This window comes from Chryseobacterium sp. CS2K3 (assembly GCF_059515185.1).
On the sequence record NZ_JCAKRW010000001.1, the window covers coordinates 286859 to 402201 of the forward strand.

Annotated in this window: 101 protein-coding genes (2 of these 101 running past the window's edge); 63 read left to right on the plus strand and 38 right to left on the minus strand. The window is 36.0% G+C overall.

The annotated features are described in order from the left end of the window. The 6 genes from AC5YGG_RS01325 to AC5YGG_RS01350 form a co-directional block, all read left to right on the plus strand. Window positions 1-268, plus strand: the 3' portion of a protein-coding gene (locus tag AC5YGG_RS01325; RefSeq protein WP_496142617.1) for a T9SS type A sorting domain-containing protein. Its footprint begins 1676 nt before the window's first position; 268 of the gene's 1944 nt are visible here — the last part of the coding sequence; its start codon lies off the left edge, out of view; the stop codon is at window positions 266-268. A 127-nt stretch (window positions 269-395) separates the two neighbouring features. Beyond that, window positions 396-2441 carry a S9 family peptidase gene (locus AC5YGG_RS01330; protein ID WP_496142618.1) on the plus strand — a complete coding sequence of 682 codons (2046 nt, stop codon included), beginning with the start codon at window positions 396-398 and terminating at the stop codon, window positions 2439-2441. 57 nt (window positions 2442-2498) lie between these two features. Then, window positions 2499-2837: a hypothetical protein gene (locus AC5YGG_RS01335; protein WP_065400144.1), complete on the plus strand. Its 339-nt coding sequence runs from the start codon at window positions 2499-2501 to the stop codon at window positions 2835-2837. 550 nt (window positions 2838-3387) lie between these two features. After that, window positions 3388-4275 (plus strand): hypothetical protein, encoded by an 888-nt coding sequence (locus AC5YGG_RS01340; protein WP_496142619.1) that lies wholly within the window; start codon window positions 3388-3390, stop codon window positions 4273-4275. 1 nt (window position 4276) lies between these two features. Further along, on the plus strand, window positions 4277-5116 hold the full coding sequence (locus tag AC5YGG_RS01345; protein ID WP_496142620.1) for a phage tail-like protein: 840 nt from the start codon (window positions 4277-4279) through the stop codon (window positions 5114-5116). Between the two features lies 1 nt (window position 5117). After that, complete coding sequence (locus AC5YGG_RS01350) at window positions 5118-5945, plus strand: hypothetical protein (protein ID WP_496142621.1); 828 nt, start codon at window positions 5118-5120, stop codon at window positions 5943-5945. A 118-nt stretch (window positions 5946-6063) separates the two neighbouring features. Here the strand turns inward: AC5YGG_RS01350 and AC5YGG_RS01355 are convergent, their stop codons facing one another. Beyond that, window positions 6064-6561, minus strand: a complete 498-nt coding sequence (locus AC5YGG_RS01355) for an SRPBCC family protein (protein ID WP_496142622.1) — start codon at window positions 6559-6561, stop codon at window positions 6064-6066. Window positions 6562-6762: 201 nt separating this feature from the next. Here AC5YGG_RS01355 and AC5YGG_RS01360 point away from each other — a divergent pair, with 201 nt between their 5' ends. The 5 genes from AC5YGG_RS01360 (at window position 6763) to AC5YGG_RS01380 (ending at window position 12998) form a co-directional block, all read left to right on the plus strand. Beyond that, complete coding sequence (locus AC5YGG_RS01360; RefSeq protein ID WP_496142623.1) at window positions 6763-8301, plus strand: sensor histidine kinase; 1539 nt, start codon at window positions 6763-6765, stop codon at window positions 8299-8301. A gap of 148 nt (window positions 8302-8449) precedes the next feature. Beyond that, on the plus strand, window positions 8450-9136 hold the full coding sequence (locus tag AC5YGG_RS01365; protein WP_002982671.1) for a response regulator transcription factor: 687 nt from the start codon (window positions 8450-8452) through the stop codon (window positions 9134-9136). A gap of 78 nt (window positions 9137-9214) precedes the next feature. Then, the gene (locus AC5YGG_RS01370; protein ID WP_496142624.1) at window positions 9215-9841 is read left to right on the plus strand and encodes a hypothetical protein; all 627 of its coding nucleotides are present in this window, start codon (window positions 9215-9217) and stop codon (window positions 9839-9841) included. A gap of 19 nt (window positions 9842-9860) precedes the next feature. Further along, entirely contained in the window at window positions 9861-10223 is a 363-nt protein-coding gene (locus tag AC5YGG_RS01375; RefSeq protein ID WP_496142625.1) for a hypothetical protein, read from the plus strand. A 69-nt stretch (window positions 10224-10292) separates the two neighbouring features. Next, window positions 10293-12998 (plus strand): TonB-dependent receptor domain-containing protein, encoded by a 2706-nt coding sequence (locus AC5YGG_RS01380; protein WP_496142626.1) that lies wholly within the window; start codon window positions 10293-10295, stop codon window positions 12996-12998. 257 nt (window positions 12999-13255) lie between these two features. Here the strand turns inward: AC5YGG_RS01380 and AC5YGG_RS01385 are convergent, their stop codons facing one another. From AC5YGG_RS01385 to AC5YGG_RS01435, 11 genes are all read right to left on the minus strand, one after another. Then, window positions 13256-13753, minus strand: a complete 498-nt coding sequence (locus AC5YGG_RS01385) for a cupin domain-containing protein (RefSeq protein WP_496142627.1) — start codon at window positions 13751-13753, stop codon at window positions 13256-13258. A gap of 30 nt (window positions 13754-13783) precedes the next feature. Then, window positions 13784-16066, minus strand: coding sequence for a GH92 family glycosyl hydrolase (locus AC5YGG_RS01390; RefSeq protein WP_496142628.1), 2283 nt, complete (start codon window positions 16064-16066; stop codon window positions 13784-13786). A 16-nt stretch (window positions 16067-16082) separates the two neighbouring features. Beyond that, complete coding sequence (locus AC5YGG_RS01395; protein WP_496142629.1) at window positions 16083-16952, minus strand: ROK family protein; 870 nt, start codon at window positions 16950-16952, stop codon at window positions 16083-16085. A gap of 115 nt (window positions 16953-17067) precedes the next feature. Then, window positions 17068-19470 carry an endo-beta-N-acetylglucosaminidase H gene (locus AC5YGG_RS01400; protein ID WP_496142630.1) on the minus strand — a complete coding sequence of 801 codons (2403 nt, stop codon included), beginning with the start codon at window positions 19468-19470 and terminating at the stop codon, window positions 17068-17070. Between the two features lie 115 nt (window positions 19471-19585). Continuing rightward, entirely contained in the window at window positions 19586-21013 is a 1428-nt protein-coding gene (locus AC5YGG_RS01405) for a glycoside hydrolase family 125 protein (protein ID WP_496142631.1), read from the minus strand. Window positions 21014-21045: 32 nt separating this feature from the next. Next, window positions 21046-23277 carry a GH92 family glycosyl hydrolase gene (locus AC5YGG_RS01410; protein WP_496142632.1) on the minus strand — a complete coding sequence of 744 codons (2232 nt, stop codon included), beginning with the start codon at window positions 23275-23277 and terminating at the stop codon, window positions 21046-21048. Between the two features lie 122 nt (window positions 23278-23399). Then, window positions 23400-24371, minus strand: coding sequence for a glycoside hydrolase family 130 protein (locus AC5YGG_RS01415; RefSeq protein WP_496142633.1), 972 nt, complete (start codon window positions 24369-24371; stop codon window positions 23400-23402). Between the two features lie 42 nt (window positions 24372-24413). Further along, a complete protein-coding gene (locus AC5YGG_RS01420; RefSeq protein WP_496142634.1) occupies window positions 24414-25706 on the minus strand; it encodes an MFS transporter in 1293 nt (430 codons plus the stop codon). A gap of 158 nt (window positions 25707-25864) precedes the next feature. Further along, window positions 25865-27493 carry a SusD/RagB family nutrient-binding outer membrane lipoprotein gene (locus AC5YGG_RS01425; protein WP_496142635.1) on the minus strand — a complete coding sequence of 543 codons (1629 nt, stop codon included), beginning with the start codon at window positions 27491-27493 and terminating at the stop codon, window positions 25865-25867. 16 nt (window positions 27494-27509) lie between these two features. After that, window positions 27510-30470 (minus strand): SusC/RagA family TonB-linked outer membrane protein, encoded by a 2961-nt coding sequence (locus AC5YGG_RS01430; protein WP_496142636.1) that lies wholly within the window; start codon window positions 30468-30470, stop codon window positions 27510-27512. 341 nt (window positions 30471-30811) lie between these two features. Further along, window positions 30812-31690 (minus strand): AraC family transcriptional regulator, encoded by an 879-nt coding sequence (locus tag AC5YGG_RS01435; RefSeq protein WP_496142637.1) that lies wholly within the window; start codon window positions 31688-31690, stop codon window positions 30812-30814. Between the two features lie 219 nt (window positions 31691-31909). Here AC5YGG_RS01435 and AC5YGG_RS01440 point away from each other — a divergent pair, with 219 nt between their 5' ends. The 4 genes from AC5YGG_RS01440 to fabF all read left to right on the plus strand — a co-directional run bounded on the left by AC5YGG_RS01440 (window position 31910) and on the right by fabF (window position 35746). Next, window positions 31910-32326, plus strand: a complete 417-nt coding sequence (locus AC5YGG_RS01440; protein WP_496142638.1) for an OsmC family protein — start codon at window positions 31910-31912, stop codon at window positions 32324-32326. A gap of 114 nt (window positions 32327-32440) precedes the next feature. Beyond that, window positions 32441-33046, plus strand: coding sequence for a TetR/AcrR family transcriptional regulator (locus AC5YGG_RS01445; protein WP_496142639.1), 606 nt, complete (start codon window positions 32441-32443; stop codon window positions 33044-33046). 10 nt (window positions 33047-33056) lie between these two features. Further along, window positions 33057-34325 carry an acetyl-CoA C-acetyltransferase gene (locus AC5YGG_RS01450; RefSeq protein WP_496142640.1) on the plus strand — a complete coding sequence of 423 codons (1269 nt, stop codon included), beginning with the start codon at window positions 33057-33059 and terminating at the stop codon, window positions 34323-34325. A gap of 179 nt (window positions 34326-34504) precedes the next feature. Further along, a complete protein-coding gene (fabF, locus tag AC5YGG_RS01455; RefSeq protein WP_496142641.1) occupies window positions 34505-35746 on the plus strand; it encodes a beta-ketoacyl-ACP synthase II in 1242 nt (413 codons plus the stop codon). A gap of 168 nt (window positions 35747-35914) precedes the next feature. Here the strand turns inward: fabF and AC5YGG_RS01460 are convergent, their stop codons facing one another. Genes AC5YGG_RS01460 through AC5YGG_RS01470 form a run of 3 tightly spaced genes read right to left on the minus strand, consistent with a single transcriptional unit; the run spans window position 35915 to window position 38177 of the window. Beyond that, window positions 35915-36394, minus strand: a complete 480-nt coding sequence (locus AC5YGG_RS01460; RefSeq protein WP_496142642.1) for a cupin domain-containing protein — start codon at window positions 36392-36394, stop codon at window positions 35915-35917. Window positions 36395-36414: 20 nt separating this feature from the next. Beyond that, entirely contained in the window at window positions 36415-36834 is a 420-nt protein-coding gene (locus AC5YGG_RS01465; RefSeq protein ID WP_496142643.1) for a Dabb family protein, read from the minus strand. 14 nt (window positions 36835-36848) lie between these two features. Beyond that, window positions 36849-38177 carry a hypothetical protein gene (locus tag AC5YGG_RS01470; protein ID WP_496142644.1) on the minus strand — a complete coding sequence of 443 codons (1329 nt, stop codon included), beginning with the start codon at window positions 38175-38177 and terminating at the stop codon, window positions 36849-36851. A gap of 239 nt (window positions 38178-38416) precedes the next feature. Here AC5YGG_RS01470 and AC5YGG_RS01475 point away from each other — a divergent pair, with 239 nt between their 5' ends. Both AC5YGG_RS01475 and AC5YGG_RS01480 read left to right on the plus strand, forming a co-directional pair. Then, window positions 38417-39103: a response regulator transcription factor gene (locus AC5YGG_RS01475; protein ID WP_496142645.1), complete on the plus strand. Its 687-nt coding sequence runs from the start codon at window positions 38417-38419 to the stop codon at window positions 39101-39103. After that, window positions 39100-40479, plus strand: a complete 1380-nt coding sequence (locus AC5YGG_RS01480) for a sensor histidine kinase (RefSeq protein ID WP_496142646.1) — start codon at window positions 39100-39102, stop codon at window positions 40477-40479. The genes AC5YGG_RS01475 and AC5YGG_RS01480 overlap by 4 nt, the downstream gene beginning before the upstream one ends. A 15-nt stretch (window positions 40480-40494) precedes the next feature. Here AC5YGG_RS01480 and AC5YGG_RS01485 read toward each other — a convergent pair whose 3' ends face one another. Together AC5YGG_RS01485 and msrB are read right to left on the minus strand one after the other, a co-directional pair. Next, a complete protein-coding gene (locus AC5YGG_RS01485; RefSeq protein WP_496142647.1) occupies window positions 40495-41256 on the minus strand; it encodes a murein L,D-transpeptidase catalytic domain family protein in 762 nt (253 codons plus the stop codon). Between the two features lie 129 nt (window positions 41257-41385). Then, window positions 41386-41913 carry a peptide-methionine (R)-S-oxide reductase MsrB gene (gene msrB / locus AC5YGG_RS01490; RefSeq protein ID WP_496142648.1) on the minus strand — a complete coding sequence of 176 codons (528 nt, stop codon included), beginning with the start codon at window positions 41911-41913 and terminating at the stop codon, window positions 41386-41388. A 148-nt stretch (window positions 41914-42061) separates the two neighbouring features. On the opposite strand from msrB, the gene AC5YGG_RS01495 reads away from it, so the two are divergent. Beyond that, complete coding sequence (locus AC5YGG_RS01495; RefSeq protein WP_496142649.1) at window positions 42062-43306, plus strand: DUF445 domain-containing protein; 1245 nt, start codon at window positions 42062-42064, stop codon at window positions 43304-43306. 25 nt (window positions 43307-43331) lie between these two features. Then, complete coding sequence (locus AC5YGG_RS01500) at window positions 43332-44222, plus strand: hypothetical protein (RefSeq protein ID WP_496142650.1); 891 nt, start codon at window positions 43332-43334, stop codon at window positions 44220-44222. Window positions 44223-44418: 196 nt separating this feature from the next. Here the strand turns inward: AC5YGG_RS01500 and AC5YGG_RS01505 are convergent, their stop codons facing one another. Next, a complete protein-coding gene (locus AC5YGG_RS01505) occupies window positions 44419-45456 on the minus strand; it encodes a quinone-dependent dihydroorotate dehydrogenase (protein WP_496142651.1) in 1038 nt (345 codons plus the stop codon). Window positions 45457-45735: 279 nt separating this feature from the next. Then, a complete protein-coding gene (locus AC5YGG_RS01510; RefSeq protein ID WP_496142652.1) occupies window positions 45736-46431 on the minus strand; it encodes a pseudouridine synthase in 696 nt (231 codons plus the stop codon). Between the two features lie 344 nt (window positions 46432-46775). Here AC5YGG_RS01510 and AC5YGG_RS01515 point away from each other — a divergent pair, with 344 nt between their 5' ends. The 3 genes from AC5YGG_RS01515 to AC5YGG_RS01525 all read left to right on the plus strand — a co-directional run bounded on the left by AC5YGG_RS01515 (window position 46776) and on the right by AC5YGG_RS01525 (window position 50280). Then, window positions 46776-48317 carry a glycine--tRNA ligase gene (locus AC5YGG_RS01515; protein WP_496142653.1) on the plus strand — a complete coding sequence of 514 codons (1542 nt, stop codon included), beginning with the start codon at window positions 46776-46778 and terminating at the stop codon, window positions 48315-48317. A 212-nt stretch (window positions 48318-48529) separates the two neighbouring features. Then, window positions 48530-49663, plus strand: a complete 1134-nt coding sequence (locus AC5YGG_RS01520; RefSeq protein WP_496142654.1) for a serine hydrolase domain-containing protein — start codon at window positions 48530-48532, stop codon at window positions 49661-49663. Window positions 49664-49668: 5 nt separating this feature from the next. Next, on the plus strand, window positions 49669-50280 hold the full coding sequence (locus tag AC5YGG_RS01525; protein ID WP_496142655.1) for a YdeI/OmpD-associated family protein: 612 nt from the start codon (window positions 49669-49671) through the stop codon (window positions 50278-50280). 36 nt (window positions 50281-50316) lie between these two features. Here AC5YGG_RS01525 and AC5YGG_RS01530 read toward each other — a convergent pair whose 3' ends face one another. After that, on the minus strand, window positions 50317-51588 hold the full coding sequence (locus AC5YGG_RS01530) for a Y-family DNA polymerase (protein ID WP_496142656.1): 1272 nt from the start codon (window positions 51586-51588) through the stop codon (window positions 50317-50319). 261 nt (window positions 51589-51849) lie between these two features. On the opposite strand from AC5YGG_RS01530, the gene AC5YGG_RS01535 reads away from it, so the two are divergent. From AC5YGG_RS01535 to AC5YGG_RS01585, 11 genes are all read left to right on the plus strand, one after another. Then, a complete protein-coding gene (locus tag AC5YGG_RS01535; RefSeq protein ID WP_496142657.1) occupies window positions 51850-52350 on the plus strand; it encodes a M15 family metallopeptidase in 501 nt (166 codons plus the stop codon). A 299-nt stretch (window positions 52351-52649) separates the two neighbouring features. Continuing rightward, complete coding sequence (locus tag AC5YGG_RS01540) at window positions 52650-53687, plus strand: patatin-like phospholipase family protein (RefSeq protein ID WP_496142658.1); 1038 nt, start codon at window positions 52650-52652, stop codon at window positions 53685-53687. 155 nt (window positions 53688-53842) lie between these two features. Continuing rightward, complete coding sequence (locus AC5YGG_RS01545) at window positions 53843-54091, plus strand: hypothetical protein (RefSeq protein ID WP_496142659.1); 249 nt, start codon at window positions 53843-53845, stop codon at window positions 54089-54091. 327 nt (window positions 54092-54418) lie between these two features. Next, window positions 54419-54775: a hypothetical protein gene (locus tag AC5YGG_RS01550; protein ID WP_496142660.1), complete on the plus strand. Its 357-nt coding sequence runs from the start codon at window positions 54419-54421 to the stop codon at window positions 54773-54775. 34 nt (window positions 54776-54809) lie between these two features. Further along, window positions 54810-54992, plus strand: coding sequence for a hypothetical protein (locus AC5YGG_RS01555; RefSeq protein WP_496142661.1), 183 nt, complete (start codon window positions 54810-54812; stop codon window positions 54990-54992). A 12-nt stretch (window positions 54993-55004) separates the two neighbouring features. After that, the gene (locus AC5YGG_RS01560; protein ID WP_496142662.1) at window positions 55005-55559 is read left to right on the plus strand and encodes a hypothetical protein; all 555 of its coding nucleotides are present in this window, start codon (window positions 55005-55007) and stop codon (window positions 55557-55559) included. A 49-nt stretch (window positions 55560-55608) separates the two neighbouring features. After that, complete coding sequence (locus AC5YGG_RS01565; protein ID WP_496142663.1) at window positions 55609-55899, plus strand: hypothetical protein; 291 nt, start codon at window positions 55609-55611, stop codon at window positions 55897-55899. A gap of 138 nt (window positions 55900-56037) precedes the next feature. Then, entirely contained in the window at window positions 56038-56958 is a 921-nt protein-coding gene (locus AC5YGG_RS01570) for a helix-turn-helix transcriptional regulator (RefSeq protein WP_496142664.1), read from the plus strand. Between the two features lie 163 nt (window positions 56959-57121). Beyond that, window positions 57122-57637 carry a hypothetical protein gene (locus AC5YGG_RS01575; protein ID WP_496142665.1) on the plus strand — a complete coding sequence of 172 codons (516 nt, stop codon included), beginning with the start codon at window positions 57122-57124 and terminating at the stop codon, window positions 57635-57637. Window positions 57638-57644: 7 nt separating this feature from the next. After that, window positions 57645-58076 carry a nucleoside deaminase gene (locus tag AC5YGG_RS01580; RefSeq protein WP_496142666.1) on the plus strand — a complete coding sequence of 144 codons (432 nt, stop codon included), beginning with the start codon at window positions 57645-57647 and terminating at the stop codon, window positions 58074-58076. An 88-nt stretch (window positions 58077-58164) separates the two neighbouring features. After that, window positions 58165-58356: a hypothetical protein gene (locus AC5YGG_RS01585; protein WP_496142667.1), complete on the plus strand. Its 192-nt coding sequence runs from the start codon at window positions 58165-58167 to the stop codon at window positions 58354-58356. A gap of 119 nt (window positions 58357-58475) precedes the next feature. On the opposite strand, the gene AC5YGG_RS01590 is transcribed toward AC5YGG_RS01585, so the two are convergent. The 5 genes from AC5YGG_RS01590 to AC5YGG_RS01610 form a co-directional block, all read right to left on the minus strand. Next, window positions 58476-59012, minus strand: a complete 537-nt coding sequence (locus tag AC5YGG_RS01590) for a GNAT family N-acetyltransferase (RefSeq protein WP_496142668.1) — start codon at window positions 59010-59012, stop codon at window positions 58476-58478. A 29-nt stretch (window positions 59013-59041) separates the two neighbouring features. Then, on the minus strand, window positions 59042-59800 hold the full coding sequence (locus AC5YGG_RS01595) for a type III pantothenate kinase (protein WP_496142669.1): 759 nt from the start codon (window positions 59798-59800) through the stop codon (window positions 59042-59044). A 103-nt stretch (window positions 59801-59903) separates the two neighbouring features. Next, window positions 59904-61742 carry a M1 family metallopeptidase gene (locus AC5YGG_RS01600; RefSeq protein WP_496142670.1) on the minus strand — a complete coding sequence of 613 codons (1839 nt, stop codon included), beginning with the start codon at window positions 61740-61742 and terminating at the stop codon, window positions 59904-59906. A 313-nt stretch (window positions 61743-62055) separates the two neighbouring features. Next, entirely contained in the window at window positions 62056-63747 is a 1692-nt protein-coding gene (locus AC5YGG_RS01605; RefSeq protein WP_496142671.1) for a DUF6909 family protein, read from the minus strand. 156 nt (window positions 63748-63903) lie between these two features. Then, complete coding sequence (locus AC5YGG_RS01610; protein ID WP_496142672.1) at window positions 63904-64389, minus strand: cupin domain-containing protein; 486 nt, start codon at window positions 64387-64389, stop codon at window positions 63904-63906. Between the two features lie 475 nt (window positions 64390-64864). Here AC5YGG_RS01610 and AC5YGG_RS01615 point away from each other — a divergent pair, with 475 nt between their 5' ends. Further along, window positions 64865-67060 carry a glutamine synthetase III family protein gene (locus AC5YGG_RS01615; RefSeq protein WP_496142673.1) on the plus strand — a complete coding sequence of 732 codons (2196 nt, stop codon included), beginning with the start codon at window positions 64865-64867 and terminating at the stop codon, window positions 67058-67060. A gap of 484 nt (window positions 67061-67544) precedes the next feature. After that, entirely contained in the window at window positions 67545-68255 is a 711-nt protein-coding gene (locus AC5YGG_RS01620; RefSeq protein WP_496142674.1) for a C40 family peptidase, read from the plus strand. 167 nt (window positions 68256-68422) lie between these two features. Here the strand turns inward: AC5YGG_RS01620 and AC5YGG_RS01625 are convergent, their stop codons facing one another. From AC5YGG_RS01625 to AC5YGG_RS01650, 6 genes are all read right to left on the minus strand, one after another. Continuing rightward, window positions 68423-69004, minus strand: coding sequence for a pentapeptide repeat-containing protein (locus AC5YGG_RS01625; RefSeq protein WP_496142675.1), 582 nt, complete (start codon window positions 69002-69004; stop codon window positions 68423-68425). An 80-nt stretch (window positions 69005-69084) separates the two neighbouring features. Beyond that, a complete protein-coding gene (gene rodA, locus AC5YGG_RS01630) occupies window positions 69085-70314 on the minus strand; it encodes a rod shape-determining protein RodA (protein WP_496142676.1) in 1230 nt (409 codons plus the stop codon). Beyond that, on the minus strand, window positions 70311-72356 hold the full coding sequence (locus tag AC5YGG_RS01635) for a peptidoglycan D,D-transpeptidase FtsI family protein (RefSeq protein ID WP_496142677.1): 2046 nt from the start codon (window positions 72354-72356) through the stop codon (window positions 70311-70313). The genes rodA and AC5YGG_RS01635 overlap by 4 nt, the downstream gene beginning before the upstream one ends. Beyond that, on the minus strand, window positions 72353-72859 hold the full coding sequence (locus AC5YGG_RS01640; RefSeq protein WP_496142678.1) for a rod shape-determining protein MreD: 507 nt from the start codon (window positions 72857-72859) through the stop codon (window positions 72353-72355). Before AC5YGG_RS01640 ends, AC5YGG_RS01635 begins: the two co-directional genes overlap by 4 nt. Further along, window positions 72852-73706 carry a rod shape-determining protein MreC gene (mreC, locus tag AC5YGG_RS01645; protein WP_114819765.1) on the minus strand — a complete coding sequence of 285 codons (855 nt, stop codon included), beginning with the start codon at window positions 73704-73706 and terminating at the stop codon, window positions 72852-72854. Before mreC ends, AC5YGG_RS01640 begins: the two co-directional genes overlap by 8 nt. A 28-nt stretch (window positions 73707-73734) precedes the next feature. Continuing rightward, window positions 73735-74760, minus strand: coding sequence for a rod shape-determining protein (locus tag AC5YGG_RS01650; protein ID WP_002982450.1), 1026 nt, complete (start codon window positions 74758-74760; stop codon window positions 73735-73737). Window positions 74761-75199: 439 nt separating this feature from the next. Between AC5YGG_RS01650 and hemA the strand changes: the two genes are divergently transcribed. From hemA to hemE, 4 genes are read left to right on the plus strand one after another with little or no spacing between them, the layout of a single operon-like run. Beyond that, window positions 75200-76474, plus strand: a complete 1275-nt coding sequence (gene hemA, locus AC5YGG_RS01655) for a glutamyl-tRNA reductase (protein ID WP_496142679.1) — start codon at window positions 75200-75202, stop codon at window positions 76472-76474. After that, window positions 76461-77369, plus strand: coding sequence for a hydroxymethylbilane synthase (hemC, locus tag AC5YGG_RS01660; RefSeq protein WP_496142680.1), 909 nt, complete (start codon window positions 76461-76463; stop codon window positions 77367-77369). Before hemA ends, hemC begins: the two co-directional genes overlap by 14 nt. 60 nt (window positions 77370-77429) lie before the next feature. Then, window positions 77430-78113 (plus strand): uroporphyrinogen-III synthase, encoded by a 684-nt coding sequence (locus tag AC5YGG_RS01665; RefSeq protein WP_496142681.1) that lies wholly within the window; start codon window positions 77430-77432, stop codon window positions 78111-78113. 45 nt (window positions 78114-78158) lie between these two features. Next, window positions 78159-79190: a uroporphyrinogen decarboxylase gene (gene hemE / locus AC5YGG_RS01670; protein WP_496142682.1), complete on the plus strand. Its 1032-nt coding sequence runs from the start codon at window positions 78159-78161 to the stop codon at window positions 79188-79190. A gap of 96 nt (window positions 79191-79286) precedes the next feature. Here hemE and AC5YGG_RS01675 read toward each other — a convergent pair whose 3' ends face one another. The 5 genes from AC5YGG_RS01675 to AC5YGG_RS01695 all read right to left on the minus strand — a co-directional run bounded on the left by AC5YGG_RS01675 (window position 79287) and on the right by AC5YGG_RS01695 (window position 85579). Beyond that, window positions 79287-80507, minus strand: coding sequence for an aminotransferase class V-fold PLP-dependent enzyme (locus tag AC5YGG_RS01675; RefSeq protein WP_496142683.1), 1221 nt, complete (start codon window positions 80505-80507; stop codon window positions 79287-79289). Window positions 80508-81141: 634 nt separating this feature from the next. After that, the gene (locus AC5YGG_RS01680) at window positions 81142-81795 is read right to left on the minus strand and encodes a 50S ribosomal protein L25/general stress protein Ctc (protein ID WP_496142684.1); all 654 of its coding nucleotides are present in this window, start codon (window positions 81793-81795) and stop codon (window positions 81142-81144) included. Between the two features lie 56 nt (window positions 81796-81851). Further along, window positions 81852-82790 (minus strand): ribose-phosphate pyrophosphokinase, encoded by a 939-nt coding sequence (locus AC5YGG_RS01685; RefSeq protein WP_076552027.1) that lies wholly within the window; start codon window positions 82788-82790, stop codon window positions 81852-81854. Between the two features lie 86 nt (window positions 82791-82876). Next, window positions 82877-84325 carry a G-D-S-L family lipolytic protein gene (locus AC5YGG_RS01690; protein WP_496142685.1) on the minus strand — a complete coding sequence of 483 codons (1449 nt, stop codon included), beginning with the start codon at window positions 84323-84325 and terminating at the stop codon, window positions 82877-82879. 15 nt (window positions 84326-84340) lie between these two features. Continuing rightward, complete coding sequence (locus AC5YGG_RS01695) at window positions 84341-85579, minus strand: OmpP1/FadL family transporter (RefSeq protein ID WP_496142686.1); 1239 nt, start codon at window positions 85577-85579, stop codon at window positions 84341-84343. A gap of 454 nt (window positions 85580-86033) precedes the next feature. Between AC5YGG_RS01695 and AC5YGG_RS01700 the strand changes: the two genes are divergently transcribed. The 5 genes from AC5YGG_RS01700 to AC5YGG_RS01720 all read left to right on the plus strand — a co-directional run bounded on the left by AC5YGG_RS01700 (window position 86034) and on the right by AC5YGG_RS01720 (window position 93256). Continuing rightward, on the plus strand, window positions 86034-87449 hold the full coding sequence (locus tag AC5YGG_RS01700) for a PSP1 domain-containing protein (RefSeq protein WP_496142687.1): 1416 nt from the start codon (window positions 86034-86036) through the stop codon (window positions 87447-87449). Then, entirely contained in the window at window positions 87442-87906 is a 465-nt protein-coding gene (locus AC5YGG_RS01705) for a gliding motility lipoprotein GldH (protein WP_496142688.1), read from the plus strand. The genes AC5YGG_RS01700 and AC5YGG_RS01705 overlap by 8 nt, the downstream gene beginning before the upstream one ends. A 6-nt stretch (window positions 87907-87912) precedes the next feature. Next, window positions 87913-90291 (plus strand): transglycosylase domain-containing protein, encoded by a 2379-nt coding sequence (locus AC5YGG_RS01710; RefSeq protein WP_496142689.1) that lies wholly within the window; start codon window positions 87913-87915, stop codon window positions 90289-90291. A 75-nt stretch (window positions 90292-90366) separates the two neighbouring features. After that, window positions 90367-91908, plus strand: a complete 1542-nt coding sequence (locus AC5YGG_RS01715; protein WP_496142690.1) for a protein adenylyltransferase SelO — start codon at window positions 90367-90369, stop codon at window positions 91906-91908. A gap of 70 nt (window positions 91909-91978) precedes the next feature. Next, window positions 91979-93256, plus strand: a complete 1278-nt coding sequence (locus AC5YGG_RS01720; RefSeq protein WP_496142691.1) for a DUF6080 domain-containing protein — start codon at window positions 91979-91981, stop codon at window positions 93254-93256. 56 nt (window positions 93257-93312) lie between these two features. On the opposite strand, the gene AC5YGG_RS01725 is transcribed toward AC5YGG_RS01720, so the two are convergent. Next, window positions 93313-93870, minus strand: a complete 558-nt coding sequence (locus AC5YGG_RS01725) for an SPOR domain-containing protein (RefSeq protein ID WP_496142692.1) — start codon at window positions 93868-93870, stop codon at window positions 93313-93315. A gap of 184 nt (window positions 93871-94054) precedes the next feature. On the opposite strand from AC5YGG_RS01725, the gene AC5YGG_RS01730 reads away from it, so the two are divergent. The 14 genes from AC5YGG_RS01730 to ypfJ all read left to right on the plus strand — a co-directional run bounded on the left by AC5YGG_RS01730 (window position 94055) and on the right by ypfJ (window position 110899). Beyond that, window positions 94055-95419, plus strand: coding sequence for a c-type cytochrome (locus AC5YGG_RS01730; RefSeq protein ID WP_065395683.1), 1365 nt, complete (start codon window positions 94055-94057; stop codon window positions 95417-95419). A gap of 23 nt (window positions 95420-95442) precedes the next feature. Continuing rightward, window positions 95443-98502, plus strand: coding sequence for a TAT-variant-translocated molybdopterin oxidoreductase (locus AC5YGG_RS01735; protein ID WP_496142693.1), 3060 nt, complete (start codon window positions 95443-95445; stop codon window positions 98500-98502). Window positions 98503-98527: 25 nt separating this feature from the next. Next, window positions 98528-99925, plus strand: a complete 1398-nt coding sequence (nrfD, locus tag AC5YGG_RS01740; protein WP_065395681.1) for an NrfD/PsrC family molybdoenzyme membrane anchor subunit — start codon at window positions 98528-98530, stop codon at window positions 99923-99925. Then, on the plus strand, window positions 99912-100433 hold the full coding sequence (locus AC5YGG_RS01745; protein WP_047098680.1) for a DUF3341 domain-containing protein: 522 nt from the start codon (window positions 99912-99914) through the stop codon (window positions 100431-100433). The genes nrfD and AC5YGG_RS01745 overlap by 14 nt, the downstream gene beginning before the upstream one ends. A 1-nt stretch (window position 100434) precedes the next feature. Next, window positions 100435-101112: a c-type cytochrome gene (locus AC5YGG_RS01750; protein ID WP_496142694.1), complete on the plus strand. Its 678-nt coding sequence runs from the start codon at window positions 100435-100437 to the stop codon at window positions 101110-101112. An 8-nt stretch (window positions 101113-101120) separates the two neighbouring features. Beyond that, window positions 101121-102452, plus strand: coding sequence for a quinol:cytochrome C oxidoreductase (locus AC5YGG_RS01755; RefSeq protein ID WP_496142695.1), 1332 nt, complete (start codon window positions 101121-101123; stop codon window positions 102450-102452). A 138-nt stretch (window positions 102453-102590) separates the two neighbouring features. Further along, window positions 102591-103607: a hypothetical protein gene (locus tag AC5YGG_RS01760; RefSeq protein ID WP_496142696.1), complete on the plus strand. Its 1017-nt coding sequence runs from the start codon at window positions 102591-102593 to the stop codon at window positions 103605-103607. Between the two features lie 50 nt (window positions 103608-103657). Continuing rightward, window positions 103658-104863: a hypothetical protein gene (locus AC5YGG_RS01765; RefSeq protein WP_496142697.1), complete on the plus strand. Its 1206-nt coding sequence runs from the start codon at window positions 103658-103660 to the stop codon at window positions 104861-104863. Beyond that, complete coding sequence (locus AC5YGG_RS01770) at window positions 104864-105400, plus strand: adenine phosphoribosyltransferase (RefSeq protein WP_496142698.1); 537 nt, start codon at window positions 104864-104866, stop codon at window positions 105398-105400. A gap of 157 nt (window positions 105401-105557) precedes the next feature. Beyond that, window positions 105558-106265, plus strand: a complete 708-nt coding sequence (locus AC5YGG_RS01775; RefSeq protein ID WP_496142699.1) for a YfgM family protein — start codon at window positions 105558-105560, stop codon at window positions 106263-106265. A gap of 3 nt (window positions 106266-106268) precedes the next feature. Next, window positions 106269-106787, plus strand: coding sequence for a 6,7-dimethyl-8-ribityllumazine synthase (gene ribH, locus AC5YGG_RS01780; RefSeq protein WP_065395674.1), 519 nt, complete (start codon window positions 106269-106271; stop codon window positions 106785-106787). A 214-nt stretch (window positions 106788-107001) separates the two neighbouring features. Then, window positions 107002-109080, plus strand: a complete 2079-nt coding sequence (locus AC5YGG_RS01785) for an LTA synthase family protein (protein ID WP_496142700.1) — start codon at window positions 107002-107004, stop codon at window positions 109078-109080. A 16-nt stretch (window positions 109081-109096) separates the two neighbouring features. Next, on the plus strand, window positions 109097-109969 hold the full coding sequence (locus tag AC5YGG_RS01790) for a hypothetical protein (RefSeq protein WP_496142701.1): 873 nt from the start codon (window positions 109097-109099) through the stop codon (window positions 109967-109969). 72 nt (window positions 109970-110041) lie between these two features. Then, window positions 110042-110899 carry a KPN_02809 family neutral zinc metallopeptidase gene (gene ypfJ, locus AC5YGG_RS01795; RefSeq protein ID WP_496142702.1) on the plus strand — a complete coding sequence of 286 codons (858 nt, stop codon included), beginning with the start codon at window positions 110042-110044 and terminating at the stop codon, window positions 110897-110899. 126 nt (window positions 110900-111025) lie between these two features. Here ypfJ and AC5YGG_RS01800 read toward each other — a convergent pair whose 3' ends face one another. Beyond that, window positions 111026-111871 carry a GLPGLI family protein gene (locus AC5YGG_RS01800; RefSeq protein ID WP_496142703.1) on the minus strand — a complete coding sequence of 282 codons (846 nt, stop codon included), beginning with the start codon at window positions 111869-111871 and terminating at the stop codon, window positions 111026-111028. Window positions 111872-112016: 145 nt separating this feature from the next. Between AC5YGG_RS01800 and AC5YGG_RS01805 the strand changes: the two genes are divergently transcribed. From AC5YGG_RS01805 to sufD, 5 genes are all read left to right on the plus strand, one after another. Further along, a complete protein-coding gene (locus AC5YGG_RS01805; RefSeq protein ID WP_047098035.1) occupies window positions 112017-112346 on the plus strand; it encodes a HesB/IscA family protein in 330 nt (109 codons plus the stop codon). Window positions 112347-112415: 69 nt separating this feature from the next. Beyond that, a complete protein-coding gene (sufB, locus tag AC5YGG_RS01810; protein WP_496142704.1) occupies window positions 112416-113864 on the plus strand; it encodes a Fe-S cluster assembly protein SufB in 1449 nt (482 codons plus the stop codon). 22 nt (window positions 113865-113886) lie between these two features. Beyond that, window positions 113887-114297 carry a hydroxyisourate hydrolase gene (gene uraH, locus AC5YGG_RS01815; RefSeq protein ID WP_496142705.1) on the plus strand — a complete coding sequence of 137 codons (411 nt, stop codon included), beginning with the start codon at window positions 113887-113889 and terminating at the stop codon, window positions 114295-114297. A gap of 30 nt (window positions 114298-114327) precedes the next feature. Continuing rightward, on the plus strand, window positions 114328-115071 hold the full coding sequence (sufC, locus tag AC5YGG_RS01820) for a Fe-S cluster assembly ATPase SufC (RefSeq protein WP_496142706.1): 744 nt from the start codon (window positions 114328-114330) through the stop codon (window positions 115069-115071). 103 nt (window positions 115072-115174) lie between these two features. Beyond that, window positions 115175-115343: the start of a Fe-S cluster assembly protein SufD gene (sufD, locus tag AC5YGG_RS01825; protein ID WP_496142707.1), read on the plus strand. 1139 nt of this gene lie beyond the right edge of the window; the window shows 169 of its 1308 coding nt (coding positions 1-169); it begins with the start codon at window positions 115175-115177; its stop codon lies off the right edge, out of view.

A 115343-nucleotide genomic window follows, 5' to 3' on the forward strand; every position in this document is an offset into this window, starting at 1 on the left:
CGATGATTCTATATTATCTACTCACGAGATTTCCAAAAATAAGAAAGAGCTCACAGCATTTCCTAATCCTTTCCATGATATGCTTACTATTTCTAATATTTCTGAGGTAAACTCTATTTTCATTACAGATACTTCGGGAAGAAAAATAAAAACTATAGAAAAACCATCATCTTCTCTTTATCTGGGAGATTTAAAAGGAGGACTTTATTTAGTTACTTTAAAAATGAAAGACGGAAGTATAAAAACAATTAAAACCATCAAAAAATAACACTGTCATTCAATAATAATGAAAAGGCTGTCAAAAATTTGACAGCCTTTCTTATATTTGAACAAGAATTAATATAAAATAAAACGTCTCTGTAAAGTTCAGAAGCGTAAATAACTAAAAATATCGGATGAAAGCTCCACAGGCAAAAAAAATAGAGAAAATATTAGAAACTCACGGGGACAGAAGGATTGATAATTACTTCTGGCTTAATGAAAGGGAAAACCCTGAAGTCATTAAATATCTTGAAGAAGAAAATGCTTATGAAGAATTCATCATGAAAGATACTGAAGAGCTTCAGGAAGAGCTATTCGAAGAAATGAAAGCCCGTTACAAAAAGGATGATGAGTCTTTACCTTATTTTTTTAATGAATACTGGTATATTGTACGCTATGAGGCAGGAAAAGAATATCCTATTTTCTGCAGAAAGCATAAAAGCCTGGATAATCAGGAAGAAATTTTACTTGATGTTAATATTCTAGCAGAAGGGGAAACTTTCTTTGAAGTGGGAAGTGTGGCAGTAAGCCCTAATAATGAGCTAGCCTCTTTTTCATCAGACAATGTAGGAAGACGAATCTATACCTTAAATTTTAAGAATCTAAAGACAGGAGAAATTCTTACCGATAAAATTCTTAATACAACAGGTAAAGTAGTCTGGGCTAATGACAATCAGCATATTTTTTATATCAGAAAAGACAAAAGCCTTCGTGCATTCCAGGTTTACAGACACAAGCTTGGAACCGATTCTTCTGAAGATGTCCTGATTTTCCATGAAGAAGACGAAACATTTGATGTAAATGTTTTTAAAACAAAATCTTTAAAATACATTTTCATTGCAAGCTCAAGTACCATCTCAGACGAGCACCGTTTTATTCCGGCAGATAATGTTTTTGCAGATTGGGTAATCATCCAGCCAAGAATTGATGATCTTGAGTATTCTGTGGAACATTACGAAGATGAATTCTACATTATTACGAATGCTGATGATGCTATCAACTTTAAAATCGTTAAAACGAAGATTGATAACTGCAGCATGGAAAACTGGGTAGATGTAATTCCTCATCGTGCCGAAGTTCTGCTGGAAGGTTTTGAGATATTCAAAGATTATCTTGTTCTTGAGGAAAGAGAAAGAGGTCTTTTACAAATCAAGATCATTGATGAAAAAACAAAAGAATCTTATTATCTTCCTTTCTCAGATCCTACGTATACCGCTTATATAGGAATCAATCTGGAATTCGAAACTGAAGTTTTACGATATGGCTATACTTCTTTGACACAGCCAAGCTCTACTTATGAATATGATATGAAAAATAAAACCACCAAACTTCTGAAGCAACAGGAGGTTCTTGGCGGAAAATTTATTCCTGAAAATTACATTTCAGAAAGAATATGGGCAGATTCCAGAGATGGAGAAACTAAAATTCCTATATCTTTGGTATATCATAAAGACACACAAAAATCAGCTGACACTCCTCTCCTTTTATATGGATATGGAAGTTACGGGCATACTGTAGATGCAAGTTTTTCAAACGTAAGATTATCTATTCTGGATCGAGGATTTATCTATGCTATCGCTCATATCCGAGGCGGGGAATATCTTGGAAGAGAATGGTATGAAGATGGAAAAATGCTATTCAAGAAAAATACGTTCTTCGATTTTATTGATGCCGGAAAATTTTTAGTAAAAGAAAATTATACTTCATCTGAACATATGTACGCTATGGGTGGCAGTGCAGGCGGACTTCTGGTAGGAGCGGTTGTCAACTATGAGCCTCAACTATTCAACGGAATAGTAGCTCAGGTTCCTTTTGTGGATGTGGTTTCTACCATGCTAGACGATACTATTCCTTTAACAACCGGAGAGTATGATGAATGGGGAAATCCAAATGATGAGGAATATTATTACTATATGAAAGAATATTCTCCATACGACAATGTTCAGGCAAAAGACTATCCGCATATGCTGATCACCACAGGATTCCATGATTCTCAGGTACAGTATTGGGAGCCTGCAAAATGGACAGCAAAGCTTAGAGAATTAAAAACGAATGACAATATTCTGGTCTTTAAAACCGATATGAGCTCCGGACACGGGGGTGCAAGCGGAAGATTTGAATCTTTGAAGGAAGATGCACTGGAATACGCATTTCTTTTGAAGATTGATCAGAAGAGCTAAGTAAACAATAATTTTTAAATATATATCGTCATGATAAAAAGTGACAAATATCAAGATATGAATGAATCGGAATACTGGAAAAAAATAGAACAGTTCTTTGAAGATAATTTCCAGACTGAAAAAAATCCTCCCATTGAAACCCTATTGTTTTTAATAGGATTACAGGAATTGGGAAGTGGACAGCAGAAATATACAAAAGATGACAAAGTAAATCTCATCCATATTGCAGTATGCAGATTGCTAGAACCGTTTGGATATTATAAATTCACACACTATGAAGACGGATGGCCTCAGTTCGAAAAACTGGAAGAACTTCCTGAATTAAGACCTAATGAGCAGACTTTGCTTATGAAAAAAGCGATTATTCAGTACTTTCAGGAGGAAGAATTAATCTAAAGTTTAAACTGTTCAAATTTGAAAATTTGATAATGAAAACTTAGCTTAATTATCAAAAAATAAAATAAAAAAAGCATTTTACATATAAAAAAGAGATAGGGGCACACTTATCTCTTTTTTTTAAAAACACAAATAATCAGACATAGAAAAATATATTTTAAAATTAAATAAATAATTAAAATTTTAAACCAATTCAGACCCAGCGCCTTATCATTTTATTTTTCTAACATTCAATTTACCACACAGGATATTTCACAAATTGGTTGGCTGATACCATATTAGATTTGTATTTTTAGCCTTTTCCAGACCACGTTCTTTTGACCAGTTACTTTGGTCGATTTCCCTCAGAATATTATGGTCAATTTCTCCAGGCTTACACCAATGTATAAGCCTGGAAAAAAACGACAAACCAAATGAAATCCCAGTTCATTCTGTGAACTGGCGAAGAAAGATTTGAAAAAACATAAAAAAACTAAAAACTGAAAAAACTATGTATTTCGATAAAAATTCTTCTGCATAAAACAGATTAAAATTTAAATAGAAATCAACCATGAAAAAAATTAACACTTCTTTGATGTTGCTCATTTTTAATTTGGCTTTTTCACAAGTAGGTATTTCAAAAAACCCTACCGTTGAAATTCACAACAAAGCCATTTTACAGATAGACGGTAATTATGAAGGAAAGAATCTCGGCATGATGCTTCCTGAAGTATCCAAACCGGATAATCTTCCTTTATACAACCCATCTGCTGCCGATGGTGAGATGACAGGAATGATGATGTTCGAAAAAACCCATGCTACCTTCTACTCGTATGATGGAGCCAAATGGAACAATGAACCTACCGCCGCTGACTTTAAAATGAAGCAGTCCAGATTTTTGGCAACTGCCAATGAAGAGACCAGTGTAGTTTGTGTGCTACTTGGCTGCGGGCGACATGTAGGGCTTAGTTTCGGTGCTCCGGTAGACGGACAGCAATCTTACAACAATCTAAACATTACAAGAGAAACAGTAGTAGTTCCGGGTGGAGGTGCCTATGTTGACAGAAGCTATGACAATGCTAAATTTGTCATCAATGAACCTGGTGTTTATGACATCTACTTAAATGTACCTTCAAAAACAGGCGGTGCAGTTTCATTAACAAGTGGTCCTCAGTATCAGCTGAGAGCTTATCTTAAACAAAGTAACGGAACTCACAGTGAAATAAAGCTCAGCACATTCTTTCCTGATTATTATGGTATTCTTGGAATTGGAGGGGATACCAATACGGCAGCATTCACAACGACCAGAATTCGTTTAAATGCCGGAGATTATATCGTTTCTAGAATACATTCGCCATTAGCAACAGTTTCGGTAGCAATTACCCTTACTGCAGCTTCCAATACGAATATTGCCCAATACTATCCAAGAGAAATAATGTTTACCAAAGTAAGTGATTAAGATGATAAAGAGAACCATTACACTAAACGCATTTATTGTAACCGCTATAACCCATATGGCTTTTGCTCAGGTGAAGATCGGAAACAGACCTGAAACAGTGCATCCAAGAGCAATATTACAAGTAGAAAATAATACAAAAGGAATCATGCTCCCACGTGTTGAAAATCACACAGAGCTGCCTCATTATAATGCATCCCAGCCAGACTTATACGAAAATAAGCCAGAAGATAACGGGTTGATATTTTACAGTAAAGAAATAAAAGATGTTGTAAAATATGACGGATACAGATGGATTGCAGCTACGGAAAAAAGTATAAAAAATTATAGAAATCTAAGCATCCTTGGATCAGGTTCCGCAGATGTGACCGTTGCCAATGTACTTGGGATAACGGGACGCCCTACCCTACAGTTTCAAATATTAAATAATCCTGACAGAAATAATGTCAACAACTTAGGATTAACAGTCAATACAGATGGAGAGATCACAATCCCTTCAGACGGTTTCTACAGAATCAACCCTTCAGTAAAATCGAGTAACGCAGGAGGTCTTTCAGTAGGAAATGCCGCTACCATTATCTCACTTCAGGCTTTATATGCAAGTGCTCCGGGAGACGGTTGGCAAAAAATTCATGAAAACAGTTTCTTATTATATGGATTATTAGTCACAGCCGGAAGCTCAAACTCCATCAACAGCTTTTCTACCACAAAATTTCTTAAATCAGGCGATAAAATCCGATTGAGAGGAGGAATTCAGGCTGATAGCGGGCTGAATGTAGGCGCTGGAGTTACTTTTAAAATGAGTGATAAAGACACATTTTTATATATAGAAAAATTAAACTAAGATGATCAGAAAAATATACTTAACAACATTTTTGCTTTCAGCCCAGATAGCCTTTGCTCAGGTGATCGTGGGTGACAGCAACAATCCAAGCACAAACTCTATGTTTAGTGTGGTCAATAAAGAAGATAATGATTCCAAGTCCAAAGGAATGATGATTCCCACAGTAAACAACGAAACAGAACTGCCGCTTTATAATGCCAGCCAAGCCGATCATTTCGATGACGATTCTACCATGCAGGGAATGATCTTTTACCAAAAAGACATTAAAAGAGCGGTTGTATATGATGGAGAAAAGTGGAAGCCTACCTTCTATGAAAATGGAGGAAGAACCACAAGAGCCAGCATGAACCCGGCAACAGCAGAAAATGACTTTCCATCGGTAACATGTGTTCTTATCGGTTGTGGTGAAAAGGATGTTCCTTTTGGCTTTTATAATAATACTTTAGATTCGGACAAGCTGGGAATTATTGATCCTCAAGGAACTGTCAATGGAAACTTTAATAATTTCACCTTCAAAGAATCCGGATTTTATAAAGTTCTTATTAGTTTAAAGGTAAAAAGCTCAGGGATACACGTAAGCCCGCCAGTGATTTCTTTCCGAGCATTAAAGAATGGAAATGTACTTGCAAGAAATGATGTTTCTTTGAACGAAGCCATTTTAATTACAGCCGGAGCCAACAGAGTCGGAACCATGGAGTTTCTTGCCATGTTTGACAAAGGTGACCAGCTGAAAGTACAGGTATCGGGAGGGGTTTCTATCCTTACTGTGGCTGATAATTACAAAATTGTTCCCACAGACGGAACTTTTATCAGTATAGAAAAGCTGTAGCTTCAATAATAAAATAAGCAATAAAAAACAGAGTGTTCCATTAGAGCACTCTGTTCTACTATAATACAAAATTAATTTCGTCATTGCTTTCTTCTCTCTTTTCAGCTGTTCAATGACATCATTTATCCAAATTCTCTAGAATTTCTTCCAATTGATTCAGTCCCATTTTGAAACCTTCTTCAAATCCCATATCCAGCATTTTTTTCATAATATCCTGTGATTGGTAATGAATATTCACGGTTACTTTTGTGCCTTCTTCCACTCCTGTAAAACCAAATAACCAGTTGGAACTGGGGAAATCTTTGTTAATATTTCCATTCTCATCACAGAAAGAGCTCATCCAGTCAAAACTTCTGTGTTCCATAATTTCCCCGTACTTAGATTGGGAATAAGATTTTTCGCCATTAGGACCTACCATAGCATAATGCCATATCCCTCCTTCTTTAAAATCCTGTTTTACTGTTTCACATTTCCACGGTCTTGGTCCCCACCATTGATCTAACAATCCGGATTGCGTAAAATAGTTCCATACTGTTGAAACATCAGCTTTGTAAATTTTCATCACATATACACTGTCTGAGTCAAAATCTTTGTTGAAAACGATATTAGATTCCATAAGTAATTATTTTTAATAAAGTTACCGTTTTATTTACTGAAAGGACTTTTCATATGACAAGTAATTATTAATTCATAAATAATTGTTAAAAAAGACTCTTTTAAGAAAAAAAACATAATTTTTTGGCTCGTTTTTTGTTTATGTAATCTTAAAACAATTAATTTTAACATTCATTTTTCCAAAACATATATAATTTAAATAATGAATAATAAATTCATCCCAATAATTTCGGTGTTTATGACGATCTCACTGATTGTCTTCGTTACGCTCCAATTTTATTGGCTGAAAGGGTATTACGGTGTACTGGAACAGGATTTTTCTAATAAAGTTTATTCTGTTTTAGAAAACACATCAAAAACCGTCGAGGAAATTGAAGCTGATAAATACCTTACCAAAGACAACAGAAGTACCATTCTTGCCAACAGCAAAAATCCTTCACTTACAACAATTCAGCAGGTAGAAGATTCCGGTACTCAAAGACAAATCATCTATTCTAAGAATATTATTTCCAATGCGCAGCTTCCCATCTCTAAAAAAGGTGATTCTGTAAAGCTTACAACTTTATACACGGATGAAGCAGCATACAAAATAAAAAGAGACACTACCAGCCGTGAAATTCTTACCTCAGACATCAATCAGGATATTGAAACCGGAGATTATGCGGTGAAAGAATTCGTAAAGGTATATGGCAACAATCTTCCTATCGCTCAAAGAGTAAATCCTGCCACGCTTGATTCAGTTATTACAAAAGAGCTAAAAATCAGAGGAATTACAGCAAAATTCGGGTACGGAATTATTGATAAGAATAATAAACTGACCAGCATTGCTAATAAAGCTTATAAAGAGAAAAAAGACAGCAATACTTACAGCTATCCCCTTTTCACGGATAAAAAGTACAACACTTTATACAATCTTGCTCTGGTTTTCCCTAAAAAAGAATACTCTTTAGCAATGAACAACTGGCCAATGCTTCTGGGAACCTTCCTTTCATTATTAACGATTTTAGGAATCTATATTATTTCTATTAATTATATGATGAGGCAGAAAAAGCTGGCTGAAGTAAAGACAGATTTCATCAACAATATGTCTCATGAATTTAAAACTCCATTGGCAACCATTTCTGTAGCAACGGATTCCCTGGCAAACGACAAGATCGCAACCAATCCTGATAAGGTAAAATATTATTCAGAATTGATCAAACAGGAAAACCTGAGAATGAAAAAGCAGGTGGAAAATGTTCTGAACATGTCTAAGCTTGAAAGAAATGAAGTAGAGCTATTCCTGAAAGAAACCAATGTAAGAGAATTGATCCAAAGAACTACTGAATCTTTCAACCTGATTGTACAGCAGAGAAACGGATCCCTTACCCAGAAATTCAATGCGACTCATTATAATTTTAAAATAGATGAGTTCCACATCTCAAATATGCTGGTTAACCTTTTGGATAATGCAAACAAGTATTCTCCTGAAGCACCGGAAATTCATGTGGAAACAAGAAACGAAGGGCATTGGTATGTAATCGAAATTTCAGATAAAGGAATGGGAATGGAAACCCAGAACAAGACCAAGATCTTTGAAAAGTTCTTTAGGGAAGAAACCGGGAACATTCATAATGTAAAAGGACAGGGATTAGGTCTTTCCTATGTTAAAAAGATTGTAGAATTACATAAAGGACAGATTATTGTAGATTCCCATAAAGGAAACGGAAGTACATTTACAATTAAACTTCCAATGGGCTAAAAGCATAAGTAATGGTGATAAGTATTGAATAAAATGAAAACATTCTTTACCGTCATTAATTATAAATAAGAAACCAAATAACAAAATATAAGAAGAGAGAGAGTGAGTAAGTTCATTCTTAATTGTTAATTTTTAATTAGTAAAAGTTATGAGCAACAGAATATTATTAGTAGAGGACGATCAGAGTTTCGGAGCGGTGCTTAAAGATTATTTAACAATCAATAATTTTGAAGTTACCCTTGCAACAGACGGAGAACAAGGACTTAAAGAATTTACAGAAAATGAGTTCGACATCTGTATATTTGACGTAATGATGCCTAAGAAAGATGGGTTTTCATTAGCTGAAGACGTAAAAAAAATTGATAAAAATACACCTATCATATTCCTTACAGCAAGAAATATGAGAGAAGACATTCTGAAAGGATATCAGTTAGGAGCTGACGATTATATCACCAAACCATTCGATACTGAACTTCTTTTATATAAGATCAAAGCTATTCTTCAAAGAAGCTCTACGCTTGAAAATGAAGAACAGGAGCAGTTCAAAATCAGCAATATTTTCTTTGATTCTATGCTGAGACAGCTGAAAGTAGGTGATAAAGAATATAAGCTTTCCCCAAAAGAAAACGAATTATTAAAGCTTCTTTGTATCCACAGAAACGATTTCATGCCAAGAGATCTTGCCTTAAGAAAGATCTGGAAGAAAGAAAATTACTTCACGGCAAGAAGTATGGACGTTTATATTGCTAAGCTTCGTAAATTATTAAAAGATGACGAAGGATTGGAAATCATCAACGTTCACGGAGAAGGATTTAGACTTCTGGTAAAAAATTAATCTAAAAATCGTATTATAAATATAAAATTAGCAAAACAATTGAAAATGTTTTGCTAATTTTGTTTCATACCAATGGATATGAAGAATACATTTATAGGTTTGATCACTGTATCATTATTAACGGTCTCTTGTAAAAAGGATGAAAGAGCAACTTATATAAAAGAAGAAGCAGGTTCTCAGCAACCCGCAGTAGCTATAAACAATACTCCTAAAACATCATTGATGGATCAGGCAGGAATTAAATCCAGCACCACTCCAGCACCTATGGCAACCGCACCAGGGATGAATCCTCCGCATGGACAGCCAGGGCACCGATGTGATATCCCTGTAGGGCAACCTCTGAACAGTCAGCCTGCTCCTGCACCCCAAAATGTCAGTACAGGTAATAAAAATGTAATTCAGGTAGACCCAAGCACTGTACCCGCAAATCTAGTCGCTGCCAATAATGAAAGACTGGCTAAAACTGCTCCAGGAATGAATCCTCCTCACGGACAGCCAGGACACCGATGTGATATTCCTGTAGGGCAACCTCTAAACAGTAAAGCCGCGCCTACACCTGCTCCGGCTCAGAATATAGTACAGACAACTCCGGCTTCGCAACCGGCAAATCAGAATATTGCAAAGGGTGAAAAACCCAAATTAAACCCTGCTCATGGAGAACCTTGGCACAACTGTGCTATAAAAGTTGGTGATCCATTGCTATAAATTTTGTAATTTTGCAGTTATGAAGCTGTTTCACATACTTGCAATAGTATTTTGTCTGGGAATTTTCTTAGTTCCTAAGGATAGCTTCTACGCTCAATCTATGCAGGAAACATGCTGTAAAGCAGAATCCAAAAAGAGTGACTGCTGTAAAAATCATTCCTCAAAAAAAGAAGGCAAAGATAATTCTAAACAATCATCGTGCAATGATGACTGCTGCTCTTCATGTATCGCCTGCTATACTTTTATTGAGACTCCGTTTTCAAAGAATCTAAGACTGGAACTTTCTTATTACAAAAAGAATAAGAATCCACAGTTTCAATACTCTGCTCCGCATCTTTCGGATCGTTTAAAGGAAATCTGGCAACCGCCTAAGATAGGTTAATTAAGACTTGGTGCGTTCATTATGCTATGTAATGAACCGTTTTTTAATTAATCTAAACTTTTAAACAAAATGAAATTATATATTTCCAGGTTTATACTTGGTGCATTATTCTTATTTACACAATTTATATCGGCTCAGAATATTTCCAAAAACCAATTCAAGGTAAAAGGAAACTGTGAAATGTGCAAAACCCGAATTGAAGGTGCTGCAAAAAAAGCAGGTGCAAAAACAGCCGTTTATTCTATTGATCTTCAAACACTGACTATAGAAACGGATAAGGTTTCTACGGACGATATTCTGAAAAAAGTAGCGGAGGCAGGTCATGACAATGAGAAATTTAAAGCTTCTGATGATGTTTATAAAAGCCTTCCGGGATGTTGTTTATATGACAGAGATCTACAGCCTACATCAATGGAAGCCCATCATGAACATCATGACAATAGCACTATTCCATCCAAAAAGGAAAACGAATTCTATGTAAGAGGAAACTGTGCTTCATGTAAAGCAAGAATTGAAAAAGCTGCTAAAAACGCAGGCGCAGATCTAGCAGAATGGAATGCTGACAAACAAACCGTTGTCTTAAACTTTGATCCGTCAAAAACTTCATCAGATAAGATTTTAAAGTCAATTGCTGATGCAGGACATGATAATGAAAAGTATAAGGCTTCTGATGATGTTTATAATGGTCTGCCGGGATGTTGTCTGTACGACAGAGATTTTGTTTTCGGAGACGCTAATCCAAAGGTTCATTATGAAGAAGGGGCTAAGCATGAGGATCATAAAGATCATCAGGTACTATCTGACAATGAGTCTCACAGCAAACATGAGAAAAACATTGAAGGCGTTGTTGTAACGGGTTCTAAAGCGGCTACTTCTTTAAGTAAAAAGGAAACTGGGCTTGTCTTTAATATTGATAAAAAAGAGCTATTAAAAGCAGCGTGTTGTAATCTATCTGAAAGTTTTGAAACCAACGCAACAGTAGATGTTTCTTTCAGTAATGCGGTAACGGGTACAAAACAGCTAAAAATGCTTGGCTTGGATCAGAAATACACCAGTTTAACGAAAGAGCAACTGCCTGAGGTCAGAGGGCTGGCTTCTGCATATGGTTTAAATTTCATTCCCGGAAGATGGATTGAAAGTATTCAGCTAACAAAAGGCGGAAGTACTGTTACCAACGGTTATGAAAGCATTACAGGACAAATTAACACTGAGCTTCTGAAAAATGCAAAGACTCCGGAAACATCAATGAATCTTTTCTCAGATTTCAACGGAAGAGCAGAAATCAATATTACTAATGTTTCCCCTATTGACGATAAATGGTCACAGACTTTTTTGCTTCACGGTAACGGAACATTCGGGAATACGGATATGAATCACGATGGTTTCCTCGATAGACCCAAAGGAACTCAAATCAATGCAGCTTATTTATTAAACTATAATGATCTTGAAAAGTCCGGATTCGGATCTCATTTTGGAATTAATTTTATCAGGGATGAAAGAACTTCCGGACAGATTGGTTTTGATAAAAAACTGGGTCAGGATAAACAACCTGCTTATGGCGTTGGAATTGACATTTCAAGATTTCAGGTTTGGAATAAAACAGGATATGTTTTTAAGGGTAAACCTTATCAAAGTATCGGCTGGATGAATCAATATGTTTATCATCAGCAGGACAGTTTCTTCGGTTTGAGAAATTATGCGGGAAAGCAACATACCTATTATTCGAATTTAATATTTGAAAGTATTCTTGGAAATACCAATCATAAGTATAAAGCAGGCGCAAGCTTCTTGTATGACGGGTATGAGGAAACTTATTTGACTGATAATCTAAAGAGAAACGAGATTGTTCCGGGAATCTTCGCTGAGTATACTTTAACAGGATTAAAATATACTTTAGTGGCTGGAACCAGAGTTGATTTTCATAATTTGGCAGGTACACAATTTACTCCAAGAGTGAATTTCAAGTATGATTTCACTCCACAGACTATTTTAAGACTTTCTGCGGGCAGAGGATTCAGAACGGCAAATGTATTTGCGGAAAGTCAACAATATTTTGCTTCAAACCGAACGATCAATATTTTGCCTAACGGAGGTAATATTTATGGATTGAAACCTGAGATCGCATGGAACTATGGCGCGAGTTTACAACAGGAGTTTAAGCTTTTCGGAAGAAAGTCCAGCATTATTGCAGATTTCTTCAGAACAGATTTCCAGGATCAGGTATTGGTAGATTTAGACCAATCACCTCAGCAATTGACGTTCTATAATCTTGAGGGTAAATCTTTTGCCAATTCATTCCAGACTCAGTGGGATTTCACACCATTCAAAAACTTTGATGTAAGGCTTGCTTATAAATACTATGATGTACAGGCAGATTATATCGGAGGGAGAAGAGAAGTTCCGTTTATGGCAAAGCACAGAGGGTTTGTAAACCTTGCCTATTCTACCAACAAAAATGATAAAGGTGGATTCTGGAGCTTTGATACTACTCTAAATTGGGTTGGAAAACAAAGACTTCCTGATATGGCTGGTAATCCGGCGGAATTTCAATTACCTGCCTATTCAAACTCTTATGCTGTATTGAATGCACAGGTTTCAAAAAACTTCAATAAGAAGCTGAGAGCTTATGTAGGCGGAGAAAATCTTACTTCTTATTATCAGAAAAATGCAATCATCGATTTTAAAAATCCTTTCGGAAATTATTTTGATGGCGGAATGGTATATGCTCCTATTATGAAAGCAAACTTTTATGTAGGGCTGGATGTAACGTTTTAAAAGCGGGAAGATAGAAGATGGAGGCTGGAAGTACTTTTCGGCGACAGATTTCTTTAACTATGATCAATTAATATAAACAAAACGTTATAGGTTTTTGAAACCTATAATGTTTATTTTTTTCTCTTTATTTTCTTTGAAGCATTAAATCAATAGCTGAAATAACCATTCCGTAAATCTTCAGTAACTTCCCTCTTCCAGCATCCAGTTTCCTTACCACAATAAAAAAGCAGCATCAAATCTGATGCTGCTTTTTTATTTTATCTTCCAAAGTCATCCTGTACTCTTACGATATCATCTTCGTCTGAAGGATTGGAAGCGTCTGTATGCTGCCAAATCTCTGCTACAATTCCCCAGCCTGACAGACCTATCAGCCTGTGTCTCTCTCCCTGTTGTAGCTTAACCTGATCTTTTGGATTGTATTCTGCAAGTTCTCCTTCTTCATCGGTATTGCTTCTTTTGATTCCTACAGTTCCTTCCACAACCTGCCAGATCTCTGCTCTTCTGTGGTGGTATTGCCAGCTTAGTCTTGCTTCCGGAGCTACAATAAGAATTTTTGGGCTTAACTTCCCTCCTATTCTCAGATTTTCTACATCAATTCCATCAAAATACTGATTGGCAAAATCCTGTGCCTGTGTTTCATCAATCACGAAAAAGCCTCCCCATGGTCTTGTATCATCTTTTGCTGCGATAGTAAAACCTTGTGCCTTCAGCTTATTTTCTACTCTTTCGAATATTTCTTTTTTTTCTGTACTCATACAGTTATAATTGTATTTTTAATTTAAAAATTATTTTTTTGATTCTTCTTTAGACATTGAATAAGGAAAGTCTTTTTCCTGTGATCCTCTCTCTTTATTCGGCTTATTATCCATTTTAAAATCCAGAACAGCGCCTTTGATCAGCTCTTGGTGGCTTAGCCAGTTTTTGGAGTAAGGCTGTTTGTTTACATTCAATGATTTTACATATAAATTATCAGCACTGTTTTCCGGTGCTTTCACTTCAATTTTCATTCCGTTTTCTAAATGGATGGTAGCTTCTTTAAACAATGGTGCTCCCAATACATATTGATCTGTTGCTGGTGTTACCGGATAAAAACCTAATGCTGAGAAAATATACCACGCAGAAGTCTGTCCGTTATCTTCATCTCCGCAATATCCGTCTGGTGTTGGCTGATATAATTTGTTCATCACCTGTCTTGCCCAATATTGTGTTTTATAAGGAGCGCCGGCATAGTTATACAAATAAATCATATGCTGAATAGGCTGATTCCCGTGAGCATACTGTCCCATATTCATGATCTGCATTTCTCTGATCTCATGGATTACACCACCATAATAGCTATCATCAAAAACAGGCGGCAAAGAAAACACTTCATCCAGCTTTGCCTCAAATTTCTTTTTACCTCCCATCAGCTCGGCAAGACCATCTACATCCTGGAAAACTGACCATGTGTAATGCCAGCTGTTTCCTTCTGTAAAAGCATCTCCCCATTTAAACGGATTAAAAGGTTTCTGAAAATTCCCATCTTTATTTTTACCGCGCATTAGCCCTGTTTCTTTATCAAACAGATTTTTGTAATTATACGCTCTTTTTTTATAAATATCAATTTCTGAAGCAGGTTTTCCTAATGCTTTTCCTAGCTGATAAATAGAAAAATCATCGTAGGCATATTCTAATGTTCTGGCAGCATTTTCATTAATCTTCACATCGTAAGGAACATATCCAAGCTTATTGTAATATTCTACTCCTGCACGTCCAACGGCTTCTATAGGTCCTTCGTTATCAGCTCCATGCTTTACTGCCTGCCAAAGGGTTTCTACATCGTATCCACGAAGTCCTTTAATGTAAGCATCTGCTACTACAGACGCTGAATTGTTCCCAATCATGATATCTGAATATCCGGGGCTGCTCCATTCCGGTAAAAATCCTCCTTCTTTGTAAGCATTCACTAATCCTTCCTGCATTTCCATATTGATACTTGGGTAAACAAGATTCAGGAAAGGATATAATGCACGGAAAGTATCCCAAAATCCTGTTCCCGCAAACATTTTTCCATCCAGAATTTTACCGTTGTACGGGCTCCAATGTTTTACTTTATTCTGAGCATCAATTTCATATAATTTTTGTGGGAAAAATAGCGTTCTGTACAAAGATGAATAGAAAGTTCTCATCTGCTGGTCTGTACCTCCTTTTACATCTATCTTTCCTAAAGTTTTGTTCCAGATATTTTTAGCATCTGTCTTTACCTGCTCAAAGTTTCTGTTTCCTATTTCTCTTTTGAGATTCAGTTCTGCCTGTTCAAAGCTAATGAACGAAGAAGCTACTTTTGCATAGACCGATTCTTTATTTTTTAGTTTAAAGCCTACTACCGCTCCTGCATGATCGCTTGTAATTTCTAACTGGTCATTGATAAATTTATCATCTTTCCATGCTTTTGTAAGCTCAAAGTCTTTATCAAACTGGATGATAAAATAGTTTTTGAAATTATCGTATTTCCCTGTAGAATATCTGGTGGTGTATCCTAAAATTTTTCTTTCTTTAGGAAGAATCTTAACATATGAACCTTTGTTCAAAGCATCAATTACTACGTAAGCACTGTCTGTTTTCGGGAAATCGAATTTAAAGAAGGAAGCTCTTTCGGTGGGAGCAAATTCTGTTGTCACATTGATATCTGCCAGATACACGCTATAGAAATAAGGCGTTGAAACCTCAGCTTTATGACTGAACCAGCTTGCTCTGTCGTCTTCTTTGAATTTAACTTTACCGACTCCGGGCATGATAGAAAATGCGCCATAATCATTCATCCATGGGGAAGGCTGGTGGGTTTGTTTGAATCCTCTGATCTTGTCTGCATCGTAAGTATATGCCCATCCGTCACCCATTTTTCCGGTTTGCGGAGTCCAGATATTCATTCCCCAAGGCAATCCAACTGCCGGATAGGTATTCCCGGTAGATAAGGAAGGTTTTGACTGGGTTCCCATCAATGGATTTACGTAGTCTACAGGGGATAGATTTTGCCCGAAAGCCAAAGCCTGTATTACGAGAAAAAAAGTAGAAAATATTGACTTCATTATATCGTTTCGTTGATTAATTAATTAGTTGATACTTTTTCAATGCATAGCTTGCAGCCCCTAAAATAGCAGCATCTTCAAAAATAGCAGAAATTTTTACTTCTAAATGAATCGTATTCTTTTTTAAATTCTGAATAAATCTTTCTTCAAAATAGGGATAAGCTTTTGCGATATTTCCTCCTAAAACTAAGACTTCAGGATGGTAATGAGCTACATTTTTTATGATAAACTCAGAAAAGGAATCGGCGTATTCATTAAATATCTGATCCTGAATTTCTTTTGGTTTATCCAATAAATCTTTGGTTCCTGAAATTTTCTCACCGGTGAGTTCTTCATAGCGATTAACAAACCATCTTGTTGCCAGATAATCTTCTGATATTGATTTTTTAAAGGGGGTATCCCATAAATCTTCATCGGTTGCTGTTTCTCCATTGTAAAAAGTAGTTCCCAAGCCTGTTCCAAGTGTTATTCCAAAAACTCTTTTGAAATCCTGAACACATCCGCCGAATACTTCTCCTTCCATAAAAGCAGCCGCATCGTTTACAAAGTGAATCTGGTTTTGATCTACTGATAACCTTTTTGCTAATTCTTCTTTAATATTAACCTGAAAGATATCGATGAATTTTCCTTGCTGCATCAGAGATATTCCGTTTTCATAGTCGAAGGGTCCGGGCATGGCAATTCCGATTATAAGATCATTTCTTACCAGATCATGAGCCGCTTTTTCAATAGCTGAAACCCATGCAGAGAAAATAGTTTCTTTATCATCAAATGAATTGACATGTTCTCTTACATACGTTGAAGTAATAATTTCTCGTTTTTCTGCATTTACCTGTGCCAGCGTAATATGTGACCCACCAATATCAATTCCTAATATATTCTGCATTGCTTTTAATTTTAATCCATTCTTTATGACTGAAAACAGACAAACAAGAATATACAACCTGTCTGCCTGTTTACAATTTAACATTATTTCAGTTAAAATATTCTGTATCTGTATTTTACTTTACAATAATCTTTCCTGATGATAATACTTCATTATTTGAAGATGTAATTTTGTAAATATAAGTACCACTTATTAAATCTTGTGTATTGATTATATTATTATTTTGACTAATATTCTGTTTTTTTGATATTTTTCCGGCGTTATCATATAATGCCACTTCTGCAGCTGAGCTGTCGTTGATTGTAAAATGAATATCATTTCCTTTTCTGACCGGATTTGGATATACGCCACTTTCTTTCAATAGATGGGTTTCTTTTGCGGATAATAAGGTAACACAAGGAACATCTGTTTTCCAGTTAGAAGCTGTCATGTTCACTAATGTTGCAAAATGCGTATTGGGTGTTGAATCCAGTGCAGCTGTTCCGCTTCCTTCGTCCATTTTCCAGTTGGCTTCGAGATTTGTTGAATTGGAAGCAACATTGCATTTATTATCTAGTATTTCCTGAGCAGACAATGCTCTTTTCCACACTCTGAATTCATCCAGAGAACCATTGATGGCGCGGGAATTATCATAATTTCTTCCCAGATAAAGAATTCCGTTTGCCGTAAAGTTACCTGTTACTTGCGAACTTGCATCCAGATTACCGTTCACATAAAGCTTCATGGACGCTCCATCATATGTGGCAGCGATATGATACCATGTGTTTGTATTGAATGAAGCATTACTGTTTAATTTTACCTGCGATGATCCAAAGCTTAATACAAACTGAAGTTTATTATTGGCAAGGTTTCCGTCTCCAAATCTCAACATTGCAGAATTACTGTCTCCTACTTCAATCCCCATTACAGATGAAATATTAGGAAAAGCTGTTTTAAATGCGTTTACTTTTACCCACCCTTCAAATGTCAAAGCATTTCCGCTTAGATTAAACTGACCTGCATTGAGATAATTTGTACTTCCGTTAAAGGAAAGTGATCTTGGACCAGGGCTTGTGATAGGTGCCAAACCACTGTTGAATGTTCCCTCTCCAGAATAAGTACTTGTAACGCCTCCATTACAAACAGCTTGTACTTTCCATACATAGTTTGTATTGGGAGTAAGATTTTGTAAGGAATAATTATTTGTAGTAATATTCTGAACCTCGTTCCATGTAGTTGCTGCCGCTGTTTTATATTGTAATGTGTAAGAAGAAGCTGTTCCTGTCCACGATAGTTGGGTTGTATTTCCAAGATAGCTTCCTGACGTTAATCCTGAAGGTATTGCACATCCGTTTCCTGAATTAAATCTTGGAGCAAAAAGATAAGTACTCGTTAATGTTGGTGAACAATTGGATTGTATTCTCCAGTCGTAATCTGTATTCAGGGTAAGATTATTAATGGTTACATTATTTCCTGAAAAATTAGTGGCAGCATTGGTCCAGACTGTTGAGTTTGCCGGCTTATAATCTATGTTATAGGTTTGAGATCCATTGGAAGTCCAGTTTAATTTGGCAGAAGTTCCTGTAATGTTACTTATATCCAATCCTAACGGCGGATCACAGCTTTGTCCTTGAGACCAAGAGTATAACTGTCCGCTGAGCTGTGTATTTTCATTGTAAAGAATATTAGAACCTGTACTTAGATAGTTGGCAACATTGGTGGAACCCAGATCATACCACATGAAGACTCCATAGCCGTCATTTTTTGTACTGGTTGCTAAGCTTGCCAGTGTAGAGGCGGAAGTAGAGCCAGAATTGGTATTTTGTATCCATACTGCGGCTGGAGAAAGCTTTGTTTTATTAAGAGGAGGCACACTTGGGACACTGTAGGTTCCATACATCGCGTTCCAGCTGTAATTGATATAATTTCCGGCTGCATCCCCGTTATAACTTTGTCTTGATGTTGCAGGTCCGTAATAGTAGAATGTGATCAGTTTATCAGGCATTGCAGCTCTAAGTTCCTGTAACAGCATTACAAAAGAGCTGTTATTAGGCTGTCCTGTTCCGTTGTTACCATATCCGGCATATTCATCATCCAGATCTACACCGTCCAGTCCGTAAGTATTGACAGTGTGGGCAACCTGTAAAGCAAAGTCTTTTGCTGCTTCACGATTGGGAAAATTTGAAATTCCCGCACCTTGGTGATTTCCTAAGATATCGAGAAGAACTTTAATTCCTTTTTGCTGTAGGGGTTTCACATAGGTGTTCACATCATTCAGCACCTTAGTAACGTTGTTATTACTTGAAATATAGGCTCTGTTTTTGGAAACATCATAATTGATATTGGCTGCAAAGATAATAGCAACATCAAAAAGCTGTCTGTTGGTGTTCTGTAATGTATAAGAACCAGCATTCAGCATATTGTTATTATTCACTTCCACATAGCAAATTCCTAGCGGATTGAGCTGCTGTGCATTGAGTTGAGACCCGATCTGAAGCATCATTGCCATCAGGGGAATAAGAAGGGATTTTTTTTTCATAATATAATTTTTTGGAAATGTTTTGTGTTAAAATTTGACATAGGTATCCTTAAGCACTTCCCTTTTGCCAAGGGAAATACTTAAAAATCAAGTCAATATAAATTCAATAAAAAATCTACGTCAGCAGTTCAGGGTTTTCATTGAAGGTTTTCCATAGCAGCTCCCCAAATAAGGTATTTGACCATGCAAACCATTCTCTGGTGAATTTCTTATCATTGTCTTTATGGAAAGATTCGTGCATGAAACCTGTACCACCGTGCGTTTTCTGTAAAGTATCAATACACCATTTGATCTCGCTCTTATCTTTGGTAGTGAGTGCTTTCATAATAATGCTCATTGGCCAGATCATATCAAGTCCAATATGTGGTCCTCCTATACCTTCTGCCAGCTTACCTTTAAAGAAGAACGGATTGTTTTCTGACCATACAAATTTTCTTGTATTCAGGTAAACAGGGTCGTCTGTTTTTACGGCATTCAGATAAGGCAGTCCTAATAAACTTGGGCAGTTGGCGTCATCCATCAGGTTATAACTTCCGAAGCCATTTACTTCAAAAGCATATATTTTCCCATACTCCGGATGATTATAAACTCCGTATTTCTTAATAGCTGCATCTACCTCATCGGCAAGATCTGTAAGCTGCTGAGCCAATGTTTTATCATTTTTTATCTGAGAAACCATTTCTGCTGCCTGGCGTAAGCTTACTACTGCAAATAAATTGGAAGGGATCAGGAATCCGTAGATCGTAGCATCATCACTCGGACGGAACATGGAGCTGATCAATCCCACAGGTTTTGTCGGATAACCATATCCTCCCATCGGAACTCCATCGGTTGCCCAAGCGGTTGTACGTTCAAATTTGTAAGGTCCCAGATCTTTCTTTCTTTGCTGTTCAATAAAAGTCTGTAAAGTAAGTTTAATTCCTTTTAACCAATTGTCATCAAAAGGTTTGGTATCTCCTGTTGTTTTCCAGAAGTGATATGCTAAACGGATAGGATAACACAATGAATCTATTTCCCATTTTCTTTCATGGGTTCCTGGTTTCATATCGGTGTGGTCATATTCTTTCCACTTGCTTATTTTGTTGTCATCGTTGTAAAACGCATTCGCATAAGGGTCTTTCAGGATGAATGTGGTTTGTTTATGAATAACTCCCGATATTAACTTGTGTAGCTTTTCATCCTGTTTTGAGAACTGAAGATAAGGAAAAACCTGTGCTGAGCTGTCACGAAGCCACATCGCATCAATATCTCCTGTAATCACATAAGTATCCGGAGTACCATTTTTTTCAGTGTAATAAACGGTAGTATCCAATGTATTTGGAAAGCAGTTTTCAAACAGCCAGCTTAATTCTTTATTTTTAACTTTCTTTTTAAAAGTTACGATTGCATTTTCTACGGATTCACTGGTAAAATGTCTTTTATCTTTAGGGACACGAACTACAGGAAAACCTTCCGTGACCAAATTTTTAGCAAAAACATTTTGTGTAAACAGCAATCCGGCTCCCGCCAATGCACTTGTTTTAATAAAATCTCTCCTTTCCATTGATACTTTTGTTTCGTTTATTTTTATTAGTCTTATTTTACAGGTTTACTTCCCATTACAAATCTCAGCTCGCCACCATTCATGATGTCGGAATGGTTCAGTTCCCAGCTTTTATACTCTTTTCCATTCAGGAACATTTTCTGAACGTAGATATTTTTATCAGAAATCTTGTCTGCAACTACAGTGAATGTTTTACCGTTCTCCAATTGTAGAGAAGCTTTTGGAAACTGAGGCGCTCCGATAGCATATACCGGTTTCCCAGGGGTAACAGGATAGAATCCTAATGATGAGAATATATACCACGCTGACATTTGTCCGCAATCTTCATTATTGACAATTCCGTCCGGTTTTGCAGCATACATATTATCACGGATGTATTTTACCATTTTCTGTGTTTTATATGGGCTTCCTGCGTAATTATATAAGTAAGGAACGTGATGTCCCGGTTCATCTCCAAACCCTAAGGAACCAATGAATCCTGAAATATCAACATGTTGTTCTCCTTCCATATTCAATGCTTCTGTAAAGGTTTTATCCAATTTTTCTTCAAAACCTTTTTTCCCGCCATACAGATTCATCATTTCATCAATCTGATGTGGAACAAAGAAGTCATACGCCCAGATATTTCCTGAAACCCAGTGGGGCTGAAGTTTTTTCCAGTCATTAAGCGCAAAATCCGCAATGAATTTTCCGTCCTTCTGTCTTGGCCAGAAGTGATTATTCTCCTTATTGAAAGTATTCAGGAAGTTCATAGATCTTTTTTTATACACTTCAGCTTCATCTTTCTTACCCAATTTTTCGGCTAATTGCTGGATGCACCAATCGTCGTAAGCGTATTCTAAAGTTGCAGAAACTGAAGCTCCATTTTCAGACGGACTGTAGCCTAATTTGATATAGTCATTAAGACCGCCGCCACCATCACTGCTGCTCATTTTATCGGTAAGAGAAGCGTCCTTCATTGCTGCGAAAGCTTTCTCACCATCAATTCCCGGTACTCCTTTGGAAATAGCATCCCAGATTACAGAAACACTGTGGTAACCCAGCATACAGAAATTGTCATATCCGCAAAGTTCCCAGATAGGCATATGATCTTTACGATCTGTATATCTGCTAATCAGAGAGTTGGCAAATTCTTTAGTATGTTTCTGATCCATAATGGTAAGCAGCGGATGTGTTGCTCTGAAGCCATCCCAATAGGAATAGGTACTGTAATTTGTAAACCATTTAGTGTTCATGTTCTCCTGAGCGGCAACATAATCTCCGTTGGTATCCATATAAAGATTTGGCGCAATAAAAGTATGATACACTCCGGTATAGAAAATTTTTCTCTGGCTTTCTGTACCTCCTGTCACCTGGAATCTCCCGATAAGGTCTCTCCAGGTCTTCTGTGCTGTTTCTTTCGCCTTCGCAAAATCAACATTTTTTGCTTCTTCATCAAAGTTTGCCTGAGCATTTTCTGTACTTACCGGAGATAGGGAAACTTTTACTTCGATGCTTTCACTGTCTTCTGTAGAGAACCTTACAAATGCTTTAGCGTCTTTTGCCAGCGCAATCTTTTCATTGTTTTTAATTTTTCCTTCTGCATAAACTCCGTAAGATTTAAAAGGTTTCGAAAATTCCATTACAAAATAAGCGAATCTTTTTCCTCCCCAACCGTTGCTATAGCAGTATCCTTTTATTTTATTATTCCCTTCTACACTCACCAAAGTATGGTAAATATTTCCGAAAATTTTATTGGTAGGATCAATAATAATATTGGCTTCTTCACTTTTAGGGAAAGTATATTTATGGAATCCTACTCTTGGAGAAGCGGTAAGTTCAGCTTTCACACCATAGCTATCTAACATTACGGAATAATATCCCGGAGATGCTGTTTCTTTATCGTGGGTGAATGTTGAACGATATCCGGAACCTGGCTGATCTTCCGTTCCCGGAGTCATTTTTACCTGTCCTACTGTTGGCATCACCAAAATATCTCCAAGATCTGCCCATCCGGTTCCACTTAGATGATTGTGACTGAATCCCATAATCGTTTTGCTGCTGTAATGGTATCCGGAACACCAATCCCAGTCTCCGCTTTTGGTATTCTGATCCGGGCTTAGCTGAATCATCCCAAAAGGTGTGGTAGCCCCCGGAAAAGTATGCCCATGTCCTCCTGTTCCTATAAAAGGATCTACCCATGATAGAACATCGTTTTTATTTTGTTGGGCATTTGCTGTAAAAACCAAAGCTGTAAAAAGGGAAATAAGCAGTTCTTTTTTCATGATAATAGAGGTCAGGATTTTTTTTAATTATAAAATTGGTTTAAAAATATGAAAACCGTTATAAAAATCATAGAAATGAAAGAAATTAAGGCATTCAACATCTTAAAAAAATTTTATATGGTTTAGATTGAATTCTTTTTCATAAAATCTATGATTTCTGAAATATATCCAAAGGCAATTGCCACCACAGTATCGGCTGCACCGTAATATACTGTTACTTTGTCACCTTCCGTTAATGCAGCACATGGGAAAACCACATTAGGGACATCACCTGTCAGCTCATAGATTTCTGCAGGAGCCAATAAATATGGTTTTGTTCTGTACAATACTTTTGTTGGATCTTCAAGATCAAGTAATGCCGCTCCCATTGAATATCTGAACCCTCTACAGGTATTGATTACTCCGTGGTAGAAAAGCAGCCACCCTTCCTCTGTTTTGATAGGAACAGGTCCTCCACCAATCTTCGTACACTGCCAGGCACTGTCTTCAAAAGGGGTTACTTTCATTACACAACGGTGTTCTCCCCAGTATTTCATATCCGGGCTGTAGCTGATATAAATATCTCCAAAAGGAGTATGCCCATTATCGCTTGGACGGCTCAGCATGGCATATTTACCATTGATTTTCTCTGGAAAAAGCACTCCGTTTCTATTGAAAGGAAGAAAAGCATTTTCACACTGGAAGAATTCTTTAAAATCAAAAGTATATCCTATCCCGATTGTTGGTCCGTTGTAACCATTACACCATGTAATCCAATAACGGTCTTCTATAAAAGTAACACGGGGATCATATTTATAATCGGATTCGATCATTTCAGTATTTCCTGCCTTCATTTCAATAGGATCATGATTAATATCCCAATTGATTCCGTCTTTACTGAACCCTGCAAAAATATTCATCTGTACGGCTTTATTATCGCAACGGAATACTCCTGCAAATCCATCTTCAAAAGGAATTACGGCACTGTTGAAAACGCTATTCGATGTAGGGATAGCATACCTGTTAATGATCGGGTTCTCGGAAAACCTCCACATAATATCATTACAATCTTCCGGGCGATCCTGCCAGGGAATCATTACTGATTGAGTTGTCATAAAGTATTTTTACTTTTATTTAATTTTGATTTAATAATTGATTTATTCTTCTTTCTGATTTTCTGAATAAGGGAAAGGAACAAATAAGGTCACAAGGAATGCAGGAATTGTAGCGACCAATACCCAGATAAAAAACATTTTATATCCAATCCAATCGCTGATCATCCCACTGAACATTCCCGGAATCATTACGCCAAGATTCATAATTCCTGTTGCAAATGCATAATGGGCTGTTTTATGTTTTCCGGGAGCAATCTGCTGCATCATATACAGCATCAATCCTACAAAACCGAACCCATATCCGAAATATTCCACCACTACAGCAATTCCTACAGGCAAAAGTTCTGTTGGCTGATAATGAGCTAAGAGCGCATAAACCACAAAAGGAATATTGAATGCACAGCACAGCCATATCAAAGATTTTTTCAAACCTCGTGCGGAAATAAAATATCCGGCAAGAACAGATCCTAATATAAAAGCTGCTGATCCGTAGGTTCCGTAAATAAGCCCAATATCTGAGGTAGATAATCCTAATCCGCCTGAAGTTCTTGGTGCCTTAAAAAATAAAGGGGCTATTTTTATAGCAAAACCTTCAGCAAAACGATACAAGACAATGAAGAGTACAGACCACAGAATATTCTTCTTAGTAAAAAAGGAGATAATGATGTCCAGCAATTCTTTACGAATATTTCCGGCTGTTTTTTCAGCCTTTTTATCCACTTCTTTATTTTCTTTTGGCAATATCAGGTAATGATAAACGCCTAATGCAAAAAAGAGTAATGCATAGATCGCCATAATGATCATCCACGCCTGGGTAATTCCTTTTGTTTTTTCTAAAATGCCTGCAAAATAGACTAATGCTCCGCTGCTGATAATTTTGGCAAGATTATAAAAGGCACCTTGCCAGCCAATATATTTTGCCTGCTCTTTATTGGTAAGAAATCCGATATAAGTTCCGTCAGCTACTACATCATGGGTTGCTCCACAAAATGCAACAACGGCAAAAAGTGCAATGCTATACTTGAAAAAATCCTGTAAGGGCAGACTTAATGCGATCAGAGCAAAGAGAATTCCCATGGCAAACTGAGTAAAAACAACAAAGAATTTTTTTGTTTTATAGATCTCCAAAAAGGGGCTCCATAGTGGCTTCAATGTCCATGAAAACATAATAAGAGCGGTCCAGAATGTGATCTTTGAATCCGAAACGCCCATGTCTTTATACATGATTCCCGATACCGCATTAATGGTCACAAAAGGTACACCCATTGCAAAATATAATGTGGATATCCAAAGAATCGGCTGAATCCGACGGGTTCCGGAGTTTTTTTTTCCCATATTTAAAAATAAAATTCTAAAAAAAGAGAACATCTCAAAGTTCATTCAGCTAAAAACGAAACTATAAATTTATCAGAGAGCCTACGTTACTCTCCTATCTGAATGAATCAGATGAATCTGAATTTGAGATGTCTCTGTATTGTTAGATGATGTTGATATTATAATTTTTTATCCCACCATAGCTTAGTTCCTCCTGTATCAGGTCCGTTAAGCATTTGTAATGCCTGCTGGTAATTATAAAGTGAAGTTTTTGTGCTGATTGTATACGGGATTCTTCGGATCATTGCTTCTGTGCTGATGGTTCCTCCGCTATCATTTTTTCTCACTTTAAAAAGGATAGGATATCCTGTTCTTCTTTGCTCAGCCCATGCTTCAGGTCCGTTCGGGTAAAGAGAAAGCCATTTTTGAGTAATAATTCTTTCCAGTTTTCTTTCATTAGAATCGGCATCATTCCATGCGATTGTAATAGTACTTAGCTGAGAATCTCCTGCGTTTATATTATTAGCTGCATTTTTAGGATCTACATATGGAGCTTCGGTATCTGTTGCGTTGGCAAGATAGCTCCCGACATCTGCACTTTTCCCCCATTCTCCGAAAGATTGCTGAACTCCGGTCTGATAGTTTATTTTTATATCTCCTGCTCCGGCATATCCTCTCAAAGCTGCTTCAGCCTTCAGGAACCATGTTTCTGCAGCAGTGAAAAGTTTAAGTTTACCATCCGTAGATGAGAAATAATCTCCAGAAGCCGCCTTTGCCTGAGGTTGTGAAAATCCGCCATAGGTTGTTTTACCATTTAATAAATCAATTCCCTGACGTATCCCAATGAATTTTCCATCTACCTGACTGTCTGTTGCCGGAATTGCGTATGCTGAAAGTCTTGGATCTTTATATCCATTCATATAAGCCATTAACGGTGCCCCGATCATACAGTCTCCCCATGAGTAGATGATAAAGCTTAATTCAGACTGTCCTACACTTATTAATGCATTATCAGCATTTTCCGTAATCAATCCTGCTGATGAAGACAATGCTTCTTCTGCATACTGCTTTGATTTTGCAGGGTCTGCATAGCTCATTCTCATTGCCATTCTTAACTTAAGCGAATTGGCAAGTTTTGCCCATTTAATCATGCTTCCACCGTATACCAGATCTGCTTTTTTCAATGCAGATTTATCTTCTACACTTTCTGTTGCCGGTGTAACGATTACTTTTTGTAAGTCATTGATTGCTGTTGTAAGATCTGCGATAAAGTAATTATATGCTTGTTCCTGAGAGTCAAAATCTGTAACTCCGTTTGCATTTGGTGTTTCATACTTACTATATACAACAGGACCATGGCTATCAGCCACTCTAGCTGCCGTAATAACTTTCAGGATTTTTTTTACCGCAAATGTTCCTGTAAAATCTACTCCCTTATAGATTCCTTTAGCTGCATTATCAATGATAATAGAATAATTGAAAATGTCCTGCTGCTTAGCAATAAGTTTACTGTTCCAGTCATCCACCATAGAATAAGTAAGGTTATTTACTCCACCGTTGAATGGAGTTGCAGTACTGAACATTCCACTGTACATATCTGCACTAAGGTTCGGATAACGCTGATAATCTGCCTGCAACCCTCTTTGTATAGATTTCATGGGGTCTACCACGGCATAAAAATCAGCATAAAATTCTCCAGGTCCTCCTAATTTCTCCTGATTATATTCTTCAAAGTCATTGGTACATCCTACAGCAGAAAATAATGCTATTGCTCCGAATGTTACTATTTTAATGGTATTGATTTTCATTTTGTAATTGTAAAAGTTAGAAGTTTGCCTTTAATGATAATCCTATAGAACGGGTAACCGGTAGTCCGAATGAATCTACTCCTACCCCTCCAGGTGTATTTCCGGACACTTGTTCAGGATCAAATGGTGCTTTTTTATAGAAGAAAAATAAATTAGTTCCCACTAAGCTTACCGTAGCATTTTTCATATATTTTGAATTGATATCAAAAGTATACGAAACAGAAGCCTGACGTAAACGTATTGTTGTAGCACTGTACATATAAGCTTCATCAATTCCTTTTGCATACCCTTCTGATGTACCTACAGCCTTATAATAATCCTGAGGATTTGTTAAACCTGTATAAGCCTGACCTGCATTAGGGGTTCCCGGTGCATATACCGCATTAGGAACAGATACTCCTCCCGCATCTCTTGCATCAGCAGAAGCTTTACTAACTCCGTATAAATCATTAGCCTTTTCTGTAAGGGAAAGAACTTTACCTCCAAATTTACCGTCAATAAGGAAGGAAACTCCAAGTTTACCGATGTTAAATGAATTATTAAATCCAAGGATAAATTTAGGATTCGGGTTTCCAAGATAAGCAGGTGTTCCTTCTGCTAACGGAACTCCTTTTTCATTCACTAAAATGCGTCCCTGATCATCTCTTTTGAATTTTATACCATAAATATCTCCGAAAGATCCGCCCAATTTAAGTCTTGTATAATCTCCTCCTCCCGTTAATGAAAATAGCTGATCTTCTTTAATGCTTAAACTTGAAGGGAAAAGCTCAACAATTTTATTTTTGTTTGCCGATGCATTTACCATAGTTGTCCAGCCAAATTTTTCAGAATTAAAAATTTTGTAGGATAAAGAAGATTCAAAACCTGTATTTCTGATCTTTCCTGCATTAATGTAATAGGATCCCGGTGCCAACCCTCCTAAATTTGAAGAAATAGACGTTTCCAGCAGCTGGTTACTTGTATTGGAATTATAATAAGTAATATCAAAGCTTAGTCTGTTGTTCAACATTCTTATTTCGGTTCCTGCTTCAAATGTTTTATTAAGCTCCGGTCTTGGAAGTAAAGCTTCAAAACCAGCTCCCGTTGCAAAAGAACTTTTAGGATATACAATAGTTCCGGCATCTACTCCATAAGCATACCCTTTATTGTATTCTATCATTGCATTGGAAATATTGGTAGGTAATCCTAATCCGACAGTTGCATACGATCCTCTTACTTTCCAGAAATTAATCGTCTCCGGAAGCTTGAAAATAGAAGATAATATTGCGTTTGCTCCTATCGATTCGTAATCAACTCCTTTTTGATCTGTCAAGCTTAACGTAGAATCCCAGTCATTTCTGAAGGTCATATCTACATAAAACATGTTTTTATATCCTAATGAAGCACTTGCAAATACAGACTGTACCTGCTTTTTCATATTCGTGTAAATATGATGATAACCATCTCCGGGTGACCTGTTTACATTCCACTGGAGGTTATTTGCAGTGAAAAGGTTCGGCACCGCCAGATAAGCATTATCAATCTGAGTAATTTTGTTTCTTGTAGTATTGATACTTCCTCCTACCGTAAAATCTAGAGAAATAGCATCATTTAGCTTAGGGCTACCTATTAACAAGACATCTCCGTACGTAGAAGAGTTTTCATAAATATTTTTAAGCATTCTTCCATTAGCGCCTTCTGCCAGTAAACTTGGTGCTGAGAAAGCAGCTATATCACGTTGGCTATCCGATGTATTCCAGCTATAATTTCCTCTTACCCTCGCAGACAACCACGGATTGATCTGATAAGATAATGAAAGTGCCCCGTAAGCATTTTTATTGCTTACCGTCACAGGATTTCTGTTTAAGATCCAATATGGATTTTGTGTCGCTGGGTTTCCTTTGAAAGAACCGCTTGGATTCACTTCCCACCAATTCTGGGCAGGTAAATATCTCGTTTTATCCCAAATAGTATAATTGTCAGGACCGTATTGATCAAAATTTACTCCTCTTGGCAGCCAGTATAAACTTGTTAAAGGAGAAAAAGAAGCTCCCGGAGTCTGCCTGTTTTTACTTTCCTGCAATGATCCAATAAAATTAGCATCTAATGTCAATTTATCATCCAGAAACTTACTTGAATTTCTGAAAGAGATATTGTACTGATCAAAATATGACATTGGAACTACACCTTTGTTGGTAGTATTCCCGATAGAGAAATAATTTGTTGATTTTTCGTTTCCGGATTGAAAAGAAAGGCTGTTCACCCATGTAGTTCCGGTTTGCAGAAAGTCTTTAAGATAATCTTTTGATGTTCCTTTTGCACCCCAGCTGTATATAGATTGTCCAGGTTGCTGATCCGGCACAGATGGATCGTATGACAAATAGCTGTGTTGTAGTTTTGGAAGACTATAAGCTCTCTCTACGGTAAGGCTGGTGCTATAAGTAATGGAACTTTTGCCCATTTTTCCCTTTTTAGTCGTAATCAGGATAGCACCGTTTCCACCAGCTGAACCATACAACGCAGAAGCAGAAGCTCCTTTCAGGAAATTGATGCTCTCAATATCGTCAGGATTGATAGAACTTAAAACATCTCCCGGATCCGGCATATTGGAATATTGCCCGATATCTGCTGATTTTCCGGTTCCATTTATAATAGGAATCCCGTCAATTACATACAGAGGCTGGCTATTGGAGACCGATTTATTTCCTCTCATCACTACCCTTACCGAGCTTCCTACACCATTGGTCCTATTGATTTGTACATTGGAAACTTTTCCGTTAATAGAATTTAAAAGGTTAGGTGTTTTCACTTCTGTCAGCTCATCGCCACCAATCTGCTGGCTGGAGTAAGTAAGCGAACGAGCCTGTCTTTTAACCCCCAAAGAGGTGACTACGACCTCCTGAATATCGGTTGTCTTCGTAGTATCGGCTGTTTTTTTCTCCTGCGCGTTAGCAGAAAGTGAAAAAACGAATAGAACCGGTATAACTGCTTTTCTCATAAGGCTTAGATTAGTTAGATTTAATTGAGAATCAATGACATTACTTTATAAATTGAATACAAATGGTTTATTAAATTTTAAACAATATTTTATTGTTTTAACATTCAATTATTTAAAGTTTTGTTAAGATTTAATTCACATTCACAAATCTAAATTTTGTTGTCAGCCTGATATAATGCTATTTTATCATAAAACGATATTATTTTTTCAGCAATTAAAAAAACACATAAGTAAAGCACTAAATACCAATACATTAAAACAAACTCTCAACATTAAAAAAAAGAGAGTTTATCTTATATTTTTTTCAAAAAAGAATTAGAAAATAACTGCTAAAATAAGGTCTATTCAATCTTTTTCACTCCCTTAAACTGTTCTCTGAATTCTGTGGGAGTCGTGTTTTTAATCGATTTAAAAACTTTGTTGAAATTGGCAATATTATTAAATCCTGATTCGAAAGCAATTTCAAAAACAGTAAGATTTTTTTCCATTAACCATCTGGCAGCATAGCTAATTCTGATTTCATTCAGATAATTAATAAAAGTTTTTCCCGTTCTTTTTTTGATAAACCTATTGAATGTGACATTACTCATATTCACCAATGCAGCAACGGTATCAAGCGTTATTTTATTTTCAAAATTCTCATGCACAAAATCATGTATAACCTTCATCTTATCATTATCTACAAAGGTTTCAAGTTCTATGCTGTAAGAAGACAGTAAAGTTTTGTCCTCGGCTGTGGCAAGCTCGTTGAGAATCTTCATTATCTCGATAAAGGACTCAAAGCTGTTCATCTTGGAAAGATTTAAAAACGAATCTTTTAGTTTCTCAGCCGTTTCCGTTGAAAAAAGAATCCCTCTAATGGAATCCTTCATCAGATTATTGATTGGTTTAAGGATATTTTTCTGCATCATAGACTGATTAAAGAAATCCTGATTGAACTGTATCGTAATTTCGTGGGTCTTTCTATTTTTGCATCTGTAGTTTGCCCAGCAATGCGGCAGATTGGGTCCTATTAATACCAGCTCCAGGTTACCAATTTCTCCTGTGTGATCTCCTATCATTCTGCGGTATCCTTTTCCTTTGTATACAAAATTGATCTCAATTTCAGGATGATAATGATAGGGAAATTCAAAGGATTCCTTAATTCTGTCAAATACCAGAAAACTATCTTCAGGAGATAGTGGAGTTATTTCTCGTAGAATATTTTCTAATCCATTCATACAGACCATTTTCAAGAAAGGTTAATAAATATCGGGGTGAAGTACAATTCATGGTAAAATTGATAAAATATTATTAATTTTTACGTATAATTTTTTATTTTCATCAGAAATTTATCCCTCTATCTTTCCGTCATCTTACATAATGTTTTTTGTATCTTTAAATAAAATTTAGAATAGTTTTCAATAACATCACATTAATATTAAACAAAATATCATCGTATGAAACGTAATGCAACAGCCGTTTGGAACGGAACCATTAAAGAAGGGAAAGGACATTTAACCACTCAAAGTACAACATTGAACGAAACTCAGTATTCTTTCAACAGCCGTTTTGCTGATGGCGTAGGAACTAATCCTGAAGAATTGCTGGCAGCAGCGCATGCTGGATGTTTCACGATGAAACTGGATGCAGAACTTTCACAGGCGGGTTATAATCCTGAAGAATTAAAAACTACTTCTGTCATTACCCTTGACCCAAGTATTGGAAAAATTACAAAATCAGAATTGACATTAACAGCAAAAGTTCCTGGAATTTCTGAGGAAGAATTTCAAAAGTTTGCTAAAATCGCTGAAGAAGGATGCCCTGTAAGTGCAGCATTTAATTTTGAAATTACCCTGAATGCCACTTTAGCTTAAAACATAAAGACGATCAAAAATAAGTCCGGATTTAAAAGTCCTGACTTATTTTTTAAAATAAAATATACCGATTGGTATATTTTTGTATATTTGCATTATAATTAAGCACTTAAAATGTCTAAAGCAGAAAAGACAAAGCAATTCATCATTGAGAAAACAGCAACTTTATTTAATACTAAAGGCTATAGCGCAACCTCATTGTCAGATATTACCCAGGCTACAGGGCTGACTAAGGGAAGCATTTACGGAAACTTTGAGAATAAAGATCAGGTAGCTATTGAAGTATATAAATATAATGCTGCACTTTTAAGCAGAGTGATGAATCAATCGCTTGGGGAACAATATTCAACCTCAACGGAAAAACTGCATGCGTTTGTAACATTTTACAGGGAAAATTGGCGTTCTGTATTTTCAAATGGAGGCTGCCCTTTAATGAATGCCGCAACGGAGGCTGACGATTCTTTTCCTATCCTTAAAAAGTGTGTGCAGCAGTCTTTCACACTGTGGTCTGAAAAAATTACTTCGGTGATTAGAAAGGGACAACAATCCGGAGAGCTGAAGCAATCAATACATGCAGAGGAATATACTTCTTTGTTTATTATGCTTATTGAAGGAGGAATTTTACTGTCCAAAACCATGGATAATGAAAAGTTTCTGAATCAGGCATTAGATAAGATCAATCACATGATCGACCATGAATTAACTATTCTTCCATCATAAATTTCACAATATGGAAACAAAAAAAGTAGCAATCGTAGGATACAATAGAATTCCATTTGCAAGAATGAATACAGCCTACACAGAGAAAGGCAATCAGGAACTATTACTGGCTTCTCTTAACGGATTGATAGAGAAATATCAACTCAAGGGAAAATTACTCGGAGAAGTGGCTGGTGGCGCTGTTATCAAACATATTTCTGAAAGTAACCTCATCAGGGAAACCGTAATGAATACTTCATTGGATCCTGCTACTCCGGCTTGTGATCTTCAACAGGCTTGTGATACGGGAATAGAAGCAGCTATTTACATCGGGAACAAAATAGCTTTGGGTCAAATCGAAAGTGGTATCGCCTGTGGTGTAGAAGCGATGAGCAATATACCTTTTGAATCTTCACCCCGTCTGAGAAAAGCTCTTTTAAATGCCAATAAGGAAAAATCTGTATTGGGAAAGGTAAAACAACTACTCAGTCCAAAACTGAAAGACTGGATGCCTGTTCCTTATAAGGGACAGGAGCCTAAAACAGGATTGGTAATGGGTGAACATACGGAAATTACAGCAAAATATTACAATATTTCAAGAGAGGATCAGGATGAGCTGGCACTGAAAAGTCATCAGAATATGGCAAAAGCTTATGATGAAGGATTCTTTGATGATATGATTACTCCTGCATTCGGTTTGGATAAAGATAATAATCTGCGTCGTGATACCAGCCTTGAAAAACTATCTCAATTAAAACCTGCCTTTGATAAACAAAACGGAACTTTGACAGCCGGAAACTCCACTCCTTTTACTGATGGTGCATCAGCCGTTTTACTGGCAAGTGAAGAATGGGCAGCAGCAAACAATTTGCCTATACTGGCTTACATCACCTTTTCTGAGCTGGCAGGAATAGAATACGTGGAAAACAAGCAGAATTTATTATTAGCGCCTGTTTTTGCTGCCGAAAGAATGCTGAAAAAAGCAGGAATGAATCTGGAAGATTTTGATTACTATGAAATTCACGAAGCTTTTGCGGCACAGGTTTTAGCAACGATTAAAATCTGGGAAAATGATGACCTTGCGAAGCAGTTTGGATTGGAAAAAGCTCTTGGAAAGATAGATCGCAGCAAACTGAATGTAAAGGGAGGAAGCCTTGCAGCCGCGCATCCATTTGCAGCTACGGGAGGTAGAATTATAGGAACTTTAGCCAAGCTTTTAAGTGATAAAGGCAGCGGAAAAGGATTTATTTCGATCTGTGCAGCGCGGGGACAAGGAGTTACCATGATCATAGAAAAGTAAATCAAAGGAACAAATATTCGTTATGCTATAAATAATATACCTAATTATTCGTCCGTAGCGAAAGAAAAATGATAATATTGCAAACGCAAAACACAGCGTTGAAAGAAATATGTGATATGAAGCATGGGTAAATCACCTTTATCCCATAAAAAATCTAATCGGTTAAAATCAATAACTATATGAAGAGAGTTGTCATTACAGGATTGGGAGCAGTAACTCCTCTTGGAAATAATGTCGAAGAATTCTGGCAAAACAGTATTAATGGAGCTAGCGGAGCGGGGTTAATTACTCATTTCGATTCTGAAAAATTTAAGGTACACTTTGCGTGTGAGCTTAAAGGATTTGATCCAAAGGTATATCTTAACCACAACGAAATCAAAAGAAGTGATCTTTTTACACAATATGCAATGTATGCTTCGGCTGAAGCATTACAGGATTCAGGATTGGAACTTGAAACAATGGATCCTTTTGACACAGGAGTAATCTGGGGAACCGGACAAGGCGGAATGTGGACTTTTGAAAAGGAGGTAATGGATTTTGCACAAGGTGATGGTTCACCACGTTTCAATCCGTTCTTTGTTCCTAAGTTTATTGCCAATATGGCTTCCGGAATGATCTCTATGAAATACGGTCTGCAGGGAATCAATTATACAACGGTTTCCGCATGTGCTACAGGAAATACAGCATTGATGGACGCTTTCAACTATATCCGTCTTGGAAAAGCAAAAGTAATCATCAGCGGAGGTTCCGAAGCAGCTATTACCCCTGCCTCAATAGGTGGTTTCTCTGTTATGAAAGCTATGTCTACCAGAAATGACGACTTTGCAACAGCCAGCCGTCCTTACGATGCAGACAGAGATGGTTTCGTAATGGGTGAAGGTGCCGGAGCTTTAATCCTTGAAGAGTATGAACATGCAGTGGCAAGAGGAGCAAAAATCTATGCAGAATTAGCAGGGGCAGCAATGACGGCAGATGCTTATCACATGACGGCACCTCATCCGGAAGGTGTGGGAGCTATTAAAGCTATGCAGTTAGCCGTAAAAGAAGCGGGTGTGAATATGGAGGACATCGATTATATCAATCCACATGCTACTTCTACTCCATTAGGAGATCTGATTGAATTAAAAGCAATCAATAAGGCTTTTAAAGGAAATAAAAAGCTTGACATCAGTGCTACAAAGTCTATGACCGGGCATTTATTAGGAGCGGCAGGAGCCGTTGAAGCAATTCTTTCCATTAAAGCTATTGAAAAAGGTATTATTCCTCCTACCATCAATCTTCACAGCATTGATGAGAATATTCCGAAAGATATTAATATCGTATTCGGAGAAGCTAAGGAAAAAGAAATCAATTTTGCATTAAGTAATGCTTTTGGTTTTGGAGGACATAATGCTACTTTAGTTTTCAAAAAGTTCAGCTAGTGCTGAAATGAAAATAATTTTCAATCCCTGTGTTTTTACATAGGGATTTTTTATTTTACTTCGCTGATAGAGTAAAAACCTAGATTTTATGTCAAAAAAAAGCAGCCGGCTGGCTGCTTCAACATGTAACGAATCTATATATACTCTTTAAAAAGAGATGTATTAAAATTACTGAGCATCGCGTACGAAAAAGTCATCAGCATTTTCTGCTATAGGAATATATAATCTTTCCCATTCTTTACTTTTCACCATATCCCAGCTGTGACCTGTTCCTATAAGATCTTCAGCAAGAAGTACTACGCCCGGTTTTATCATGAAAGTAGAACCATCTGTCACCTTAAATCTGATATTTCCTTTGATGGTAATAACATACTGTCTTCTGGGCGCAGGATGAGCATTCTTCTCCCATTCTTCTGTTTTATTACTCATCCAGAAAGTTGTTGTATTCATGTGTTTGAGAGTCGGAATCTTTCCTTTTTCAAAAGTACACGAGCCATCCGGATTATTAATTAATCTTACAGCAGGAATAAACTCTGTAGATTCTTCCGGGGTTACACTCACGTTTTTATGATTTTTATGTTGTGCATTCATAAATCCTACGGTGCTTAATGCCAAAATAAGGCTGAAGCTTTTAATGATTTTTTTCATTATAAATTTAAATTTTATTTTTAATTATATACAGTATCGTGAACTAACATTCTCTCAAAGAATGGCTTATATTTTTGCACCAGTGCGAGATGTTCAGGAAGTTGCCCGTAAGCTTCCAGTTCTTCAAGGCTGTCAAATTCCATAGAAGCATTATAGGTAAACGTATTATCCAAAACATTTCTTGGGCTTGAAGCTGCTGGCTTTCCGTAACGGAGATTTTTCTGGTAAGGGAGTTTTTTAAGACCTTCAAAAAAGTTTTCAAACTCTTTAACTTGTTGCTCCGAAAGGTCTTTTCTGAGCCAGAATAATAAATAATGGAAGTACATTTTTTTCTTTTTTATAGGATTAAACATAGGTAAAGCAGAGGCAAATATATTTCCGGAAATAAGTAACATAGCTGAAGCTTGTACCGAACGGAATAAAAATTTTCTTCTCTCCATAGTCATATATTTATTTAATTAAAATCAATTCTGTATTTAAGAACAAACTGCCATTTTCTATCTGAAACAAACGCATTATTCGAAGGATCATTAGCGTAGATCGGTCTGTTCTGAGCATCAAAGGTTAATCTGGAAGACATTCCATTCATTAACAATGATATTCCGGCATCATAGACAATAGCATTATCATGCAGTCCTTTTAAATCGGACAGCTGTACTCCAACAGCAGGCTGGAGCTGAAGGTTTTTCTTTTCTTTGTTTAAATAAGGAAGTGTTCCTCCTAGCTGTAAATAATAAGTATTTCCTGTTCCGATAACCGGCATGGCATTTCCGGCACCGTTTAGACTGGCTTGTGTAACATCTACAGAGGTAGCGGGATTGTTTGTCCCTACGTAACGGATGTAATTAGGACCATAGTCATTATGCATTGCCATTCCATAAGCACTTACCGAGGTTCCTTTTTCTTTATTTAAAGGGGCATCATAAAATAAATCTACTGCAAAACTTTTCATATCATCATTTACCGTATTCTTAGCAGCATCCTGGTGCCATAAAGCATTATGGATATAATCAAATCCTGCTCCCACACTCAACACATTCTTTTTCCCAACATAGGTACCTGAATTAAATGGGGTTGAAATATTCTCTTTATCCAAAAAAGCATATCTGAAATAGCCTGAGAAATCTTTCCCTGGAGAGTTTTTACTGAAAGTCGCCACATTAAATTTAGGATCTGAAGTTGCCATGGTATAAGGATCAGCAACAACCAACCGATAATCAAACTTACCAAGCTGTCCTTTAATATAAGCACTGAGTTCACGTACTGTATAGTCCGTAGCACCTGCATTAGATGTAGCATACGCCGGTAAATCGTATAGTAATGTATTCAAAGGACCTGTCGTAAATCTTGAAAGCCCTCTCCATGTAGAACGCCCCGCCCCGAAAGCTATTTTATCACTAAAAGCATATTCTGCATAAGCATCCAATAAATCAAAGTAATTACTTCCTTTTGCGTTGACATTCACATTGGTAGTTCCTCCTTGTAATACAAACATTAATTTTTCAGTAGGCTTATATGTCATCTTTACCCTAACCCTGCGAAGAGAAAGATCGGAGGCATCTGATTTTGCTTGGTTATTGATAAGACTTCCAGGATTAAGCTGGGTATATCTTGCCCATAATTCTGCATAACCACTCAGGGAAATATAACGAGAATGTTCATCATTAAAATAATGAGTCAATCCCGGATTATTAAAGTCATTTTTTTTCTGAGCTTCTAATTTTCCCGTAATTCCCAACAGGACAACTAAAGCAATTCCGGTTCTGAAAGATCTTGTCTTCATATTTTTCTGTTCTAATCTTTTTTGTTGATTTCAACGGGACAAAATTAGATAGGGAAAGCCGGGACCGTTATTAGAAATCTATTAGAAACCTTATAGAAAACTATTAAAAGAGTTAATCTGTTACCATAAAAAGAAAATAAGAAATACCTTTGCAAAGGGCTTAAGGCAATCTGAGAATCAATATTTTAAAATAAAATACTACTCTGAATATCAGCCTTCAACACCCTTAATTTTTCCTTATGAGAATTTTAATAATAGAAGATAATTCACGGGTTTCAAGTGTATTAAAGCGTGGTCTGGAAAGCCAGAACTATCAGGTATACATTTCAGAGGATGCGGAAGATGCTGTTGTTTTGCTTAATAAATTATCCTTTGATTTGGCTATTACAGATATTATGCTTCCCAAAATGAACGGAATAGATTTATGTAAATTTATTAAACAGCAATATCCTGACTTACCGGTTATCATGCTTACCGCATTGGGAACTATTGATGAGAAAGTAGAAGGATTTGATGCAGGGGCTGATGATTATATGGTAAAACCCTTTGAAATAAGAGAGCTTTTTGTCAGAATAAAGGCAATTCTCCAAAGAAGCTCAAACAAAACCAAAGAAACCTACCTCACCGATCTGGAATATCATGATCTTAAGATTAATAAAAAAATTAACCGTGTCTTTAGAAATGGCGAAGAAATAGAACTTACGCCGAAAGAATTCAAACTTCTGGTCTTTCTTGTAAGCAATGCCGAAAGAATTCTCACCCGTGAAGAAATTGCCGATAATGTATGGGGCAATCATTTTGATACAGGAACCAACTATATTGATGTGTACATTGCCTATTTACGGAAAAAAATAGATAAGAATTTTGATACTAAGCTCATTCATACCAAACCGGGTGTAGGGTTTATTTTTTCCTCACAATTATGAAAATAGCAACCAGAACAGCATTAATTTACGCCATTCTTACAGCAGGTATTCTCTTTATGTTTGCTTATGTACTGTATGTTGTTTCTGAAAAGAACAGGGAAGATGAGTTTAATGACCGGTTAGGGTATAAAGTCATCTGGCGCTCCGAATTTATTTTTGATGTAAGAATCAGTGATGAAAAGATTCGTGAACTGCACCAACGAAATCAGAAACTATTGAATGAGGCTGACATCAGTGTTTACAACAGTAAAAAAAATCTGACATTTACGGATATTCCACCGTTGAAAAGCAATGAAAAGTATCTTGATAAAATCATCAAATCCAACAAACAAAGAATATTCTGGCAACAGGGTGACCGCCAGTATATTGCCATTAAATTCAAATCAGCAGGAGAAGATTATTATATCATCGGAAGTGCTGTGGATATAACGGGAAATGCCCATATCGCAGAATTTAAGAAAGATATTATTATCATTTATATCAGTTCGGTTATTGTTATTTTCATTATCGGATTTCTTTTTTCATATTATACTTTGAAACCTTTAAAAGACATTATTCTTCAAATTCGTGATATTTCAGAACATAATCTTAACAAACGTCTTGATATTCCAAAAGCCAAAGATGAAATTTATGAACTTACAGAAACGTTCAACTCTACTTTTAACAGGCTGGAAAAGTCATTTAACAATCATAAACAATTTGTTACAACCATTTCTCATGAATTTCGGACGCCGCTTTCCATCCTTATTGCAGAACTGGAGCTTGCAAAAGAGCTGAATGTAACATTGGATGACTATAAACTTTCTATAGACAATGCTCTTCAGGATGCTAATGATGCATCAAAACTTTCATCAGAACTTTTAGATTTCGCAAGAGCCAGCTATGATGTTTCACAGATTAGTTTTACCAATATTCGGTTAGATGAAATCTTAGCGGAAGCAAAACTAGCCCTAATTAAAAAAAATATTCATTATAAAATCGGAATCAACTATATAAGTAATGACGAAGAAGAAAGTAATTACGATGGGTATGGTAACCCTTATCTGTTACAAGTTGCCTTTTCAAATCTTATGGAAAATGCCTGTAAATATTCTAAAAATAAAAGCTGCCGTGTAGAAATTGAAGCACACAGCCAATCTATAAAAATACGTTTTATAGATCATGGTATAGGAATATCAGAACAGGATCTTTCAAAAATATTTGAATTGTTTTACAGAGGATCTAATAAAAATTTTGAAAAAGGAAACGGAATCGGGCTTTCTATTGTAAAACGAATTGTAGAAATTCATGATGGAAATCTCTATGTAGATTCTAAGATTTCTGAAGGAAGTATATTTACAATAGAATTTTCATCTAAAAATAAAAAAGCAGTCTGATCAGACTGCTTTTTCTTATGCTTTTAACCATTCCGAAGAGGAAAGATAATTCTGATCAGGATAATAAATGAAAAGTAGATTTCTTCCCTTTATCGTATTGATCATTGATTGTGACAATTCTCTGGGCACCGCTGGACATCCCCAGCTTCTTCCGATTCTCTTATGTACTGCAGCAAATGCATCACTTACATAATCTGCTCCATGCATGACAATAGCTCTTCTATACGCTGCATCATTGAATCCTTTATCCATTCCCAATAATCTTAATGAATATCCGTTATCTCCCTGATAAGTTGCATCCGTGATATAAAATCCCATGCTGCTCTGCCGCGAACTTTCCGTATTAGAAAAATTCGTAGCAAATTCTTCGCCTGTATTTTTACCGTGAGCAACCAATGAGTTGAACAGTACTTTCTTGTCATTAAGATCAATTACCCAAAGTCTTTTTGTATTGGAAGACATAGAAAAATCGCAGATAGTCAATAAATGCGACTCATCGGTAAGCAACCCTGCTTTTTTAAGATTTTCAAATCCCGTTAATGCCTTAGAAAAAACTTCATAATTAAGTTCATGCTCCGGATCAAATTCAATGGATTGGTATAATGCTTCTGACGAAGATACAGCAACAGTTGTCGTATTCTTCCCAGATTTCGTTTCAGCTACTTTTTCGGTTTTTGTTGTCTTTAGATTTTCATTCTTTACCACCGTTCTTGGAGAAAGATAGAATGAAGTCGACACCATGTAAACAAGGCTTAGTACGCCGTAAAATCCTTTCATTCAATAATATATTAATTCCAAATTAGTGGGGCAAAATTATAAAAACATAGCTATCAACAAGTTATAACTCCACAAAGTTTAACTCAATTTAAGAAACTTTAACGTCTTGATTATGTGAAATAAAGCACATTATTTTTCTGAATCTCCTACAAATTCCAGACTCACAGAATTCATGCAATACCTCAGCCCTGTAGGCTTTGGACCGTCATCGAAGACATGCCCAAGATGAGAATCACATCTCTTGCAAAGCACCTCTACCCTATCCATACCGTAAGTTTGATCTCTTTTATAATAAACCCCTTCTTTATCTGCCTCAAAGAAACTTGGCCATCCACAGCTGCTTGCAAATTTTGATGTAGAACGGAAAAGATGGTTTCCACAGACCGCACAATAGTAATCTCCTGCTTCATCAAATTCATTGTATTTTCCGGTAAATGCTCTTTCTGTAGCAGCTTCTCTCGCTATTGCATAAAGATCGGGGGCTAGAACTTTTTTCCATTCATCATTAGAAATATTCAGTTTTGTAGTATCTGTTCTTGAATAGTATGGATTATTTTTTGCATCTGTATTTTCCATAGAAGTAATTTTAATAGGTTGTTGTTTCTGCGTACATCCCTGCAGAAAAATTAATATGATGATTGAAACTAAAGATTTCATCACAAATTTTAATTATTTATCTCTTAACGTCAAAAGTGACAGTTAATTTAAAAAACACTTCAGTTTAAGAAGTAACATTCTCACTTTTGTATCTTTTGTGGTTCAAATCTTGGATGATTTGATACCCAAATTTAGTAAATTTGAGATTATGAATGACGAAGCAAAAAGAAAACAGCTCAGAAAATATAAAGCATTTGCGACAGGACTTTTTGTTCTGATGGCTCTTATTTTCATTGTTACGACAATCCTCCAGAAATCTAATGATTCTCATTGGATCGGCTATGTACGCGCGTTTGCTGAAGCTGCTATGGTAGGTGCTCTGGCAGACTGGTTTGCGGTAACCGCTCTATTTCGTCATCCTCTCGGGCTTCCTATTCCTCATACCAATTTGATTGAAAGCAGCAAGCAAAGACTGGGTGATAACCTGGGAAGTTTTGTAGTAAGCAATTTTCTTTCGCCGCAAAATATCCGCCCTTATATTCAAAAGCTTAAAATCTCCAGTTTTGTTGGAGAATGGCTTGGAAAGGGCAAAAACCAGGAAATTCTGATTAAAAATATTTCAGACATCATTCTTGATATTCTCAATAAATTGGATGATTCTACCGTTAGCCAGTTCATCAGTAAAAAAGTCTCTGATATGACGGATGATATCAAGCTTAATAAAGTGGTAGGAAACGGAATCAATTATATCCTGGAAAAAAATGATCACCAAAGAATCGTTACGAACCTTTCGAAACAAATTAAGGAATATATTATCGCCAATGATGAGATGATCAAAGATCGTGTGAAGAAAGGAAGCTATTCATTCATTCCGTCCTTTGTAGATAATAAGATTGCTGATAAGATTGCCGATGGGCTGTCAGATTTTTTTAAAGAAATTGAAGAAAATCCGGATCATGCGGTAAGAACATTAATTACTCAAAAAATCCATGAATTTTCTGTTGACCTTAAAGAAGATCCGAAATGGGACGAAGAATTCAAAACTATTAAAAATGGACTTCTGAAAAATGATAAACTTGATGAATATTCCAATGATATCTGGGTTTCCATTAAAAAAACACTCATGAAAGAATTACAGGAAGATCATTCTGCTCTGAAAAATTATCTTTCTAAAAACCTGAATGAATTTTCACAAAATTTAAAAACAGATGAAAATCTTCAAAATAAAATTGATCACTGGGTTCGTGTAACAGCTTACAAATACATTCTGAAAAATACTCATCAATTCGGGAACCTCATCAGTACAACCGTAGGAAATTGGCAAGGAAAGGAACTCAGTGAAAAACTGGAACTGGAAGTAGGAAAAGATCTGCAATTCATCAGAGTAAATGGAACCCTGGTAGGTGGTTTGGTAGGATTGATAATCTATACAATTGCCCATTTTTTCATTTAAAAAATAATCCGCCGATATCTTAACCATGAAAAAAAACTTTGCCCTTCTCTTACTGTTCTTATTCTTTTTGGGGAAAAGCCAAAAAATTGAGTTAAAAGCTGTAACAGATTCTTCTCAGACTTTCAAAGGAGAGATTGCAGGCGTTCCTATAACTATTATGCTCAGTTACACAGGAATTGTAGATTGTGACCAGTATCAGCATTATGTAGACGGATGGTACTATTATGATAAGTATCAGAAGAAAATTCCATTAACCGGAATCTATGATTTTTATGGAAAGCTGTCCTTGTATAACTTTGGCAATAAGCACAAAGTAAGTTCAAAAATTCTTAAAGAACACATTACCTCCCGACAAAAAATAGAACAAACTGATAAAATAGCACAAACATTAACTCCTCAGGAATCTCTTATATTTGAACATTCTTCATCAAAGGAAAATATTATTTCCGGTCACTTTCAACTCAATAAAAAAATACACCCTGCAAAACTTTTCACCGGAAATGATATGATTTATCGTTATAATAACTATCTGATCCTACCGAATAATAAAAAGATCAATACCTATGACATAATTAATAAAGCTGGTGGTAATCAATTGATTTCTTATACATCAGGAGGCAAGGCAAACACCATTCTGCTTTATTTTGAGGAAGTTTCCAATTTTAATTTCTGTGGGATGTGCGGAGCCAGCGATGGTGAAAAAGGATATAGAGTGCTTTATTTTACGAAAGACTGGAATTATAAGAGCTACGAAGAGTTTCTAACAGAAAGCTGTCGTGAAGGGATATTTGAGACTCAAAAGATGAAAACCAAAGATCCGAATGTTCTTCAGTTTAAAGTTCCAAAATCCTATTCTTCCCCTGCATATACATTGACAGTTGACACAAAAAATTCTTCTGTTGTAAAATCAAAGTAAAGGATTACACTATATTTTTTGCCACGGATGCACGAATTTTTATTTTGTATGCTCAAAAACAATGATTGTATTTGATTACAATTTTTTTAAGTAACCTTCTTTGAAATAAAATCTCCCTGCGAATTTACAAAAACACAACAAAGAAAATTCGTGCATTAGTAGCTAAAACAAAAAGAGACCAAACGGTCTCTCAATATTATCTTGGCAATCTGCTTGCTCTTTTTAGAATCTCTTTGTTGATCTCATTGATCAGTTCCGGTCCTTCATAAATAAATCCCGTATACAACTGAACTAAGCTTGCGCCGGCATCTAATTTTTCAATCGCATCTTTCGCTGAATGAATACCCCCTACTCCAATGATCGGGAACGCTCTGTTACTTTTATCAGAAAGATACTTAATCATTTTTGTACTTCTTTCACGAATAGGCTTTCCACTTAATCCTCCGTTTCCTATCTGTGCCAAAGTTTCAGCTGAAGTTTTCAGACCTTCTCTGTTTACTGAAGTATTGGAAACAATTACTCCATCAATTTTTGTTTCTGCAATTAAGTCTACAATTTCATCCAATTGTGTATTATTAAGATCTGGTGCAATCTTCAGTAATATAGGTTTCTGTACGGTTTTTGACTGATTGATCTTTTTCACTTCCGTAATCAGCTCACGCAGATATTCTACATCTTCTAGTTTTGCATGACTTCCTACATTGGGGCAGCTTACATTCAGTACAAAATAATCTACATGCGGATGAAGACCGTCAAAACAATCCAGATAATCCTGTGTATAATTTTCAGGGGTGGTATCTGTGTTCTTTCCGATATTTCCGCCGATGATTATTTTCCCTTTATTGGATTTCAGTTTTTCAATGGCGGCTTCAAGCCCTTCATTATTGAATCCCATTCTATTAATGATTCCACCATCTTCTATTAAACGGAACAATCTCTTTTTAGGATTTCCTGCCTGAGCTCTTGGTGTTACCGTACCGATTTCTACAAATCCGAATCCTAAGTCACCTAATTCATTAAAAAGGGTAGCATTTTTATCAAAACCAGCAGCAAGTCCTACAGGATTTTTGAACTTCAATCCAAAAACTTCTCTTTCCAGACGCTTGTCTTCAATAGGTTTTGGGAAAAATAATTTAGTAAGGAATCCAAAATTCTTTAGCATCGAAAAAGTAAAGTGATGCACTTCTTCGGGATCAAATTTGAAAAGAATCGGACGAATGAGCGATTTGTACATTGAAAAAAAGTTTTACAAAATTACTCATTTTAAAATTAATGTATAATTACCCTATGTTATTTTATCGAAATATTTGATATATAGCATCTATAAGACAAAGAGATCCGCATAATCTGTAAATCAGTGAGATGATTTTTAACGTTATAATCGAGTGTAACTAAACAATACATAGGCGCTAAATGGGATGAGATCTTTTTTGAGATACTCAGAGACACCATCCTTGTCAAGGTTTAAAACCTTGACAAGGATTTTAAGGATTTACTTTCCTTTCGTTGTAAACTAAGAATACTGACTTAAATCAAAATTCAAAATATCTCCTACTTTTTTGAACTCTTCATCTACAGTAGCGTTCAGTATCATTTTTTCGTTGGTAATAGGGTGATTGAAAATTAATTGATGAGCATGAAGGGTCATTTTGTTTATGTTAAAAGTATTCAGCCACAATTTATTCTGTTTGTTGCATCCATGTTTACGACAACCTAAAATCGGATGCAGAATATGTTTAAAATGTTTCCTTAACTGATGAAATCGTCCCGTTTCAGGAACAGCTTCTACCAAACAATATCTTGAAGTCTGATGCTTTAAAAAAGGTAAATCAATTTCTGATTTTTGCAAAAGATGGTAATAAGTAACGGCATTCTGCTTGACTTCATTTTCATTAATCAAATCGTAATCGATGGTTTCTTCTTCTTTCGCCCAGCCTCTTAGAATGGCAATATACTTTTTCTCCACTTCTCTGGTGGCAAAGCGATCACTCATGATTCTAAGCGTATCTTTATCTAAAGTGAACAGCAAAACCCCGGAGGTTTTTCGGTCTAAACGATGCACAGGATAAACCTTTTGCCCAATTTGATTTCTCAATTCCTGGATGGCATAAGTATCTGCTTCTCCTACATAAAAGGATTTATGAACCAACAGCCCGCTTGGCTTATTGATGGCAATAATATGCTCGTCACGATAAAGAATTTCTAACATGTGGCAAAAGTAGAAATTTTCTAGTGATTCTTGTTTAGAGAGAAGACTTTACTGTTTAAGGGATTATATTTATTCTAAACCTAACGGGTTTAAGAAACCCGTTAGATTTGTAGAGGTGCAGAAGTCAATAGCCCTGATTGAGCGGTATGTCTGAGCTCTTTTGTGGGTTTCGGCGGCGGCTTTGCCGCCGCCGAAACCCACAAAAAGCGAGTAGCGAAAGCAGGTTCCCGGCTCCTAAAAAACGAAAATCAGACTGTTTATCGTATTATTAATAGCTTTTTTTATTGAATTTCATGATTTTGGAATCCAAATTCATATTTTTGCACATCAGACGTAAAAAAATTATGGCAAAGCAAGAAGATGTTTTCAAGAAAGTAATTTCTCACGCTAAAGAATATGGGTTTATTTTCCCTTCCAGTGAGATCTATGATGGTTTATCCGCTGTTTATGATTATGGACAGAACGGGGCTGAACTTAAAAATAATATCAAACAATACTGGTGGAAAGCTATGGTACAGCTTAACGAAAATATTGTGGGTATTGATTCGGCAATCCTTATGCACCCTACAACATGGAAGGCATCAGGACACGTAGATGCTTTCAACGATCCATTGATTGATAATAAAGATTCTAAAAAACGTTTCAGAGCAGACGTTTTGGTAGAGGATTACTGTGCTAAAATTGAAGATAAAGAGAATAAGGAAATTGAAAAAGCAGCGAAGAGATTCGGGGACGCTTTCGATAAAGATCAATTTGTAGCTACGAACCCAAAAATTCTGGAATACAGAGCGAAAAGAGAGGCTATTCTTTCAAGATTGGCAAAGTCTTTAGAAAATGAAGATCTTGCGGATGTGAAAGCTTTGATTGAAGAGCTTGAAATTGCTGATCCAGATACAGGTTCTAAAAACTGGACGGAAGTAAGACAGTTCAACCTAATGTTCGGAACTAAGCTTGGTGCTTCTGCTGACAGTGCTATGGATCTTTACCTAAGACCGGAAACGGCACAGGGTATTTTTGTGAATTACTTAAATGTTCAGAAAACTTCACGTCACAGACTTCCTTTCGGTATTGCACAGATTGGTAAGGCGTTCAGAAATGAGATTGTGGCACGACAGTTTATCTTCAGAATGCGTGAATTTGAGCAAATGGAAATGCAGTTCTTTGTAGCTCCTGGTACAGAACTTGAATTCTATGAGCAGTGGAAACAAAAGCGCCTGAACTGGCACTTAGCATTAGGGTTAGGAAATGACAATTACAGATTCCATGATCATGAGAAATTAGCTCACTATGCAAATGCTGCTGCTGATATTGAATTCAACTTCCCATTCGGATTTAAAGAACTGGAAGGAATTCACTCAAGAACTGATTTCGATTTGAAAGCTCACGAAAAGCATTCAGGAAGAAAACTTCAGTTCTTCGATCCAGAAAGAAATGAAAACTATGTACCTTATGTAGTGGAAACATCGGTAGGTTTAGACAGATTATTCCTTTCTATTTTCTCTCACTGTCTGAAGGACGAAGTATTGGAAGACGGTTCAGAAAGAACAGTTTTATCTTTACCTCCTGCTTTAGCACCTATTAAAGCCGCTATTCTTCCATTGATGAAGAAAGATGGTTTAGCGGAATATGCAGAGAATATCTTCAATGATCTGAAATATGATTTCAACTTATTCTATGAAGAGAAAGATGCCATCGGAAAACGTTACAGAAGACAGGATGCCATCGGTACCCCATACTGTATCACAGTAGATCATGATTCATTAACGGATCATACAGTAACCATCAGAGACAGAGATACGATGCAGCAGGAAAGAGTTCCTGTTTCAGAGTTGAGAAGAATCATTGATGAGAAAACCAACTTCAGAAATTTACTTTCTAAAATATAAACAAAAACGCCCTGAAATTCAGGGCGTTTTTATGTTTCTATCAACAATTTTCAGTTTTTTGAGTATCAAAATTTTTGTTACCTCACATCATCTCTAATCATCTCTTTCCATACAATTTCTCATTCACGAAATAAAAATAATTTATTTGTCGGTTCATTTTAATTTTTATAACCAAATTATTCTAAATTTGTTAGAGACCCGAATCACAACATATGAGAATACTGAAGTACATGATAGGAGGCGCTGTAGCCGGAGCAGCAGCGGCTTATTTTTTTGGATATGATTACTTATTCAGTGGCATTTCCAAAACTTACCTTAAAGGAAAATCAAGTGCTTATATTGATGACGGCGACCTTTTTCCCAGCAATCCTATTATCACTGCATCTCCAAAACTTTGGGAAGAGGATTCAGAGTATAACAAAAAAGAATTACCGAAACATTTAGTTGAAGATTTAAAACACGCCAAAACAGCAGCATTTGTTATTATTAAAAATGGTAAAATCCTTCATGAGCAATACTGGGACGGATATAATCAGCTTTCCCAGACCAATTCTTTTTCCATGGCAAAGGCGGTGACAGTAATGCTTTTGGGCAAAGCCATTGAAGAAGGAATTATTCATGGTATTGATGAAAAGCTTTCAGATTTTTATGCTGAGTTTAAAGAAAAACCATTGGGCAATGAGGTCACATTAAAAAACTTAGCCCAAATGGAAGCCGGTCTTGATTGGGATGAAAATTACAACAGTCCTTTTCTTCCCAACGCCAGAGCTTATTATGGAAAAAACCTTGTAAAAGCAGTATTTTCAAGAAAATTCAAAGAAAAACCGGGAACCCGATTCGAATATCAAAGCGGATCTACCCAGCTTCTTGGATTTGCATTGAAAAAAGCATTAAAACAATCGTTATCAGACTATTTATCCGAAAAATTCTGGATTCCCTTAGGAATGGAACAGAATGCTAAATGGAGCACTGACAATTATGGAATGGAAAAAACCTATTGCTGTATTCATTCTAATGCAAGAGATTTTGCAAAGTTGGGACAATTGTTTCTGGACAATGGAAAAGTGGGAGAAGAGCAAATTCTTAATGCTGATTTTATTGAGCAAATGCGAACTCCAACTGAGAAATCTGAAAATATTTACGGGATGGGACTTTGGATTAATCATGACAATCCCATCAAACATTATTATTTCCTTGGACTACAAGGTCAGTACATCATTATAGCTCCGGAACATGATATGGTCATTGTAAAAACCGGAAGCTATGCCAATAATCCGAAAAACGACAGAGGAAGACCGGATCAGGTAAAATTTCTTGTCAATGAAACCGTTCAATTATTCCAATAAAAAGCATGGATAAATACAGTCCCAAAATAGATACTTATATTGAAAAATCTCAGGATTTTGCAAAGCCTATTCTCTCTTATATTCGGGAGACCGTTCATGAGTTTTGTCCTGATGCAGAAGAAACAATGAAATGGAGTTTTCCACACTTTACGTATAAAGGAAAAAATCTTTGTGCTATGGCATCATTCAAACAACATTGTACCTTTGGATTCTGGCTGGAAAAAGAAATGAAAACCATGCAGGAAATAACTCAGGATATTGAAAAGAATTCTATGTTTAGTCTGGGAAAAATCACAAAAACAGAAGATCTTCCATCAAAAACTCAGCTAAAAAAAGCAATCAAAGAAGCTATGGAACTTACGGATATGGGAGTAACTATGAAAAAAGCGGCTCCCTCTAAAACAGAGGTAGAAATTCCCGGCTACTTTTTATCTGCATTAAAGACACAACCAAAAACATTGGAAGTTTTCGAAAAAGCTTCTCCATCTTTCAGAAAAGAATATATCAACTGGATAACAGAAGCAAAAACAGAAGCCACCAGAAATAAAAGAATGGACCAGGCTTTAGAATGGATTGCTGAAGGTAAAGGAAGAAACTGGAAGTATGAGAAAAAGTAAATTCTAGTTTTGAGGAGTGTATAATCAGAACATCCTTTAATGAAATCTAAAATTCGCCTCAGGTAAAGTATTATTTTTTAAGAAAGCTTCATATTCTGGTGATAGCTGAGCACGTCCGAAAGTATTCTCACCGCTCATACTTCCCAAACGGACTTTATCTTTTCCGAATTTGCGATTCATAGCATCCATTGCTTTCATCACGGGAAGGTGCTGATTTTGAATATCCTCCTCAAAAAGACTGATCTGTCTCTGATCTTCCGGAACAAAATCATTTACCATAACTCCGGCTCTTTTATAATGAAATCCGTCTTCATAAATAGCTTCAAAAAGTTCATTGACTACTCTTCCTATCAAGATTGAAGAGTTTGTAGGATTGGGCAAGATCTGAGTCTTTGCATTTCTGTATTCCGGGAGATCCTTTCTGAAGCGGTTGGTTTGTACAAATACCGTAATCATTTTACAACAGGTATTCTGTTTTCGTAATCTTTCCGAGCAATACATTCCAAAGGTTTCTACCCTTTCCCGAACGGCTTCTTTATCGGTAAGCATTTCCATAAAACTTCTGGTAACTGCAATTGATTTTTTAGGTGACGGAGCATCCAGATCCAGCTGACGAATTCCTTTTAATTCATTCAACATCCTTACTCCATGAATACCCATAATTTTTCGCACCCACATTTCCGGCTTCTGAAGAAGATCCCAGGCTTTGTATACTCCACTGTCATTCATTTTTACTGCCAGTTTTCGTCCTATTCCCCACACATCTTCTATGTTAAGCCATTTCAGTGCTTTTTCTATTTTCTCAGGAGTATCCATAATATAAACACCATTACATTGTTTCGGAAAATCCTTCACAATCCTATTGGCAACTTTACACAGCGTTTTACTGGGAGCGATTCCTATACTTACAGGGATATTTTCTTTTTCTAAAATCTCATCTTTAATTTTAAGACAATACTCGTGAATGTCTATATATTTAAAACCGGTAAGATCGAGAAATAGCTCGTCTATACTATAAACTTCATAATCTAGCACATAAGATCTGGCAATATCAATGACTCTCTGACTTTTGTAATTATAAAGTTCAAATTTTGCAGAAAAGCTCTTCACATCATACTGTTTAAAAAGCTCTTTATATTTGAAAGCAGGTGCTGCCATCGGAATTCCTAAATCTTTCGCTTCTTTACTTCTGGACACGACGCATCCATCGTTGTTCGAAAGAACCACAACAGGTTTGCCTTCAAGCTCAGGATACAAAGTCCTTTCACAGGAAACAAAAAAGTTATTGCAATCTACCAGCGCATACATGATAATCGTATTAGAAATATTTGTACAAAATTATTGCTTTTAAAGAATAAAATCTTCTTTTGCTTAATTTTTAACATTAGATTTAACAATCTGAAAAACAAATAAATAATATTTTAAAATACGACACCTTTTGTCGCATTAGCCATATAGCTTTGTTTTCAAAAACATTTCCTTAAAAATTATTTTTTTCTCAATCATTTTTTTTAAAACACGACAATTTTTGACGCTTTCCGCTCCTACTTTTGTTTTAAAGTAAAAAATATGGACAAAGTAACACTCGAAAGAATTCAGAAACTACATCCGTTTGTAAGGGACGAAATGAAGCAAATTATTAAGGAATGTGACGAAGCACTTACAGGAAGAGCAAAGATCAGAATTACCCAAGGATTAAGATCTTTTGAGGAGCAGGAAAAACTGTATGCCATCGGAAGAATTACTTCAGGAAAAAAGGTAACAAATGCAAAAGCCGGGCAAGGCATTCATAATTATGGGCTTGCCGTGGATATCTGCTTAATGATTGACGGAAAAACAGCAAGCTGGGACACTGTAAAAGACTGGGATAATGATAAAGTTGCCGATTGGTATGAATGTGTAAAAATCTTCGCAAAACACGGCTGGGACTGGGGTGGAAACTGGAAGACCTTCAAAGACTTACCTCATTTTGAAAAAAAACATATTCCATCCAAAAAAGGAGTGGTAAAAACCAATTGGAGAACACTTATCAAGATGACCAGAGATCAATCCGGATATGTTATCTTATGATAAAACCAAACCGGCAGCAGTCTCTATTCGCAGCTTAATTTTATCCGAAAAAAACACATTAAGAATTCCTAAACTTAATATGTAAACTATTCATTTTCAAGGCTCTTTTTTTAAAAAATTTTAATTGAATTTATATAATACGTCAAGTTCTGTCGCTTCTCCGTCCTATCTTTGATTTATAAGAAAACAACCAAAAGACAATGAAAATCAACTGTTTAAAATAAAATATTTTTTGATAAACAACAGATCCATTGCTCACATATTACATGTATTCTTAAAAAACAATTTAAAAATATCACATGAAAAAGACAACCATTCTTTCTTTGGACGGAGGCGGAATAAGAGGAATCATTACCTGTATTATTCTACGCTACATAGAGGAACAGCTCCAGTATTATGATAAACCGAGCGCCAAGCTTGGGGATTATTTTGATTTGGTAGCAGGGAGCAGCACAGGAGGTCTGATCGCATCTATCATTCTGTGCCCTGACGAAGTGCGTAAAGCAAAATATTCTATTCAAAAGGGGTTAGAACTATACGCTGAAAAAGGCGGTGATATCTTCCAGGTTTCTTTTTGGGAAAAACTGGTAAATCCATTCGGATTGTTGAATGAAAAGATTTCTCAGGAAGCGCTTAAAAAGAATCTGAATGACTTTTTTGGAAATCTGGAACTAAAAGAATTAATAAAACCATGTTTAATAACAAGTTATGATATAGAAAACAGAAGAGCAAAGCTTTTCAACTCTTGGGAAGCTCATCTCAGCACTGATAATTTTTATGTAAAGGATATTTGCAGAGCTACTTCAGCAGCACCAACTTATTTTAGCCCGGTACAGATCAAATCAATGTACGGACAGATTTTCAGCCTGATTGATGGCGGTATGTTTGCGAATAATCCGGCACTTTGCGCTTATGCCGAGGCAAGAAAAATACCTTTTGCAGAAGTTTTAAAGAACCATCAGAAAACGAATCATCCCAGCGTTAATGACATGATTATCATTTCAATAGGAACAGGAATTGAAGCAAGACCTTATTCTTTTAAAAAACTGGAAAAAGCAGGAAAAATAGGCTGGGTAAATCCAATTATTGATATCCTGATGTCTGCCAATGCGGAAACAGTGGATTATCAACTGGCTCAAATGTTCCAGACGTTAGGTTTGAGAAATCAGAAAAATTATTATCGCCTGAATCCTTCTTTGAAAAATGCTTCCCCCGCAATGGATAATGTGAGACGATCTAATATTGAAAACCTTATACAAGCCGGATTAAGCTATATTGATGATAACAGGGAAATACTGAACCAAATTGTTCAGAAACTCATCAGAAATAAAATATAAGTTTTTCAGCTTATAAACACACAATATAAGCTTTAAAGATTATAATAAAAAAAATAAAATCTTTTTTTAACACGTCAAGTTTTGACGCTTCACACCCCTACTTTTGGAGTATAAATAAGTCACAAAATAGTAATCATAAAAAACTCAACAAACATTTGAATACACCATTCATTAATGCAGAACAGCCAAAAGCACGTTCACAATATAACCAACATTCTATCACAACACAAAACATGAAAACACCAGATCACAATCCCGACACAGTCTTCAATGAAGACCTTTACACCATCGAGTGGAGCGATATCGAAAATGCTGAGATGGATTATGACAACTATCTCAATGACATTGAAAATTTCTTCAGAAAAGACTTTGAAAATGATGTAATTGAAGAAGAAACATTCTAATATATTTTTCTAAATATGACAAGTTCTGCGCTGTCCGCTAATACCTTGAAAGCTCAATAATCCGCGCAAGCAATCTCATTAAACATTCTCAATTTCCTTTGAATTCACCATTCACAAAATGCTGGACAGCCAGAACAATGTCTAAAAAATAACAATTCTCTTCTTTCCTTATATTGGATAGAGTAATACCTTGACTAATAACCGATAAGCCACAGATTTACTGTGGCTTATTATTTTTACTAAATGCATTGTAAAAATTATACTCGGAATAAGATTTTATACCATAACTTTCACGATATAAAAACTACCTTTAATCATTCTGGTAATATGAAATATTTTGGATTTATAAAAGAACATGATGATTTCCCTATATCAGAAAGTATTCCTGATCTTATTTCAGGCTATACTCAGATAGATGGTAATAAGGATAAAGTACTTGAGTATTTACAAAAGGGAATTATGGTGATTCCTTTAATGGGATGTGTTGAAAATACAAAAGATCCCTTATTCGGAACTGATAATTATAATAATGAAAGCTTTATAGCATATGATAATCGAAAAGAACTTCTTTCAGGAGTTTTGGGAATAACTCCAATTCATACAATTTATGATAACAAAAGAACAAGCATTAGAAATCGTCAAACAATACTTACAAGATCGCAAGAGAGAATATATTTCTATTGATGAGAAAGATGAGATTTATTATGAAGAACAAAAAATGATTAATTATGGAAAGTATGAAGATATGATAAGGAATATTTTTGTAGTAACTTACTATCTTGAAGGTTATCAAGAACCTATCCCTCAATTTGTTATTGTAGATGTAGAAACAGGTGAAGTACATTGTACCTATACCAAGCATGGCTATGCTGAAGAATGGGAAGATGATGATGAACTATAAAATCGAGAAATAATGATAACAGATGAAGATTTAGAAATTTTATTTTATACTACTCCTGAAAAATACAGATTAACGGCACTTGATCAGCAAGTATATGACCCTAATACGCTGGAGAACTATAAAAAAGAAGAACAGCTGGAAAATTTATTATTAAAAGCTTCTTTACCGGATTTAATTACAACCATTATCAAAGTTTTCAAAAACAAATATGCTAATCCATTGCCTCTATGGACAGGAATTGTAGATTATGAAATGAAAACAAAAAAAGAATCTTCTAAAAGAAAAGATATTAAAAAAATTCAGTTTGACTTTAAATATGGTGTAGAAACAGTCTTTGGCGCCAATACTGAATATCTGGATAATTTATTCATAGAATTTTCAGAACCGTTACAAACATTCAAAAGTATAATAAAGACTGGTTTGCAAGGAAAATCATTTACTGAAGAAACCTTACATGATAAAACAATTCTCACTATTGCCAACAGCCCTATCACAAAAATAGAACTTACACCAGCTACCTTCCGTTTATTTATAGATAAGAATTCTTTTATTGATTATGGACAATAAGTAAATAACAACAATTTTTAGATCACTGGACTAAATCATTAAAAATAAAATGAATTATACTAAAGAAAAAATATTATTAAAAGCAAAAAAGGTTTTAAAAGATTTAAACCCTGCTTATTTTAATGAAGGAAATATCAGCAATGTGGCATACAACGAAAAAGATGAATTAGCCAAACCCGCTGGAGAAATTATCAATACCTGGGTAGTTATTATAAACGAACCTGTTTTTGATTCACTTGATTTTTTGGTATTTTCAGATATTACCGGGGAACCATTGTATATACAGTCCAAACACTCAATTCATGAAATAAAAAAAGACAATAATGGAAATTATTATTAAAAAGATGGACTATATTATTTAAGATATATTTTCCTACAAAAAATAAAACACGACACGTTTTGTCGCATTAACCGCATATATTTGTCTTATAAAACCTTACCATGAAACGCAGTTCTGCTGCAACATAAAAATAGAAAAATGAAGAAAGATTTTTATCTGACAAGATATGCCTTAATTATTAAAAGATTAGAAAGTTCTCCTGCTACTTATTCGCAGATGGAGGAATATCTTTTAAATTCTTTTGAATTCCAGGATGCGGATATCAAGAGCTACTCTATCCGTACCTTGCAAAGAGACATCCGTGAGATCTCCGATCTTTTCAATCTTTCTATCCACAACAAGAAAAAAGGTGATAACCGGTATTATATTGAAAGCCGCCCGATCATGGAAGTGGATGAATACAATCAAAAACTGCTTGAATCTTTCCAGGTAAGCAATGCATTGAATCTTCATCCGGATTTTTCAGACTTTATTTTCTTTGAAAGCCGTAAACCTACGGGTATAGAGCATTTTTATGATCTGTTCTTTTCCATTCGTAATAAAAGAGTGGTCACCTTTGAGCATTACAATTATAAAAACAAATTGATGACCTCCAGAAAGGTTCATCCTCTTGCCTTAAAGGAATCCAAAGACAGATGGTACCTCATCGCCATTGATACTAAGGATAAAATTTTAAAATCATTCGGATTAGACAGAATCAATTATCTGGATGTGGCGAAAAATCAGTTCAGAGAAAAGTATAAGTATAATTTCAGAGAACATTTCAAAAATGCTTTTGGAGTGATGAATCTTGCTGAACAGAAACCACAGAATATTGTTCTAAAATGCAGCCGTCATCAAGGTGAATATATAAGAAGCTTTCCTCTTCACCAGTCGCAAAAAGAAACTAAAGAAACCCCGGAAGAGATCTATTTCGAATTTTTCCTGCATCCTACTTATGACTTTATGCAGGAGATCCTTTCTTATGGAAAAGAAGTAACTGTTCTGGAGCCTAAAACTTTAGTTGACGATATCCGAAACCATCTTCAGGAATCCCTAAACCGTTATCTGGAAAGCTAATATATCTCAAATATTTCTCACATTTTTTAAGTATATTTACATAAATATACCTTTATTGAGAACTTTATTCATTTGTATTTGCTGTATTATTTCTTCGTTTTGCTTATCGCAGCAGAAAGAAGAGTTCCGGGTTGTAAAAAATTATTACAACCAGCATAGAAACATGCTGAATAAAGAGTTCAAGAAAAAATTTGATGCAGAAAACAATGTATTCAAAAAGGAGGCAATTAAAGGTGACTTTGCTTTTTTTATGAAAAAGATGGATAGCATTGAAAACACAGCTTTAATTGGAGCTTTATTAAGGGTTCGAAATATCGAAGATCTTGAAATCCTGAAAACGATAAAAACGCCTCAAAACCTTACAGATAAACCGGATGATGTAGAAAAAATTGCCGATTATCCTGGCGGAATGAATACCTTGAGACAGGAAGTTGCAGATCTGCTTTATGTAGAGGGAGTAAATTCAGATTTAAAAACGGTGAAAACAGATGTTGTTTTCGTTGTAGAAAAAGATGGAAGCGTGAGCAATGTTCATGCACAGGGAGATAATTTCACCTTCAACAGACAGGCAGAGATTGCCCTCTACTCTATTACTGAGAAATTTTCTCCAGCTTTGGTAAAAGGAGATCCGGCTAGATTCCGTTTCAGAATTCCTTTGACTTTAACGATGGTTGATTGATTTGATTATGTTTACTGACGAATATTATATGAAAATGGCACTGCAGGAAGCAGAAGCCGCCTTGGAACAGGATGAGGTTCCCATTGGATGTGTAGTGGTTTCCAATAACCGTATTATTGCCAGAGCTCACAACCTTACTGAAACATTAAATGATGTTACGGCACATGCAGAAATGCAGGCTATAACCTCTGCCGCCAACTTTTTAGGGGGAAAGTATTTAAAAGGCTGTACTTTGTATGTGACTATGGAGCCATGTGTCATGTGTTCCGGCGCTCTTTCATGGTCACAAATTTCAAAGGTCGTTATTGGTGCCAGAGATGAGCAGAGAGGCTTCATAAACAAACATCTTTCCTTACATCCAAAAACAGAAATAATCACGGGCGTTATGGAAAATGAATGCTCTGCTATTGTTAAGAATTTTTTCAAAAGCAAAAGATAAATCTTTTTTCATCACCACATATTGAATAAATAAGATACAAGTAATCAAATAATTAATTACATTTGATATACATTCAAATTAAAACAATATGAGAAAGTTATCAAGAAAAGAAACAGCTAAAATCAATGGTGGTATCGCACCTGGACAATGTTTTTACACAGATCCTGAAACAGGTAAGAGAAAACTTGGATGCCAATTGGAACCTATTCCAGACTGTTGTGGCGGATGGATCTATCCAAATCCTGAATATGCATGCCAGCCATGTACAGGAGGTCTTTAGAGATAAAGAAGCTAATTCCATTTAAACAACAATGAAAAAGTTGCAAGAATGCCAGCCATGCAGATAAAAAAAACAGCCTTTTTAGGCTGTTTTTCATTTTTTATAAAGTCTTATATAAATTAATCTTTAAAGATCGAATACATGACGAGATCAAAATACTCATCATCTTTCTTTACGTGCTCTTTTAAAAGCGCTTCCTTTTCCATTCCTATCTTATCCATAATTTTACCGGAAGCAGGATTATGAGGGAAATGAGTCGCAAAAATTTTATTAAGTCGTAATTCTTTAAAACCAAACTCTACAATCGCTCTGGCAGCTTCAGTAACGTATCCTTTATTCCAGTAAGGAATTCCCATCCAGTAGCCTAATTCTGCTTTATCATCTTCTCTGTCATGAAGTCCGATGGCACCAATAAGCTGTTCTTCTTTGTTTCGGATTCCAAAAGTATAGCCGCTTTTTTCATCAAAGGCTTCATCCGCCATTTTCAGCCAAAATTTTGCATCATCCTCAGTATAAGGATAAGGAATATTGGAGGTAAGATCTGAAAAAATTCTATGTTGTAAAAGCTCAACGATGAAAGGAATATCTTTTTCTTCCAATTGAGAGAGAACAAGTCTTTCAGTTTCTATTTTTGGAAATTCGGTTAATTCTTGCATGATATTCATGTTAATATTAATGAAGATGCTTATAAATCCTTTCCAAGGAAATAAAGTCCTTTCAGAGTGTGGAGTCTATCCATCACATGAATTTTATCCGTCAATGGTTTATAAACATGTGAAACTCCTCCTGTCGCTACAACGAAGCAGTCTTCATTCACCTCATCGTTAATACGATCAATAAATCCTTCTACCATTCCCAGGAAACCATACACCATTCCGCTTTGCATGCAGGTAACGGTATCTAATCCTAAAACTGTTTTTGGTTTTTTAAGCTCTATTTCCGGAAGTTGTGCCGTTTGGCTGATGAGAGAGTTTAAAGAAGTTACAATTCCGGGAGCGATGATCACCCCTAATGTTTCTCCTGTTTCAGCAACACAGCTTGCAGTAAGAGCGGTACCGAAATCAATAACGATTTTCTTTTTATTAGGATACAGATTATGAGCGGCTACAAGATTGGCATAGATATCTGTTCCCATCTGCTTTGATTTTGCCACCACAGCTGACGGAGTAGTTCTGTCAACAATAACCGGAGTAATACCGTGAATCTTCTTAATTCCTGAGCTCATTACTTTGGTAAGCTGAGGTACCACAGATCCGATAATTACTTTATCAATTTCTTTAGGCTCTATCTTATAGGTCTGATAAAGCATCAGCATCTGTACATACAGTTCATCAGCCGTTCTGTAAGGCTTCGTGTTGATTACCCAGGAAATATCACAATTATCGCCATTAAAAAGACCAAATCTGATATTACTGTTTCCTACGTTTATTACAATTGAATTCATTTATATTTTAGCAGGCTATGATTTGAAAAAATTTGAATCCCAAATTTATAAAAAAATAAAAGGAGTACTTCTAAATACTCCTTTTATCTCTATGTTTATCTTTTTATTTTACTTCTACAAAGTTATCCTCAGGATTTACATCAGCAATTCTCTGGCTGAAATCTATTCCTAATACGGCTAACTGAGATTTTGTATAAGGAACTGTAATGGTATATTCCTTCTGTGTCCAAGCCCAGTAAGGCATTGTTTTAAACTCACCATAGACATCTTTTTCTTTCCATGTATGGGTCATATTTAATGGAATCTGATAAGTAACCACTTTTTTATCCTTAGTCATTACGCTGAAGTCAATAGGCATTGGAACCTGTCCTTTATTGATCAATGTAATAGTTGTAGACTTATCATCGTATTTTACATCTTTAATTCCGTAATCAATTGTTTTGGTTGTATTGATCCAGTAATTGTGAAACCATTTCAAATCCATCCCCGAAACTTTCTGGGCAATATGAAGAAAATCTCTGTCTGAAGGATGTTTCATACTCCATTGATCATAATATTGCTTTAATGTTTCGGCAAGATTTTGCTCACCCATAATGTAGCCTAACTGTACAAGGTACAATTCTCCTTTTACATATGTGGAATAAGTATAAGACGTTCCGTTGTCATGATGATCTCCTAGCCATACTGCAGGCTCTTCGATTCCTTTTTTAACAAAGTTTCGGTAAGCATTCAATCTTTCAACAAAAGGATTGGGTAATTGTTCAGGAAACAGCTGGTACATCGTGTAACCTTCTGCATAGCTTGTAAAACCTTCATCCATCCAGGGACGTACAGATTCATTAGTAGCAAGCATCTGCTGATACCATGAGTGAGAACCTTCATGAGCCATTAGCCCCATCAGGTCCTTAATATTTTTAGATTCTCCAAGGATCATGGTACACATTCCGTACTCCATTCCTCCATCTCCTCCCTGGATGAAAGCATAAGTAGGATATACATATTTACCAAAATGACTGTTCATGATCTGGAAATATTTAGTGATATAAGGCTGAGCTTCACCCCAAACCTTAGTTTTATCGTTTTTCTGATATACTAAATATACTTTCGGTCCTTCCGGAACATTGAAGCTTTCCACAGAATAATCCCTGTCTGCGCTCCATGCAAAATCAAGAATATTTTTGGCAGTCCATTTCCAGGTTGCTTTTTTATCTTTTTCCGTTTTGATTTTAGCAGCCGCATCATATCCTTTTACTTCTGTAGGATTTTCAAGAATTCCTCCTGCTCCTACTACATAGTCTTTGTTAATTTTAATCGTGACATCAAAATCTGAGAACGGAGCATGAAATTCTCTTCCCAAATAATCAAAAGTAGCCCATCCGTCATAATCATATTCTGAAATTTTTGGATACCATTGTGTCATCGTCATATCCACACCTTCTCTGTTGTTTCTTCCACTTCTTCTGATCTGCTGAGGAATTACAGCATCCCAATCCATGGTAAAAGTTGTTGTAGAATTTGGCTTGATAGGCTCCGCCAGATAAACTTTCATAATGGTTTCCTGAACTTCAAATTTCAGATCCTTACCATTCTGTTTGATCCAGTGGATATTTTGAGCTCCTTCCTGATCTTTAGGAATAGAAGACAATGTTGAGATCCCGTTTTTTTGCAACCTTCCGTCACCATTTTTCCCTTGGGAAGACACCCTCTGATCCATCATTGAATTAGGCTTAAAAGCATTCCAATACAGGTGAAAATATACCACATTCAGCTCATCAGGTGAATTGTTGGTGTATTCTAAAGTTTGTTTTCCCTGGTAGGTAAATTTTTCAGCATTGACATCAATCTCCATCTTGTACTTCGCAGCCTGCTGATAATAAGCTCCTTGCTGAGCATGAAATTGTGAAATGATAAACGCAAAAATGATTGCAGCCGATTTTCTCATTTAAAATTTTATTTTTTTCTAAAGGTAGGTATTTTAAACAAAACCCTCAAATGGGGAGTTATGTGAGGATTTTATCCTGTTTAATATGGTTTTTAGATACTGTTTTTTTTATTTTGTTAAATGAACCGTAAAACAATTTTCCATAAGTAGTTTTCATGGGATTATTGTATTACTAAGGTTTTTAAGTCTGGTATTTTGGCAGCTCGTAACAGCCTTGTCAAGGTTTTAAACCTTGACAAGGATATTTTTAAAATAAAAAACCTCAACTGTAAAAAAACAGCTGAGATTATATTTTATAATACGAGATTAAAGATTATTTCTTAGCAGAAACTTCTTTTTTCCCGCTTCTTAAGATTTTTTCAAGAATTCTTAAAGTGATCAGATAGGTTGGTTTCACTCCTGTAAGACCTAAACCTCCTGAAGATAATGTACTTCCTGTTTCCAAAGGATTATCCGAAGCATAATAAGCATAGCAAACAAACAGATCCGGTGAGATATGATGTCTGATTTTAGAAGCAACCTGAATCGCTTTCTGATAATGTGCTCCTTCCATTTCAAGACCAATAGCTCTCCAAGAAGTATTCATAAAGTAAGAAAGAATATCCTTATTCTGAAGTGATGTTCCTAAAACAGTGATCATAGGACCTTCAAAAGCTTTCAGTTCATCATCTTCAAAATCATCAAGCTTCAATGCATTTTCAAAAGGATAGTTATCTGCTGTTCCTTCAAAGATGTGGGAAGTCGGGATCATGATGTCTCCTTTTTCTCCTGTAAGAATTCCTGCTTTCCCCATAATGGATACAGATTTTACATGCATCATATATACTTCGCCTTTATTTTCAAAAGGTTTCAACAACTCATCCATTACTTCAAAAGCCTGCTCTCCGAATGCATAGTCAAATACCATTACAACATCATCTCCGGAAAACTTACAATCTGCAAATGGAGTATTTTTCAGGTCCGTCTTACTCAGGTCAATGATCTGAACATCAATATTACTTCCACTTTTATCTGCAATATAAATCATTCCTTCATCCAAAGCATATTTCAATACTTTATCACGAAGGTCTTTCTTATTTGAAATTTCTTCATACAGCTTATAATCCACTTCATGATGATGCTTCTTTTTAAGAGCTTCATTAGCATACAGCATATTTTTTACAGAGTGCATATTAGCAGAAATGATATGCAGCGGACGCATATGAAGATTATTCTCAAATAAAACTTCCTTTACTTTATTTGCCCATTTTTCACCAAAATAGTGATGTCCTACTCTTTCTTTTAATATAGCACTGAAATAAATTTCTCTTTCTCTTGCTCCTTTAGCATCTTCAAGACTTACCTTACCAAGGTTGTAGATAATTTTGAATAAACGATCAGGGTTATTATCATCACCAAAAGTATTATAAGCTCTTAAGGTTTCATCAAACGATCTTCCTATTAAAGATGAAAGGTGAATCAACGCCACTTCTTTTTCTTTTCTGCTGAATTTTTTTTCTCCCTTTACCACCTCTTCAATAATTTTGAAAGCACGCGTAGGCTTCCAGTTTTCATCTTGAATGAATGCCAGGTTACGGATTTTATCAGCTTCTATAAATAGGAATGTAAGGTGGGTAAGAATGTCATAAATTTCAGAACGTCCCAAAAGAACTTCTATATTCATCTGGTGTTCGTCTATTCTATAACAGTTTCTTCTTCTTTTCTTCGGAACAATAGGTTCGAAACTTCCTTTATCAAACCCCTCATCTGATGTAAGATGAATAAAAGCACATTCTTCAATTCCTTCCGGAAGCCTGTCCAATACATACATTAAACCATCAAGCTCAAGTTTGCTTGGGATATTCATGGTCCCATAAATTTCCGGATTAATGGTTTTCAACAAGCTTCTGATACTTTCTCCTGAAACCCCTGCCGGCTTGAAAAATCCTCTATAAAAAAGGTGTCTCATAGAGATGTATAGTCTTTCAATAGCCTCTGTTGTTTCTCTTGCTCTAGAATTTGTCATAAAATAAATTTCACACAAATATACAAAATCTTCGTCCAATTTATTTTAAGTATTCTTAACTTTCAATAGGTTATACAAGCAACATATTCATTTAGGAAAAAAATAAGAAATACCTCTCATTACCCTTAGTTAAGATGATGAGAAGATCACCATTCATTAGCTTTCTCCATGTAAATCCGGAGCTCGGTCAATGATCGTTACACCAAATTCACCAAGCAAATCCGAATGTTCTTCATCTTTACGTTCAGTATCTTTACCGATACCATAAAAATAAGCCTCTATATTTCCTGGATTTGCTCCAATAAGAATTTCACTCGTTGGAGTAATTGTATCAAAAGTATGAGATACCAGTCTCGGACCGAATACAACACCGCCAGGTCCTACATCACGGGTAATGCAGCTTTCCAACGAGTCTCCACCAAACCAGAATCGCACTTTTCCTGAAATGACAATCCAGAATTCATCTTCATGAGTATGAACATGGAGAGATGGCGCAGTATGTGGAATCATTGTGATTCTCATTAAACTCATCTGTCCTGTTTCTGCCATAGATAACACCTCCTCAATTGAAGTATTGTAATATTCATATATCTTACCTTCTCCTGCATTCCTCGCAATAACGGTATTTTTATTTTGTGACATAACTAATAATTTTAATTTAACAATTGTGGCTCTTTATCTCTTTTCTAATTTAAAAGAGACATTCTAAGGTAAAAAAAGGCTAATAAAAAATTACATTTACACAAAATTTAACATCAAAATACACATCATTTATACTTTCACTCTTATTTAATAGAAATACAAACAAGTAAATAATATATTTATAGAATTATTTCAATCTGAACAGCAAGGAAAAAAAGCTATTATCATCATTATACACCTCCAATTTTCCCCAAAATTCCTCGATGCACCCTGTAAAATGAATGTATAGGTATAAATTTCTTTTACTGTACCTAAAATTAGACTTAATATCAGAAACAATAGACACACCCTATCAAAAAGTCACCAAACAATTGTTTAATTTATATAAATTTTCACAACACCCCTATTTTTTTAGGGTCAAATCATTTTCGTTTCATTTTTTTTGTAAATTTGCCTTATCAAAATTCATCCAAATATGTCAACCTTAAGATTCAAAGCATTAGAAACCCTACCATTTAAGGATTTCAGAAAAGATAACTCTGTTGAAATTCCTGCGAAATTATCAGAGCTATTCTGTAAAAATGTTTTCTCAGAAGAAACAATGAGAGAATATTTAACAAAAGAAGCATTCAGTTCTATTATGGATGCTATTAAAAAAGGAACAAAGATCCAGAGACATATCGCAGACCAGGTAGCGGTAGCGATGAAGGATTGGGCAATGAGCAAAGGAGTAACACACTATACTCACTGGTTTCAGCCTTTGACAGGTACTACTGCTGAAAAGCATGATTCATTCTTTACTCCTATCGAAGGGGGTAGAGCTATCGAAAGATTCAGCGGAAATATGCTAATCCAACAGGAACCGGATGCATCTTCTTTCCCGAACGGAGGAATCAGAAATACTTTTGAAGCTAGAGGATATACCGCTTGGGACCCTACATCTCCGGCATTTATCATGGGAACTACATTATGTATTCCATCGATCTTCATTTCTTACACGGGAGAAACATTGGATTATAAAGCACCTTTATTAAGAGCTTTAAATGCTGTAGATGAAGCTGCAACAAGCGTAATGCAGTATTTTGATAAAAATGTAACGAAAGTAACTCCTACTTTAGGTTGGGAGCAAGAATATTTCCTGGTTGACTCTGCTTTATATCAATCTCGTCCTGACCTTGTATTAACAGGAAAGACATTATTAGGACATTCTCCTGCAAAAGGACAGCAATTGGATGATCATTATTTTGGTTCTATTCCAACAAGAGTAATGAACTTCATGAAAGAATTGGAAGTAGAATGTATGAAGCTTGGAATTCCTGCTACAACAAGACACAATGAGGTTGCTCCAAATCAATTTGAGCTGGCTCCAATGTTTGAAGAAGTAAACGTTGCCGTAGATCACAACTCTTTACTGATGGACATTATGGCGAGAGTAGCTCACAAACACCATTTCCATATCCTTTTCCACGAAAAACCATTTGCCGGCGTAAACGGAAGTGGAAAGCACAACAACTGGTCTTTAGCAACTGACACAGGTGAAAATCTTTTAAGCCCTGGAAAAAACCCTAAGAAGAACCTACAGTTCTTAACATTCTTCGTGAATACTATTAAAGCAGTACATGAATATGCTGATCTTTTAAGAGCAAGTATCGCTTCTGCAAGTAACGACCACAGATTAGGTGCTAACGAAGCTCCACCGGCAATTATTTCGGTATTTATCGGAAGCCAGTTATTCAGTGTTTTAGAGGAACTTGAAAAAGTAACAAACGGAAAATTATCTCCGGAAGAAAAAACAGAATTAAAATTAAATGTAGTTGGAAAAATTCCTGAAATTCTATTAGATAACACAGATAGAAACAGAACGTCTCCATTTGCATTTACAGGAAATAAATTTGAGATCAGAGCCGTAGGATCATCTGCAAACTGTGCAGAATCTATGACAGTAATGAATACTATTGCTGCAAAACAACTTAATGATTTCAAAAAAGAAGTAGACGCTCTTATCGAAGGAGGTCTTAAAAAAGATGAAGCGATCTTCAATGTATTAAGAGAATATATCAAGCAATCTAAAAACATCATGTTTGAAGGTGATGGTTACTCTGATGATTGGGCTAAAGAAGCCGAGAAAAGAGGATTGAACAATCTTAAAACAACTCCAGAAGCTCTTAAGCAGGAAATGGATAAAAAGTTCCTTGATCTTTATGAGGAAATCGGAATTTTTAACCACAGAGAGGTTGAAGCAAGAAATGAAATCAAATTAGAGAAATACTCTACTGTAATTGATATTGAGGCAAGAGTACTAAGTGACATTGCAAGAAACCATATCATTCCTTCTGCTTTAAATTACCAAAACAGATTGATTGAAAACGTTAAAGGTCTTAAAGAGATCTTCGGAGATAAAGAATTTAAGCCGTTGGCAAAAGAACAGATGAGTCTGATCACCAGCATTTCAGAAAATGTTTCTAAAATCAAGCTGGGCGTTGAAGATCTTCTTAAAGCTAGAGAGGCTGCAAAAGGCGTATCAAACAGCCAAAAGCAGGCAGAAGAATACTGCAACAAAGTAAAACCATTATTTGACGGTATCAGAGAAGCTTCAGACGCTTTAGAAATGATGGTAGATGATGAGCTTTGGCCGATGACAAAATACAGAGAAATGTTGTTTACAAAATAACATCTGTAAAGTTCCATATTAGTTTAAATTCCTCGGTTTTCCGGGGAATTTTTTTTATTAATACATCTGTTAAATTTTATTCCACTTAAAAAACATCCTGTTTCAAATTCTATTCATACAGCAAAATGATATTGTATTTGTATCAATCTTTAAAAAGGCTTGAAAGCCCCTTTAATTCTAGAGTTTAGAAGAAATAATTTTGTTTTTTTAACACCTCTGAAAATTAGAGTTTTAGATTACAAATCCCGATTTATAGAAGAATATCGAGAGAGTTTGTTAAAGAATCTTAATAAAAAAAACCGCATACTGACCAAAAATAGGCTGTTGCGGTTTATTTTTCTTTAACATATGTAAATAATATGTTAAATAGTGTTAAAATAAGTTCCTGACAATTATCATATCAGGGGTCTTTTGCTCGGAATCTCTACTTTTGTATTGCTTTTGAAAATAAATATTCCTTTTTAACACGGATAATCAAATATATATGAAGAAAAGAGTTTTGTTTTATTTAGTTGCTTTAGTTACAACAGTATCTTTGCAATCGTGTGCTACAAATTATGTGGTTTCAAAACCAGCAACTTACACAAAAGAATACAAAACAGATGCCAAACTAGCTTCTATAGATAACAAAAAAATGGAGCAGGATAAGCAAAAACTTATCGACTCTTTCCTTGCTGAAAAAGCTGCATCTATAGCAAGTGCTAAAAAAGCAATTAAGAATTCTGAGATTGCAAAAGCAATTCAATATAACAAAACCATTGACGGTATTCTTACTGAAGCTGAAACATACCTTGGAACTCCTTACAGATACGGAGGAACTACAAGAAGAGGTATTGATTGTTCAGCTTTCGTTCTTTCTGTATTCGGGGCTGCTGCAGGTCTTACTTTACCAAGAGTAGCTGCTTCTCAGGCTCAGGAGGGTGAAAGAATTGAAAAAGAAAACCTACAGAAAGGAGATTTAATTTTCTTTTCTCACGGAAGAAGAATTTCTCACGTAGGTATTGTAGAAAGTGTTACTGAAGAAGGAGAGATTAAGTTTATCCACGCAGCAACATCTAAAGGTGTAATGATCTCTTCTCTGAATGATTCTTATTGGGGACCTAAGTACAGATTCGCAAAAAGAGTGATCAACGAGCAAGGAGAAGCTTACAACAACCTAGCCGCTGTTACTTCAGCTACACCAGCAAATTTTTAATTTTATAAATAATTGATTTAAATAATGAAGCCATCAAGATTTTGATGGCTTTTTTATTGATCCTAATTGAGATGTTTGGCTAAACTGCTTCTATTGAATGTTATTATGATGTACTTATAAGATTTTCCCAATAAGGAATAGCGTTATTTTACAACAAGCTTGAAAACCTATCCATTTCTGTCAATTTCAATATCCAGCTTATACAACAGTCCGGAAACTTCGGAAAGTGAAAATTTAGCCTTTTTAAGCTTATTTACAGCCGGATCTATTGAATAGTTGACCGATGATCTTAAATCTGCTTTTTCAAGCTTTGTATTATCGAAGACGGCACCTGATAAGTCGCATCCATTCATCAGCACATTGGAAAGATCACATTCAGTAAAATCTACTTCAACCAATCTGCATTCTTTAAAAATAGTTTTCTTTATTGAAGTCTGATAAAATGATGAATTATTAAGGATACAGCCTTCAAATCTAAAAAACAAACCAAAACCGTTACAATCACTGAACTGCAATCCAAGCATTTTACATTCTTTGAATACAACATCACGAAATGCCGTTCCTAGAAGTTTTGCCATGCTAAGATTACATTCTATAAACTCACAACCTGTAAAGCTGAAACCAGATAAATTCATGAATTCAAGGTTACAGTTTTTGAAAGTACAATTTTCATACTCTCCTTTTTCTAGAGGAAATTTGATACAATCTATACTTTCAAAGGTTTGATCTAAGATATAAGCATCTTTCATAATAGTATAAGTGATTAATGGATATAACAATACTTCCGCTGGAGACGGAATTAAACAATTTCAAGATTTAAAATCTGAAATTATACTAAGCTGTTTTTATCAGAATAATTAAGTTTAAAGAAAATAAAGGTCATCATTGAAAATGCAAGCAATGAACTTCCTCCATAACTGAAATAAGGAAGAGGAATACCTACTGTCGGGAAAAGCCCCATAACCATCCCCAAATTGATCGAAAAGTGCATTAATAAGATCGAGGCAAAGCAATACCCAAATACGCGGTTAAAAGTAGACTTCTGTCTTTCTGCAAGGTAATAGATTCTACCAATATACACCATATAACATAATATAAGGACAGCACTTCCTATAAAGCCCCATTCTTCTCCTACGGTACAGAAGATATAATCGGTTTCCTGTTCTGGAACAAATTTCCCCTGAGTCACGGAACCTTCACGATAGCCTTTTCCTGTAAGCCCTCCGGAACCAATTGCCGTTTTGGAATATAATAAATTGTATCCTGATGTATCTCTGAATGCCTTTTCACCTTTATAAAGAACTTCAATTCTTTCTCTTTGGTGCTTTGGAAGTTTTTCTAAAATATATGGGGAACCGAATGCCAGTCCGCAAAGTAAAAGAATAGATCCTGAAATCCCGGAAATAGAAATGACATCCCAAGACATCCTATGATAATTCATAGCAATTAAAACTCCTGCAATAACAAGAATGGCAACAGCTACATACACCGGAGGAATTGCCAATGCAACCAAAAAGACAGCCGCAAAAATGAATCCTATCCCGAACAACATTCCGCTTAACCCCTCTCTATACAGAGCAATGAAGAAGGCAATGAATACCAGCATAGATCCAACATCAGGAATAGCTAACACAACCGCTGCCGGAATACCGATAATTGCTAATGCCGTTAATAAAGATTTTCTATTTTTGAGATTAAAATCCGGTCCTGAAACATAGTTGGCAAGCATCAGGGCTGTTCCTATTTTTGCAAACTCTACAGGCTGCATGGTAAAACTCCCGAATTTATACCAGTTTTTTTGTCCAAGAATTTCTTTACCAAAAGGGAAAAGACCGATTAACAGCAAGACTCCACCTATATAAATGATTCCAGCCATATTCTCGAAGAATTTACTTCTCCCTACAAATATGATCAGCCCTACAAAAACAGATATGCAGAAGAACATCAACTGTTTTTCTCCAAGCTTCTGATCAACACTGTAAATATTGGCAATCGCAAAAATGCAAAGCAGGAAATACAGTCCAAGACCTAGTTTATCTATTCCTTCTGTCCATTTCATTGCTTAGTAGGTTTTTTAGCAGTGTTATTATTTTTGGCTTCGTCTTCTATTTTTTTCTGAAGCTTGGCTTTTTGTTGTTTTACAAGTTCCAGGCTATCTTTTATCCTTTTTTGCTTTATTGAATCTGGTTTAGGATCTTTATAAAGTCCTTTACGCTTCAAATCTGCAATCCATTGTCTTTTGTACTCCGGCATGAAACTGGAGGTTATCATCTTTTTATACAGATTCTCTCTTTTGAGGTCACCGGTAATGTATTTTTCAGCGATTACCGTACAAGCCGGTCCTGCCCACGTAGCCCCAAATCCTGCATGTTCCATTACTGCCACCACAACGATTTTTGGTTTATCAGCAGGAGCAATCAATACAAAGATAGAATTATCCTTTCCTTGTGGAACCTGCGCAGTACCTGTCTTGGCTAATTGTGTAAAATCGTTGGATTTTAATCCTCTTGCGGTTCCTCTTAACACTACTGCTTCCATTCCTTTTAAGACTGGCTCAAAATGTTTTGGATCTACTAAAGTTTTATGCTTAACCTTAAATCTTGGATCAGGATTAGGCTTTCCATCAATACCTTTTACGATATGAGGTGTATAGTACCATCCTTTGTTAGCAATCGCAGCCACATAATTTGCAAGCTGAATAGGAGTTACCAAAACATCACCCTGCCCCATTCCGTTATAAATAGCTCCGGTTGACATTTCATCCCAGTTTTTGAAATCAGTTCTTTGGGAACCGCTTGCTTTCATGATGGCTTTAAATCTTTTCTCATAAAAGTCTCCGGAAGGTATTCTTCCTTTTGCTCCTACCGCAAAGTCATTATTTAAAAACTCACCCACCCCAAAGCTGCTCATGATTTTTTTCCATTCATCAACACCTTTTGAAGGATTTCCCGGATATTTTTTGATGATTGCGATAAATGCATAGGTAAAAAAGCAGTTACTGGAAACCTGAATGGAAGGAATTAACGGATCTGCTCCACCATGTCCTTTGATTCTTTTACCTTTATAGAAAAATCCGCCCCCACAAGGAAAAATAGTTTTTTCATCCATTACTCCCATCTGCATGGCAGCAAGAGCAGTTAACAGCTTGAAGGTAGATCCCGGAGGATATCCGGCTTGTAAGGAACGATCAAAAGTAGGTTTATTTTCATAAAGCGTATCTTTTGATAAAGCATATAGGTTTTTGGATTTATAAGGTCCGGTGAAGAGGTTTGGATCAATATCAGGTCCCGTAGCAGCAACTAATACTTCCCCGTTATTAGGGTCTATAGCTACAATTGCTCCGTGTTTATTAACAAGCATTTCTTCTGCTGTTCTCTGAAGATCATAATCAATAGTTAGAGTAATGTCTTTACCAGTAATAACATCCTTATCTAATGCTCCGTTTTTATAGGAACCGATATTTCGAAGTCTGATATCTTTCTGGATGTACTTCATCCCCTTCACTCCACGAAGTTCTTTCTCATACGATTTTTCTACTCCAGTTTTTCCGATAAAATCTCCAGGCAGATAGTAAGTAGAGTCTTTTTTAATCTCTCTTTCATTTACCTCACTGGTATATCCTAAAAGGTTTCCGGAAGTAGAAACTTCATACTGACGCTGAGGTCTTTGTACGATATTAAAAGCAGGATACTTAAAAATAATCTCCTGTACTCTTGCAATATCTTCTCTGCTAAGATCCTTTAAAAAGGTCATAGGAGTCAGCTTAGAATAGTATTTTTCCTTTTTAATAACATTGATCTTATTAATGAAATCTGTTTTAGTGATTTTCATCAAACTACAAAAACCTAAAGTATCAAAATCAGGTTTCATTAAAGCCTGAGTAAAGGAAACTTCATATGCAGGCTGGTTACCTACCATAATTTTCCCGTTACGGTCAAAAATAACTCCACGCTGAGGAATTACATATTCAATTTTGATAGAAGTGTTAGCAGCATTTAATGCATAACGGTCTGTAAATAGCTGTAAATAAGAAAGCCTCGCTATAAAAATAAGAGCGATTATAACAAGTACGGAAAAGATTTTTAAATAACGTGTGTTCAAACTTTTTGTTTGATTTTAAATATTAATGCGTAAATAACTATAAATATAAATGAAATTACACTTGTCACCACTACATTAAATAATATTTCAAAAAACCTGCTAAACTTAAAGAACTCAATATATTGTACTAAAAGCTGATGCAGGAAAATACTTGAAAATAAAAACAGCAAAAACTGCGCCCATTGAAGGGACTGAAAAGAGAAAAAGTCTGTAGAAGTATCTGTAGACGTTCTGAATATCAAGGTTCTGAAATAAGCAATTAAGGTTGTGGCAAAGGCATTGATCCCCCATGAATTAAGGAATCCGTCTATTGCCAACCCTATTAAAAAGCTTAGGGCAAGAAATTGAAATTTATTTCTAAAGAAAGGATAAAACATGACAAACACAGGATATAATACCGGAGTATATTTCCCGAAAAGAGTAATCCTGTTCAATACAAAAATTTGTAATGCCACAAGAAAAATCATAATCAATATGTCGGTAAATAAAGTCCTGCTAATCATTTTCTTTTTTTATTACAGCTTGCATAGTATCCTGAATCTTCTGCACTTCTGCTTTCTTAAGATTCTTCACTACATACACTTTATTCAACGCTCCCATTTTTTCACTCAGCTCTACGGAAATATCCCAAAAGCCGGTTTTATTATCTACTGAATACCCTGCAATAGTACCAATGGTAACTCCTTTTGGGAAGATGGCTGATTTTCCGTCTGTAACAACGGTATCACCTACTTTCAAAGCCACATATTTTGGAATATCAGCAAGGTGCATAACCCTTGAATTATCTCCATTCCAGGTTAAAGTACCAAAGTATCCTGAGTTTTTCAGTGCAGCATTAATTCTGATCTTGTTTACACTTAATACAGATTGAACCAATGCATAACTGTCAGTAGAATTGATAACGATCCCCGCAATTCCTCTTGGTGCCATTACCCCCATTTGTGGGAATACACCATCTCTGCGACCACGGTTAATCGTAAAGTAATTATTTCTTCTGTTGATACTGTTGAATACAATTTCGCCATCAACAAAAGTATAAATCTGACCACCTCCGATGGTATCATGAACTCTTTTGAAAACCGGATTTTTACCTCCGTCTTTTCCATAAAGTTCAGTCATAAGGGCTTTATTCTGAACCACAAGATCTTCGTTGATCTGTTTTAGCTTCAGATAAGATACTCCTTCATCAATATATCCTGAAACCCATGAGTTAAATGCAGCAGTTTGCCCGGCAACCCAGGATCTCTGCATGGCGTTTCTTGAGAATATCAGCACCAGAGCAATAATTTGCAGGAATATAAAGAAGACAAAGAGTGTGTTCTTCGAAAATAGTCTCAGCAAAAATCCCATTCAGATGTATAGTCGTAAAAAGTTAAAATTATTTAATTAAGAAATTGAATTTATCCATATTCTTAAGCGCAATACCAGTTCCTCGAACAACAGCTCTCAACGGATCTTCAGCTACAAATACAGGAAGTCCTGTTTTTTTGTGAATTCTGTCTGCAAGTCCTCTTAGTAATGCTCCTCCTCCTGCTAAATAAATACCCGTTTTGTAAATATCGGCTGCCAGTTCCGGCGGAGTAAGAGAAAGGGTTTCCATTACAGCATCTTCAATTCTGATAATAGATTTATCTAATGCACGTGCAATTTCTTTGTACCCAACCATAATTTCCTTAGGCTTACCTGTAATAAGGTCTCTACCTTGTACCGGGATATCTTCGATGTCTACATCAAGATCTTCCACAGCTGAGCCAACTTCAATTTTGATTCTTTCAGCAGTTCTTTCTCCAATGTAAAGGTTATGGTGAGTTCTTAAGTAATAAGCGATATCATTCGTAAATACATCTCCTGCGATTTTCACAGACTTGTCACATACAATACCTCCTAAAGCTACTACGGCAATTTCTGTAGTACCTCCACCTATATCGATGATCATGTTTCCTTCAGGCTTCTGGACATCGATCCCAACTCCTATAGCAGCTGCCATTGGTTCATAGATCAATCGTACTTCTTTTGCGTTTACTTTCTGAGCAGAATCTCTTACCGCTCTTTTTTCAACTTCAGTAATACCAGAAGGGATACAGATTACAATTCTTAATGCAGGCTGTATGAATTTACCTTTGATTCCGGGAATTTTTTTGATAAACTCCTTGATCATATGTTCAGAAGCGTGGAAATCTGCAATTACTCCATCTTTCAAGGGACGGATGGTCTTGATATCCTCGTGAGTTTTACCTTGCATATGTTTAGCCTGTTCACCCACAGCAATAGGTTTACCCGACGAACGTTCGATTGCAACAATCGAAGGTTGATCTATAACAATTTTATTATTATGGATGATAAGGGTATTAGCTGTTCCCAGGTCTATCGCAATTTCTTGCGTAAACATATCAAATAAACTCATATTTTTCTTCTGATTTTAAGTTTACAAAGATATAAATTTAACAATACTAAAGAAATTTCATCACAACATAATTTGGTTAAAATTTTATTAAAATTTATAATTCTTTATTAACTTTCTGTTTAGACAATTACAGAGTTTGATTTCAACTAAATTTAATGGAGTGTTAAAATGCTAAAAGACATGCAAAGTGAAGAAGGCGGACAAGAGTAAGAAAACAGAGAAATAGATGGTGAAAGATTCCCATTCTCAAAAACTACAATTAAAAAAACACCACTTAATCACACCTCAAATTTCATATATTCATCTTTACTTCGCCTGAAAAGCCTTTCAACTCTTTTTCACCTTATCACACTAAATATCTCTATAGTTTTTTACGATAATTATCATATACACTTTCAGAGGGTGATTAATTAAAAAAAGCGTAAATTTGCGACTGCTTATGTTACAGTATTCCAACATCCATCAAACGTCGAATTTTGCCGTGCTTTCTATCAGCTACGAAAAGGCTGATGTAGAAACGAGAGGTAAATTTGCATTCTTTGATGAAAACATCAAAAACTTTGTCTCCAGAGTTCATCAGGAAGATCTGGGAGATGCATTTGTGGTTTCCACATGTAACAGGACCGAAATCTATACGACTTCCTCCAATTATCTTTTAGTGGCTGAAGAATATTGCAAAACCATTGGGGTAAATCTTACGGATTTTCTTCAGTTTGCTAATATCCTTACCAAAGAAGAGGCTTTGATTCACCTTTTCAGAGTAGCTGCCGGACTTGAAAGTCAGATTATCGGGGATTTTGAGATTATTGGACAGATTAAAAAAGCATATAACCGTTTTAAAAGGGAAAGGCAAAATTCTAATCCTTATCTGGAAAGAGCGATTAACGCAGCTATTCAGATTTCAAAAAGGATTAAGAATGAAACCGGAATTTCAAACGGAGCCGCTTCTGTTTCTTACGCAGCAGTTCATTATATTTTAAACAGCCAGAAGAGAATTACTGAAAAAAATATTCTTCTTTTGGGAGTTGGTGAGATTGGACAAAATACTGTTGACAATCTGGTAAAGCATGTTTATCAGCCAAAAATTAAAATTGCGAACAGAACTCAGGAGAAAGCTGAAAAGATTTCCCAGAAATATAATATTCCTCATGTTGATTATTCTGATTTTGACAAGGAATTAAAAAACACGGATATTCTTATCGTGGCAACGGGAGCAAAACACCCGATCATCAATCAGTCTCACTTCCCTAATGGAAAAGAAACATTAGTGATTGACCTTTCCATTCCTCATAATGTTGAAAAGAATGTTACAGAAAATGAAAATGTAACTTTAATAGATGTTGATGAACTTTCAAAGCAGATCCAGGAAACGATTCAGCAAAGAGAAAAAGAAATCCCAAAAGCTGAAAAAATTATCAAGGAACTGATGAAAGATTTCATTGAATGGGAGAAAAAAAGAAAACTAGCACCAAATATTCACCATTTCAAAGCGGTTTTAAAGAACATGGAACGCAATGAAATGCATAATTTTTACAAGAAAAATAAATATATAGGCATCACGGATATGGAACTTTCTGACAAAATGATCCAGAAAATCACCAACCGCTTTGCAAAATATATCATCGACAATCCTTTAAAAGCCGAAGAAATTAGTAAATTAATGCACGAAATATTAGTTGAACAACCAAACAACGAATTCAATGAAAAGCATTAGAATAGGAACAAGAAATTCCGCACTTGCACTTTGGCAGGCTAGAGAAGTTGCGAGACATCTTCAAAACAATAATTATTTAACGGAAATCGTTCCTATCGTTTCTTCTGGCGATAAGAACCTTAATCAACCTTTATATTCACTGGGAATCACAGGGGTCTTCACAAGAGACCTTGATGTTGCCTTATTGAATGATGAAATAGATATTGCCGTTCACTCATTAAAGGATGTCCCAACTCAATTACCTCATCATATTGAGATGATTGCTTATCTGGAGAGAGATTATCCACAGGATATCCTGATCAGAAAAGAATCAGCCAGAAATAAAGAACTTCATGAACTTAAACTTGCGACAAGCAGTTTGAGAAGAAGAGCTTTTTGGTTAAGACACTACCCTACAACAGAATTTTCAGATATCCGTGGAAATATCCAGACTCGTCTTCAAAAGCTTGAAGATGGAGATTTTGATGCTACCATTCTATCATTGGCAGGAATCAAAAGGATGAAAATGGAAATTGATTACGAAATGCTTCCGGTAATGATTTCAGCACCTTCACAAGGTGTAATTGCTGTTGCAGGACACTCGGACAAGCCGGAAATCAATGAAATACTGAAACAGATCAACCACGCACCTACTCAGATCTGTGTAGAAATCGAAAGAAACTTCTTAAGCACATTAGAAGGAGGATGTACTGCGCCTATCGGGGCTTTTGCTGAAATTATTGAAGATCAAATCCGTTTTACCGCAGCGCTTTGTTCTTTAGACGGTAAAAACTGCATTGCTATCGATGAGAACTTCAAATATGATCCATCAGAAAATTTTGGAGAAAAGTATGCTAAAGTTGTTCTTGAAAATGGCGGGAAAGAATTAATGGCAGAAATCAAAAGCCAGATCTAAGGAACTCCCTTACATTTATCAAAACCTTTTTAATTTTCTTTCATTTTTCTAACCTCAGTCATGAAAATCTTATTTACCAAAAATATAGACCCGTCAATTATATCCAAAGAATTAGGAGAGGATATTTTGGTTGACTGTGTTGAGGTAATTAAGACAAAGCCTATCATGATCAGCCCTTTTGATCTTAAAAATTATTCTCTGATTTTCACCAGTGTGAATGGCGTTGCATCGTTTTTTAAAAACCGATTCAAACCCAATGAAAATTTCACTGCAAAAAATTATAACAAGATTTACTGTGTGGGTGAAAAAACAAAGAAAGCGTTAAGAAGACACGGCTTTGGAACATTTAAGGTATTGAAAAATGCTGATACGCTTTCCAGATTTATTATCGGAAACTGCCAACACGAACAATTTCTTCACTTCTGTGGCAACTTAGCGATCAATGTCCTAGACAAGGAACTTCCCCTTCAAAATATTAAGTATAAAAAAATTACGATCTACAACACGGAGGAAATCAATCCTTTAATACCTGAAAAATATCATGCTGCAGTATTTTTTAGTCCAAGCGGAGTTCGTAGTTTTGCAAAGCAAAATTCCCTGAAAGATATGAAGCTGTTTTCGATAGGAGAAACCACATCGGGGGAATTGAGAAAATATACTCATGATAATATTTTTACTTCTGAGGAAAATACCTTAGCATCGATCTTTGAATTGATAAAGAAGGAATTTGGAAGTAGATTTTAAAATATCTGTTACCGGAAATGACGGTAATATTAGTTTAAATAGATTATGATAAAAAACGACCTATATTTAAAAGCACTTCGCGGAGAAACCGTTGAAAGACCTCCTGTCTGGATGATGAGGCAGGCTGGAAGATATCTGCCGGAATTCATTGCCTTAAGAGACAAATATGATTTCTTTACAAGATGTCAGACACCTGAACTTGCTGCTGAAATTACCTTACAGCCTATCCGCAGATTTCCTTTAGATGCTGCGATTCTGTTTTCTGATATTTTGGTAGTTCCTCAGGCGATGGGTATTGATTTCAAAATGAAAGAATCCGTTGGACCATGGCTGGACACTCCGATCAGAACAATGGAACAGGTTCAGAATATCGAGATTCCGGATGTGAACGATACTTTAGGATACGTTTTTGATGCTATTGAACTTACTCTTCAGAAATTAGACAATGAAATTCCATTGATCGGTTTTGCCGGATCTCCTTGGACTATCCTTTGTTACTGTGTGGAAGGAAAGGGAAGTAAAGCTTTTGATATTGCTAAATCTTTCTGCTTCCAACAGCCTGAAGCAGCTCATTTATTACTTCAAAAGATTACTGATACAACAATTGCGTATTTAAAAAGAAAGGTAGAAAAAGGTGTTTCTGCAGTTCAGATTTTCGATTCTTGGGGTGGAATGCTTTCTCCAACAGATTATCAGGAATTTTCTTGGCAGTACATCAACCAGATTGTTGAAGCATTAAGCCCGCTTACTCATGTTGTAGTATTCGGAAAAGGATGTTGGTTTGCATTAGAAGACATGACGATGTCTAAAGCTTCTGCTCTTGGCGTTGACTGGACCATCAAGCCTGAATTCGCAAGAACATTAACAAACCATACGATGACTCTTCAAGGGAATTTTGACCCTGCAAGATTACACTCTACTCCTGAAACCATCAAAAAAATGGTAACTGAAATGATCAACCGTTTCGGAAAAGACAGATATATCGCCAACCTAGGACACGGAATTCTTCCCAATGTGCCTGTAGAAAATGCTGAGGCATTCATCAGAGCGGTTGTAGACTGGAAACCCAACCTGTAAAACAGAATCAGCTTTCAAATGAAAGTTAAGAATAAAAAGCAAAGCCCTATCATTACTGACAGGGCTTTTTATGTGTTTCTATTTTTCTAAAAACGATTAACTTAACATTCGCTGAGCTTTTTTAACACCTTCTACCAAAGCATCAATCTCTTCAAAAGTATTGTAAACAGCAAAACTCGCTCTTACTGTTCCTGCAATATTAAAGAAATTCATGATCGGCTGTGTACAATGATGTCCTGTTCTTACAGCAATTCCCATTTTATCCAGGATCATTCCTACATCGGAAGAAATACCGATTCCTTCAAGATTAAAGGAAACTACTCCCGTTCTATGAGCTTTCTCACCGTAGATTTTAATTCCTTCAAGTTCTAAAAGATGTCTTTGAGCATATTCCAATAAAGCATTTTCATGATTCTGAATATTCTCACGTCCTACTCTTCCCATAAAGTCCACTGCTGCACCTAATGCTATATTTCCACCTACATTTGGTGTTCCTGCTTCATATTTAAAAGGAAGCCCTGCATAAGTTGTCCCTTCAAAAGAACATGTTGCAATCATCTCTCCTCCTCCGTGGAATGGTGGTAAAGCTTCAAGAATTTCACGTTTACCATATAAAATCCCTGTTCCCATCGGAGCATACATCTTATGTCCTGAAAAAACAAAGAAATCACAATCCATTTTCTGAACATCAATATTGAAGTGAGGAGCAGACTGGGCACCATCTATTACTATATACGCATCTGAATTTTTTCTGGTTTTAGCAATGATCTCTTCAATAGGATTTACAATTCCCAATGCATTAGAAACCTGATTTACAGAAACAACCTTCGTTTTTTCACTTAGGAATTGGTCAAGATAATCTAATTGAAGGATTCCGTTTTCATCGATAGGAATAACACGAAGTTTTGCTCCAGTTCTTTCACAAAGCATTTGCCATGGAACAATGTTCGAGTGATGTTCAAGATATGAAATAATGATCTCATCGTCTTTTTGTAGTTTCTGTGTCAGAATATAAGCGATAAGATTCAATCCTTCTGTTGTTCCTTTAGTAAAGATCACTTCAAAATCATGTTCAGCATTGATGAACTTTTGGATCTTCCTTCTGGAAAGCTCCATTTCTTCTGTTGCTAATTGGCTTAAAGTATGAATTCCTCTGTGAACATTGGCATTAAGCTCTGTATAATATGCGTGACAGATTTCCAAAACCGAATTTGGCTTTTGAGATGTAGCTGCATTATCCAGATAAACCAATGGCTTACCGTTCACTTCTCTGTCCAATATAGAAAACTGGCTTCTTATTTCCTGAATGTCAAACATTTATTTATTTTTTAAATTAAGACGTTCTTATTTAGAACTCTTCAAATTTACGGCTTTTTTTCCGAAAGAAGATACTCAGTTAAAGGGTGATAGTTATCAGCTGATAGAAATATTCGATGGTTTAGGATGAAGAAAGCTGATGAGGTGAAGCGAGAAGCAAAAACGCGAAATAGGCTCAATCAATATTTCTTTTAAGTAAATAAAATATTTTTAAATAAAAGCCATTTAAAATTTATGTAATCTGTTATTTACCTTTATTCTCCTTAGTATTTTTTCGAATCAATCTCAAAAACTAAGGATCATATTGAATTTAATTTGAGGCAGAGTTTTTATAGCTTTATCTCATAATATTAAGAAAGCAAAGGATTGAATCAATTTCATTGATTTTTTCTAAGCGAATATCTATCCACAAAGCTTTTTCAGCGAAAAAGTTGTCCTTTTTAGCTTCCGGAAATAAATGTTTGAATCATCTTTCTTCGCGATTAAAAAGGATGTGTTTCTTCAACAAAAGGTATGCAGATGTTTTTGCTTAGTTCCAAAATTTTGCACCTGATCCATTTTTTCAGGATCTGGCAACCCAACAAAAAACCCGCCAAAAAAAAGACGGGTTCTATGTTTTTTAAATAAGCAGTTCTTATTCTGCAGATTTCTCTTCTGTTGTTGGAACGTCAGGAGACTGAGTAGCAACTTCTTCAGCTTCTTCTTCATCTTCATCATCCATTGCAGCAGCACCACCTTTCATTGCATTTCTAGACATCTTAACAGCAACTACTACTGCATTGTCTGGGTGCATGAAAGAATATCCATCTGTCTTGATTCCACCTACGTAAAGTTTGTTTCCGATTCTTAATGGAGTAACGTCAACAACGATTTCGTCAGGAAGGTTAGCAGGGATAGCTTTTACTTTTAGCTTTCTGAAAGACTGACGTAAAACACCACCAGCAACAACACCTTTAGAACGTCCTGTAATTCTTACTGGAACTTCCATAACAACTGGCTTATCGTCAGATAATTGGTAGAAGTCAATGTGAAGAATTTTGTCCGTAATTGGGTGGAACTGAATATCCTGAAGAACTGCAGGAATTGCCTTCCCGTCAATTTCAATAGATACCGTGTGTGCTTCAGGAGTGTATACTAATCCTTTGAAAGCTCTCTCTTCAGCAGAGAAGTTTAAAGGTGCCTCACCTCCATAAACAACACAAGGAACTAATTCAGCATCACGTAAAGCTTTTGTAGACTTTTTGCCCACGCTTTCTCTTTTTGTACCTTGAATTGTAATAGATTTCATTTATAAAAAATTTAAAAATTTGTTCTAATTTTAATTTGCAAACTATTTAAAATCAATTAAATAACAAATTTACTGCTAATTGATTTGTGCTCATGAACCATTGTCATAACGTCCGCAAATAATGGGGCGCAAGATAGCACTTTTATTTTAGTTGACAAATTATTTTTAACAGGAATTGAGTCAGTTACAATAACTTCCAAGATTTTTGAGTTCTCAATATTCTCGTAAGCCTTTCCTGAAAGCACTCCGTGAGTTGCCATTGCTCTTACTGTTTTTGCTCCTTTTTCGATCAGGATATCTGCCGCTTTACAAAGCGTTCCTGCAGTATCAATCATATCATCGATAAGGATTACGTTTTTACCTGTAACATCCCCAATAAGGAACATCTCTTCAACCACGTTTGCCTTTTTTCTTTCTTTATAGGCAATTACTACTTCAGCCCCTAAGTGACCTGCATAGTTTTTCGCTCTTTTTGCACCTCCCATATCCGGAGAAGCAATGGTAAGGTTGTCAAGATTTAAGGATTTAATATAATCAACGAAAATTGTAGATGCATAAAGGTGATCTACAGGAATTTCGAAGAACCCTTGAATTTGATCTGCGTGAAGATCCATTGTCATCACTCTTGTTGCTCCCGCTGCAGTAAGAAGGTTAGCAACTAGCTTAGCACCGATCGGCGCTCTAGGTTTGTCTTTTCTGTCCTGTCTGGCAAGTCCGAAGTAAGGGATTACAACGGTAATGCTCTTTGCAGAAGCTCTTTTCGCTGCATCAATCATTAGAAGAAGTTCTAAAAGATTGTCTGCAGGTGGGAACGTAGATCCGATTAGGAAAACCCTTCCTCCTCTTACAGATTCGTCCAAAACAGGCTCAAATTCCCCGTCGCTGAACTCCTGAAAGTTGATTTTTCCTAATTCTTTCCCATAACTCTGGGCAATTTTCTCTGCCAAGTCCCTGCTGGTTCTTGTACAAAATAGATAACTTAACTGATCGGCCATTTTTACTTTTTAAAAGATTTTGCAAATTTAAAAAAAAACCACAAGAATTACTCCTGTGGTTTTTAAGTTTTTATTTAATCAAATAATTATGGGAATGTAACTCCTGAATATTTGCTAGGATTTACCTGTGGTAAAGTAGATTTATACCTCATGTTGATCGTCTTGATAAATTCATTCGCAACAATTCCGTAGCCTCTACCTGTAAGGTGAACACCATCAAGCGAGAAAGCTCCTCCTGTAACGAATGTTGCAGTATATCTTACACCATCCCAGATAATTCCTGATTGAGAATTTAATTCCTTCATTTTAGCATCCATATCTACAAATGCCAACCCTTTATCTGTTGCTGCTTTTTTAATAGCCGTATTATATGCAGTGGTAGCAGTCAATACTTTTGCTGTTTCAAGTTCAGTCAATACATATTTATCATCTAAAGGAACTGATGTTCCACCTCCTGCTTGCGGAGTAAGAACCTTACTTGCTGGTAAAAGAATTAAGTCTTTCACTGTAGTCTGTCTGTATTTCGGAAGTCCCGGAACAGTTGACAAATCTTTATCTACAATCACAGCTCCGTTAGCAACAGCTCCTGCGGTAAACTTGATAAGTCTTTTCTGATATTCTGCATCATTGATCGCACCTAATGTTTTAGCCTGAAGCAATCCTCCATTATACTGAGCATATGCTGTATTCAATTGATTTACCTGAGCATCCGTTAATCCAGTAAGTGGCATAGCCGGTACTCTTGTAAAGTAAGGAACATTGGTAACTGTCGGAATATTAGCAATAACTCCTTTTCTTTTTGTTCCTGCAGGGAATAATTGTTCTACCAGATATGCATAGGTATTACTAAATCCTACGCCTACCGGTCCGTCTACAGGGGTAATTGGCACAGCTGGATCTGCTCCACCAGAAGTAGCATATAAAAGAACATCATTATTACCAATCCATAAAGAAATAAAAGTAGGATCCTGCTTTAAGGCATCTTTTACTACTGAAGTACCAGGTGTAGATGCAAATCTTACAAAATATGGATTTGCAGTAGGCGCCACCGGAGTTAACCCTGCCTTATTACCATACCCATCAGCTAATAAATGTGCTACTCTTGCTCCCGGAACTCCCATATTTTGATATGGACCGCCTGCCGTAACATCATCTAATGCTGCAGCCGGAGCACTTTCTACTGGTGCTAAGCTTCCGTTAACCATCTGAAGAGTCAGTTTTCCAGAGAAACCTGGTATCCCGATAAATCCTCCTACATCATTAGGCATCATAGGTTGCTTGAAAGCTCCTCCTCCTGCTAATTGCATTTGTCCTGCAATCATACTTGGATAAGATTCACTTTGTCCGCTGCTATAAAGCGTACCGTCTCTATATCCTGCTGTTAATGAGTTTCCTAATGAAATATATCTTGAAAAGTCTGCCTCTCCGCTTGTTACCTGAATATCTTTTACATCAGTATCAAAATCTGTTTTACAGCTTGTTAGAGTAAAAAGAACTGCAGATACTGCGATTGTTGACATTATAATTTTTTTCATAGTCTTTCTTTTAATTTAAAAAGGGTTATAAGATAAACCTAGACCAAAGTAAAATGCTGTTGCCTTAGCCTGTCCATAGAACCCAAGAGCAGCATTGTTTACATCTCTAGACTTAGGCATTGCATATCCTCCTGCCACATCAATTCCGAATTGTTTCAACTTAAATCCTACCCCACCTGTAACTACGAAAGTATCGAATGAAGGAGTTTCCGGAATAAAGTTTTCTGTAGTATAAGGGGCTTCGTCATAATAAGCACCTAAACGTCCGTAAATGATATTAGAGAAGGCATATTGAGTACCTAATCTGAATGTTTTAGAGTTTCTGAAGTTTTTAGGATTTACAAGAACTGTTGGATCTGATGGCTGATTACCAATAGGAGCATTCTCGAAATCTAATGTAAGCTTGCTGTATCTTTCCCATCCATGGTAGTTAAAGTCTGCAGAAACTAACCATTTTGGAGTAATTTTATATGTTAAACCAATTGTATATTCTTCTACTAATGGAAGTGTTGCAGAGAACCCATCCTGCCCTGCAGCATTTAATTTAAGTAATGAATAAGGGGACTGTGTAGGGAATTTAAATGTTGCTGTCCCATGCTTAGCTTTCATATCAATTGCTGAACGGTAAGCAATACTCACATCCAATTTCGGATCAGGTCTGAAATAGAAACCGAATCCATATCCGTGCCCGCTTGCTTTTTCATCATTAATATTTACCTGTCCGTTGAATTGTGTAACAGCCTTATCCCAATCTACCTTTCCTCTTGCGTAGATATAGCTTGCTCCGAAAGATACCCAATCCGCCAGTTTCACAGAAACCATTGGCTGGAAGTAATAACTCTTCAGCTCCATTTTCTGCACCATTTCCTTGCCCTCCCAGTTTTCAGGCCATTTAATTGTACTTCCGAAAGGAGTTGAAAAACTGAAACCTACTGATAGTTTTTCTATTGGTTTATAAGTAATCGCTGCATAGATTGGGGTTCCTATTGGATTGTCCGTCTCTGTACTCTGTAAGGTATTTAAGTTTTGAAAAGTAACTTTATTACCTGCACCAAACCCTCCAGCTACTACACTCAGCTTAGTAGGGATAAATGACATACCCGCTGGGTTAAAAAATGTCACACTCGCATCTTCGGCATGAGCACTAGTATGCGCCATTGCCAATTGCTTTACCCCCTGCAAAGACACTCTGAAGCCCCCTGCGTAAGATAAAACGCCCGCCAATAAAGCAGTTGATACTAATATTTTTTTCATAGACTATTATTATATAATCCAAATATAAAATTATTTTGAATACGTCTGTTAATATTTCCTAATATTTTAAACAATATGCCAAAAGAAAATTATGTTTAAAATAACATTCCAGACATAATAAATCATAAATGTATATTTAACAAGCTTTTAATAAAACACAAAAACCAATAAAGAAAACTTGTTTAATATTAAACAAATGTTTAAAAAGTCGATTAACATTTTTAAATAAAAAGTTAAATAAAATAGCGCGAAAAAAATTAAGTTAAACAGCTTCGTTCTTATTCATAAAACAATACCGATTTCGGCATAGTTATAACCCGCTTCTTATCAGGTTAAACCTTCCATTCCTTATTAAAATACAGAAATGTTTTACCCGAATTCAGGTTATTTGAGTATTTTAGAATCGCATAAAGAGAAAAATACATAAATTTGCAAGATTATAAATAATAAAAATATGAGTTGTGGATGTAAAACATCCGGCGATTCTGCACATTCTTGCGGTCCTAAAAAGACTGCAAATGGCTGTGAAAATGTAAATACCTGCGGGAATAGTTATAAATTAAGTGTTTTTGACTGGCTTTCTAACATCAACAATCCAGCACCAAACAGGTGTGATTTTGTAGAAGTTAGATTTAAAAATGACAGAAAATCGTTTTATAAGAATGTAAACAATATTCCTTTACATATTGGTAGCGTAGTTACAGTAGAATCTAGTCCGGGACACGATGTAGGCGTAGTAAGCCTTACGGGAGAACTAGTGAAAATTCAGATGAAAAAGAAGAAATTTTCAGAAGAATTGGCACTTAAAATATATAGACAAGCCAACCAAAAGGATCTTGAGGTATGGCAGGAAGTCAGAAAAAAGGAAGACGCTGTAAAGCTTGAAGCTAGAAAAATAGCTCAAAGAATAGGTCTTGAAATGAAGGTTACTGATGTTGAATATCAAGGTGATTCCTCAAAGATCACTTTTTATTACACAGCTGATAACCGGGTAGATTTCAGACAATTGATTAAAGATTACGCCGGTGCTTTCAGAACGAAGATCGATATGAAACAGATCGGATTCAGACAGGAGGCTGCAAAAGTAGGCGGAATTGGGTCTTGTGGACGTGAACTTTGTTGTTCTACTTGGCTTACAGACTTCAGATCTGTAAACACCAATGTAGCAAGATACCAGCAATTAAGTATCAACCCGCAAAAACTTGCCGGACAATGTGGTAAACTTAAATGTTGTCTAAATTATGAACTGGACAGCTATCTGGACGCTTTAAGCAATTTCCCTTCTTCTTCTACCACACTGGAAACAGAAAAAGGTAAGGCATTCTGCATCAAAATAGATGTCTTTAAAAAGAAAATGTGGTTTGCCTATGTAGACAACTCCATTGCTTGGTATGATTTCGATATTGATCTTGTTAAGAAGCTGATTTCTAAAAACAAAAGAGGTGAAAAGATACTTCCTCTTGAAGATCTGAAACAGCCTGATACACCTACTCAGAGCATCGATCTGATTCAGGAGAACAACGTAGACCGTTTCGAAAAGAAAAACAGAAACAACCGAAACAGAAACAACCAGAATAAGCCTAACAACAATAACCCGGGGCAGGGACAACCTCAGGGACAAGGGCAAAAGAAGAACAGACCTGAAAGGCAAGAAAGACCTAACAGAACTGAGAAACCTGAAAACCCTAGCGCTAATTCCGGAAATCAACCCAGACAGCCCAAACCGCAACAGCAACAGCAACAAAAAGCTCCTGTGGAAAAGGCAATAAAGGCTGATGCTAATTCTAATACAGAAAAAGCACCGCAAAGCAACCCGAACAAGAAAAAATTTAAAAAGAAATATCCTCCAAAAAAAGATAAAAATGCGTAACATTTTAGGATTACTGACCTTTATCCTTTTCTTTAGCTGCAACTCTTCTTCAGGAGAAGATGTGATTATGAATTCCGTTGATAATAAGTGGAATAAGAAAAGTGAGCAGAAATTTAATCTTGAAATTTCAGATCCGCAGAATCCTAAAAATATTATATTTGTCGTAAGAAACAATAACGATTATCCTTACAGTAATATAAGGTTTATTGTAAATTTCACGAACCTGCAGAACAAGAAAAAGGAAACAGACACCTTAAATTATGTTCTGGCAAAACCAAGCGGAGAATGGCTTGGTACAGGCTTTGGTGACACGAAGGAAACATTGTTTCAGTACAAAGTAAATTACAAATTTCCAGGAAAGGGAAAATATGAAATCGGGCTTACACAGGCGATGAGAAATGATACCCTTCCGGGAATTGAGGATGTTGGAATAAAAATAGAAACGGCTAAACCGTAACCATAAATGGAAGAAAACAAAAAAAATGCAGGAAGCAAGGGGAAAACATTTCCTCTGCCTCCCAAAAAAAAGAAAGATACCTCCTGGAAAAAATGGGTTTCATTTATTTGGATTGCACTCATTGCGGTAGTTTTAGGGGTTTCAGGGATTTTCTTTTCTGTTTCCCAAGGTTTCCTTGGAGAGATGCCAGATGTGAAAGAACTTGAAAACCCGGATATCTTTGTTGCTTCTGAAATTATTTCTTCAGATGGAGTGACACTAGGTAAATTTGAGAAAGAAAAAACTCAGCCTATCGTTTATAAAGACCTTCCTCCTTACCTTATCTATGCCCTTCAGGCTAAAGAAGATGAGCGTTTCAAAGAGCATTCAGGAATTGACTTATACTCAGTTGCCAGAGCCGTTGCCTATGGTGGTGGTCGTGGTGGTGGTTCTACCATTACCCAGCAGCTGGCAAAACTTCTTTTTACAGGAACTGCTTCTCAGAATAAATTCGAAAGAGCTTTCCAAAAACTGAAAGAATGGGTAGTAGCAGTAAGTCTTGAAAAAAGATATACTAAAGAAGAAATTATCACTCTTTACTTCAATAAATTTGACTTTTTGTTCAATGCAAACGGTATTGAAATGGCATCCAGAGTTTATTTTAACAAAAAGACCTCTGAGCTTACCTTACCGGAAGCTGCAACTTTTGTAGCCATGCTTGAAAATCCAAGAAAAAACAACCCTTACAGATATCCTGAGAAAGCAAAGGAAAGAAGAAATGTTGTACTGGATCAAATGCAGAAAACAGGATATATCAGCGCTGAAACATATGAAAAAGCAGCAAACACTCCGATTGAAGTAGACTTCCATCCTATTAAAAGTATTACTGACGGATATTCTGCTTACTATAAGTTCTACCTGAGAAAAGAAATCGATAAATATCTTGAGTCTCACGAAAAAGAAACGGGTAAAAAGCTGAATCTTTACAAAGACGGTTTAAAAATATATGTTACTCTTGATTCTAAAATGCAGAAGTATGCAGAAGAAGCTATCAAGGAACACTTAACGGATCTTCAGAAAAGATTTGATGCTGAGCAAAGAGGAAGAAAGAACAGACCTTTCTACTACCTTACTGATAAGCAGATCAAGGATGTAATGGTTCAGGCAATGAAGAGAACCGGACGTTATAAGCTTTTAAAAGCAGACGGAATGCCTGAAGATTCCATTATGATGGAATTCAAAAAACCAATCAAAACTTCACGATTTACATGGAGCGGAGAAGAAGAAGTTGAAATGTCACCTTGGGACTCTATCAGGTACCACAAACAAATTGCACAGGCAGGTTTAATGTCTATGGTTCCGGGAACCGGAGAAATCAAAGCTTGGGTAGGTGGTATTGATTGGCAGCACTTCCAATATGACCATATCAAACAAGGTAAGAGACAGGTAGGATCTACCTTCAAGCCATTTGTATATGCAACGGCAATTATGAAACTGGGAATGACTCCTTGTTCTACCGTTTCGAACGGAACTTATGATCACAATGGATGGCATGTACCGGGAAGAGGAGGAATGCTTACCTTAAAAGATGGTTTAGCCCACTCTCAAAACCCGATTGCTGCAAGACTTATTGAAATGACAGGTGTAGATGCCGTTATCCAGACAGCAAGAGATTTAGGAGTAACGGAAGACATTCCTAGAAACAATACTATCGCATTAGGTTCATCAGATATTACAATCTATGAAATGCTAGGTGCCTACAGTACATTTGCTAACTATGGTAACTACAATAAGCCGGAAATGATCTGGAGAATTGAAGATGCCAATGGTAGAGTAATCAAAGAGGTAAATGTAGAGCCTAAAGAGGTAATGAATCCAATGTATGCATACACTATGATCGAACTGATGAAAGGTGTTGCACAATATGGTACTGCATCAGGAGAATTAGGAAGAAGAGGAATCTCAAAAGCAGTTGAAATTGCTGCCAAAACAGGTACAACACAGAATAACTCCGATGGTTGGTTCATGGGTATTACACCAAAACTGGCAACAGGAGCTTGGGTTGGATGGGAAGACAGAGCAACCCACTTCCTTGGCACCGGTGAAGGACAGGGTGCGAGAATGGCATTACCAATCTGGGCAATTTTCATGAAGAAAGTATGGGCAGACAAAACATTAGGAGTTACTCCGGATGATAAATTTATCAAACCTTCTGACTGGAAAGACGGCTGTTCAAACCTTAAAGGACTTGGTGGCGGATACGGAGATGACGGAAGTCTTCAGACTATTGACGAGATCAAGAATCCAAGAGCAGCAGATCCTACTCCTAAAAAACCAACAGAAAAGAAAGAAGAAAATATTAATGAAAACCTTCACTCTAACGATGAGGTAGACTTCAATAAATAAATTCTCTTTTAGATATACATAAGACCTTTCAATAATTTGGAAGGTCTTTTCTTTTATAATTAATACCTTTGACTTATGAATATCGAACGCATCCAACAGCCTTTCACTAAAATATTTCCAGGAGATATTTCCAACAATCCTATGCAGCGAAATACTCCCAAGGTCTTATTTTCCACTATTAAACCTGCCGGGTTTGATAAACCACAGTTAATAGCCTTTAACGAAGCTTTATCAGAGACAATAGGATTAGGAAAGTATGAAGAAAAAGACCTTGATTTTCTGGTTGGAAACCATCTTCCCGAAAATGTTAAAACTTATGCTACAGCCTACGCGGGACATCAGTTTGGAAACTGGGCAGGGCAACTTGGAGACGGAAGAGCAATTCTTGCTGGTGAAATCACAAATGACTCAGGAAAAAGAAGGGAAATTCAATGGAAGGGAGCTGGGGCAACACCATATTCAAGACATGCGGACGGAAGAGCTGTTCTCAGGTCATCCGTAAGAGAATATCTGATGAGTGAAGCGATGTATCATCTTGGAGTTCCTACAACAAGAGCTTTAAGCCTTGCGTTCACAGGAGAAGATGTAGTACGTGATATCATGTATAACGGGAATCCACAATTAGAAAAGGGAGCTGTAGTGATAAGAACCGCTGAAAGTTTTCTACGTTTCGGTCATTTTGAACTCATGTCTGCCCAGAGAGAATATAATACCCTTGAAGAGCTGCTTGATTTTACCATCGAAAATTATTTCCCCGAAATTACTTCCAATGATGCTCAAAAATACAGGGACTTTTTTGAAAATGTCTGTACCCGAACTGCAGATCTTATGGTGGAATGGTTCAGAGTAGGATTCGTACATGGTGTCATGAACACCGATAATATGTCTATTTTAGGACTAACCATAGATTACGGTCCTTATTCTATGATGGATGAATATGATTTAAACTTCACTCCAAACACCACCGATCTTCCGGGAAGAAGATATGCTTTTGGAAAACAGGGACAGATTTCCCAGTGGAATCTTTGGCAGCTCGCCAATGCACTTCACCCTATCATCAAAGATGAAAAGTTTCTAGAAGACACTTTAAACAGATATGGCACTTATTTCTGGGAATCCCATGATAAAATGCTTTGCAGAAAGTTCGGATTTGATGAGTTGAAAAAAGACGATGAAGAATTTTTCACTAACTGGCAAGGATTAATGCAGGAACTTCAATTTGACTATACTTTATTTTTTAATCAATTGGAAAAGCTTACCCCTGAAACTGATGTAAAAGAACATTTCGCTAATGCCTCGTATACTTTTTTGAATGAAGAAAATAGAAATAAACTTAAAAACTTCATTGAAAATTACCAATCACGTTTGAGCTTAAACACAATTTCAAGAGAAGAATCTCTAAAAATGATGGAAAGATCAAATCCAAAATTTACTTTAAGAAATTATCTGCTTTATGAATGTATTGAAGAAATTGACAACGGAAAAACTGAAATGCTCGAAAAATTAACTAAGGCACTTGAAAATCCATACAAAGAATTGTTTCCTGAATTCTCAGCCAAAAGACCCTCAGGATATGATGACACAGCCGGATGCTCTACCCTTTCATGCAGTTCTTAGCCAATCAACAATATTTATAAAACCACCAACTTTGGTGGTTTTTATTTTACTTTTGCAAAAAAATTGACCCGTGTCTCTTATCAAAACAAAACTCATTCACTTTTTCAGGCTGGTTTTTCCATCCTCCTATGCAGAATTAGCTGTTTTCCTCTTTTTCATTACCTGCTATGGAATTTTAGGATCTTATATCGCCATTCACTACAGAATTATCTTTGACAACAGAATTCCCTGGGATGCCTATTTCAGCTTTGACAACAAATCTATCCTGATGACCGGAGGCAGCTTTGAAAGACACCCGCTTTCTTATTACTTTTTCAATTGGATCCGAGAATTCTGCCTTTTCATTTCAGGTGGAAAAATGGATGTTAATTTCAGACTTACATTAGCATGGCTAAGCAATATTATCATTACGTTAAATATTATCCAGATTTTTAAATACTTAAAAAACATCATCCAACTACCGTTGTTTTACAGTTTTTTGATCACCTTATTCTTTGGGGTATTCTCAACCAATATTATCCTGTCCTTTACTCCGGAGAACTTCACTTACACACTATTTCTACTTTCACTTTACAATTACTATGCAGCCCTAAAACTGAAAAAGGAACAAAAAATACCAGCCGCAGCACTATCATTGGCAAGTATAACAATTGGAGGACTTACCGTGACAAACATTGTAAAAGTTTTTATTCCCGTCTTATTTGAAAGAGGACTTTTTAAAGACTGGAAGAAAATTGCGAGTGTTATTTTAAGAGGATCAATCGCTATCATCATATATGCACTACTTTATCTTAACAGAATTGATTTCAAGTATCAAAATATATTCTCAAAGACAAACCAGCAGTATGAAAAGTTTTCCAATGTAGAGTCAATGCCAACCTGGGATATGATTATTTCTTTCTTTTTCGGAGGCAATATATTGTTTCCAAGTTTCATTATTTCGGATAAGCACAACATGAAAGGATTTCATTTTAAAGCACTTTACATGGACCTTTATTCATCAGTATTTCCTTATGTTTTTATAGCAATAATACTGCTGTTAGTAAGTTGGAGTTATATAAAGAATTTTAAAAATAAATGGGTGCAGATAATCGCTGTTTCATTTTTCATAGACATTATCATTCATTGCATCATGAGATTCGGATTGCACACGTCTTACATTTATGGAGGACATTTCGTTTTTGTATATCCATTACTTATAGGCTGGCTGTTCTACGCTTACAGATCATACCCAAAAATGATTGCATTTTTAACCCTAACAATCAGTGTATTATTCGTCTATTTACTTTCAAATAACCTGTTTAGAATATTAGAATTCTTTTGGTTTCTGGAAACTTATTATCAATAAAAAAAGCTGAGAAAAATCTCAGCTTTTTTATTTTTTTCAATCGAAAATTTATATTTCTATTTTGCTTCCGCACAGAAAATTCTATACTGCACAGCAACTGCAGACTTGAAGTATTCTCTGATCTTTGAAAGATCTCCTGAAGCACTTTGTTTAGTAAAATAACTTCCTGCAAGAATTTTATAATTCGGTCTTAAAGAAGCATCTGTTTCTACTTTCAGGTTAGGAAATCTTTTTCTGAAATAAGACTTTACCTCATTTGCTTCTTCATTACTTTTTACTGTTGTAATCTGAATTTTATATCCTAAAATTCTAGGATTTTTTTTACAAATTTCAGCGTTTGTCAATTCCCTATTCGGTACATAAATCTTTGGCGGTTTTGCAATCACTCCTGAAGAGATAGCCGAATCATTACTGCTAAAATCTTTAGTGGAATTATTGGTCGCAACCTTTGAACACTTCCCTTCAATTCCTTCCAGGGCAGCATTTATTTTAGAATCCATTGTCATGACAAGCTCCGTTCCCGAAAGCGTATCTTTTTTAACAACCTGCTGAGCTTCAATATTATAAAATCCAAATAACGATAATATCGAAAATATTTTAATCAAATTTCTCATTTAAACTTGTTTCCGCAAATTTATACAAATTAAAAAACTATACCAAACAGGTTATTTAGAATCAATACAAATTAAACGTAAATGATATTTTCCCTTTTGGATATGCCGTTAAATTTCTGTTAAAAATATTATTTTTGCGGAATTGATTGAATGTTCAATAATTTACTAACATAAGATAATTTAAATGATTAGTTGGAGAAAGCATTATAAAAAAACGTTGATCGCAATAGGCTTATTGCTATCAACCAGTGCTTCATTTTACGGGCAAGACGGCGATCCTAAAAACGGAGAGAAACTTTTCAAAGCGAATTGTACTGCATGTCACGCGCTGGACAAACAAGTTGTAGGACCACCCTTAAAAGGTGTTGTAGAACGTGTAAAGACAGAAGGTGGTGTAGACAAAGATTGGCTTCACAAGTGGATCAAAGACAACAAAGCTCTTAGAGCTTCTGGGGATAAATACGCCAATGAGATTTTTGAAAAGTACAACAAGACTGAAATGCAGGTCTTTCCAAATCTTACAGATAAGGATATAGACGACATTTTAGCTTTCACTACTAATCCACCAGAACCAGAACCGAAGAAAGATGATGCGAAAGCAACAGCTGGTGAAGGTTCAGCTACTGCAGCACCTGCAGACAAAAGCACAACAAACATCGTTATCATTTCACTTTTAGCCATTGCTGGTCTATTAGTTTGGATCTTGGTAAAACTAAGACAATTAGTGAAGCTGGGTCAATCTGAAGAGTTAACAGGTCTTAACGAGACTAGAGTTCGTTCTTTCAGTGAAATGTACGAGAAGTTCCACTACGTTGGGAAAGCATTATTGGCTATTCTTGCTATTCTTGCTGCTTACGGAGTTTGGAACTGGCTGATGTGGATCGGGGTTTACAAAGGTTATAAGCCTGAGCAACCAATCTACTTCTCTCACAAAATCCACGCTGGAGAACAGAAAATTGACTGTCAATTATGTCACTCTAGTGCTAAATATGGAAAAGTATCTGAAATTCCTTCTATGAACGTTTGTATGAACTGTCACAGAACAATTTCTGAATACAACGCAGATCACTACATGGAGCCAGGAAAAGATAAGGCATTCTATGACGGAGAAATCCAGAAGATCTATGCGGCTACAGGTTGGGATCCTGCAAAACAACAGTACACAGGAAAAACACAGCCGGTTGAATGGACAAGAATCCACAACATGCCAGATTTCGTTTACTTCAACCACTCTCAGCACGTAATTGCTGGTGAACAAGCGATCATCAATTCTTTCAACAAGAAGAACCCTAACAACAAAATTGATGTTGTTTGTAAAGCTTGTCACGGAAAAATTGATACAATGAATGTTGTTCAGATGGCTAACGACTTTACGATGGGATGGTGTATCGAGTGCCACAGAACTACTGAGGTTGATATGAACAACGGTTATAATAAAGAGTACTTCAAGAATCTACACGACAAGTTGAAAAAACAATATCCACAAGATGGAGGTAAGATCACTGTAGATGCAATTGGAGGTCTTGAGTGTGGTAAATGTCATTATTAATAACTAAAAAATTAGAAGTATAAATGGCTTCAAACAAAATACAATTCAGAAGTATTCATGAACTTAAAGATCCAGCTTTAAATAATAAGCTGGCTCAGAAAGAGTTTCAGGAAGAAATTCCGGTAGAAGATTTCCTTGGAGATGCTGAGACAAACGGATCTAGTACTTCAAGAAGAGATTTCCTTAAATTACTAGGATTCTCTACAGCAGCAGTAACATTGGCTGCCTGTGAAGCTCCGGTAATCAAAACGATTCCTTACGTGGTAAAACCACACGATATTATTCCGGGAATCCCTAATTATTACGCTTCAACATATTTTGACGGTTTCGACTTTGCTAGTGTATTAGTAAAAACTCGTGAAGGTAGACCCATCAAGATTGAACCAAACCCAGCTGGTGGTGATTTAGGTAAAACTAACGCAAGAGCTCAGGCAAGTGTACTTTCTCTTTATGATAACGATAAAGTAAAACAGCCTAAACTAGACGGTAAAGATGAAACTTTCGATAAAGTAGACAGTTTTGTTATTAAAGGTTTAGAAGAAGCAAAAGCGTCAGGCAAAAAGATTGTGGTTTTATCACACTCTTTTGCTTCACCAACTTTCAAAAAGTTATTTGCTGAATTCAAAGCAAAATATCCTACAGCTGAATTAGTAACATTCGATGCTTTCCCTTACTCTGCAGGATTAGATGCTGCTCAGGAAGTATTCGGACAAAGAGCATTACCTGTTTATGACCTTAACGGTTCTGAATTGGTAGTTTCTTTCCAAGCTGATTTCTTAGGAGACTACAACGCTTCAAGCTTAGAGTCTTCTTACGCAGCAGCAAGAAAGCCAGGGGCAAACATGTTAAGACACATCCAGGTGGAATCTAACATGTCATTAACTGGTGCTAATGCTGACTCAAGATATAGATTAAAGCCAAGTGCAGTAAACAAAACATTAGTTGAAGTTTACAACGCAATCGTAGGTGGTGGTACTTCTGATAAGACTGCAACTGAAATTGCTAACGAACTTAAAGCAAAAGGAAGCAAAGCTGTTGTTTTCGCTGACGGTTCTAAAGGAGCACAGGTTTTAGCACACTTAATTAACCAAAAATTAGGTTCAGTAGCTTTCACTGGTAAAGCAAACTTCCTAAAAGAATTCAACGGTGCAAGATACCAGGAATTCCTAGGATGGGTAAATGGTGGACAAGTTGGTGTATTAATTACAAACAATGTAGATCCTATCTATGCTCACCCGAAAGGAGAAGACTTCAAGAAGTCTTTATCTAAAGTTCCTTACGTAATTGCTGTTGCTGATAAGAAAAATGAAATGTACAAAGCAGCTAAGGCTGTTATTCCAGTTGCTAACTGGTTAGAGTCTTGGGGAGATATCGAACCACAGACTGGAGTATATTCATTAATGCAGCCTACGATCCAAAAGATCTACAAGTCAAGACAGATTGAAGAATCTCTATTGGTTTGGAAAAACGGTAAGAATAATGCTGCAAACAACTACTATGATTATTTAAAAGCGAATTCTGCTTCTCTTCTAGGTGGTACTTCTTTCAACAAGGCATTATATAACGGTATTAACCCTTCTACTAACTCAACAACATTATCTTACGCAGGAGGAAACGCTGCACAGGCTGTTGCTGAATTAGGAAATTTCAAAGCTTCTGAATTAGAATTAGTATTATACACTAAGACTTCTATGGGAGACGGAACTCAGGCAAACAACCCTTGGTTACAAGAGTTACCTGACCCGATCACTAGAATGGCTTGGGATAACTACTTGACAATTTCTCCGAAAGACGCAGAAAAGTTTGCTATCGATAACGATCTTAACGCGAGAATGCAGTTAGATGGTTCTATCGTAAACCTTACGGTAAACGGAGTTACAATAAAAGATGTTCCTGTATTCGTACAACCAGGACAAGCAGAAGGATCAGTAGGTCTTGCTCTTGGATATGGTAAGAAAAACTCAGGAGCTACAGCAGATACAGGAGTAAATGCTTATCCTTTATTCGATGGTTCTAACCTTGTTGTTTCAGGGGTGAAAATTGAGAAAACAGGAGAAGATCATGAATTCGCAGGTATCCAGCTTCAAAATACATTAATGGGTCGTTACGAAATCGCTAAGGAAGTTCCTTTAGCTGAATTCATCAACGTACCATTCGATGATGAGCACAAAGGATGGAACAAGCCTTTGGAATACCACACAATCAGTGGAGCTCTTCCAGCAAGAAAAATTGACCTTTGGGATGCATTTGATGATACTGACGGTCCTCACTTCAACTTATCTATTGACTTGAACTCTTGTACAGGTTGTGGAGCATGTATTATTGCTTGTCAGGCTGAAAACAACGTTCCTGTAGTTGGTAAAGAAGAAATAAGAATGTCTAGAGATATGTATTGGTTAAGAATTGACCGTTACTATTCTTCAAGACAGAAAGTAGAAGTATACGAAGGATTAAAAGAAGGAATGGCTGTACCTGAATTGTATGGTACTGCATTCGGAGACGGAGGAGCATTGAATCACCCGGCTGATAATCCAGATGTAATCTTCCAACCAGTAATGTGTCAGCACTGTAACCACGCTCCATGTGAAACTGTATGTCCGGTAGCGGCTACTTCACACGGTAAGCAAGGTCAAAACCATATGGCTTACAACAGATGTATCGGTACAAGATATTGTGCAAACAACTGTCCATACAAAGTAAGACGTTTCAACTGGTTTACTTATAACCTAAATGACAAGTTCGATTACAACATGAACAACGATTTAGGAAGAATGGTACTTAACCCGGATGTAGTTGTAAGAACTAGAGGGGTAATGGAGAAATGTTCAATGTGTATCCAAATGACTCAGAATACTATTCTTGAGGCTAAGAAAGAAGGAAGAAGAGTGAAGGATGGAGAATTCCAGACTGCATGTTCTAAAGCTTGTTCTACGGGTGCAATGACATTTGGAGACATGAATGATAAAGATTCTTCAATTAGAAAGGTGTATGCCTCTAACAGAAGATATTATTTACTAGAGGAGATCGGAACAAAACCAAACGTGTTCTATCACACTAAAGTAAGAAACAGAGTAGAAAAATAAAGTTTAAATAATAAATAGGTAAAAAATGTCAGGACATTACGAAGCTCCGATAAGGGAACCTCTAATTATTGGTCACAAAACTTATCACGATATCACAGAAGATATTGCACGACCTATCGAAGAAAGAGCAGGTAAATTATGGTGGATCTCATTATATGCTGCCTTAGTTCTATTCATCTATGGATTCGGCTGTATCGCTTATACTATCGGAACAGGTATTGGAGCATGGGGGCTTAACAGAACTATTAACTGGGGTTGGGATATTACCAACTTCGTATGGTGGGTAGGTATTGGTCACGCCGGAACCCTAATCTCAGCGGTATTATTATTATTTAGACAGAGATGGAGAATGTCTGTAAACAGATCTGCAGAGGCGATGACGATCTTTGCGGTTGTACAGGCGGCAATCTTCCCGGTAATTCACATGGGTAGAGTTTGGGTTGGATACTGGGTATTCCCATTACCAAACCAATTCGGTTCTCTTTGGGGGAACTTTAACTCTCCTCTACTTTGGGACGTATTTGCGATCTCTACGTATTTCTCAGTATCAACTGTATTCTGGTTCATGGGACTAATCCCTGACTTTGCAATGATCAGAGATAGAGCTAAAACTCCTTGGACTAAGAAGATTTATACATTCCTTGCATTCGGTTGGGGTGGTAAAGCAAAACACTGGCAAAGATTCGAAGAACTTTCTTTGGTTCTTGCAGGTTTAGCAACTCCGCTTGTATTCTCAGTACACACTACCGTATCTTTTGACTTCGCGACTTCAGTAATTAAAGGATGGCACTCTACGATCTATCCTCCTTACTTCGTTGCTGGTGCGATATTCTCAGGATTTGCAATGGTACAAACACTATTATTAGTTGCAAGAAAAGTGTGTCACTTAGAAGAGTATATTACAATGTATCATATCGAAATTATGAACATCGTAATCATCTTAACTGGTGGTATGGTAACTGTAGCTTACGCAACTGAATATTTCATCGGATGGTACTCAGGATCTAGATTTGAAGATTTCACATATCTTTCTCCAGGTGCTGCTGTAGGACCTTACTGGTGGGCATTCTGGTCACTGATCATCTGTAACCTTGTAATTCCAGCTTCATTCTGGTTCAAGAGACTAAGAACAAACATTATCTGGACGTTCATCGTTGCATTGATCATCAACATCGGTATGTGGTTCGAGCGTTTTGATATCATCGTTATCAACCTTTCTAGAGACTACTTACCAGGATCATGGACAATGTTTAAGCCAACGATCATTGATGTGGGTGTATACTTAGGAACAATCGGATTCTTCTCTGTATTATTCTTATTATATGCAAGAACATTCCCTGTAATTGCACAGGCTGAATTAAAATCGATTTTGAAAATCTCAGGTGAAACTTATAAAGCAAAAGAAGGAGATGAGCACCACTAAAATTGTATACGGACTTTATGCTGACGACGACGATTTAATGAACGGCGTTAAAGCATTCAACGATAAAGGAATCAAAATAAACGAAGTTTATACTCCGTTTCCGGTTCACGGACTAGATAAAGCTTTAGGGTTAAAGAAAACTAGAATTTCTGATGCTGCTTTCATCTATGCTTGTTATGGTGTTACTATCGGTGCTACTTTAACTTGGTATGTAATGAACCACGACTGGCCTCAGAACATCGGTGGTAAACCAGCATTTGACTGGGGACACAACATGCCTGCATTCGTAGTTCCAATGTTCGAATTAATGGTATTCTGTGCGGCTCACATGATGTCTTTAACTTTCTTAGTTAGAAACAAAATGTATCCAGGAGCTCCAGCTCAGAACCCGGATCCAAGAACTACTGATGATAAATTCATGATGGAATTCGTAACTGAAGATGTAGAATCTGTAAAACAGTTGCTAATTGAAACTGGAGTTGAAGAAATAACTGTTAAAGACGCTTAAAATGAAAAAGAATGTATTAAGAATTACAGCAGTTTTAGGTTTAACAACAGTTTTACTTAACTCTTGCGGACCAAAGGAGAATACTCCATTGGTATACTTCCCGGACATGTATTTTCCGGTAGCTTATGATCCATTGATGAAAGCTCAGGATGCGTATTCAGATCATGAAAATGAAATTCCTGCTTTTGTTAAGAATAATGGTGCAACAGGTCTTTCTCCAGTAGAAGGTTCAGTTGCTCAGAATAAAGATGGAGTTTTTGAAGAAAGCTTACTTCCAAAAAATGTTGACGAGTACAACGCAGGATATGATGCTTCTAAAAAACTAACGGCTTCTCCTTTGAACCCAGCTAATGCAGCTAAGGATCTTGAAAGAGGAAAAGTATTGTTTGACCACACTTGTGCTGCATGCCACGGAACAGGAGGTGATGGACAAGGACCAATTGTACAAACAGGGGCTTTCTCTGGAGTACCGAACTATGCTGACAGAGAGCTTACAGTAGGGTCTGTTCATTATGTATTAACAAACGGTAGAAACGCGATGGGATCTTATGCTGGACAGCTAAACCCTGGTGATAGATGGAGAGTGGCAATGTATGTGATGAGCGCCTTCAAAAAAGGAGCAGCAGCACCGGCAGCCGCAGCCCCAGCAACTGAAACGACTACCGAAACTAAAAAATAAGAAAAGAAATGTATAGTTTTTCACCAAAATTAAAATCAACTTCTATAATACTTCTTGTTGTAGGTTTAGTTCTGTTTGGTATTGGTTTCTTTATGAATAAAGGACTTTCTACTGAGAAAATAGAACACATGATGGAAGCTGTTCATGCTTCTGGTCATACTGCTCCTACACACTCAAGTGAAATGGTTGGACCTCAAGACCACGCAGCTCACCTTGAGCACGCGGAAATGCAGGTACACAACCAGCCTTTAGCAGCAATACATTTTGTAGCTGTATTTTTCTTTGGAGTAAGCTGCTGCGTATTATTCTTCTATTCTATTCAGCACGCTGCACATGCAGGATGGCCAATTATCATTACAAGAGTAATGGAAGCTATCGCTTCTTTTATCCCTTATGGTGGTGCAATTCTGGTTATCTTAATGATCTTAAACATCACTCATAACGGACACTTGTTCCACTGGATGGATCCAGCTTTAACAAATCCTGATGATCCACACTTTGATGTGATCCTATTCGAAAAGAAAAAGTTTTTAAATATTCCTTTCTATGCAGTAAGAACTTTAATCTATGTGATTGGTGCTTCTTTCTTCGCTTGGAAATTAAAGGCTCAGTCTAAAAAAGTAGACGAAACTAAGTCTAAGGTAGAGTATCAAATGCTTTACAGATGGTCAGTAGGTTATATTGCATTCTTCGGATTTGCTTCTGCTGCTTGGGCTTGGGACTGGTTGATGTCTATTGACCCTCACTGGTATTCTACAATGTATATCTGGTATTCAATGGTTAGCTGCCTGTCAAGTGGTATTGCTGTAATCATTCTATTAAGTGTTTACCTTAAGAAAAATGGTTTCTTACCACAGTTCAATGACAACCACTTACACGACTTAGGAGTATTCCTTTTCGCTACAAGTATGCTTTGGACATATACATGGTTCGCTCAGTTCATGCTTTATTGGTATGCAAACGTTCCGGAAGAGGTTAACTACTTCTTCGGAAGATTCCAACACTACTCTCCTACTTTCTTACCGATGCTAATCATCAACTTCTTATTACCATTATTGGTATTAGTAAGTAGCAGCATCAAGAGAAACTACAAAGTAGTTACTACAATGGCTGTAGTAGTTATTTTAGGACACATCCTAGACTACTTCAACATGGTAATGCCAGGAACAGTAGGACCTTACTGGAACACTCCGGAAGTATTCTTACTTGTTTTAGGAGCAATCCTATTCGTAGCTGGATTATTTATGTTTACTGTACTTTCAGCGTTAACTAAGCTTAAACTGATTCCTACAGGAAACCCATTCTTACACGAATCTGAAATTTATGAGTATCCTTTCTAAGGAACTTGTAACAAAATAAAACTATAAAAGACTGATTGTTTAAACGATCAGTCTTTTTTTTGTTCTAATTTGAATAATCATCTTCACAGAATTATATTAAGACTGCTCTATAAGCTAATACCAAAATAATATCCTACTATGAAAAGAATTTACCTGTTCTACATTATCTTTAGTTTGATCTCCTACTTTACGAATGCACAAACCATTACTTTTATATCTGAAAAAACGAATAAACCACTTTCTAAAGTTTCAGTATTTGGCAGAGATGGAAGTATCCTCGCCTACTCAGATATTGATGGAAAAATCGAAAAGCAATCACTGATCCCTTCTCAGGAAAAATTTCAATTGGTTTATAATAATTTCCCTGTGGCTACTCTTTCGTATTCAGAACTCGATCAATCTGTCATCAAAATCAATGATCAGGTAAAAGAAATTGAAACTGTAGTGATCAAGAATAATAAGCCGGCAAAATATATTCTTCTTAAAGGAAACTTTAATTCTTACGTTACTGTCAATAACAAATTAAACGGCTATGCTGATGGGGTGATCACTTACATTTTTGATAATAAAACAAAAAAATTAAAAAGTACAAACGTGGAACAGTATAGAATCTACAGACTGATTGATCCAAAAGAGGAAAAAAAACAAACAGCAAGCTGGGATTATGGGAACTCGCTGAATCCTCCAAAACTTAAAAAAGTAGGAAATCTTGAAGAATATAAAAAGAAGAATACAAAAATTAAAGAACTTAAAGGAGCTACAAAAGATGAAATAGAAGTTACAGGAGCCTATTTACAACAAAAAGAATTTGCCTTATTTGGATTCCGATTTTTTGATTTAAAAGGCATTCAAAATATCGCTTTTGAAAAAGATTCTCAAAAGAGCCTCAAAGACCTTCTTGAGTTTAATGAAACAGAATATATTAAACTAAAACACAAAAGTGAGAAAGATTATAATCAGGTTGTTTCTTACGAAAATTTCTACACAACCGAAATCAGTTTCAGCAATGATAATAAAACTGAAAGTGTGAAATTCAATACGGAAATCAGCAATTATAAAACTCAATACTGGCAAGACGCTTCATTCCCTAATATGCAGACGATTTTCAGCAGTTTCTTTAAAGCCGACCTGCAGGAAAAACAAAACAAAAAATAAAATCAACTATTAATAAAGGTTTTACTAAATTTGCAACAAACCAAATAAAAATGAAAAAGTTTTCTTTTCTACTTGTTTTCAGTCTGTTGCTTTTTACAGCATGTAAGAAAGATCATGTAGATGCTACGAATACTAAAACGCTGCAGTCAAGTATTAATGATATGACTTCCAGCCTACCTACCATTAAGCAGATTAAGTTTAATGAAGCTCTTTATATCCTTAAAACATTTGGCGTAGAGGCTGATGGTGATGTAAATGAACTAAAAGCTCTTGGAAAACTGATCAACGGGAAGAAAGTTCCTGAAATCATGTCTCTTGCTGACGAAGTGGCTCAGAAAAATGGTATAGAATGGGTAAGTACTGACCCGCCATCTCTAGGTGAAATGAATATCTTCGGTGATGATAAAGCTAAAGAAAGTGACCCGAATGACGTAAAAGCCGGAGCATTAAGCATTGTTACAAGACCAACAGGTGATGATGGAAGTGGTGCGCCTACTGCTATTCAAATTGTACCCAGACTTGTAGATGCAGCAGGAAATCCTGTCTCTTTTACAGGTGCCGGACTTGAAGCGACACTAGAAGTATTCAGTAACGGAGTGAGACTTTCTACAGCTAAAAACTTAATGCAGGATAACAACTTTAAAGGATTTAATCTTAAATTCTCTTCTATTCCGGCATCTAAAGTTGTAGATAATAAAATAGACATCACTGTTTCAGTAAAAACAACTGCAAAGACGTTCAAAATGTCAAAAATCGGGCTTGATGTAAATGCAGCTGCCCTAAAAGTACCGGCAGTTCCTAAAACTGATACTGCTGCTGTACCACAACAACCAAGTGCTGTGGTAGATCCGAATAACCCATCTACAACTACTCCATCTTCAACTACAGATCCTGCTACAGCAACACCTGCTGCTCCTGCTGCTCCAAAACAGCCAACAGCAGATCCTAAGAATACGGTTAGCAAGTTCTTGAGCAGTGTAAGCTCTCAAAACCTAAAAGCTGCTTATGACGCATCCAATAATCCAAGCTGGGGAAGCTATGAATCTTTCTCTAACCCAAATTCTGGTTTTGGTGCAGTAAAAAATGTAAGCGTAAAAAACATTACAACAAGTGCTGCGAATGCTAATGGCGCAAGTGTAAATGCTACGTATGATGTAACGGATAAGAGCGGTAAAACAACTTCTCTGAAAGTAACTTTCGGACTTAAAAATGTAAACGGAGACTGGAAAATTTCCAGCTATAAAATCAATCCATAAATGGCTTCACCAGAACTGATCAGAAAATTAGAAGAAACAATTGAAAATATTTCAGACTTTCCTATTCCCGGGATTCAGTTTAAAGATATTTCGCCTATTTTTTTAGATCCTAAACTTTATGAAGATGTAATTGCAGACCTTGCTGCTAACAGTAAAGGAAAAGTAGATGCAGTATGCGGAATAGAAAGCCGTGGTTACCTGTTCGGAATTGCTATTGCTGTAGCTTTAGAAGTTCCTTTTATCTTAATCAGGAAGGCAGGCAAACTTCCACCACCAGTCATTTCAGAAAAATATGATCTGGAGTACGGAAGTGCTGTTATTGAAACTCGTGAAGGACAGATAAAGCCAGGACAAAGAGTTTTAATTCACGACGATCTTTTAGCAACGGGAGGAACTACTGAAGCAGCCGCTAAATTAGTAGAAAAGCAAGGTGCTACTGTTTCACAATTCAGTTTCCTGATTGGTTTAAAAGACCTGAAGGGAGATGAAAAGCTGAAAAAATTCGGTGCAGAAGTCTACCACATTTTAGAATATTAATCAGAACAGATAAAAAATTAATGCTTCGTAACTATGTTTTCGAGGCATTTTTATTATCAACGGTTGATAATTCATAACATTTATAGAATAATGCTCTAAAAGTATTTTGTAAATCTCTAAGAAACAATTAAATTTGCAATTCAATTTTTAAAAACTTATGGCAAAATTGGGAAAGAATGCTCAGAACGAGCAAGAAGGTAAAGAAACGGTTGAGTTCTTCAAAGATCTTGACAGAGAAGCCTTAAACACTGAGAGATTTCTTGAAAAATATTCAAAACCTTTAGGTATTGTATTTGGAGTTTTAGTTTTAGGAGTTTTAGGATTCTTCGGATATAAGCAGTTTGTAGTTGCTCCTAAAAATGCTGAAGCTGTAAAAAGTTTCCTTGCTGCTCAGAAAAACCTAAATGAAAATAAAGAAAAAGAAGCTTTAGGTGGAAAATCTGCTGCAAACCCAGGTTTCATTGGTACATCTAATGAATATTCCGGAACAAGCATCGGGCAATTATCTGCTTACAACGCTGGTTTATTGAAATTCAAAGAAGGAAAATTCCAGGAAGCTTACGATCTTTTAGATAAATTCTCTTCTGACAACAAAACGCTAATGGCAATGAAATATGGTGCTATGGCTGATGCTAAATCAGGATTGAACAAAAACGATGAAGCTTTATCATTACTAGACAAAGCAGCTACTGCGTCTGATGATCCTTATACTACTTATTTCTTCACAAGAAAAGCAGGTATTGTAGCTTTAGGATTAAAGAAAAATGCAGATGCTAAAAAATACTTCTCTGCAATTGACGAGAAATACCAGGATTATGACAACGGAATGTCTGATTCTTACATTGAAATGACTAAATATTATTAAAAAATGGCAACAGTTAATCTTTCCGATTACAAGCCACTTCATATAACCAATGCCGAAGATTTTTCTATCGGCATTGTTTTTTCTGAGTGGAATGATTTTGTAACGTACAATCTTCGTGACGCAGCTTTGGAAATCCTTGAAAAAGAAGGCGTAAAACCTGAAAATATTAAGCTTTTCCCTGTTCCCGGAGCTTTTGAATTAAGCTACGCTAGTATGCAGCTTTGTAAAGAAAGAAAATATGACGCAGTAATTTCTATCGGGTGTGTAATCCGTGGTGAAACGCCTCACTTTGACTATGTATGCTCTGCAGTAGCGCAAGGAATTAAGGATTGTAATATCATGACGGATACTCCTACAATTTTCTGTGTATTAACAGATGATACCAAAGAACAGTCTATCGCAAGAAGTGGTGGTGATCTTGGTAATAAAGGCGTTGAAGCAGCAGTTACAGCTTTAAGAATGATTGATTTCAAAAAGAATCTGTCTGATAAAAAAGGAAATATCGGTTTCGGACATTCCTAATCTTTGATATACTTTAACAATATATGGGACTATTTTTTAATAGTCCTTTTTTTTTGTTGAAAGGTTTTAGGATAATGCTAAATGCATTGAACATTTGTTTAATTTACACGGCTAAACTCTTAAAATCTTACTAATAAATATTATGTTTTACTTTTTTTGATCTAAAATTTGTGTACAACAACTATCTTTGTGAAAATCGTATAGACCGAAATTCATGTTTCTAAAAAAAGTAAAACCCTTCCTGTATCTAGGAGCTTTTTATCTTATTATCTCACTGATTATAAGAACAGTATTCTTTTTTCATCCCATTACAACTGCCAGTTTCAGTTTTTTTGAGGTAATCAAAGTACTTTTTATAGGTGTTGTGAATGACTTCTTTGTCTTCATACTTGCCAGTTCCCTACTCGCTCTCTATTTTCTGTTCCTTTCCAATTCAAAATATAAAAAACCATATGGCTATGTTATTTTTGGAATGTTAGTCTTATTTTTTCTTTATATATGGCTGATTCCTAATAATATTTTCAAGCAATACGGAGGCTCTGTCACTGAAATTGCACTTTCTTTTGTAGGGCTGAAAACATTATTGTTCGGATTAATGCTTTTCCTTCCCACCCAAAGAATCAGGATCCGTAATGTATTATACTTTATTACATTGTTTCTGTATGTTATGTCTATCATATTCAATGGAGTAAGTGAATACTTTTTCTATAATGAATTTGGAGTCCGCTACAACTTTATCGCTGTAGATTACCTGATCTATACGAATGAAGTGATTGGAAATATCATGGAAAGTTATCCGGTAGTTCCATTATTCTCTGCAATATTAGCTGTTACTATCGCTATTACATGGTTCATTTATAAAAAAACAAAGGATGAATTGCTTGAGCTTCCAAATTTTAAACAAAAATTAATTTTACTGGGGACATTTGCTATTCTTTGTGCTGTAAGTTTGATGGTAATCCCTTCATTAATGCAGATAAAGTCTGATAACGTTTTCGCTGATGAAATTGAAGCTAACGGAATTCCTAAGTTCTATTGGGCATTTACTCATAATGAACTGGATTATTTCCAATTCTATTCACAACTTGATCAAAAGCAGGCAGAAAAGAACTTCCTGAGCCAGTTTCCGCAACATACACTATCCAGAAATATTGTTGCAGAGCAGCCTGAAGCAAAGAAAAACGTAGTTTTAATCTCCATTGAGAGTCTTTCCGCTGATTTCCTGGAACATTATGGAAACACGCAGAAGATTACTCCTTTTCTTGATAGCCTTGCTGAAAAGTCACTTATGTTTACCAATCTGTATGCTACAGGAAACCGAACTGTACGCGGATTGGAAGCTTTAACCCTTTGCATTCCTCCTACAGCTGGAGAAAGTATCATTAAAAGGGATGATAACAAGAATAAATTCACTACCGGAAGCGTTTTCAAATCAAAAGGATATGATGTTAAATATCTTTACGGCGGATATAGCTATTTTGATAATATGCAGGACTTCTTTGAAGGCAACGGATATGATATTGTAGACAGAAATAACTTTAAGCCGGAAGAAATCACCTTTGCTAATGTTTGGGGTGTTGCAGATGAAGATATGGCAAGAAAAGCAATTCAGGTCATGAATGCTGAAGCGAAATCAGGAAAACCTTTCTTTAATCACTGGATGACGGTTTCCAATCACAGACCATTTACATATCCTGATGGTAGAATTGATATTCCGGGAACAGCTAAATCTCGTGAAGGTGGTGTAAAATATACAGACTATTCTTTAAAACTATTCTTTGATATGGCAAAGAAACAGGATTGGTATAAAAATACAGTCTTTGTAATTGTTGCTGACCACTGTGCATCCAGCGCCGGAAAAACTGAACTTCCTATGGATAAATACAGAATTCCTGCAATGATCTTTTCTGAAGGATTTATCCAGCCTCAAAAATTCGATGCCCTGATGTCTCAGATTGATCTGATGCCTACTCTTTTCGGATTATTGAATTTCAGCTACCAATCTAAGTTTCTGGGACAAGATGTTTTCAAACCGGAATTCCAGCCTAAGGCGTATATTGCGACTTACCAGGATCTCGGATTTGTAAAAGACAATCGTTTAACCATCATTTCTCCTGTTAAAAAAGCAAAACAATATTCTTTAGAGCTGGAAAACAGTAATTTGGCACCTGAGTTTAAGCTATATTATGACGAGAAATTATTAAAAGACAAGGACCAAAAGCTAGTGGATGATGCCATTTCAGCATATCAGTCAACATCGTATTGGCTGAAGACCAAACAACTTAACAGATAATTTTATATTTTAGAATATGAAATATTCGTTTTTAAATAAGAGGATTACTTTCGGTATCCTCTTATTTTATTTTACAACATTACAGAGTCAAAATATTACGGTTATCAATGCAACCCGTGAGTCTGTGGTGATAGAAAATAGCAATCAGTCTACAAAGCTTAACAGCGGGAGTAAAAAAGAATTTTCAGGGGTAAATTCTATTTCAATCAAGGGTTCGAACCTATCCAGAACTATCAATATATTTTTAGAGCCTAAGGAAAAACTATCTATAACTATTGAAAAGGACAATAAATTGTTATTAACCGGAGATCATTCTTTTCTTCATGAATATATTTCTGAGAATCTCAATGCAGATCTCTTTGGAAAGATTCAGCTTTATGAACAAATTGGTGAAAAGAAAAATTTCAACGAACTAAAAACCGTTTCAGAACTACTACTTGTAGACATATTAAAAAAAGTAAAACTACCCAGCATAATAGTTTCTCCTGAAGATAATAGCTCAACAAAAAGATTAAAGAACCATATTAAATATAACTGGCTTTCTACGTTATTCACTACTTTTAGCCGAAGAGATAAAGTCTTCAGAAAAGAAGCTCTCAATTATTATTATAAAAAATATATAGAAACAGATATAAAAACATATCGATGCAATAACTTCTTAGATTATAGCATCATTGAAGCTTTAGCAAAAAACAAAGACCTTTTACAGGTAAATCTTCCAACATATCGTATTATAGAGCATACGGAAGATGATACCAGCACTCAATACCTTCCTATCAGCTGCCAAAAACAATATTTTACAGATAAATACAATTATCTGGAGCATATCAACGGGCATAATAAAGATTATTATAAAAGAATTTTGGTAGAAAAGTTCAATGATCAGTAAACCATTTATAACTTAATAAATTATCGTAAACTTTAATTTTATAAATTTACGGATACAAAAAAACATATTATTATGAGATGGACAGACGACAGAGGCGGTAACGTTGATGATCGCCGTGGCTCCGGTGGCGGAGGTGGTATGATCGTAGGTGGCGGACTCGGAACTTTAATTATAGCAGCCATTGTTTTCTTTTTGGGCGGAGATCCTTCCGGCATACTGAACTCCGGCAGCGTACAATCTTCCGGCAACTCTGAAAGCAGAGAACTTACTGTAGAAGAAAAAAAGATTGGTGAAATGGTAGATATGATGGCAAAATGGAACATCACTACATGGGATCAGATCTTTAAAGAAAATGGGATGACTTATTCTAAACCTGCAGTTGTACTTTTTGAAGATACAACGAATTCGGCATGCGGAACAGCTCAGTCTGCAATGGGACCTTTCTATTGCCCCGCAGATCAAAAAGTATATATGGATATGAGTTTCTTTGGTGAACTTCAGCAGAGATTTGGTGCCAAAGTAACTGAATTTACTGTAGCCTACGTTCTTGCTCATGAAGTAGGACACCATGTACAGACTCTCTTAGGAACCACACAGAAAGTAGATGCGTTGAGAAGAAGCGGAAGATATTCCGAAGCTGAAATGAACAGAGTATCTGTTGCTACAGAATTACAGGCAGATTTTTATGCAGGAGTTTGGGCAAGACGTACCGATGATTCAAAAAAAATTCTTGAACCCGGAGATATACAATCTGCTATAGATGCTGCTGAAGCCGTAGGAGATGATAATATTCAAAAGAGAGGACAAGGATATGTGAATCAGGAAAGTTTTACCCACGGATCATCAGCACAACGTAAAGAATGGTTTATGAAGGGATATAACACCGGTGATATCAGACAGGGTGACACTTTCAACCAACTTTTGAAATAATAAAATAAACTTACATGATACAATAAATGCCAGTGAAGATCTTCACTGGCATTTTTATTTCTGCTTTCTTCCTGATTTAAACCTAACAGGTTTTGAAAACCTGTTAGGTTTAGCCAGAATACATTTTTATTGTAGCTCAATCGGATTGCTGTTCTTTTTAGCTTCTTCTTTTACCCTTTCCTCCATTCTTTTTCTCATATCAGCAGGATTTTGATTACCACCAGAACCTCTTCCTCCGCCCATTCTCATTGGAGCAGATATTCCCCCAGCTCCTTGGGTCATAAATGACATTGGATCTGTTTTGAACTTTTGCTGCTGCTTTACAAAATCTGTTCTTTTCACTTTTAAAGTATTACCAAATTGATTCAGCGTTGGTAAATCAGTGATCTTATAATTTCTCATTAAATCAAAAGAATAATCTCCTTTATCATCTTCTGCTTTTACCACCAATCCCGGCAGTCCTCCAAACTTATACGGACCATCCTGATAAGGCAGATCCGTAGTAAACCACGCCGTCCATTTTCTGCCTGCAAATTCTGTTTCTGCTTTCTGAACCTTATACGCTCCTATTTTGGTAGTTTCCGAAGAAATTATCCACGTCAGTGGTCTGTCTTCTTCATAAGAATACATATCTCTTCCTATTCTGTCTTTAAAATAAGTCTTCTGATTCGTTTTATCTTTTTCTACCGTATAATTGATATTCGTTCTTAAGCTTTCCATCTGATCTCTGTTGATATTTCCTCTTCCACCGCCACCTTGAAACGCTTTTTTCATAATAGAATCTCTTTTAATTCTGTTTTCAGAGTAAAAAACCGATTTTTCCGGAGAAATATCAAGATATGCATTTTCAGTTTTAATATCTGTTTTATTTTCAGCATCCGGCTTCATCGTTACCTGATATACAAACCTGTTTGCTTGGGCTGAAACCTGCTGTATAAAGAGTGCCAGAGCAATAATGCCTAATTTTTTCATTATAAGTTAATTTATGTTTTGGATTTCAAAAGATTACCAAGGTTAAACTCATCAATGATAAAAATCGATAAAATAAAAATGCTGATTTTTATATCCTGATTTTTGTTCGTATTTTTGCCTCATTAAATCATTCTAAATAAATACAATGATAAAAGTATCAGACTATGCAAAGGAGAAAGCCATCCAACTTATGACGGAAGATGGTTTTAACCCTGCTGAAGATTATATAAGAGTTGGGGTGAAAAGCGGCGGATGCTCTGGTTTAGAGTATGTTTTAAAGTTTGACAACCAAAAAACAGACACAGATCAGATTTTTGAAGATAATGATATTAAGATTATTATAGATAAAAAATCCATCCTTTATTTAGCAGGAACCACTCTTGAATATTCAGGAGGATTGAACGGAAAAGGATTTGTTTTTAACAATCCGAACGCATCCAGAACATGTGGATGTGGAGAATCATTTAGTCTTTAGAGAAAAGACATAAGATACTAGACGTCAGAAAAATGATGAGGTCTAAAATCTGAAATCTAAAAAATAGTAATGAGTAAATACACTGAAGACGATTTAAGAGTCGATCTAGAAAATAAAAAATACGAATTCGGTTGGGAAACTAAAATAGATTACGAAGATTTCCCGATTGGTTTAAATGAGGATATCATCCGTGCAATCTCCGCTAAAAAAGAGGAGCCGGAATGGATGACTGAATGGCGTTTGGAGTCTTTCAAAATCTGGCAGAAAATGGTAGAGCCTAACTGGGCGAATATCAAATATGAAAAACCAGATTTTCAGGCAATCCGTTACTACGCTGCTCCAAAAGCAAAACCAGAATTGGAAAGCCTTGACCAGGTAGATCCTGAATTATTGAAAACTTTCGAAAAGCTAGGGATTAATATCGAGGAACAAAAAAGACTTTCAGGAGTTGCTGTAGATATCGTAATAGACTCAGTTTCTGTAAAGACAACCTTTCAGGATACTTTGATGGAAAAAGGAATTATTTTCTGTTCTATTTCTGAAGCGATCAAAAATCACCCTGATTTAGTAAGAAAATATCTTGGAAAAGTAGTTCCGAGAGGAGATAACTTCTATGCAGCATTAAACTCCGCAGTATTCTCTGACGGAAGTTTCTGCTATATTCCAAAAGGGGTAAAATGTCCTATGGAACTTTCTACTTATTTCCGTATCAATCAGGCAGGAACAGGACAGTTTGAAAGAACGCTTGTTATCGCAGACGAAGGAAGTTATGTTTCTTACCTTGAAGGATGTACAGCACCATCAAGAGATGAAAACCAGCTTCACGCCGCTGTTGTTGAGCTGATTGCTATGGATAATGCGGAAATTAAATATTCAACAGTTCAGAACTGGTACCCAGGTAATGAAGAAGGAAAAGGAGGAGTATTCAACTTTGTAACGAAAAGAGGTCTTTGTGAAAGAAATGCAAAAATCTCATGGACACAGGTTGAAACAGGTTCTGCTGTAACATGGAAATATCCGTCTTGTATTCTTAAAGGTGATAATTCTATCGGAGAGTTCTACTCTATCGCAGTAACGAATAACCACCAATACGCCGATACAGGAACAAAAATGATCCACATTGGAAAAAACACCAAGTCTACAATCATTTCCAAAGGTATTTCTGCAGGAAAGTCTCAAAACTCATACAGAGGACAGGTAAAAGTAATGCCTTCTGCAAAAGGAGCAAGGAACTTTTCACAATGTGATTCACTATTGATGGGTAATGAATGTGGAGCACACACTTTCCCTTACATTGAAATTAAAGATCCTACGGCACAATTGGAGCACGAAGCAACGACTTCAAAAATCGGAGAAGATCAGATTTTCTACTGTAACCAAAGAGGTATCGATACGGAAAGAGCAATTGCTTTGATCGTAAATGGTTTCAGTAAAGAAGTATTAAATAAACTTCCAATGGAATTTGCTATTGAAGCACAGAAATTACTTGAAATTTCATTAGAAGGTTCAGTTGGATAACCCATTGAAAAAGATAGTCTCTATGAAAAAGTTCTTATTGGTATTTTTTGGGTTTATTTTTGTAAGTTTTTCTGCTCAGGAGAAAACAGGATTTCAATTATCAAGTCATATTCTTGATATTTCACAGGGACAACCTGCAGGAAAAGTTGAAATAGGACTGGAAAAATATAATGAAAACACAAAACAATGGGTTTCTCTTGGTAAAAAGCAAACTGATAATAATGGCAGGGTTTCAGATTTTTTACCATATCAAAAAGCCGGTAATAACGGAAAATATAAACTTGTATTTTTCATAGAAGATTATTACAAACATAAAAATATAGAAAGCTTCTATCCGTCTATTGAAGTAATATTCAAGATCAAGGACAACGAGCATTATCATGTTCCGATTACTTTATCACCATTTGGATATTCCACGTACAGAGGAAGCTAGTACAATTATAAAAAGAAAAAGTTAGCAAGAATGTTACAAATTAAAGACCTTCACGCCAAAATTGAAGACGGCGCAGAAATATTAAAAGGGATTAACCTTGAAATAAAGCCAGGCGAAGTTCACGCTATTATGGGACCAAACGGAGCCGGTAAGTCTACCCTTTCTTCTGTAATCGCTGGAAAAGAGGATTACGAAGTGACAGGTGGAGAGATCATCTTCCGAGGAGAAGACATCATTGAAGATGCTCCTGAAGACAGAGCACACAAAGGAATCTTCTTATCTTTCCAATATCCAGTGGAAATTCCGGGAGTTTCTGTAACGAACTTCATCAAGGCTGCTTTAAACGAAACAAGAAAAGCAAACGGATTAGAAGAAATGCCGGCAAAAGAAATGCTTGCATTGATTCGTGAAAAATCTGAAAAATTAGGAATCAAAAAAGATTTCCTTTCAAGATCACTAAACGAAGGATTCTCAGGAGGTGAAAAGAAAAGAAATGAGATCTTCCAGATGATGATGCTTGACCCGAAATTAGCTATTCTGGATGAAACAGATTCAGGATTAGACATTGATGCACTGAGAATTGTTGCAGACGGTGTAAATGCTTTTAAAAACGAAGGAAATGCAGTTCTTTTGATTACTCACTATCAAAGATTGCTTAACTATATTCAGCCTGACTTCGTTCACGTTTTAGCTAATGGAAAAATCATCAAAACAGGTGATAAGTCTTTAGCATTAGAACTTGAAGAAAAAGGGTACGACTGGCTTTTAAATTAATTTGAAAGATTAAAGCCAATAAAAATAAAAAAAATTAAACGCAATCTTTGTCATTCCGTAGGAATCTAGCATTCTTATAATTGACAGAATAAACGTTCAGAAAATGAGTTTAAACGAACAAATTTTAAATAATCATAACGAATTTCTAAGCACACTTCGTCACCGTTTTTTGGATGAAACGAGAGTTCAGGCTTTAGGAAAGTTTGCAGAAGCTGGTTTTCCGACAAAGAAAGACGAAGAATATAAATATACCAATCTAAAGGAGATCACGG

What these genes read in the sequence shown, in the direction of transcription:
- AC5YGG_RS01330 (WP_496142618.1), top strand. Translation starts at nt 396, where the DNA reads ATGAAAGCTCCACAGGCAAAAAAAATAGAGAAAATATTAGAAACTCAC.
- AC5YGG_RS01335 (WP_065400144.1), top strand. Translation starts at nt 2,499, where the DNA reads ATGAATGAATCGGAATACTGGAAAAAAATAGAACAGTTCTTTGAAGAT.
- AC5YGG_RS01340 (WP_496142619.1), top strand. Translation starts at nt 3,388, where the DNA reads ATGAAAAAAATTAACACTTCTTTGATGTTGCTCATTTTTAATTTGGCT.
- AC5YGG_RS01345 (WP_496142620.1), top strand. Translation starts at nt 4,277, where the DNA reads ATGATAAAGAGAACCATTACACTAAACGCATTTATTGTAACCGCTATA.
- AC5YGG_RS01350 (WP_496142621.1), top strand. Translation starts at nt 5,118, where the DNA reads ATGATCAGAAAAATATACTTAACAACATTTTTGCTTTCAGCCCAGATA.
- AC5YGG_RS01355 (WP_496142622.1), bottom strand. Translation starts at nt 6,561, where the DNA reads ATGGAATCTAATATCGTTTTCAACAAAGATTTTGACTCAGACAGTGTA.
- AC5YGG_RS01360 (WP_496142623.1), top strand. Translation starts at nt 6,763, where the DNA reads ATGAATAATAAATTCATCCCAATAATTTCGGTGTTTATGACGATCTCA.
- AC5YGG_RS01365 (WP_002982671.1), top strand. Translation starts at nt 8,450, where the DNA reads ATGAGCAACAGAATATTATTAGTAGAGGACGATCAGAGTTTCGGAGCG.
- AC5YGG_RS01370 (WP_496142624.1), top strand. Translation starts at nt 9,215, where the DNA reads ATGAAGAATACATTTATAGGTTTGATCACTGTATCATTATTAACGGTC.
- AC5YGG_RS01375 (WP_496142625.1), top strand. Translation starts at nt 9,861, where the DNA reads ATGAAGCTGTTTCACATACTTGCAATAGTATTTTGTCTGGGAATTTTC.
- AC5YGG_RS01380 (WP_496142626.1), top strand. Translation starts at nt 10,293, where the DNA reads ATGAAATTATATATTTCCAGGTTTATACTTGGTGCATTATTCTTATTT.
- AC5YGG_RS01385 (WP_496142627.1), bottom strand. Translation starts at nt 13,753, where the DNA reads ATGAGTACAGAAAAAAAAGAAATATTCGAAAGAGTAGAAAATAAGCTG.
- AC5YGG_RS01390 (WP_496142628.1), bottom strand. Translation starts at nt 16,066, where the DNA reads ATGAAGTCAATATTTTCTACTTTTTTTCTCGTAATACAGGCTTTGGCT.
- AC5YGG_RS01395 (WP_496142629.1), bottom strand. Translation starts at nt 16,952, where the DNA reads ATGCAGAATATATTAGGAATTGATATTGGTGGGTCACATATTACGCTG.
- AC5YGG_RS01400 (WP_496142630.1), bottom strand. Translation starts at nt 19,470, where the DNA reads ATGAAAAAAAAATCCCTTCTTATTCCCCTGATGGCAATGATGCTTCAG.
- AC5YGG_RS01405 (WP_496142631.1), bottom strand. Translation starts at nt 21,013, where the DNA reads ATGGAAAGGAGAGATTTTATTAAAACAAGTGCATTGGCGGGAGCCGGA.
- AC5YGG_RS01410 (WP_496142632.1), bottom strand. Translation starts at nt 23,277, where the DNA reads ATGAAAAAAGAACTGCTTATTTCCCTTTTTACAGCTTTGGTTTTTACA.
- AC5YGG_RS01415 (WP_496142633.1), bottom strand. Translation starts at nt 24,371, where the DNA reads ATGACAACTCAATCAGTAATGATTCCCTGGCAGGATCGCCCGGAAGAT.
- AC5YGG_RS01420 (WP_496142634.1), bottom strand. Translation starts at nt 25,706, where the DNA reads ATGGGAAAAAAAAACTCCGGAACCCGTCGGATTCAGCCGATTCTTTGG.
- AC5YGG_RS01425 (WP_496142635.1), bottom strand. Translation starts at nt 27,493, where the DNA reads ATGAAAATCAATACCATTAAAATAGTAACATTCGGAGCAATAGCATTA.
- AC5YGG_RS01430 (WP_496142636.1), bottom strand. Translation starts at nt 30,470, where the DNA reads ATGAGAAAAGCAGTTATACCGGTTCTATTCGTTTTTTCACTTTCTGCT.
- AC5YGG_RS01435 (WP_496142637.1), bottom strand. Translation starts at nt 31,690, where the DNA reads ATGAATGGATTAGAAAATATTCTACGAGAAATAACTCCACTATCTCCT.
- AC5YGG_RS01440 (WP_496142638.1), top strand. Translation starts at nt 31,910, where the DNA reads ATGAAACGTAATGCAACAGCCGTTTGGAACGGAACCATTAAAGAAGGG.
- AC5YGG_RS01445 (WP_496142639.1), top strand. Translation starts at nt 32,441, where the DNA reads ATGTCTAAAGCAGAAAAGACAAAGCAATTCATCATTGAGAAAACAGCA.
- AC5YGG_RS01450 (WP_496142640.1), top strand. Translation starts at nt 33,057, where the DNA reads ATGGAAACAAAAAAAGTAGCAATCGTAGGATACAATAGAATTCCATTT.
- fabF (WP_496142641.1), top strand. Translation starts at nt 34,505, where the DNA reads ATGAAGAGAGTTGTCATTACAGGATTGGGAGCAGTAACTCCTCTTGGA.
- AC5YGG_RS01460 (WP_496142642.1), bottom strand. Translation starts at nt 36,394, where the DNA reads ATGAAAAAAATCATTAAAAGCTTCAGCCTTATTTTGGCATTAAGCACC.
- AC5YGG_RS01465 (WP_496142643.1), bottom strand. Translation starts at nt 36,834, where the DNA reads ATGGAGAGAAGAAAATTTTTATTCCGTTCGGTACAAGCTTCAGCTATG.
- AC5YGG_RS01470 (WP_496142644.1), bottom strand. Translation starts at nt 38,177, where the DNA reads ATGAAGACAAGATCTTTCAGAACCGGAATTGCTTTAGTTGTCCTGTTG.
- AC5YGG_RS01475 (WP_496142645.1), top strand. Translation starts at nt 38,417, where the DNA reads ATGAGAATTTTAATAATAGAAGATAATTCACGGGTTTCAAGTGTATTA.
- AC5YGG_RS01480 (WP_496142646.1), top strand. Translation starts at nt 39,100, where the DNA reads ATGAAAATAGCAACCAGAACAGCATTAATTTACGCCATTCTTACAGCA.
- AC5YGG_RS01485 (WP_496142647.1), bottom strand. Translation starts at nt 41,256, where the DNA reads ATGAAAGGATTTTACGGCGTACTAAGCCTTGTTTACATGGTGTCGACT.
- msrB (WP_496142648.1), bottom strand. Translation starts at nt 41,913, where the DNA reads ATGAAATCTTTAGTTTCAATCATCATATTAATTTTTCTGCAGGGATGT.
- AC5YGG_RS01495 (WP_496142649.1), top strand. Translation starts at nt 42,062, where the DNA reads ATGAATGACGAAGCAAAAAGAAAACAGCTCAGAAAATATAAAGCATTT.
- AC5YGG_RS01500 (WP_496142650.1), top strand. Translation starts at nt 43,332, where the DNA reads ATGAAAAAAAACTTTGCCCTTCTCTTACTGTTCTTATTCTTTTTGGGG.
- AC5YGG_RS01505 (WP_496142651.1), bottom strand. Translation starts at nt 45,456, where the DNA reads ATGTACAAATCGCTCATTCGTCCGATTCTTTTCAAATTTGATCCCGAA.
- AC5YGG_RS01510 (WP_496142652.1), bottom strand. Translation starts at nt 46,431, where the DNA reads ATGTTAGAAATTCTTTATCGTGACGAGCATATTATTGCCATCAATAAG.
- AC5YGG_RS01515 (WP_496142653.1), top strand. Translation starts at nt 46,776, where the DNA reads ATGGCAAAGCAAGAAGATGTTTTCAAGAAAGTAATTTCTCACGCTAAA.
- AC5YGG_RS01520 (WP_496142654.1), top strand. Translation starts at nt 48,530, where the DNA reads ATGAGAATACTGAAGTACATGATAGGAGGCGCTGTAGCCGGAGCAGCA.
- AC5YGG_RS01525 (WP_496142655.1), top strand. Translation starts at nt 49,669, where the DNA reads ATGGATAAATACAGTCCCAAAATAGATACTTATATTGAAAAATCTCAG.
- AC5YGG_RS01530 (WP_496142656.1), bottom strand. Translation starts at nt 51,588, where the DNA reads ATGTATGCGCTGGTAGATTGCAATAACTTTTTTGTTTCCTGTGAAAGG.
- AC5YGG_RS01535 (WP_496142657.1), top strand. Translation starts at nt 51,850, where the DNA reads ATGGACAAAGTAACACTCGAAAGAATTCAGAAACTACATCCGTTTGTA.
- AC5YGG_RS01540 (WP_496142658.1), top strand. Translation starts at nt 52,650, where the DNA reads ATGAAAAAGACAACCATTCTTTCTTTGGACGGAGGCGGAATAAGAGGA.
- AC5YGG_RS01550 (WP_496142660.1), top strand. Translation starts at nt 54,419, where the DNA reads ATGAAATATTTTGGATTTATAAAAGAACATGATGATTTCCCTATATCA.
- AC5YGG_RS01555 (WP_496142661.1), top strand. Translation starts at nt 54,810, where the DNA reads ATGATTAATTATGGAAAGTATGAAGATATGATAAGGAATATTTTTGTA.
- AC5YGG_RS01560 (WP_496142662.1), top strand. Translation starts at nt 55,005, where the DNA reads ATGATAACAGATGAAGATTTAGAAATTTTATTTTATACTACTCCTGAA.
- AC5YGG_RS01565 (WP_496142663.1), top strand. Translation starts at nt 55,609, where the DNA reads ATGAATTATACTAAAGAAAAAATATTATTAAAAGCAAAAAAGGTTTTA.
- AC5YGG_RS01570 (WP_496142664.1), top strand. Translation starts at nt 56,038, where the DNA reads ATGAAGAAAGATTTTTATCTGACAAGATATGCCTTAATTATTAAAAGA.
- AC5YGG_RS01575 (WP_496142665.1), top strand. Translation starts at nt 57,122, where the DNA reads ATGCTGAATAAAGAGTTCAAGAAAAAATTTGATGCAGAAAACAATGTA.
- AC5YGG_RS01580 (WP_496142666.1), top strand. Translation starts at nt 57,645, where the DNA reads ATGTTTACTGACGAATATTATATGAAAATGGCACTGCAGGAAGCAGAA.
- AC5YGG_RS01585 (WP_496142667.1), top strand. Translation starts at nt 58,165, where the DNA reads ATGAGAAAGTTATCAAGAAAAGAAACAGCTAAAATCAATGGTGGTATC.
- AC5YGG_RS01590 (WP_496142668.1), bottom strand. Translation starts at nt 59,012, where the DNA reads ATGCAAGAATTAACCGAATTTCCAAAAATAGAAACTGAAAGACTTGTT.
- AC5YGG_RS01595 (WP_496142669.1), bottom strand. Translation starts at nt 59,800, where the DNA reads ATGAATTCAATTGTAATAAACGTAGGAAACAGTAATATCAGATTTGGT.
- AC5YGG_RS01600 (WP_496142670.1), bottom strand. Translation starts at nt 61,742, where the DNA reads ATGAGAAAATCGGCTGCAATCATTTTTGCGTTTATCATTTCACAATTT.
- AC5YGG_RS01605 (WP_496142671.1), bottom strand. Translation starts at nt 63,747, where the DNA reads ATGACAAATTCTAGAGCAAGAGAAACAACAGAGGCTATTGAAAGACTA.
- AC5YGG_RS01610 (WP_496142672.1), bottom strand. Translation starts at nt 64,389, where the DNA reads ATGTCACAAAATAAAAATACCGTTATTGCGAGGAATGCAGGAGAAGGT.
- AC5YGG_RS01615 (WP_496142673.1), top strand. Translation starts at nt 64,865, where the DNA reads ATGTCAACCTTAAGATTCAAAGCATTAGAAACCCTACCATTTAAGGAT.
- AC5YGG_RS01620 (WP_496142674.1), top strand. Translation starts at nt 67,545, where the DNA reads ATGAAGAAAAGAGTTTTGTTTTATTTAGTTGCTTTAGTTACAACAGTA.
- AC5YGG_RS01625 (WP_496142675.1), bottom strand. Translation starts at nt 69,004, where the DNA reads ATGAAAGATGCTTATATCTTAGATCAAACCTTTGAAAGTATAGATTGT.
- rodA (WP_496142676.1), bottom strand. Translation starts at nt 70,314, where the DNA reads ATGAAATGGACAGAAGGAATAGATAAACTAGGTCTTGGACTGTATTTC.
- AC5YGG_RS01640 (WP_496142678.1), bottom strand. Translation starts at nt 72,859, where the DNA reads ATGATTAGCAGGACTTTATTTACCGACATATTGATTATGATTTTTCTT.
- mreC (WP_114819765.1), bottom strand. Translation starts at nt 73,706, where the DNA reads ATGGGATTTTTGCTGAGACTATTTTCGAAGAACACACTCTTTGTCTTC.
- AC5YGG_RS01650 (WP_002982450.1), bottom strand. Translation starts at nt 74,760, where the DNA reads ATGAGTTTATTTGATATGTTTACGCAAGAAATTGCGATAGACCTGGGA.
- hemA (WP_496142679.1), top strand. Translation starts at nt 75,200, where the DNA reads ATGTTACAGTATTCCAACATCCATCAAACGTCGAATTTTGCCGTGCTT.
- hemC (WP_496142680.1), top strand. Translation starts at nt 76,461, where the DNA reads ATGAAAAGCATTAGAATAGGAACAAGAAATTCCGCACTTGCACTTTGG.
- AC5YGG_RS01665 (WP_496142681.1), top strand. Translation starts at nt 77,430, where the DNA reads ATGAAAATCTTATTTACCAAAAATATAGACCCGTCAATTATATCCAAA.
- hemE (WP_496142682.1), top strand. Translation starts at nt 78,159, where the DNA reads ATGATAAAAAACGACCTATATTTAAAAGCACTTCGCGGAGAAACCGTT.
- AC5YGG_RS01675 (WP_496142683.1), bottom strand. Translation starts at nt 80,507, where the DNA reads ATGTTTGACATTCAGGAAATAAGAAGCCAGTTTTCTATATTGGACAGA.
- AC5YGG_RS01680 (WP_496142684.1), bottom strand. Translation starts at nt 81,795, where the DNA reads ATGAAATCTATTACAATTCAAGGTACAAAAAGAGAAAGCGTGGGCAAA.
- AC5YGG_RS01685 (WP_076552027.1), bottom strand. Translation starts at nt 82,790, where the DNA reads ATGGCCGATCAGTTAAGTTATCTATTTTGTACAAGAACCAGCAGGGAC.
- AC5YGG_RS01690 (WP_496142685.1), bottom strand. Translation starts at nt 84,325, where the DNA reads ATGAAAAAAATTATAATGTCAACAATCGCAGTATCTGCAGTTCTTTTT.
- AC5YGG_RS01695 (WP_496142686.1), bottom strand. Translation starts at nt 85,579, where the DNA reads ATGAAAAAAATATTAGTATCAACTGCTTTATTGGCGGGCGTTTTATCT.
- AC5YGG_RS01700 (WP_496142687.1), top strand. Translation starts at nt 86,034, where the DNA reads ATGAGTTGTGGATGTAAAACATCCGGCGATTCTGCACATTCTTGCGGT.
- AC5YGG_RS01705 (WP_496142688.1), top strand. Translation starts at nt 87,442, where the DNA reads ATGCGTAACATTTTAGGATTACTGACCTTTATCCTTTTCTTTAGCTGC.
- AC5YGG_RS01710 (WP_496142689.1), top strand. Translation starts at nt 87,913, where the DNA reads ATGGAAGAAAACAAAAAAAATGCAGGAAGCAAGGGGAAAACATTTCCT.
- AC5YGG_RS01715 (WP_496142690.1), top strand. Translation starts at nt 90,367, where the DNA reads ATGAATATCGAACGCATCCAACAGCCTTTCACTAAAATATTTCCAGGA.
- AC5YGG_RS01725 (WP_496142692.1), bottom strand. Translation starts at nt 93,870, where the DNA reads ATGAGAAATTTGATTAAAATATTTTCGATATTATCGTTATTTGGATTT.
- AC5YGG_RS01730 (WP_065395683.1), top strand. Translation starts at nt 94,055, where the DNA reads ATGATTAGTTGGAGAAAGCATTATAAAAAAACGTTGATCGCAATAGGC.
- AC5YGG_RS01735 (WP_496142693.1), top strand. Translation starts at nt 95,443, where the DNA reads ATGGCTTCAAACAAAATACAATTCAGAAGTATTCATGAACTTAAAGAT.
- nrfD (WP_065395681.1), top strand. Translation starts at nt 98,528, where the DNA reads ATGTCAGGACATTACGAAGCTCCGATAAGGGAACCTCTAATTATTGGT.
- AC5YGG_RS01745 (WP_047098680.1), top strand. Translation starts at nt 99,912, where the DNA reads ATGAGCACCACTAAAATTGTATACGGACTTTATGCTGACGACGACGAT.
- AC5YGG_RS01750 (WP_496142694.1), top strand. Translation starts at nt 100,435, where the DNA reads ATGAAAAAGAATGTATTAAGAATTACAGCAGTTTTAGGTTTAACAACA.
- AC5YGG_RS01755 (WP_496142695.1), top strand. Translation starts at nt 101,121, where the DNA reads ATGTATAGTTTTTCACCAAAATTAAAATCAACTTCTATAATACTTCTT.
- AC5YGG_RS01760 (WP_496142696.1), top strand. Translation starts at nt 102,591, where the DNA reads ATGAAAAGAATTTACCTGTTCTACATTATCTTTAGTTTGATCTCCTAC.
- AC5YGG_RS01765 (WP_496142697.1), top strand. Translation starts at nt 103,658, where the DNA reads ATGAAAAAGTTTTCTTTTCTACTTGTTTTCAGTCTGTTGCTTTTTACA.
- AC5YGG_RS01770 (WP_496142698.1), top strand. Translation starts at nt 104,864, where the DNA reads ATGGCTTCACCAGAACTGATCAGAAAATTAGAAGAAACAATTGAAAAT.
- AC5YGG_RS01775 (WP_496142699.1), top strand. Translation starts at nt 105,558, where the DNA reads ATGGCAAAATTGGGAAAGAATGCTCAGAACGAGCAAGAAGGTAAAGAA.
- ribH (WP_065395674.1), top strand. Translation starts at nt 106,269, where the DNA reads ATGGCAACAGTTAATCTTTCCGATTACAAGCCACTTCATATAACCAAT.
- AC5YGG_RS01785 (WP_496142700.1), top strand. Translation starts at nt 107,002, where the DNA reads ATGTTTCTAAAAAAAGTAAAACCCTTCCTGTATCTAGGAGCTTTTTAT.
- AC5YGG_RS01790 (WP_496142701.1), top strand. Translation starts at nt 109,097, where the DNA reads ATGAAATATTCGTTTTTAAATAAGAGGATTACTTTCGGTATCCTCTTA.
- ypfJ (WP_496142702.1), top strand. Translation starts at nt 110,042, where the DNA reads ATGAGATGGACAGACGACAGAGGCGGTAACGTTGATGATCGCCGTGGC.
- AC5YGG_RS01800 (WP_496142703.1), bottom strand. Translation starts at nt 111,871, where the DNA reads ATGAAAAAATTAGGCATTATTGCTCTGGCACTCTTTATACAGCAGGTT.
- AC5YGG_RS01805 (WP_047098035.1), top strand. Translation starts at nt 112,017, where the DNA reads ATGATAAAAGTATCAGACTATGCAAAGGAGAAAGCCATCCAACTTATG.
- sufB (WP_496142704.1), top strand. Translation starts at nt 112,416, where the DNA reads ATGAGTAAATACACTGAAGACGATTTAAGAGTCGATCTAGAAAATAAA.
- uraH (WP_496142705.1), top strand. Translation starts at nt 113,887, where the DNA reads ATGAAAAAGTTCTTATTGGTATTTTTTGGGTTTATTTTTGTAAGTTTT.
- sufC (WP_496142706.1), top strand. Translation starts at nt 114,328, where the DNA reads ATGTTACAAATTAAAGACCTTCACGCCAAAATTGAAGACGGCGCAGAA.